This is a genomic window from Jannaschia sp. L-14R (genome assembly GCF_056857695.1).
Map to the genome: position 1 here is coordinate 1 of NZ_JBSXNP010000011.1, position 110367 is coordinate 110367.

119 protein-coding genes and 1 pseudogene (1 of these 120 only partly in view) are annotated in these 110367 nt (G+C 64.5%); 47 read left to right on the top strand and 73 right to left on the bottom strand.

Features of this window, described 5'->3' with window-relative positions; all coding sequences use genetic code 11:
• Nucleotides 1-343 precede the first annotated feature (343 nt).
• Together pnp and rpsO are read right to left on the bottom strand one after the other, a co-directional pair.
• On the bottom strand, nucleotides 344-2476 hold the full coding sequence (pnp, locus tag AC13C2_RS12600; RefSeq protein ID WP_482887606.1) for a polyribonucleotide nucleotidyltransferase: 2133 nt from the start codon (nucleotides 2474-2476) through the stop codon (nucleotides 344-346).
• A 270-nt stretch (nucleotides 2477-2746) separates the two neighbouring features.
• Nucleotides 2747-3016: a 30S ribosomal protein S15 gene (gene rpsO, locus AC13C2_RS12605; RefSeq protein ID WP_092643522.1), complete on the bottom strand. Its 270-nt coding sequence runs from the start codon at nucleotides 3014-3016 to the stop codon at nucleotides 2747-2749.
• A gap of 233 nt (nucleotides 3017-3249) precedes the next feature.
• Here rpsO and AC13C2_RS12610 point away from each other — a divergent pair, with 233 nt between their 5' ends.
• Nucleotides 3250-4323: a calcium-binding protein gene (locus AC13C2_RS12610; protein WP_482887017.1), complete on the top strand. Its 1074-nt coding sequence runs from the start codon at nucleotides 3250-3252 to the stop codon at nucleotides 4321-4323.
• Between the two features lie 218 nt (nucleotides 4324-4541).
• Nucleotides 4542-5717: a calcium-binding protein gene (locus AC13C2_RS12615; protein WP_482887018.1), complete on the top strand. Its 1176-nt coding sequence runs from the start codon at nucleotides 4542-4544 to the stop codon at nucleotides 5715-5717.
• A 65-nt stretch (nucleotides 5718-5782) separates the two neighbouring features.
• Here AC13C2_RS12615 and AC13C2_RS12620 read toward each other — a convergent pair whose 3' ends face one another.
• From AC13C2_RS12620 to rbfA, 5 genes are all read right to left on the bottom strand, one after another.
• Nucleotides 5783-6655: an alpha/beta fold hydrolase gene (locus AC13C2_RS12620; RefSeq protein WP_482887019.1), complete on the bottom strand. Its 873-nt coding sequence runs from the start codon at nucleotides 6653-6655 to the stop codon at nucleotides 5783-5785.
• Nucleotides 6652-7185: a DUF1643 domain-containing protein gene (locus AC13C2_RS12625; protein WP_482887020.1), complete on the bottom strand. Its 534-nt coding sequence runs from the start codon at nucleotides 7183-7185 to the stop codon at nucleotides 6652-6654. Before AC13C2_RS12625 ends, AC13C2_RS12620 begins: the two co-directional genes overlap by 4 nt.
• 84 nt (nucleotides 7186-7269) lie before the next feature.
• A complete protein-coding gene (gene truB / locus AC13C2_RS12630; protein ID WP_092760588.1) occupies nucleotides 7270-8169 on the bottom strand; it encodes a tRNA pseudouridine(55) synthase TruB in 900 nt (299 codons plus the stop codon).
• 1 nt (nucleotide 8170) lies between these two features.
• Nucleotides 8171-8890: a phosphodiester glycosidase family protein gene (locus tag AC13C2_RS12635; RefSeq protein WP_482887021.1), complete on the bottom strand. Its 720-nt coding sequence runs from the start codon at nucleotides 8888-8890 to the stop codon at nucleotides 8171-8173.
• Between the two features lie 8 nt (nucleotides 8891-8898).
• Entirely contained in the window at nucleotides 8899-9321 is a 423-nt protein-coding gene (gene rbfA, locus AC13C2_RS12640; protein ID WP_482887022.1) for a 30S ribosome-binding factor RbfA, read from the bottom strand.
• A 111-nt stretch (nucleotides 9322-9432) separates the two neighbouring features.
• Here rbfA and dapB point away from each other — a divergent pair, with 111 nt between their 5' ends.
• The gene (dapB, locus tag AC13C2_RS12645; RefSeq protein ID WP_482887023.1) at nucleotides 9433-10242 is read left to right on the top strand and encodes a 4-hydroxy-tetrahydrodipicolinate reductase; all 810 of its coding nucleotides are present in this window, start codon (nucleotides 9433-9435) and stop codon (nucleotides 10240-10242) included.
• 12 nt (nucleotides 10243-10254) lie between these two features.
• Complete coding sequence (locus tag AC13C2_RS12650) at nucleotides 10255-10629, top strand: dihydrodipicolinate reductase (RefSeq protein ID WP_482887024.1); 375 nt, start codon at nucleotides 10255-10257, stop codon at nucleotides 10627-10629.
• Here AC13C2_RS12650 and AC13C2_RS12655 read toward each other — a convergent pair.
• Nucleotides 10626-10904 (bottom strand): DUF1674 domain-containing protein, encoded by a 279-nt coding sequence (locus AC13C2_RS12655; protein WP_482887025.1) that lies wholly within the window; start codon nucleotides 10902-10904, stop codon nucleotides 10626-10628. The genes AC13C2_RS12650 and AC13C2_RS12655 overlap by 4 nt on opposite strands.
• Nucleotides 10905-11037: 133 nt before the next feature.
• Here AC13C2_RS12655 and AC13C2_RS12660 point away from each other — a divergent pair, with 133 nt between their 5' ends.
• From AC13C2_RS12660 to AC13C2_RS12710, 11 genes are all read left to right on the top strand, one after another.
• On the top strand, nucleotides 11038-12324 hold the full coding sequence (locus tag AC13C2_RS12660) for an RsmB/NOP family class I SAM-dependent RNA methyltransferase (RefSeq protein ID WP_482887026.1): 1287 nt from the start codon (nucleotides 11038-11040) through the stop codon (nucleotides 12322-12324).
• Between the two features lie 67 nt (nucleotides 12325-12391).
• Nucleotides 12392-14110, top strand: a complete 1719-nt coding sequence (locus AC13C2_RS12665) for a heparinase II/III family protein (protein WP_482887027.1) — start codon at nucleotides 12392-12394, stop codon at nucleotides 14108-14110.
• Between the two features lie 21 nt (nucleotides 14111-14131).
• Nucleotides 14132-15718: a bifunctional phosphoribosylaminoimidazolecarboxamide formyltransferase/IMP cyclohydrolase gene (gene purH / locus AC13C2_RS12670; protein WP_482887028.1), complete on the top strand. Its 1587-nt coding sequence runs from the start codon at nucleotides 14132-14134 to the stop codon at nucleotides 15716-15718.
• Nucleotides 15718-16185, top strand: a complete 468-nt coding sequence (lspA, locus tag AC13C2_RS12675) for a signal peptidase II (RefSeq protein WP_092760576.1) — start codon at nucleotides 15718-15720, stop codon at nucleotides 16183-16185. The genes purH and lspA overlap by 1 nt, the downstream gene beginning before the upstream one ends.
• A 34-nt stretch (nucleotides 16186-16219) precedes the next feature.
• Nucleotides 16220-16756 carry a DUF3035 domain-containing protein gene (locus AC13C2_RS12680; protein ID WP_482887029.1) on the top strand — a complete coding sequence of 179 codons (537 nt, stop codon included), beginning with the start codon at nucleotides 16220-16222 and terminating at the stop codon, nucleotides 16754-16756.
• Nucleotides 16757-16932: 176 nt separating this feature from the next.
• Nucleotides 16933-18294, top strand: coding sequence for a M16 family metallopeptidase (locus AC13C2_RS12685; protein ID WP_245737505.1), 1362 nt, complete (start codon nucleotides 16933-16935; stop codon nucleotides 18292-18294).
• Complete coding sequence (locus AC13C2_RS12690) at nucleotides 18291-19601, top strand: M16 family metallopeptidase (RefSeq protein WP_424337733.1); 1311 nt, start codon at nucleotides 18291-18293, stop codon at nucleotides 19599-19601. Before AC13C2_RS12685 ends, AC13C2_RS12690 begins: the two co-directional genes overlap by 4 nt.
• 60 nt (nucleotides 19602-19661) lie before the next feature.
• A complete protein-coding gene (gene mutL / locus AC13C2_RS12695; protein WP_482887030.1) occupies nucleotides 19662-21431 on the top strand; it encodes a DNA mismatch repair endonuclease MutL in 1770 nt (589 codons plus the stop codon).
• Nucleotides 21428-22456, top strand: a complete 1029-nt coding sequence (locus tag AC13C2_RS12700) for a DNA recombination protein RmuC (RefSeq protein ID WP_482887031.1) — start codon at nucleotides 21428-21430, stop codon at nucleotides 22454-22456. The genes mutL and AC13C2_RS12700 overlap by 4 nt, the downstream gene beginning before the upstream one ends.
• Before the next feature lie 29 nt (nucleotides 22457-22485).
• Complete coding sequence (rnr, locus tag AC13C2_RS12705) at nucleotides 22486-24714, top strand: ribonuclease R (RefSeq protein WP_482887032.1); 2229 nt, start codon at nucleotides 22486-22488, stop codon at nucleotides 24712-24714.
• Between the two features lie 54 nt (nucleotides 24715-24768).
• Nucleotides 24769-26001, top strand: a complete 1233-nt coding sequence (locus tag AC13C2_RS12710) for a lytic murein transglycosylase (protein WP_482887033.1) — start codon at nucleotides 24769-24771, stop codon at nucleotides 25999-26001.
• Nucleotides 26002-26004: 3 nt separating this feature from the next.
• On the opposite strand, the gene AC13C2_RS12715 is transcribed toward AC13C2_RS12710, so the two are convergent.
• The 8 genes from AC13C2_RS12715 to pyk form a co-directional block, all read right to left on the bottom strand.
• On the bottom strand, nucleotides 26005-26166 hold the full coding sequence (locus AC13C2_RS12715) for a hypothetical protein (protein WP_175495777.1): 162 nt from the start codon (nucleotides 26164-26166) through the stop codon (nucleotides 26005-26007).
• Nucleotides 26167-26232: 66 nt separating this feature from the next.
• Nucleotides 26233-27297, bottom strand: coding sequence for a phenylalanine--tRNA ligase subunit alpha (gene pheS, locus AC13C2_RS12720; RefSeq protein ID WP_092760562.1), 1065 nt, complete (start codon nucleotides 27295-27297; stop codon nucleotides 26233-26235).
• A gap of 79 nt (nucleotides 27298-27376) precedes the next feature.
• Nucleotides 27377-28045: an SGNH/GDSL hydrolase family protein gene (locus tag AC13C2_RS12725; RefSeq protein WP_482887034.1), complete on the bottom strand. Its 669-nt coding sequence runs from the start codon at nucleotides 28043-28045 to the stop codon at nucleotides 27377-27379.
• Between the two features lie 75 nt (nucleotides 28046-28120).
• Entirely contained in the window at nucleotides 28121-28609 is a 489-nt protein-coding gene (locus AC13C2_RS12730) for a GNAT family N-acetyltransferase (protein WP_482887035.1), read from the bottom strand.
• 68 nt (nucleotides 28610-28677) lie between these two features.
• Entirely contained in the window at nucleotides 28678-29037 is a 360-nt protein-coding gene (gene rplT, locus AC13C2_RS12735) for a 50S ribosomal protein L20 (protein ID WP_092760558.1), read from the bottom strand.
• A 12-nt stretch (nucleotides 29038-29049) separates the two neighbouring features.
• On the bottom strand, nucleotides 29050-29250 hold the full coding sequence (gene rpmI, locus AC13C2_RS12740; RefSeq protein WP_092760556.1) for a 50S ribosomal protein L35: 201 nt from the start codon (nucleotides 29248-29250) through the stop codon (nucleotides 29050-29052).
• Between the two features lie 129 nt (nucleotides 29251-29379).
• A complete protein-coding gene (locus tag AC13C2_RS12745; protein WP_482887036.1) occupies nucleotides 29380-29691 on the bottom strand; it encodes a hypothetical protein in 312 nt (103 codons plus the stop codon).
• Nucleotides 29692-31137 (bottom strand): pyruvate kinase, encoded by a 1446-nt coding sequence (gene pyk / locus AC13C2_RS12750; RefSeq protein WP_092760552.1) that lies wholly within the window; start codon nucleotides 31135-31137, stop codon nucleotides 29692-29694. It abuts the gene before it with no gap.
• A gap of 278 nt (nucleotides 31138-31415) precedes the next feature.
• Here pyk and AC13C2_RS12755 point away from each other — a divergent pair, with 278 nt between their 5' ends.
• The 3 genes from AC13C2_RS12755 (at nucleotide 31416) to AC13C2_RS12765 (ending at nucleotide 32400) form a co-directional block, all read left to right on the top strand.
• Nucleotides 31416-31727: a DUF1244 domain-containing protein gene (locus AC13C2_RS12755; protein ID WP_092760550.1), complete on the top strand. Its 312-nt coding sequence runs from the start codon at nucleotides 31416-31418 to the stop codon at nucleotides 31725-31727.
• A 78-nt stretch (nucleotides 31728-31805) separates the two neighbouring features.
• Complete coding sequence (locus AC13C2_RS12760) at nucleotides 31806-32144, top strand: hypothetical protein (protein WP_092760548.1); 339 nt, start codon at nucleotides 31806-31808, stop codon at nucleotides 32142-32144.
• 1 nt (nucleotide 32145) lies between these two features.
• Nucleotides 32146-32400 (top strand): hypothetical protein, encoded by a 255-nt coding sequence (locus AC13C2_RS12765; RefSeq protein WP_092760546.1) that lies wholly within the window; start codon nucleotides 32146-32148, stop codon nucleotides 32398-32400.
• Between the two features lie 16 nt (nucleotides 32401-32416).
• On the opposite strand, the gene AC13C2_RS12770 is transcribed toward AC13C2_RS12765, so the two are convergent.
• Nucleotides 32417-33271: a D-amino-acid transaminase gene (locus tag AC13C2_RS12770; protein WP_482887037.1), complete on the bottom strand. Its 855-nt coding sequence runs from the start codon at nucleotides 33269-33271 to the stop codon at nucleotides 32417-32419.
• A gap of 62 nt (nucleotides 33272-33333) precedes the next feature.
• On the opposite strand from AC13C2_RS12770, the gene AC13C2_RS12775 reads away from it, so the two are divergent.
• A complete protein-coding gene (locus AC13C2_RS12775; RefSeq protein WP_482887038.1) occupies nucleotides 33334-34125 on the top strand; it encodes a M15 family metallopeptidase in 792 nt (263 codons plus the stop codon).
• Nucleotides 34126-34180: 55 nt separating this feature from the next.
• On the opposite strand, the gene AC13C2_RS12780 is transcribed toward AC13C2_RS12775, so the two are convergent.
• The 14 genes and pseudogenes from AC13C2_RS12780 to AC13C2_RS12845 form a co-directional block, all read right to left on the bottom strand.
• On the bottom strand, nucleotides 34181-34546 hold the full coding sequence (locus AC13C2_RS12780) for a hypothetical protein (RefSeq protein WP_482887039.1): 366 nt from the start codon (nucleotides 34544-34546) through the stop codon (nucleotides 34181-34183).
• Nucleotides 34547-34680: 134 nt separating this feature from the next.
• Complete coding sequence (gene cobM, locus AC13C2_RS12785) at nucleotides 34681-35448, bottom strand: precorrin-4 C(11)-methyltransferase (protein ID WP_482887040.1); 768 nt, start codon at nucleotides 35446-35448, stop codon at nucleotides 34681-34683.
• On the bottom strand, nucleotides 35445-37253 hold the full coding sequence (gene cobJ, locus AC13C2_RS12790) for a precorrin-3B C(17)-methyltransferase (protein ID WP_482887041.1): 1809 nt from the start codon (nucleotides 37251-37253) through the stop codon (nucleotides 35445-35447). Before cobJ ends, cobM begins: the two co-directional genes overlap by 4 nt.
• Nucleotides 37244-37945, bottom strand: coding sequence for a precorrin-2 C(20)-methyltransferase (gene cobI / locus AC13C2_RS12795; protein ID WP_482887042.1), 702 nt, complete (start codon nucleotides 37943-37945; stop codon nucleotides 37244-37246). The genes cobJ and cobI overlap by 10 nt, the downstream gene beginning before the upstream one ends.
• Nucleotides 37942-39147 carry a precorrin-6y C5,15-methyltransferase (decarboxylating) subunit CbiE gene (gene cbiE, locus AC13C2_RS12800; protein WP_482887043.1) on the bottom strand — a complete coding sequence of 402 codons (1206 nt, stop codon included), beginning with the start codon at nucleotides 39145-39147 and terminating at the stop codon, nucleotides 37942-37944. The genes cobI and cbiE overlap by 4 nt, the downstream gene beginning before the upstream one ends.
• Nucleotides 39148-39249: 102 nt before the next feature.
• A complete protein-coding gene (locus tag AC13C2_RS12805) occupies nucleotides 39250-39882 on the bottom strand; it encodes a precorrin-8X methylmutase (RefSeq protein ID WP_092760530.1) in 633 nt (210 codons plus the stop codon).
• 204 nt (nucleotides 39883-40086) lie between these two features.
• Nucleotides 40087-41304: a sirohydrochlorin chelatase gene (locus AC13C2_RS12810; protein WP_424338370.1), complete on the bottom strand. Its 1218-nt coding sequence runs from the start codon at nucleotides 41302-41304 to the stop codon at nucleotides 40087-40089.
• A gap of 11 nt (nucleotides 41305-41315) precedes the next feature.
• Complete coding sequence (locus tag AC13C2_RS12815) at nucleotides 41316-41630, bottom strand: DUF6732 family protein (protein ID WP_482887044.1); 315 nt, start codon at nucleotides 41628-41630, stop codon at nucleotides 41316-41318.
• Between the two features lie 202 nt (nucleotides 41631-41832).
• Nucleotides 41833-41934 (bottom strand): annotated as a pseudogene (locus AC13C2_RS12820) (LysE family translocator); the annotation flags it as partial.
• A gap of 51 nt (nucleotides 41935-41985) precedes the next feature.
• Nucleotides 41986-42741: a DUF3750 domain-containing protein gene (locus AC13C2_RS12825; RefSeq protein WP_217638783.1), complete on the bottom strand. Its 756-nt coding sequence runs from the start codon at nucleotides 42739-42741 to the stop codon at nucleotides 41986-41988.
• Nucleotides 42741-43832, bottom strand: a complete 1092-nt coding sequence (locus AC13C2_RS12830; protein WP_482887045.1) for a hypothetical protein — start codon at nucleotides 43830-43832, stop codon at nucleotides 42741-42743. Before AC13C2_RS12830 ends, AC13C2_RS12825 begins: the two co-directional genes overlap by 1 nt.
• Nucleotides 43833-43839: 7 nt before the next feature.
• Nucleotides 43840-44211 carry an HIT domain-containing protein gene (locus tag AC13C2_RS12835; RefSeq protein WP_339646088.1) on the bottom strand — a complete coding sequence of 124 codons (372 nt, stop codon included), beginning with the start codon at nucleotides 44209-44211 and terminating at the stop codon, nucleotides 43840-43842.
• Nucleotides 44212-44279: 68 nt separating this feature from the next.
• The gene (locus AC13C2_RS12840) at nucleotides 44280-45200 is read right to left on the bottom strand and encodes a calcium/sodium antiporter (RefSeq protein ID WP_482887046.1); all 921 of its coding nucleotides are present in this window, start codon (nucleotides 45198-45200) and stop codon (nucleotides 44280-44282) included.
• Nucleotides 45201-45371: 171 nt separating this feature from the next.
• Nucleotides 45372-46949, bottom strand: a complete 1578-nt coding sequence (locus AC13C2_RS12845; RefSeq protein WP_482887047.1) for a DUF5928 domain-containing protein — start codon at nucleotides 46947-46949, stop codon at nucleotides 45372-45374.
• A 116-nt stretch (nucleotides 46950-47065) separates the two neighbouring features.
• Here AC13C2_RS12845 and AC13C2_RS12850 point away from each other — a divergent pair, with 116 nt between their 5' ends.
• Nucleotides 47066-47884 carry a sulfotransferase family protein gene (locus tag AC13C2_RS12850; RefSeq protein WP_092760520.1) on the top strand — a complete coding sequence of 273 codons (819 nt, stop codon included), beginning with the start codon at nucleotides 47066-47068 and terminating at the stop codon, nucleotides 47882-47884.
• 205 nt (nucleotides 47885-48089) lie between these two features.
• Here the strand turns inward: AC13C2_RS12850 and AC13C2_RS12855 are convergent, their stop codons facing one another.
• Nucleotides 48090-49076 carry a 2-hydroxyacid dehydrogenase gene (locus tag AC13C2_RS12855; protein WP_092761249.1) on the bottom strand — a complete coding sequence of 329 codons (987 nt, stop codon included), beginning with the start codon at nucleotides 49074-49076 and terminating at the stop codon, nucleotides 48090-48092.
• A 115-nt stretch (nucleotides 49077-49191) separates the two neighbouring features.
• On the opposite strand from AC13C2_RS12855, the gene AC13C2_RS12860 reads away from it, so the two are divergent.
• Nucleotides 49192-49710 carry an SH3 domain-containing protein gene (locus AC13C2_RS12860; protein WP_474522395.1) on the top strand — a complete coding sequence of 173 codons (519 nt, stop codon included), beginning with the start codon at nucleotides 49192-49194 and terminating at the stop codon, nucleotides 49708-49710.
• 8 nt (nucleotides 49711-49718) lie between these two features.
• Here AC13C2_RS12860 and AC13C2_RS12865 read toward each other — a convergent pair whose 3' ends face one another.
• From AC13C2_RS12865 to AC13C2_RS12875, 3 genes are all read right to left on the bottom strand, one after another.
• Nucleotides 49719-50555, bottom strand: a complete 837-nt coding sequence (locus tag AC13C2_RS12865; RefSeq protein WP_339640099.1) for an inositol monophosphatase family protein — start codon at nucleotides 50553-50555, stop codon at nucleotides 49719-49721.
• A gap of 42 nt (nucleotides 50556-50597) precedes the next feature.
• A complete protein-coding gene (locus tag AC13C2_RS12870) occupies nucleotides 50598-52616 on the bottom strand; it encodes a M3 family metallopeptidase (protein WP_482887048.1) in 2019 nt (672 codons plus the stop codon).
• Between the two features lie 103 nt (nucleotides 52617-52719).
• Nucleotides 52720-53193: a pyridoxamine 5'-phosphate oxidase family protein gene (locus AC13C2_RS12875; RefSeq protein WP_482887049.1), complete on the bottom strand. Its 474-nt coding sequence runs from the start codon at nucleotides 53191-53193 to the stop codon at nucleotides 52720-52722.
• A gap of 224 nt (nucleotides 53194-53417) precedes the next feature.
• Here AC13C2_RS12875 and AC13C2_RS12880 point away from each other — a divergent pair, with 224 nt between their 5' ends.
• Both AC13C2_RS12880 and AC13C2_RS12885 read left to right on the top strand, forming a co-directional pair.
• Nucleotides 53418-53558, top strand: coding sequence for a hypothetical protein (locus AC13C2_RS12880; protein WP_339640102.1), 141 nt, complete (start codon nucleotides 53418-53420; stop codon nucleotides 53556-53558).
• Nucleotides 53559-53661: 103 nt separating this feature from the next.
• Entirely contained in the window at nucleotides 53662-53778 is a 117-nt protein-coding gene (locus AC13C2_RS12885; RefSeq protein WP_139204662.1) for an entericidin, read from the top strand.
• Nucleotides 53779-53999: 221 nt separating this feature from the next.
• On the opposite strand, the gene lepA is transcribed toward AC13C2_RS12885, so the two are convergent.
• Together lepA and AC13C2_RS12895 are read right to left on the bottom strand one after the other, a co-directional pair.
• Nucleotides 54000-55802 (bottom strand): translation elongation factor 4, encoded by a 1803-nt coding sequence (gene lepA, locus AC13C2_RS12890; protein WP_482887050.1) that lies wholly within the window; start codon nucleotides 55800-55802, stop codon nucleotides 54000-54002.
• A 273-nt stretch (nucleotides 55803-56075) separates the two neighbouring features.
• On the bottom strand, nucleotides 56076-57608 hold the full coding sequence (locus AC13C2_RS12895) for a catalase (protein WP_482887051.1): 1533 nt from the start codon (nucleotides 57606-57608) through the stop codon (nucleotides 56076-56078).
• A 547-nt stretch (nucleotides 57609-58155) separates the two neighbouring features.
• Here AC13C2_RS12895 and AC13C2_RS12900 point away from each other — a divergent pair.
• From AC13C2_RS12900 to AC13C2_RS12920, 5 genes are all read left to right on the top strand, one after another.
• Nucleotides 58156-59436: a DEAD/DEAH box helicase gene (locus AC13C2_RS12900; protein WP_482887607.1), complete on the top strand. Its 1281-nt coding sequence runs from the start codon at nucleotides 58156-58158 to the stop codon at nucleotides 59434-59436.
• A gap of 76 nt (nucleotides 59437-59512) precedes the next feature.
• Nucleotides 59513-60070, top strand: coding sequence for a hypothetical protein (locus AC13C2_RS12905; protein WP_092760506.1), 558 nt, complete (start codon nucleotides 59513-59515; stop codon nucleotides 60068-60070).
• Between the two features lie 88 nt (nucleotides 60071-60158).
• On the top strand, nucleotides 60159-60512 hold the full coding sequence (locus AC13C2_RS12910; protein WP_245737503.1) for a hypothetical protein: 354 nt from the start codon (nucleotides 60159-60161) through the stop codon (nucleotides 60510-60512).
• Nucleotides 60505-61044, top strand: coding sequence for a hypothetical protein (locus AC13C2_RS12915; protein WP_092760504.1), 540 nt, complete (start codon nucleotides 60505-60507; stop codon nucleotides 61042-61044). The genes AC13C2_RS12910 and AC13C2_RS12915 overlap by 8 nt, the downstream gene beginning before the upstream one ends.
• A 54-nt stretch (nucleotides 61045-61098) precedes the next feature.
• On the top strand, nucleotides 61099-61782 hold the full coding sequence (locus AC13C2_RS12920; RefSeq protein ID WP_482887052.1) for an NAD-dependent deacylase: 684 nt from the start codon (nucleotides 61099-61101) through the stop codon (nucleotides 61780-61782).
• 15 nt (nucleotides 61783-61797) lie between these two features.
• Here the strand turns inward: AC13C2_RS12920 and AC13C2_RS12925 are convergent, their stop codons facing one another.
• Complete coding sequence (locus tag AC13C2_RS12925) at nucleotides 61798-61968, bottom strand: hypothetical protein (RefSeq protein WP_482887053.1); 171 nt, start codon at nucleotides 61966-61968, stop codon at nucleotides 61798-61800.
• 97 nt (nucleotides 61969-62065) lie between these two features.
• Here AC13C2_RS12925 and AC13C2_RS12930 point away from each other — a divergent pair, with 97 nt between their 5' ends.
• Nucleotides 62066-62944 carry a LysR family transcriptional regulator gene (locus AC13C2_RS12930; RefSeq protein ID WP_482887054.1) on the top strand — a complete coding sequence of 293 codons (879 nt, stop codon included), beginning with the start codon at nucleotides 62066-62068 and terminating at the stop codon, nucleotides 62942-62944.
• Nucleotides 62945-62992: 48 nt separating this feature from the next.
• Here the strand turns inward: AC13C2_RS12930 and rpmB are convergent, their stop codons facing one another.
• Nucleotides 62993-63295, bottom strand: coding sequence for a 50S ribosomal protein L28 (rpmB, locus tag AC13C2_RS12935; protein ID WP_092760498.1), 303 nt, complete (start codon nucleotides 63293-63295; stop codon nucleotides 62993-62995).
• Nucleotides 63296-63427: 132 nt separating this feature from the next.
• Nucleotides 63428-64405 carry a methylmalonyl Co-A mutase-associated GTPase MeaB gene (meaB, locus tag AC13C2_RS12940; protein ID WP_482887055.1) on the bottom strand — a complete coding sequence of 326 codons (978 nt, stop codon included), beginning with the start codon at nucleotides 64403-64405 and terminating at the stop codon, nucleotides 63428-63430.
• An 89-nt stretch (nucleotides 64406-64494) separates the two neighbouring features.
• Between meaB and hrpB the strand changes: the two genes are divergently transcribed.
• Complete coding sequence (hrpB, locus tag AC13C2_RS12945; protein ID WP_482887056.1) at nucleotides 64495-66855, top strand: ATP-dependent helicase HrpB; 2361 nt, start codon at nucleotides 64495-64497, stop codon at nucleotides 66853-66855.
• A 42-nt stretch (nucleotides 66856-66897) separates the two neighbouring features.
• Here the strand turns inward: hrpB and AC13C2_RS12950 are convergent, their stop codons facing one another.
• The 6 genes from AC13C2_RS12950 to AC13C2_RS12975 form a co-directional block, all read right to left on the bottom strand.
• A complete protein-coding gene (locus tag AC13C2_RS12950) occupies nucleotides 66898-67701 on the bottom strand; it encodes an alpha/beta hydrolase (RefSeq protein WP_482887057.1) in 804 nt (267 codons plus the stop codon).
• 70 nt (nucleotides 67702-67771) lie between these two features.
• Nucleotides 67772-68326: a F0F1 ATP synthase subunit B gene (locus AC13C2_RS12955; RefSeq protein WP_092760490.1), complete on the bottom strand. Its 555-nt coding sequence runs from the start codon at nucleotides 68324-68326 to the stop codon at nucleotides 67772-67774.
• Nucleotides 68327-68329: 3 nt separating this feature from the next.
• Nucleotides 68330-68884 (bottom strand): F0F1 ATP synthase subunit B', encoded by a 555-nt coding sequence (locus AC13C2_RS12960; protein WP_092760488.1) that lies wholly within the window; start codon nucleotides 68882-68884, stop codon nucleotides 68330-68332.
• 105 nt (nucleotides 68885-68989) lie between these two features.
• Nucleotides 68990-69229, bottom strand: coding sequence for a F0F1 ATP synthase subunit C (locus AC13C2_RS12965; protein ID WP_092760486.1), 240 nt, complete (start codon nucleotides 69227-69229; stop codon nucleotides 68990-68992).
• A gap of 49 nt (nucleotides 69230-69278) precedes the next feature.
• Nucleotides 69279-70037 carry a F0F1 ATP synthase subunit A gene (locus AC13C2_RS12970; RefSeq protein WP_482887608.1) on the bottom strand — a complete coding sequence of 253 codons (759 nt, stop codon included), beginning with the start codon at nucleotides 70035-70037 and terminating at the stop codon, nucleotides 69279-69281.
• A 55-nt stretch (nucleotides 70038-70092) separates the two neighbouring features.
• Entirely contained in the window at nucleotides 70093-70443 is a 351-nt protein-coding gene (locus AC13C2_RS12975) for an AtpZ/AtpI family protein (protein ID WP_092760484.1), read from the bottom strand.
• A 195-nt stretch (nucleotides 70444-70638) separates the two neighbouring features.
• On the opposite strand from AC13C2_RS12975, the gene AC13C2_RS12980 reads away from it, so the two are divergent.
• Nucleotides 70639-70968 (top strand): ArsR/SmtB family transcription factor, encoded by a 330-nt coding sequence (locus AC13C2_RS12980; protein ID WP_092760482.1) that lies wholly within the window; start codon nucleotides 70639-70641, stop codon nucleotides 70966-70968.
• On the opposite strand, the gene AC13C2_RS12985 is transcribed toward AC13C2_RS12980, so the two are convergent.
• From AC13C2_RS12985 to AC13C2_RS12995, 3 genes are all read right to left on the bottom strand, one after another.
• Entirely contained in the window at nucleotides 70965-71651 is a 687-nt protein-coding gene (locus AC13C2_RS12985) for an SDR family oxidoreductase (protein WP_482887058.1), read from the bottom strand. The two genes, AC13C2_RS12980 and AC13C2_RS12985, sit on opposite strands and share 4 nt — an antisense overlap.
• Nucleotides 71652-71717: 66 nt before the next feature.
• On the bottom strand, nucleotides 71718-72488 hold the full coding sequence (locus tag AC13C2_RS12990) for an EcsC family protein (protein ID WP_482887059.1): 771 nt from the start codon (nucleotides 72486-72488) through the stop codon (nucleotides 71718-71720).
• Nucleotides 72485-73003 carry a GNAT family N-acetyltransferase gene (locus AC13C2_RS12995; RefSeq protein ID WP_092760476.1) on the bottom strand — a complete coding sequence of 173 codons (519 nt, stop codon included), beginning with the start codon at nucleotides 73001-73003 and terminating at the stop codon, nucleotides 72485-72487. The genes AC13C2_RS12990 and AC13C2_RS12995 overlap by 4 nt, the downstream gene beginning before the upstream one ends.
• Nucleotides 73004-73070: 67 nt before the next feature.
• On the opposite strand from AC13C2_RS12995, the gene AC13C2_RS13000 reads away from it, so the two are divergent.
• Complete coding sequence (locus AC13C2_RS13000) at nucleotides 73071-73673, top strand: flavin reductase family protein (RefSeq protein WP_092760474.1); 603 nt, start codon at nucleotides 73071-73073, stop codon at nucleotides 73671-73673.
• On the top strand, nucleotides 73673-74515 hold the full coding sequence (locus AC13C2_RS13005; RefSeq protein ID WP_482887060.1) for a glycosyltransferase: 843 nt from the start codon (nucleotides 73673-73675) through the stop codon (nucleotides 74513-74515). Before AC13C2_RS13000 ends, AC13C2_RS13005 begins: the two co-directional genes overlap by 1 nt.
• Before the next feature lie 19 nt (nucleotides 74516-74534).
• On the opposite strand, the gene AC13C2_RS13010 is transcribed toward AC13C2_RS13005, so the two are convergent.
• Nucleotides 74535-76142, bottom strand: coding sequence for a SulP family inorganic anion transporter (locus AC13C2_RS13010; protein ID WP_482887061.1), 1608 nt, complete (start codon nucleotides 76140-76142; stop codon nucleotides 74535-74537).
• Nucleotides 76143-76290: 148 nt separating this feature from the next.
• Here AC13C2_RS13010 and AC13C2_RS13015 point away from each other — a divergent pair, with 148 nt between their 5' ends.
• Genes AC13C2_RS13015 through AC13C2_RS13025 form a run of 3 tightly spaced genes read left to right on the top strand, consistent with a single transcriptional unit; the run spans nucleotide 76291 to nucleotide 78426 of the window.
• Entirely contained in the window at nucleotides 76291-77148 is an 858-nt protein-coding gene (locus AC13C2_RS13015) for an S-methyl-5'-thioadenosine phosphorylase (protein WP_339640129.1), read from the top strand.
• Nucleotides 77149-77153: 5 nt separating this feature from the next.
• Entirely contained in the window at nucleotides 77154-77885 is a 732-nt protein-coding gene (locus tag AC13C2_RS13020; protein ID WP_482887062.1) for a DUF2927 domain-containing protein, read from the top strand.
• A 4-nt stretch (nucleotides 77886-77889) separates the two neighbouring features.
• Nucleotides 77890-78426, top strand: coding sequence for an adenine phosphoribosyltransferase (locus AC13C2_RS13025; RefSeq protein WP_482887063.1), 537 nt, complete (start codon nucleotides 77890-77892; stop codon nucleotides 78424-78426).
• A 355-nt stretch (nucleotides 78427-78781) separates the two neighbouring features.
• Here AC13C2_RS13025 and AC13C2_RS13030 read toward each other — a convergent pair whose 3' ends face one another.
• The 12 genes from AC13C2_RS13030 to AC13C2_RS13085 all read right to left on the bottom strand — a co-directional run bounded on the left by AC13C2_RS13030 (nucleotide 78782) and on the right by AC13C2_RS13085 (nucleotide 89416).
• Complete coding sequence (locus AC13C2_RS13030; RefSeq protein ID WP_482887064.1) at nucleotides 78782-80218, bottom strand: FAD-binding oxidoreductase; 1437 nt, start codon at nucleotides 80216-80218, stop codon at nucleotides 78782-78784.
• Nucleotides 80218-81030: an MBL fold metallo-hydrolase gene (locus tag AC13C2_RS13035; protein ID WP_482887065.1), complete on the bottom strand. Its 813-nt coding sequence runs from the start codon at nucleotides 81028-81030 to the stop codon at nucleotides 80218-80220. The genes AC13C2_RS13030 and AC13C2_RS13035 overlap by 1 nt, the downstream gene beginning before the upstream one ends.
• 272 nt (nucleotides 81031-81302) lie before the next feature.
• A complete protein-coding gene (locus AC13C2_RS13040; RefSeq protein WP_339640221.1) occupies nucleotides 81303-81878 on the bottom strand; it encodes a GNAT family N-acetyltransferase in 576 nt (191 codons plus the stop codon).
• Nucleotides 81878-83137 carry a M16 family metallopeptidase gene (locus tag AC13C2_RS13045; protein ID WP_482887066.1) on the bottom strand — a complete coding sequence of 420 codons (1260 nt, stop codon included), beginning with the start codon at nucleotides 83135-83137 and terminating at the stop codon, nucleotides 81878-81880. The genes AC13C2_RS13040 and AC13C2_RS13045 overlap by 1 nt, the downstream gene beginning before the upstream one ends.
• Nucleotides 83134-84516, bottom strand: coding sequence for a threonine synthase (thrC, locus tag AC13C2_RS13050; RefSeq protein WP_482887067.1), 1383 nt, complete (start codon nucleotides 84514-84516; stop codon nucleotides 83134-83136). Before thrC ends, AC13C2_RS13045 begins: the two co-directional genes overlap by 4 nt.
• 13 nt (nucleotides 84517-84529) lie before the next feature.
• The gene (locus AC13C2_RS13055) at nucleotides 84530-85201 is read right to left on the bottom strand and encodes an SURF1 family protein (RefSeq protein ID WP_092760452.1); all 672 of its coding nucleotides are present in this window, start codon (nucleotides 85199-85201) and stop codon (nucleotides 84530-84532) included.
• 72 nt (nucleotides 85202-85273) lie between these two features.
• Nucleotides 85274-86074, bottom strand: coding sequence for a cytochrome c oxidase subunit 3 (locus tag AC13C2_RS13060; protein ID WP_482887068.1), 801 nt, complete (start codon nucleotides 86072-86074; stop codon nucleotides 85274-85276).
• 12 nt (nucleotides 86075-86086) lie between these two features.
• Complete coding sequence (locus tag AC13C2_RS13065; protein WP_339640145.1) at nucleotides 86087-86680, bottom strand: cytochrome c oxidase assembly protein; 594 nt, start codon at nucleotides 86678-86680, stop codon at nucleotides 86087-86089.
• Nucleotides 86677-86862, bottom strand: a complete 186-nt coding sequence (locus tag AC13C2_RS13070) for a hypothetical protein (RefSeq protein WP_339640146.1) — start codon at nucleotides 86860-86862, stop codon at nucleotides 86677-86679. Before AC13C2_RS13070 ends, AC13C2_RS13065 begins: the two co-directional genes overlap by 4 nt.
• The gene (gene cyoE, locus AC13C2_RS13075; protein WP_339640148.1) at nucleotides 86862-87806 is read right to left on the bottom strand and encodes a heme o synthase; all 945 of its coding nucleotides are present in this window, start codon (nucleotides 87804-87806) and stop codon (nucleotides 86862-86864) included. The genes AC13C2_RS13070 and cyoE overlap by 1 nt, the downstream gene beginning before the upstream one ends.
• Before the next feature lie 19 nt (nucleotides 87807-87825).
• Nucleotides 87826-88695 (bottom strand): cytochrome c oxidase subunit II, encoded by an 870-nt coding sequence (gene coxB / locus AC13C2_RS13080; protein WP_474522417.1) that lies wholly within the window; start codon nucleotides 88693-88695, stop codon nucleotides 87826-87828.
• 295 nt (nucleotides 88696-88990) lie between these two features.
• Nucleotides 88991-89416 (bottom strand): ester cyclase, encoded by a 426-nt coding sequence (locus AC13C2_RS13085; protein WP_482887069.1) that lies wholly within the window; start codon nucleotides 89414-89416, stop codon nucleotides 88991-88993.
• Between the two features lie 531 nt (nucleotides 89417-89947).
• Between AC13C2_RS13085 and tldD the strand changes: the two genes are divergently transcribed.
• The 3 genes from tldD (at nucleotide 89948) to topA (ending at nucleotide 95683) form a co-directional block, all read left to right on the top strand.
• Complete coding sequence (tldD, locus tag AC13C2_RS13090) at nucleotides 89948-91369, top strand: metalloprotease TldD (protein ID WP_474522420.1); 1422 nt, start codon at nucleotides 89948-89950, stop codon at nucleotides 91367-91369.
• Between the two features lie 291 nt (nucleotides 91370-91660).
• Nucleotides 91661-92800 (top strand): DNA-processing protein DprA, encoded by a 1140-nt coding sequence (gene dprA / locus AC13C2_RS13095; RefSeq protein ID WP_339640225.1) that lies wholly within the window; start codon nucleotides 91661-91663, stop codon nucleotides 92798-92800.
• Between the two features lie 207 nt (nucleotides 92801-93007).
• On the top strand, nucleotides 93008-95683 hold the full coding sequence (gene topA / locus AC13C2_RS13100; RefSeq protein ID WP_482887070.1) for a type I DNA topoisomerase: 2676 nt from the start codon (nucleotides 93008-93010) through the stop codon (nucleotides 95681-95683).
• A gap of 22 nt (nucleotides 95684-95705) precedes the next feature.
• On the opposite strand, the gene AC13C2_RS13105 is transcribed toward topA, so the two are convergent.
• The gene (locus AC13C2_RS13105) at nucleotides 95706-96908 is read right to left on the bottom strand and encodes an SMP-30/gluconolactonase/LRE family protein (protein WP_482887071.1); all 1203 of its coding nucleotides are present in this window, start codon (nucleotides 96906-96908) and stop codon (nucleotides 95706-95708) included.
• A gap of 154 nt (nucleotides 96909-97062) precedes the next feature.
• On the opposite strand from AC13C2_RS13105, the gene AC13C2_RS13110 reads away from it, so the two are divergent.
• From AC13C2_RS13110 to AC13C2_RS13120, 3 genes are read left to right on the top strand one after another with little or no spacing between them, the layout of a single operon-like run.
• Entirely contained in the window at nucleotides 97063-97920 is an 858-nt protein-coding gene (locus AC13C2_RS13110; RefSeq protein WP_482887072.1) for a serine hydrolase domain-containing protein, read from the top strand.
• Nucleotides 97921-97969: 49 nt separating this feature from the next.
• On the top strand, nucleotides 97970-98563 hold the full coding sequence (locus AC13C2_RS13115; RefSeq protein ID WP_092760434.1) for a nitroreductase family protein: 594 nt from the start codon (nucleotides 97970-97972) through the stop codon (nucleotides 98561-98563).
• The gene (locus AC13C2_RS13120; RefSeq protein WP_482887073.1) at nucleotides 98560-99246 is read left to right on the top strand and encodes an EI24 domain-containing protein; all 687 of its coding nucleotides are present in this window, start codon (nucleotides 98560-98562) and stop codon (nucleotides 99244-99246) included. The genes AC13C2_RS13115 and AC13C2_RS13120 overlap by 4 nt, the downstream gene beginning before the upstream one ends.
• Here AC13C2_RS13120 and AC13C2_RS13125 read toward each other — a convergent pair.
• Both AC13C2_RS13125 and mce read right to left on the bottom strand, forming a co-directional pair.
• Nucleotides 99243-99521 carry a DUF1467 family protein gene (locus AC13C2_RS13125; protein ID WP_482887074.1) on the bottom strand — a complete coding sequence of 93 codons (279 nt, stop codon included), beginning with the start codon at nucleotides 99519-99521 and terminating at the stop codon, nucleotides 99243-99245. The two genes, AC13C2_RS13120 and AC13C2_RS13125, sit on opposite strands and share 4 nt — an antisense overlap.
• Nucleotides 99521-99925 (bottom strand): methylmalonyl-CoA epimerase, encoded by a 405-nt coding sequence (mce, locus tag AC13C2_RS13130; RefSeq protein WP_092760428.1) that lies wholly within the window; start codon nucleotides 99923-99925, stop codon nucleotides 99521-99523. Before mce ends, AC13C2_RS13125 begins: the two co-directional genes overlap by 1 nt.
• Before the next feature lie 142 nt (nucleotides 99926-100067).
• Here mce and AC13C2_RS13135 point away from each other — a divergent pair, with 142 nt between their 5' ends.
• Nucleotides 100068-100766 carry a response regulator gene (locus AC13C2_RS13135; RefSeq protein ID WP_339640162.1) on the top strand — a complete coding sequence of 233 codons (699 nt, stop codon included), beginning with the start codon at nucleotides 100068-100070 and terminating at the stop codon, nucleotides 100764-100766.
• A gap of 9 nt (nucleotides 100767-100775) precedes the next feature.
• On the opposite strand, the gene AC13C2_RS13140 is transcribed toward AC13C2_RS13135, so the two are convergent.
• The 3 genes from AC13C2_RS13140 to AC13C2_RS13150 are packed head-to-tail and all read right to left on the bottom strand — an operon-like array spanning nucleotide 100776 to nucleotide 102373.
• The gene (locus AC13C2_RS13140; RefSeq protein ID WP_482887075.1) at nucleotides 100776-100919 is read right to left on the bottom strand and encodes a hypothetical protein; all 144 of its coding nucleotides are present in this window, start codon (nucleotides 100917-100919) and stop codon (nucleotides 100776-100778) included.
• Nucleotides 100916-101674 (bottom strand): SDR family NAD(P)-dependent oxidoreductase, encoded by a 759-nt coding sequence (locus tag AC13C2_RS13145; protein ID WP_482887076.1) that lies wholly within the window; start codon nucleotides 101672-101674, stop codon nucleotides 100916-100918. Before AC13C2_RS13145 ends, AC13C2_RS13140 begins: the two co-directional genes overlap by 4 nt.
• Before the next feature lie 45 nt (nucleotides 101675-101719).
• Nucleotides 101720-102373: a DUF3047 domain-containing protein gene (locus AC13C2_RS13150; protein WP_482887078.1), complete on the bottom strand. Its 654-nt coding sequence runs from the start codon at nucleotides 102371-102373 to the stop codon at nucleotides 101720-101722.
• Nucleotides 102374-102595: 222 nt separating this feature from the next.
• On the opposite strand from AC13C2_RS13150, the gene AC13C2_RS13155 reads away from it, so the two are divergent.
• Genes AC13C2_RS13155 through AC13C2_RS13170 form a run of 4 tightly spaced genes read left to right on the top strand, consistent with a single transcriptional unit; the run spans nucleotide 102596 to nucleotide 105230 of the window.
• Nucleotides 102596-103102: a type III secretion system chaperone family protein gene (locus tag AC13C2_RS13155; protein ID WP_092760420.1), complete on the top strand. Its 507-nt coding sequence runs from the start codon at nucleotides 102596-102598 to the stop codon at nucleotides 103100-103102.
• A gap of 51 nt (nucleotides 103103-103153) precedes the next feature.
• Nucleotides 103154-103948 (top strand): pyrroline-5-carboxylate reductase, encoded by a 795-nt coding sequence (gene proC, locus AC13C2_RS13160; protein WP_482887079.1) that lies wholly within the window; start codon nucleotides 103154-103156, stop codon nucleotides 103946-103948.
• A complete protein-coding gene (locus AC13C2_RS13165) occupies nucleotides 103945-104280 on the top strand; it encodes a tRNA-binding protein (RefSeq protein WP_482887080.1) in 336 nt (111 codons plus the stop codon). The genes proC and AC13C2_RS13165 overlap by 4 nt, the downstream gene beginning before the upstream one ends.
• A 5-nt stretch (nucleotides 104281-104285) precedes the next feature.
• The gene (locus tag AC13C2_RS13170; RefSeq protein ID WP_482887609.1) at nucleotides 104286-105230 is read left to right on the top strand and encodes a 2-hydroxyacid dehydrogenase; all 945 of its coding nucleotides are present in this window, start codon (nucleotides 104286-104288) and stop codon (nucleotides 105228-105230) included.
• 91 nt (nucleotides 105231-105321) lie between these two features.
• On the opposite strand, the gene AC13C2_RS13175 is transcribed toward AC13C2_RS13170, so the two are convergent.
• The 5 genes from AC13C2_RS13175 to AC13C2_RS13195 all read right to left on the bottom strand — a co-directional run.
• Entirely contained in the window at nucleotides 105322-106767 is a 1446-nt protein-coding gene (locus AC13C2_RS13175; RefSeq protein ID WP_482887081.1) for an NAD-dependent succinate-semialdehyde dehydrogenase, read from the bottom strand.
• A 2-nt stretch (nucleotides 106768-106769) separates the two neighbouring features.
• Nucleotides 106770-107723, bottom strand: coding sequence for an aldose epimerase family protein (locus tag AC13C2_RS13180; protein WP_482887082.1), 954 nt, complete (start codon nucleotides 107721-107723; stop codon nucleotides 106770-106772).
• Nucleotides 107724-107732: 9 nt separating this feature from the next.
• Nucleotides 107733-108635: a hydroxyacid dehydrogenase gene (locus AC13C2_RS13185; RefSeq protein WP_482887083.1), complete on the bottom strand. Its 903-nt coding sequence runs from the start codon at nucleotides 108633-108635 to the stop codon at nucleotides 107733-107735.
• 100 nt (nucleotides 108636-108735) lie between these two features.
• Nucleotides 108736-109827, bottom strand: a complete 1092-nt coding sequence (locus AC13C2_RS13190; protein WP_482887084.1) for a Gfo/Idh/MocA family protein — start codon at nucleotides 109825-109827, stop codon at nucleotides 108736-108738.
• On the bottom strand, nucleotides 109824-110367 hold the end of the coding sequence (locus AC13C2_RS13195; protein WP_424337984.1) for an L-fucose/L-arabinose isomerase family protein. It continues 782 nt past the right edge of the window; 544 of the gene's 1326 nt are visible here — the last part of the coding sequence; its start codon lies beyond the right edge, outside the window; the stop codon is at nucleotides 109824-109826. Before AC13C2_RS13195 ends, AC13C2_RS13190 begins: the two co-directional genes overlap by 4 nt.

Below are 110367 nucleotides of genomic sequence, written 5' to 3' on the forward strand. Positions count from 1 at the left end.
GTGGACAGGTTATCGAGGATGACAACGGTGCCGGGTTCGAGTTCGGGGACCGGTTGTGTTTCGATGTCAGTGTCGAATGCCGGACCGTTCATAACCCCGGCGATGACCCAGGGCGCGATCCAGGGTGCGACCCAGAGCACGCTGCAGCGATGACAGTTTCACCTGAACCCTTTCGGTTTCGGACAGCGCTGTGGCCAACTCCTTCAGCGTGATGTCCGGCTCCGCACACACGATATCCACGACTCCACGAGACAACCGAGGTGAGAAGCCAGCTTGCCGAACCTCCAACGAGAAAGGCCCCGGCATGCCGCCGGGGCCTATCGCATTGCCGGAATGTTCCGCCTTATTCGGCGTCTTCGCTCGCCTGCTCTTCACCGGTTTCCTGATTGACCATCTTCATGGCCAAACGGACCTTGCCACGATCGTCGAAGCCCAGCAGCTTGACCCAGACGTCCTGTCCTTCTTTCAGAACATCGGACGGATGGTTCAGGCGGCGGTTGTCGATCTGGCTGACGTGGACAAGGCCGTCCCGCTTGCCGAAGAAGTTCACGAAGGCACCGAAGTCGACAATCTTCACGACCTTGCCCTTGTAGACCTTGCCCTCTTCCGGCTCGGCTACGATCGAGTGGATCATATCGTAGGCCTTCTGGATGGCCTCGCCGTTGGCGGACGCGATCTTGATCGTTCCGTCATCCTGGATATCGACCTTGGCGCCCGACATCTCGACGATCTCGCGGATGACCTTGCCCCCCGATCCGATGACTTCCCGGATCTTGTCCGTCGGGATCTGCATCGTTTCGATGCGCGGGGCATGGGCCGAAAACTCGGTCCGGCCTGCGGTCAGCGCCTTGGCCATTTCGCCAAGGATGTGGATCCGGCCTGCCTTGGCCTGCTCCAAAGCCTTTTCCATGATCGCGGGCGTAATTCCGGCAATCTTGATGTCCATCTGGAGAGAGGTGATACCCGCTTCGGTGCCCGCGACCTTGAAGTCCATGTCGCCGAGGTGATCCTCGTCGCCAAGAATGTCGGTCAGGACGGCGAACTCACCATCCTCTTCCATCACCAGACCCATGGCCACACCGGCGACAGGTGCTTTCAGCGGAACGCCCGCGTCCATCATCGACAGCGAACCGCCGCAGACTGACGCCATCGAGGAGGAGCCGTTGGATTCCGTGATCTCGGACACCAGACGAATGGTATAGGGGAAGTCCGTCGCCGACGGCAGAACCGCCTGAAGCGCACGCCAAGCCAACTTGCCGTGGCCGATTTCGCGACGCCCCGGAGGGCCGAAGCGACCGACTTCGCCAACCGAATAGGGAGGGAAGTTGTAATGCAGCAGGAAGTTGGATTTGAAATTGCCGTGCAACGCGTCGATGAACTGCTCATCATCGCCGGTGCCCAGCGTGGTCACGACCAAGCCTTGCGTCTCGCCACGGGTAAACAGGGCGGACCCATGCGTCCGGGGCAGCAGGCCAACTTCGGATTCGATGGCGCGCACGGTGTCGAGGGCGCGCCCGTCGATCCGCTTGCCGTTCTTGACGACATCGCCGCGCAGAACCGCCGATTCCAGCTTCTTCAGCGCGGTACCGAGGTTCGGATCGTCCAGTTGCTCGTCCGTCAGGGTCGCCTTGATGGCATCCTTGGCGGCGGAAACGGCAGACGTCCGCTCCTGCTTGTCGGTGATCGCATAGGCGGCACGCATCTGGTCTTCACCGGCGGCTTTGACCGCAGCGAACAGGTCCGAATAATCGGGAGCCTGGAAATTGAACGGCTCCTTCGCGGCGGATTCCGCCAGATCGATGATCAGGTCCAGAACCGGCTGCATCTGTTCGTGACCGAACTTCACGGCGCCCAGCATCTCGGCTTCCGACATCTCGTAGGCTTCGGATTCGACCATCATCACGGCATCTTTGGTGCCGGCCACCACAAGGTCGAGACGCTGCTCGGGGTTGTTCTTGAGATCCTGCATGTCGTCGACCGACGGGTTCAGGATGTAGTCGCCATCGACGAAACCGACGCGGGCACCGGCGATCGGGCCCATGAAGGGCGCGCCGGAAATCGTCAGTGCGGCGGAGGCGGCGATCATGGCGACGATGTCCGGGTCGTTTTCCAGATCGTGCGACAGCACGGTGCAGATCACGAGGACTTCGTTCTTGAAGCCCGGTACGAACAGCGGGCGCAGCGGACGGTCGATGAGGCGCGATGTCAGCGTCTCTTTCTCGGTCGGGCGCGCTTCACGCTTGAAGAAGCCACCGGGGACCTTGCCCGCGGCATAGTATTTTTCATTGTAGTGAACGGTCAGCGGGAAGAAGTCCTGTCCGGGCTTCTGCGCCTTGGCATAGGTGACGGCGGCCATCACGGACGTCTCGCCGTAGGTGGCGATGACGCTGCCGTCAGCCTGACGCGCGACCTTGCCGGTTTCGAGCGTCAGGGTGTCATGACCCCACTCGATCTCTTTTTTAACGATGTTGAACATTTCGTATCCTGTCTGACGCCCGCTGGCCCCTGCCAGTGCGTCGTTGAATGGCGGCCCCATTGCCGCCGACCCCTGTCATCGTTTCATGCGCCGGGATCGAAGCGTCACGTCTCAGATGGAGGGCGTGTAGCGGAGTTGCGCGCGGTTGGGAAGGCGGTAGAAGACTGCATCTTGTCGCGCAGAGAAACGATATATCCGGCGGCCGTTTGCAAGACGCAAAAAGGGCCGCACCCTCTCGGGGCGGCCCTTTGGAATTCGATCAGGCGCAGGTCAGCGGCGGATGCCAAGACGCTTGATCAGATCCTGATAGCGTTCTTCGCTTTTGCCGCGTGCATAATCCAGCAACTTGCGGCGCTGCGCGACCATCATCAGAAGACCACGACGCGAGTGGTTGTCCTTCTTGTGGGTCTTGAAGTGCTCGGTCAGGGTGGTGATGCGGCTTGTCAGGATCGCGATCTGCACTTCGGGCGAACCGGTGTCGCCTTCCTTGGTCGCGAATTCCTTGATCAGGCGGTTCTTCTCTTCGACGGTAATCGACATCGGGGGCTCCTTGAGGTTTGAGGAATGGCGCAGGCCGGGATGTCGTCCAGCAAGGCCCTTGGAGAAGGGCGCGCATACACGGTGTCGCCCGATATGAAAAGCCCAGGGCACAACATCGCGGGCGTTAATGTTTTGATTACGGTCGGGAGGGTAGAACCGGGGGCGCCATGACGGAACGAACCGGGAACCGGGGTGCAGTTTCCACGGCCATGCGACGTTCACGAGGTGATACGATGTTTCTTCTTGCAGGTCTGGTCGGACTGTTCGTGTCCGGCATGATGGTCGCGATGCCGTTCCCTGACGAATCGTCGGAAGCGGACGACGCCACCGATGCCGACGCGGAGGAAACCTCGGAAGAAGCCTCGGGCGGCAGCCTTCTGGATATGCTCGGGAACGGGGAAACCACTTCGCCCGCTGCCACGCTTCAAGATGTCGGAGCCGACACGGACGCCATTTCCGCCCTACCTGCCATACCTATCGGTGAACTCGATGAAATCGTGCCGGATGCCCCGCCCCGCGATCAGATCGCCGGCGATCACCTGACCGACGGGATGGCCGGGTCGTCAGCCGGGCCAATCCAACCTTACGGTGATGCAATGCTTGGCAACGGGTCGGCCGACGACATGACCGGCGGCGGCGGCAACGACCTGATCATGGGGAACGGTGGCGACGATCGTATCGATGGCGGAAGCGGTCGTGACGGGCTGCATGGCGGTGACGGCAATGATGTCCTGTCCGGCGGAAGCGGTTCGGATCAGCTGCACGGCGATGGCGGAGACGACACCCTGCACGGCGATACGGGCGACGATCTTCTGTCGGGCGGTGACGGAGACGACCTGATTGACGGTGGCGACGGCAACGACCGCCTGTTCGGCGGGGAGGGCCGCGATACGCTTGCGGGTGGTGCGGGCGATGACCTGCTGGACGGGTCGGTCCTCGACAGTGACACTGGCCTGGACCGCGACACCGGCGACAGGCTGCTGGGCGGTGAAGGGAACGATACCCTTGCCGGCAGCAACGGCGATACTCTGGTGGGCGGCCCCGGCGAGGATCTCTATCTGTTCCGCGCCGCGTCGGTGGCGCAATTCGGAACAGGCGGGGCGCTGGACGATGCCCCTATGATCGAGGATTTCGATCCGGTGGAAGATGCCATTGAAATAATGTTCGAGGGCGACGGCATCCCGGTTCTCAGGATTGTCCCGAATGGGACTGAAACGCACATCGAGGTGGACGATGTGATCGTCGCACGTTTGGCCGGAACACCTGACCTGAGTCTGGACCACATTCAGTTGGTTCAAACCGGGTGAGGCAGGTTGGCAATATACCACCCATACGTTCGTCGCCCTAAACGATTGGAACAATGGATGCTCGTCGCGTCAATTGTTGCGATATTTGAATAAGAGCCTATTTTAAAACATATTTCTTCACCTTGAGCGCCACATTTTGCCTGTGTCTCCCCTATTTCGCCACTTATGGTATCTGCCGGGGCATGCAGGGCATGCCTGGTTTTTTCTGGGGGTTTGCCATGACGGGTCTGCTAGCACTTGCCGGGCTTCTGTTGATCGGAAGCATTTTTACACTATCCGACGATGACGAGTCCGATCCGTCCTCAGGCAGCAGCGGTGACGGTAACAATAACGCCGACGATGGCGATGTTCTGATCGGAACGAACGGCAATGATATCCTTGTCGGCGCGGCGGGAAATGATTCGATCACTGGAGGCGACGGCAATGACGACCTTTCGGGATTCGGCGGCGACGACCTGATTACGGGCGACAATGGCGACGACACGATCCGCGGCGGCACTGGCGCGGATGCGGTATTCGGCCTGGACGGCAGCGATCTCATGTATGGCGGCGACGGCGACGACTCGCTTGAAGGCGGTGCGGGCTCCGACGCGCTTCGCGGGAACGATGGTCTCGACACGCTGATCGGCGGCGAAGGCGATGACTTTCTGGATGGAGGTGCCGACAACGATTCCCTCAACGGCGGCACGGGCGACGACGACCTGCACGGCAAAGGCGGCAATGACATCCTTCTGGGCGATGCAGGCAATGACAGCCTTGCAGGCGGCTTCGGAAGCGATCTGCTGGCGGGTGAGAGCGGCGCGGACCGTCTCGACGGTGAAGGCGGTAACGACATCCTTCTGGGTGGCGATGACGACGACATTCTGAACGGCGGACGCGGCAACGACCTGTTGATCGGGGGATCCGGCGAAGACACTTTGCTGGGCGGCATCGGGGACGACATCCTTGACGGGACATTCTCGGACGGTGATCGGTTCGGTCCACTGGATCAGGACGACCCCGACAGCCTTGACGGTGGGTCGGGGGACGATCTGATTGTGGTGGGCGCGGGTGACACCGCGAGTGGCGGGCCGGGTGCGGATACCTTTGGCATCGGGACGTATATCGGGGCAGGCACTCCCGCTGTCATCACCGATTTCGATGCGACCAGCGACGGCATCGAGGTTTTCTACGATGTCGACGCGGGTCCCGCGCCGGTCGTGACCGTTACCGATTTTGCCGATGGCACCGGCGCATTGATCCTGCTCGACGGTATCGAAGTAGCGCGGGTGACCGGGGCACAGGGACTGGACCCCGACGTCATCATTCTGTCCGAAGCCGATCTGAACGTAGATCCGGTCGTCTTGGCGGCACAGGCATCTGCCGCACCGATGACATCCAACGTCGCCGCCTGAGCGATGCAGGCCTCCGATCCGACGCCCCGCGCCTTCGGGCGCGCGGCCATTCCGGGCCGGATGACCTAATCGAAAAAGGCGTCCAGGGCGGCCGCGACCTGCTGCGGCGCCTCTTCCATCGCGAAATGGCCTGATGGGACGGGGCTGTCGATGACCCGATCTGCCCAGTCGCGCCAGATCGCCGCCGGGTCGCCCGTCGACGCCGGAAAGCCGTGTTGCGCCCAGAGAAACAGCATCGGTGCCGCGATCTTGCGGCCCGCCGCACGATCAGCGGCATCTATGCCACGATCGGTGTGAAACCCCGCGCGGTAGTCCGCGCACATGGCTGTCAAACGCTCAGGATCGGCAGCCTGCGCACGGTAACTTGTAATGGCTTCGGCCTCGAACGGGGCGAGCGATCGGGTCAGCGTCCAGGCGGACAGGGTCCAATCGAGCCAGAACGTCGGATCGGCGCCAATCAGGCGTTCGGGAAACGGTGCGGGCTGCGCCAGCATGTTCCAGTGATACGCCTTCTGGGCAAGATCGGCGGACCAAGCGTCCCAGAAGGCGACGGTCGGAATGACTTCGAGGATGGCAAGCCGGTTCAGGCGGTCAGGATGATCGAGGGCGAAGCGATAGGCAACGCGTGCGCCCCGGTCGTGGCCCGCCACGTCGGCACGATCAAGACCCAGGGCATCCAGCACGGCGACCAGATCGCGGGCCATCCGTCGCTTGGAATAAACGGTATGATCTGCATCGTCGGCGGGGGCGTCGCTGTCGCCGTAGCCCCGAAGATCGGGCAGAATGCACCGCCGCGTCGCAGCCAGCACTGGCACCACCGGCAACCAGCACCGATGGTTCTGCGGAAAACCATGCAGCAGGACGAGCGGCGGACCGGACCCGATTTCGCGCACGGCGATCCGGGTGCCGTCGTCGGCCAGAATATCGTGATGCGTCATCTGCAATTCATCTCTCCGGTCGGCATCCAGGGGGCGGGCTGAACGGCGTAGCCGATATAGAGGGGATGCTTCGGATGCCCTGCCTTCGACAGGCCCAGCGTTGTCAGGGGTCGAGCTGTCGCGCGCAGCAGGGTTTCGACCGCGGCGCCCCGGTCCAGATGTGCGCCGTGCGTGCCCCAGGCGCAGACCGTCACGTCGGCCCAGAGCGCGGCGTCGCGGATGGCGTCGTCGTTGGCAGGCCCCCCCACCGGGTCTGCCTGTGCGCGCATGTCGCGGGGGTCAGTGGCGCGATAGGCGAAGATGTTCGTCACCCTGAACGCGCCGTAACCCAGCGCGCGCGCCCGGCGCTCACAACGTTCTACGGTCGGATCGTTCGACAGTTCGGTCGCGGTCGAGGGGTTCAGCATGACGAATGCGATCCGCCCGCCGGATGCGTCCCAGGTGCGGATCAGATCGTAGCGATAGCGCTCGTCATCGGAATAGGTCGCGGTGGAGAGCGCATCGCCCTTGATGTGCGTTCGGGTAATCATGTCCGGTGGATGCCAGCCCCGGACCGGCCCTGGCAAGGGGGCATCATGCGGCCCGTGACGCAGGGCCATGCCCGACGCGATGATTCAGGTCTGAAATACCCTGGACGGATGGATCGTCCCGGCACGATAGGTGCCCACAGCGACCGCCTGCCCCAGATGCGATGCCCAGCAAGTCTCGCCATATTCCGCGCCCTGCAAGACATCACCCGGATTGCCATGGCGCAGTCGGGTGGCGGCAGTCTCGGACACCGGCAATTCGGTCATCCCCTGCAGGGCAAGTTCCAAGGGGCGCAGGCGCGCGTGCAACTCCGGTGTGCGGGCCAGCGTTTCGACGTCTGAAAGCGACACGGCATCCTCGGCTGTGAACGGCCCGGACCATGTGCGGCGCAACCATGCGACATGACCCAGACACCCAAGGGCGCGACCCAGATCACGGGCGATGGCGCGCACATAGCCACCCTTGCCGCATACCATTTCCAGTTCCGCACCATCCGCATCCTGCGCGATCACGTCGAGCCGGTCGACGAAAAGCTCCCGCGCGGCAAGATCCATTTCGATGCCTTCACGGGCAAGGTCATAGGCGCGTTCGCCGTCGACCTTCACGGCAGAGACCTGCGGCGGCACCTGCATGATCGGGCCGCGAAAGGCGTCCAGCGCGGCTTCAAGAGCGGCGGCATCATGGCGGCAGTCTGACGTCTGCATGACACTGCCAGACGCATCGTCCGTCGTCGTCTCGGCCCCCCATGTGACACGGAAGCGGTAGCATTTCAACGCATCGGTCACGAAGGGCACCGTCTTGGTCGCCTCCCCCAGCGCCACCGCCAGCACACCTGTGGCGTCGGGGTCGAGCGTTCCGGCATGGCCCGCCTTCTGCGCGTCCAGGGCCCAGCGGACTTTGCCCACCACCTGCGTCGACGTGACACCCGCAGGTTTGTCGACGATCAGCCAGCCGTGGACCGGGTTGCCCTTTTTGCGACGTCCCACCTCAGCGCTCCGTCACGACGACGATGGGGCCCATCTGTCGGCCCGGATCGGCCCGCTTTAGCGCTGGGGCATACAGGCGCGAGACTGACCCATCCAAAAACAGGGCATTCCGCACACCCAGCACATCCCGATACAAGGTCGCCATCTGGTAAAATGTCACCGGCTGATCCGAGATGACGAAATAGGCGATCTTGCCGTCGGGGGTCGCGCCGACGCCGTTGCGGATTTTCGATGACGGGCTGTCGGGCAGAAACCGGGGGTGCAGCGCACCATCAATCACCAGCATCGGACCGGACTGCGTGGCTTGACGGCAGGCCGGGGGATCGGCGGCGAAAGCACGGGATTCGATCACATCGGCCCGCCCGTCGCGGACACAGAGCACACCGTTGGGCAGCAGTCCGAAATTGCCGGGGCCGGCGCGCGTCACGATAGGCCTGATCGTCGTGCCCTCTTCGATATACAGGCCCACCGGGCGGCGATCGGCGTGATACATGCCCGCGTTCATTGCAAATATGACCGACGCGTCAGTGGCCTGTTCCAGCGCCACGAAGCTGCCCAATGGCATGCCGTCTGACCGGTTCAGACGCAGCGCGATGTTCTGCGTGGTCAGGTCAGCGGTGCAGACGGTAAAGCTGCGGTCCCGGTGCGTGACCTGTTCGCAGGCCTGCGCCGCCGTCGCGGCAAACAGCATCCCTGCCAGCAAACCTGCGGCACGGGCCATTCCGTATCTCATTCCTCGTCGTCCGTATCGTCACGCGGCGCGGCCACATCCCGCTGGACCTTTTCATCGGCGAACAGGGCGCGGGTGGCGTCCATCCTGTCAAACGTCTCATCGATGCGAAATCGCAGATCGGGCGAATGGCGCAGGGTCATGTCCTTGCCGACCGCATGGCGCAGCGCGCCCTTGCAGCGTTTGAGCGCGGCAATCGCCTCGTCCTTCTTTTCGCCACCCAGCGGCAGCACCCAGGCCGTCGCGATCTTCAGGTCGCCGCTGACCGTCACCTCGTTCACGCTGATCATCAGGCTGTTGAGTTCCTCGTCATGGATCTCGCCGCGCAAAAGAATTTCGGACATTTTCCGGCGGATCAGTTCGCCGACCCGCAACTGGCGCTGCGACGGTCCACGGGGTTGGTCGGTGCGGGATATTGCCATGGCGGATACCTCCTGAATTGGTGGCAGATATTTGCGGAGGGAGCCATGTGCAAGCGTTGCATGGCGCGCCCGGTTCCCGCAGACAGGTCCGCGAACAGGCAGGAGGTCGCGATGGACGCGCCGGGCATAGTGGTAATGGGCGGTTCTGGCCGCATGGGTCGGATGCTGTGCGATCTGATCCTGACGTCGGACGACATGCACCTGGCGGGCGTGACCGAGGCACCGGGCCACGCCTGGGCCGGACAGGATCTGGGGACCGCGACAGGCGGGGCACCGAACGGGGTGCCGGTCACGGATGACCCGATTTCGGTCGTAGCACGAGCGCAGGCTGTGATCGATTTCACGACACCCGCGGCCACTGTCGCCATGGCGGACCTGTGCGCGCAGGTCGGGACTGTCCATGTCATCGGCACGACCGGGCTGTCGGCGGATGACATTGCCGCGCTGGATCGCGCCGCACAGACCGCGACCATTATTCGCGCGGGGAATATGTCACTGGGCGTGAACCTGCTGACGCAACTGGTGCGGCAGGTCGCGGCCTCGCTGGACGACGACTACGACATCGAAGTGATCGAAGCGCACCATCGCCACAAGGTCGATGCGCCATCCGGCACGGCCCTGATGCTTGGCGAAGCGGCGGCAGAAGGTCGAGGTGTGTCGTTGGACGACGTGTCCGACCGGGGCCGCGATGGCATCACCGGGGCTCGCGAACGCGGGGCCATCGGCTTCCACGCGATCCGGGGCGGCGATATCGTGGGCGAACACGATGTCGTCTTCGCCGCCGACGGGGAACGGATCGTCCTGCGCCACGTCGCCTCGGATCGGTCGGTATTCGCGCGCGGGGCGCTGAAGGCAGCGCTCTGGGGTCAGGGCAAACCACCGGGGTCGTATGACATGCTGGACGTTCTGGGTATGCGTTGACGAAATCGCGCTATGTCCTTCGGCACATCCATGCCCGAGGTTTCCATGCGCGTCCTTCTGATCCTCCTCCTCGTCCTGCCGCTGCCTGCTGCCGCGTTCGAAGCGGTGACAAGCCGCGAAGATTTCGTCGCGCTGGTAGTCGGCAAACGTCTGACCGGAGATGGCGTCGGCCTGCGGGTTACCCCCGACGGCGCGATCACCGGGCGCGGATTCGGGTTCAAGGTCACGGGGACATGGCAATGGCGAGACGGACTGTTCTGCCGGACACTGACGTCCGCGATCCGCGATTTTCCCCTGAACTGTCAGACGGTCGCGGTGCAGGGCGACGTCATCCGGTTTCGGGCCGACCGGGGAACCGGAGACACGGCCGATCTGCGGTTGCGTTAAAAATCGATGGCGAGGCCTTTCAGCTCCCAGTCGCCGTAACGCACCGGCTCCGGTCCATTGCGTCCCCCCAGTTCCGGCGGCAGCTTCAGATCGCCGTCACGACGGGCCTCGGCCTCCTCCAGCGCTCTGCGGGCCACATCGGGCAGCGCGGCACGGCGCGCGGCTTCGGCCTCTGCCGACAGGGGTGTCAGGTCGATACCCCGGTCACGCGGCGTCGTCGGGCAGGCGGGTGCATTGGGCGCGGCCTGTGGCAGGTCATCGGGATCGACGGACATCCGCGGTGGTTCAGCGCGCTGTTCTGAACGCTGCGATTCGGGACTGGTGCTGTTCGCGGTCATCGGACGCTCCTTGCCGGGGGTACCAATTGGATATACGTCGCGGGTCTTCCCGTGCAAGGACCCCCGCCCCATGAAGGACATGCCCGAAAGCCTCGCCGCGCGCACCGGCGCGATCCTCCTGCTGGCACATGTCCTGCGCGAAGGCCGGATGCTGGGCGACAGGGCCTCGGGGCTGGACGGTCCAGCGGCGGCCCGCGCGCTGCGGCTGGCCGGGCTGGTGCTGCGCCACATGGGCCGGGCCGACGCGCTTCTGAAAGACAAGATGGCGCGGCAACCCGCCGCCAAGATCCGCGATATTCTGCGGCTGGCTCTGGTCGAGATTTTCGAGGACGGAGCCGCACCGCATGGCGTGGTCAATGACGCCGTTGCCATGGCGCGGATGTCGCCGCGCACCTACAAGCAGGCAGGTCTGGTCAATGCCGTGTTGCGTAGCCTGTCCGAAGACCGCAGCGCGTGGGACGCCCTGCCCGCCCCGGCTCTGCCCGCCTGGCTGCGCAAACCGCTGGCCAAGGCGTGGTCCCGCCCCCGGCTGGAGGCGATCGAGGCGGCGCATCTGACTGGCGCGCCGCTGGACCTGACGCCCAAGGGCGACATCCCGGAAGACCGTCAGATCGAAGGCGCCGTGACCCTTTCGACCGGATCGCTACGGCTGTCAGGCGGGCAGGTGTCCACTCTGCCAGGCTTTGCCGAGGGCGACTGGTGGGTGCAGGACGCCGCCGCCGCCATGCCCGCCCGCCTGTTGGGCGATGTCGCGGGACTGCGGGTGCTGGACCTGTGTGCCGCACCGGGCGGCAAGACGATGCAGCTGGCCGCGGCGGGCGCGCAGGTGACTGCGCTGGACATCTCGGGCAAGCGGCTCCGGCGGGTTCATGCCAATCTGACGCGCACCGGCCTGAGCGCCGAAGTGGTCGAGGCCGACGCCTTCGCATGGCAACCCGACGCGCCTTTCGATGCGGTCCTGCTGGACGCCCCTTGCACGGCCACCGGCACGATCCGCCGCCATCCTGACCTGCCGCATTTGCGCGAATCCCGCGATGTGGAGACCTTGACCCAGCTGCAATATCGACTGCTGGACCGGGCGCTGACCTTCGTGAAACCGGGTGGACGGCTGGTCTTCTGCACCTGTTCGCTGTTGCCGGTCGAAGGCGAACATCAGATTTCCGCAGCTTTGAAACGGCACGATGGTCTGACCGTCGACGCCCTTGACCCCGAAGCATTCGGCCTGCCGCCCGAAGCCGCCTCGGCCCACGGGCTACGCCTTCTGCCCGACCTCTGGCCGCAGATCGGCGGGATGGACGGGTTTTACATGGCGGTGCTGCGCCGCCCATCCGGGGACGCGCCGTTACCTGCCGCGTGACAGGACGGCCCAACGCGCGTATCTTGCGCGCCAAGGGGCCGGGACAGGCCCGCAACGGGCAGGACCGATGACGGGGCACACGCTGATCGACCGATGGCGCACCGGCTGGCGCGTGGCCATGGCGCGCCCGCCCAAGGGCGCGCGTTCCCTTGTGTGGCAACCCGAACCACGAGGCACCGGATCGGCGCGGCGCGGCCAGCAAATCCTGTCGGGGCTGTGGCACCTGGCTGGACAGCTGGTCGAGGCACCGGGCACCAGTCCCTGGGATCTGACCGCGCCATCCACACCGTTCGAAATGCAGCTGCATGGCCAGGGCTGGCTGGACGACGTCATGGCCGCAGGCGGGCGCACGGCACGTCTGGCGGCGCAGGCCTGGGTCGTTGGCTGGGCGCGGCGCTTCGGCGGTGGCAGGGGGCCCGGCTGGGACCCGACCCTGACGGGACGGCGGCTGCTGCGCCAGATCAGCCATGCACCCGCCTTGCTGCGCGGTATGGAAGCGCGGGACCAGACGGTATTTTTCGACATGCTCTATCGGCAGGCGGCATATCTGCGCGCGCACTGGCAGATCGCCCCCGCGGGTCTGCCGCGGATGGAAGCGTTGACCGGGCTTCTCTATGCCGGATTGACCCTGGAAGGGATGGTCGGATTGTCGGCGGCGACGGCACAGGCGCTTGCGCAGGCGGTCCGGGACGATGTGGACGAACAGGGCGGCATCGCGTCCCGCAACCCCGAAGCGCTTCTGGAAGTCGCGATGCTGCTGGGCTGGTCGATCGACGCCTTGCGGGTTCTGGGAGATGTGCCCGCCCCGCTTATGGCGGCGCAGGCCCGGATCGTTCCGACCCTGCGCGCCCTGCGCCATGCCGACGGTGGCCTTGCCCGGTTCCACGGCGGCGGACGCGGGCGGCCCGGACGACTGGACCGTGTTCTGGTCACCTCGGGCATCAGGTCACGCAACGACAGCGGTCTGGCGATGGGCTTCGTGCCGGTGGGCCATGGGCGTACGTCGCTGATTGCCGATGCCGCAGCCCCGCCCACCGGGGAAGCCAGCGGATCGGCCCATGCCTCGACCCTCGCGTTCGAACTGACCAGCGGCAATTGCCCGGTGATCGTCAACTGCGGTCCCGGCGGGTCGTTCGGGCCGGACTGGCACCGCGCCGGTCGCGCCACGGCATCGCATTCGACGCTGGAAATCACCGGCTGGTCGTCGTCGCGCGTCGGCCCGCTGATGCCGCAGGGCGGACGCCAGATCGCGCCGCTGATCCAGACGCCGACGCGCGTCCAATGGCAACGCAGCGCTTCGCGGCGGGCCTCGACCGTGATCCTGTCGCAAAACGGCTATGCCGAAAGTCACGGGCTGACGCATCTGCGCCGTCTCGTCCTGTCGACGGACGGGCGCGTTCTGGAGGGCGAAGACAGCCTGCGCGCCATGACCGGGGCCGACAAGGAGGTCTTCGAGGACAAGCTGGCCGAGGTCGACCCTCGCGGTATCCCGTTCAGCCTGCGCTTCCATCTGCACCCGGATACCGAGGCCGAGATCGACATGGGCGGGCGGGCCGTGTCGCTGACCCTGCCGTCGGGCGAAGTCTGGGTATTCCGGCCGGGGCGCGAGATCTCGATGATGCTGGAGGCATCGGTGCATCTGGATCAGGGACGTCTAAAACCGCGCCCGGCGCAACAGGTGGTTTTATCCGACCGGCTGGTGGCCTATGCCGCGACCATCGACTGGACCCTGACTCGCGCGCAAGAGGCGACGGACTTGCCGCCGTCTCCCGCCGAGGAGGTCTGATGACCCAAGGATTGAAATGCCATGACCGCAACCGCCCTGTCTGCCGTGCCACTGAAGCGCGCCCTGATCTCCGTGTCCGACAAATCCGGACTTCTCGACCTCGGGCAGGCTTTGTCCGCCCGCGGAGTGGAGCTTGTGTCGACAGGAGGGTCCGCCAAGGCGCTGCGCGATGCCGGGCTGACAGTACGGGATGTAGCTGAAATGACGGGCTTCCCCGAAATGATGGACGGGCGGGTCAAGACCCTGCATCCGGCGGTCCACGGCGGATTGCTGGCGCTGCGCGACAACCCGGAACATGTGGCTGCGATGGAGGCACATGGCATAGATGCGATCGACCTGCTGGTGGTGAACCTCTATCCGTTCGAGGCAACGGTGGCCTCGGGTGCGGATGACGCCGCCTGCATCGAGAACATCGATATCGGCGGGCCTGCCATGATCCGGGCCGGGGCCAAGAACCAGGCCTTTACCTGCGTCATCACCGACCCCGAGGATTACGCCCCCCTTCTGGCCGAACTCGATGCCAACGACGGCGCGACCACCCTGCCGTTCCGCCAGCGACAGTCGTCCATCGCCTATGGCCGGACCGCCGCTTATGATGCTGCCGTCTCGACCTGGATGGCCCGCTTCGAGCAGACGCCCCGCCGCATCGCCGCAAGTGCCCGTCTGGCCCAGACGTTGCGCTACGGCGAGAATCCGCACCAGAGCGCGTCATTCTATGTCGATGGATCCGGTCGCCCCGGTGTCGCCACCGCAACGCAGCATCAGGGCAAGGCGCTGTCGTACAACAATATCAATGACACCGATGCCGCTGTTGAACTGGTCTCCGAATTCGACGGACCCACAGTGGCAATCGTCAAACATGCCAATCCCTGCGGTGTGGCGACGGGTGCGACGCTGGCAGAGGCATACACCCGTGCCTTCGATTGTGACCGCACGTCGGCGTTCGGAGGCATTGTCGCGCTCAACGGCACGCTGGACGAAGCGACGGCGGCCGCGATTGCCGAGATTTTCACAGAAGTCGTCATCGCTCCGGCCGCGACCGACGCCGCGATCGAGGTGTTCAGGCGCAAGAAGAACCTGCGCCTGTTGACGACCGGCACCCTGCCCGACCCGCGCACCGCGAGCCGGGCGATGAAACAGGTCGCCGGGGGTTGGCTGGTGCAGGACAAGGACGCGGGCCATATCGAGCTTGCCGATCTGAAAATCGTGACCAGACTGGCCCCCACAGACGACCAGTTGGCCGATCTGTTGTTTGCCTGGAACGTTGCCAAACATGTCAAGTCGAACGCGATCATCTATGCCAGGGCGGGGGCGACAGTCGGCATCGGAGCGGGCCAGATGAGCCGCGTCGACAGCAGCCGCATCGCGGCGCGCAAGGCGCTCGACGTGGCCGAGGTGCTGGGCCAGCCGCAATCGGCGGCGGTCGGGTCGGTCGTCGCATCGGACGCCTTCTTCCCCTTTGCCGACGGTTTGCTGGCCGCAGCCGAGGCGGGCGCGACTGCCGTGATCCAACCGGGCGGCTCGATGCGAGACGACGAGGTGATCGCCGCTGCCGATGAGGCCGGGCTGGCAATGGTGTTCACCGGCATGCGGCACTTTCGTCACTGATGCGCGCGCTGTATCTCTCCGCCCTCGCCGCCCTTGGCATCGACCAGATGTCAAAGGTGATCGTCGTCCATCTGATGGACCTCAAAACAGTGTTGAGCATCCCCGTCGCCCCGCCATACCTGGTTTTCCGCATGGGCTGGAACGAGGGTATCAACTTCGGGCTGCTGTCGGGCGCCGGGGCCCGTTGGCTGCTGATTGCGGTGGCCGTGATCGTGTCGGGGCTGTTGATCCGCTGGGCACGGAACTTCCAGCGTCCGATGGCCTTCGTCTCCGCGGGGCTGGTCGTCGGCGGCGCCATGGCGAACGTACTGGATCGACTGATCTATGGAGCGGTCGCGGATTTGCTGAATATGTCATGCTGTGGGATCGAAAACCCCTATGCGTTCAACCTGGCGGATGTGTTCATTTTCGCAGGCGCGGTGGGCCTGATCTTCTGGGCGGACGATAAGACGGCAAAGACCCCGTGACGCGGGGCGGGGCTTGGGTTAGGAACGTGGCGGAATGATGAGACGGAGAACGGCTGCGATGATCGGACGGCTGGCATTGGCGGGACTTCTGGCACTGACCGTATCGGCGTGCGAGCGGGACAATCCGAAACTGTTCAACATCCGCAAGGCGGACCGGACGCCGGACGAGTTCTCGATCCTGCCCACCCGTCCGCTTGAAACCCCCCCGGATCTGGCCGTGCTGCCGACGCCTACGCCGGGCGGCGGCAATCGCAGCGACCGCCTGCCCGAGGCCGAAGCCATCGCAGCGCTTGGTGGCAATCCGAACGGTGGCACCGCGGCCGATCGTGCCCTGATCGGCACCGCGGGCCGGTACGGCGTCGACCCGGCAATCCGGGGCCAACTGGCCGTTGAAGACCTGGACTTCCGCCGTGCGAACGACGGTCGACTTCTGGAACGGGTGTTCAACGTGAATGTCTATTTCAAGGCCTACGAATCCCAGTCGCTGGACCAATATGCCGAGCTGTATCGCCTCCGCCGCGCCGGTGTACGCACCGTCGCCGCACCACCCGATCCCGCGACCGTCCAATAAAACAGGGCAATCGCCAAAGGGTCGATCTCCGCACGCGTCCCCGACCGGAGATCGTGACGCGCAGCGCGTGCGGCCTGACCCCGCAGATCACAGAACCGTCAAACCCGGCCCCTTTGCTTTCCCGCGTCTGCCTGACTATCTGCCGTTGACTGTAACGCCTTCCGGAGGTTCCGCCCTTGCGCGTTCCCAGCCTTGTCGCCGCCCTTGTCGCCGTGCCGCTTGTCCTTGCTTCGCCCGTGTCGGCGCAGGCAGTGGACGACAGCGTCACCACCTTCACGCTCGCCAATGGCATGAAGGCCATCGTAATCGAGGATAACCGCGCCGAAGTCGTGGTGCACATGGTCTGGTACAATGTCGGAGCTGCGGACGAGCCGCCGGGCAAGTCGGGCATCGCGCATTTTCTGGAACATCTGATGTTCAAGGGCACCGACGACCTTGCCCCCGGCGAATTCAGCGAGGTGGTCGCGGCACAGGGCGGGTCCGACAATGCCTTCACCTCGGACGATTACACCGGATATTTCCAGCGCGTCGCCTCGGACAGGCTGGAGTTGATGATGACGATGGAAGCGGATCGGATGCGCGATCTGGTCCTCGACTCCGAAGACATGCTGACCGAACGGAATGTCGTTCTGGAGGAGCGCGCACAGCGCACCGACAGCGACCCCGGCGCACTGTTCAGCGAAATGCGCGGTGCGGCGCAGTATCTGAACCATCCCTACCGCATTCCGATCATCGGCTGGAAACATGAGGTCGAAAAACTGACGCTGGACGATGCGCTGGATTTCTATCGCACCTATTACGCCCCCAACAATGCGACGCTGGTCGTCGCCGGTGACGTCGACCCCGTCGAAGTGCAGGCGCTGGCCGAGAAATATTATGGCCCGCTGGAACCCACCCCCGGACTGGGGCCGCGCGAACGTCCGTCCGAGCCGCCGCAACTGGCTCCCCGGCGCATCACTTTCACCGACGGACGTGTGTCGAATCCCTATGTCCTGCGCACCTATCTGGCCCCCGAACGCGATGCGGGCGACCAGACCGAGGCCGCCGCGCTGACCCTTCTGGCCGCCGTGCTGGGCGGGTCGTCGGCCACGTCGATCATGGGCCGCACTCTGGAACAGGACGAGGGCACGGCGCTTTATACCTCCGCGTTCTATTCCGGGCTGAAATACGACGACACGACCTTCGGCCTGATCGTCGTGCCGACACCCGACCGCACGCTGCCCGAGGCCGAGGCCGACATGGACCGGATGATTGCCAGAATTCTGGAAGACGGCGTCGATCCAGCGCAATTGGCGCGCATCAAGTCACAGGCCCGCGCCGCGTCAATCTACGACCTCGACAGTCTGCAAGGCCGTGCCCGCCAATTCGGAGCCGCCGTTACCAGCGGGCTGACCGTGCAGGACGTTCTGGACTGGCCCGACATCATCGACGGAGTGACCGAAGACGATATTCTGGCCGCTGCGAAACGCGTCTTCGACCTGAATTATTCGGTGACCGGATATCTGACCAAGCCCGACCCTGCGGAGGCCACGCAATGATTCGCCTGATCTGCACCCTTGTTGCCGTCCTGATGCCGCTCAAGGCGCTGGCGATCGAAATTCAGGAAGTGACGTCGCCGGGCGGCATCACCGCATGGCTGGTCGAGGAAGACTCGATTCCGTTCACCGCCCTCGATATCCGCTTCAGCGGCGGCGCGAACGAAGAACCGTTGAACCAGCGCGGCGTGACCTATCTCATGATGGGACTGCTGGAGGAAGGGTCCGCAGACCTGGACAGTCAGGGCTTTGCCGAAGCCGCCGAAACGCTGGCTGCGCGGATGTCCTTCGATGCCAACAACGATAGCGTATCCGTCGGCATCAGCTTCCTGACCGAAAACCGCGACGCCAGCATTGCCCTTTTGCGGGATGCGCTGACCGACCCGACCTTCGATCAGGCGGCTGTGGAGCGGGTGCGCGACCAAGTGCTGGCTGGCCTGGCCGCCGCCGCCCGCGACCCGCAGGAAATCGCGTCCAAGACTTTCGCGGGTCTCAGCTTTCCCGGCCACCCCTACGGCATGCCACTGGAAGGCACGCCCGAAACTGTGTCGGCGTTGACCATAGCGGATCTTCGCGCGGCGCATGCCCGTGCCCTGACCCGCGACCAGGTTCAGGTCGGCGTTACCGGCGATATCACCGCCGAGGAACTTGGCCCGCTTCTGGACACGCTGCTGGGGGGGTTGCCCGCGACCGGCGACGAACCTGCCCCGATGGTGAAAACCATGCTGGACGGGGGGGTGACGGTGATGGATTTTCCATCTCCTCAATCGGTGGTCCTGTTCGGCCAGGACGGCATTGCCTTCGAAGACCCGGATTACTTTGCGGCCTTCGTCCTGAACCATATTCTAGGGGGATCGGGGTTTGCTTCGCGGCTGATGACCGAAGTGCGTGAAAAGCGCGGACTGACCTATGGTATCGGCACGTATCTTGCCCCGCGCGATCTGACCAACCAGATCCTCGGGCAGTTTTCATCGTCAAACGACAAGGCCGCCGAAGCGATCGAAATCGTGCGCACGGTCTGGAAGGAAGTCTCTGAAGGAGGTGTCACGCAGGAGCAGCTTGATGCCGCGAAGACCTATCTTACCGGGGCATATCCGCTGCGCTTCGACGGCAATTCCCGGATCGCCAGCATCCTTGTTGGAATGCAGGCGACCGGGTTGCCCATCGATTATATCATCGATCGCAACGATAAGATCGACGCCGTGACTCTGGAAGACGTGCGCCGCGTCGCCGCCCGCATCCTCAAACCCGAAGCGCTGCATTTTGTCGTTGTCGGGCAGCCCGAGGGGCTGACGACCGGCAGCTTCTGACCTTTCAGAATCGCGTACGCCCATGCTACCCCTCGTAGTATGGGCGTCCCTGACCACCATATGATCCTTCCGCGCATCCGACAGCTGGATGAAGGCGCGGTGAACCGCATCGCCGCCGGAGAGGTTGTGGAGCGGCCCGCCTCCGCCGTTAAAGAACTTGTGGAAAATGCGCTGGACGCGCAGGCGACGCGGGTGACCATCGACATCGCCGATGGCGGGCGCACCCTGATCCGCGTCACGGACGATGGCCATGGCATCGACGCAAACGACCTGCCGCTGGCCCTGTCACGGCATGCGACCAGCAAGATCGACGGCAGCGACCTTCTGAACATTCACAGCTTCGGGTTTCGCGGCGAAGCCCTGCCCAGCCTTGGCGCAGTCGGGCGGCTCACAATCACGTCCCGCGCCACCGGAGCCAGCGAGGCCTCGACGATCCATGTCAACGGCGGTCGCATCGCCCCGGCGCGTCCGGCAGCCCTGCGTGGCGGCACGGTGGTCGAATTGCGAGATCTTTTCCACGCCACCCCCGCGCGCCTGAAATTCCTGAAATCCGAGCGGTCCGAGACGATGGCCGTTGGCGATGCGATCCGCCGGCTGGCGATGGCGGAACCGTCCGTTGCCTTCACGCTGCGCGACGTATCCGAGGGCGGAGACCGCGTGTTGTTCCGCGCCGATGCCTGTGCCTCGCTGGCCGACCGGCTGGCAACTGTTCTGGGTCGTGACTTTGCCGAAAATGCGCTGTCCATCGACGCCGAACGCGAGGGTTTCCGCCTGACCGGCCATGCCGCGCTGCCGACCTATTCGCGCGGCAACGCGGTCCACCAATACCTGTTTGTGAACGGTCGTCCGGTGCGCGACCGGATGCTGACCGGCGCGTTGCGTGGGGCCTATATGGACGTTCTGGCGCGCGACCGGCACGCTGTCGCCGCCCTGTTCGTGACCTGCGACCCTGTGCTGGTCGACTGCAATGTCCACCCCGCCAAGACCGAGGTGCGGTTCCGCGATGCCGGGATCGTGCGCGGGTTGATCGTCTCGGGCCTGCGCCATGCGCTTGCCGGGGCCGGACACCGCGCATCGACGACCGTGGCCGATGCGACGCTGGGCGCGATGCGCGCGGAACGGCCCATGGCCCCCGTTTACCAGATGGACCGCCCGTCCAGCGCGGCCCGCGCCACCAGCTACACCGCGCAGATGCCCGGTTTCGCTGAGGCGCCGTCTGCCCGCTACGAACCGGAGGAAAATCTGACCGAAGATGGCCCGCTGGGCGCGGCCCGCGCGCAGCTGCACGAGAACTGGATCGTTGCACAAACGGCGACCGGAATGGTGATCGTGGACCAGCATGCCGCGCATGAACGCCTTGTCTATGAACGCCTCAAGCGAGAAATGCGCGACCATGGCATCCGCGCGCAGGCGCTGCTGATCCCCGAAGTGGTCGACGTCGGTGCGCAGGCCGATCGCCTGCTGTCGCTGGACCTGGCGCAATTCGGTCTCGCCATCGAAGCCTTCGGCCCCGGCACCATCGCCGTGCGCGAAACACCCGCGATCCTTGGGCAATGCTCGGCCAAGGCGCTGATCACCGACATCCTGGAAGAACTCGAAGACGACGAGGACGCCGACCCCCTGTCGTTGCAATCCAGGGTCGACGCCATTCTGTCATGCATGGCCTGCCATGGCTCGATCCGGTCGGGTCGGCGGATGACCGGCCCGGAAATGAACGCGCTGCTGCGCGAAATGGAGGCAACGCCCCATTCCGGCCAATGCAACCACGGGCGGCCTACATACGTCGAGTTGCCGCTGTCGGACATCGAACGCCTGTTCGGCCGCACATGACGCTGGACCTGTCGGACCCGACCATTCTGGCTGCATTTGGCGGCGGGGTCGTCGCACTGATCCTGATCGGATTGATCCTGTCGCTGTCCTCACGTCTGCGGGATATGACGCAGGCGCAGGCGCGCCTGACGGGCGGTTTGGCTGCCCTGACGGATGCGCAGCACAGGTCCGAAGCGCAAGTCGGCACAGCCTTGGGCGACAATGCGACCAGAACGGCGGAAACCCTGGGCAACCTTCAGGCACGGCTGGCAGCCATCGACGCGGCGCAGGCCAATATCGAACGCCTGTCCGGCGACGTGCTTGGGTTGCAGGACATCCTGTCCAACAAGCAGACGCGCGGCGCATTCGGCGAAATCCAGTTGCGCGACCTGGTCGGCAAGGCGTTGGCCCCCGACGCATTCGCCTGGCAGGCACAACTGTCGAACGGGCGGCGGGCCGATTGCCTGATCCACATGCCCGACCCGCCAGGGCCGCTCGTGATCGACGCGAAATTCCCGCTGGAGGCTTATGAAGCGATGATCGCCGCTCCGGGCGATGCGCGCGCTGTGACGGCCTTCCGCGCGTCGGTCCGAACGCATATCCGGGCCATAGCGGACCGCTATATCATACCGGGTGAGACGGCGGAGGGCGCCTGTCTGTTCCTGCCATCCGAGGCGATCTATGCGGAATTGCACGCGAATCACGCCGAGGTCGTGCGCGAAGGCTTTGCCGCCCGCGTCTGGATCGTCTCGCCGACGACCTGCATGGCGACGCTCAACACGCTGCGGGCGATCCTGAAGGATCATCGGATGCGCGAACAGGCGGGCGACATCCGCCGCGCGCTGGCCGCCCTGGGCCGCGATGTCGAACTGATCGTTGAACGCGCCGCCAAGCTGGAGATCCATTTCGATCAGGCGCGCCGCGACGTCGAAGGCATTGCCACCGCGGCGGAGCGCGCAGGGAAACGCGCCGAACGTCTTGACGCTTTCGACTTTTCCGAAGACCCCGAGCGCCCGAAACTTGCCCCGGTCATCCGCCGTGGATAACCCCCCGGCCCCGTGCTAGCTGCGCCGACATGAGCCAGATCCCCACCAAGCCGCAGATCCTGCAATGGATCACCGACAACCCCGCGCTGACGTCGAAACGCGATATCGCCAAGGCCTTCGGGATCAAGGGCGCGGCGCGGATCGATCTGAAACGTATCCTGCGTGAGTTGGAGGCCGAGGGGCATCTGACAAAGCGCAAGCGCAGTCACGAAGACCCGAACCGCCTGCCACCCGTGGCCGTCTGCAAGGTGATCGGCCCGGATTCCGTCGGCGATCTGTTTTTCGCGCCGCATGACTGGCAGGGCGACGCGCCCGAGCCGCGCATTCTCCATATTCCGGCCAAGGACGATCCCGCGCTGGCCAAGGGTGACCGCGCGCTTGTCCGTGTGACCCAGGTAAAGGGCGAGGATTACAGCCACGAAGGCCGCCTGATCCGCCGCCTGTCGACCGGGCCACGGCGCATCGTCGGCGTGTTCCGCGCAGGGTCCGAAGGCGGGCGCATCCTGCCCGTCGACAAGGGCGTGATGGATGAATGGGTTGTGTCTGCCGAGACCACCGAAGGCGCGCGCGACGGAGAATTGGTCGAGGCCGAACAGACCGGCTCCAAGGGGCGCATGGGCCTGCCCAAGGCGCGCATCGTCACGCGATTGGGCGACCCCGGCGCAGCCAAGGCCGTGTCGCTTATTGCGATCCACCAGCACGGGCTGCGGGACGATTTCCCGCCCGAGACGATTGAACAGGCCGAAAATGCCACGCCTCCGACACTGGGCGACCGCACCGATCTGCGCGATCTGCCGCTGATTACCATCGACCCCAGCGATGCGCGTGACCACGACGACGCCTGTTACGCCCAGGCCGACGACGATCCGGCCAACCCCGGCGGCCATGTCATCTGGGTCGCGATTGCCGACGTCGCCGCCTATGTCACGCCCGGATCCGCGCTGGATCGCGAAGCGCGGGAACGGGGCAATTCGACGTATTTTCCCGACCGCGTGGTTCCGATGCTGCCGGATGCCCTGTCCGGTGATCTCTGTTCCCTGCACGAAGGCGTTGAGCGTGCCTGCATCGCCGTCCGGATTGCGGTCAACGCGGAAGGAACCAAGATCGGCCAGACGTTCCTGCGCGGGTTGATGAAATCGCCCGCGTCGCTGCATTACGAAGAAGTGCAGTCCGCCATCGACGGCGACATCAGCGACCGGACCGCGCCGCACCTGGAAGGCGTTTTACGGCCCCTCTACGCGGCCTACGATGCGTTGAAGATCGCGCGGGCCAAACGGCAACCGCTGGATCTGGATCTGCCCGAACGCAAGATCATCCTGTCGGACGAGGGCGAGGTCACATCCGTCGCATTCCGCGACCGGCTGGATGCCCATCGCCTGATCGAGGAGTTCATGATCCTCGCCAATGTCGCCGCCGCCGAGGAGCTGGAGCGTCTGCGGACGCCGCTGCTTTATCGCACGCACGAAGAACCCGACCCTGACAAGATCGAATCCTTGCGCGAAACCGCCAAGGCCAGCGGGTTCAGCCTGCCCAAGGGTCAGGTCCTGCGCACGGCGACCCTGAATCATCTGCTGCACGAAGCGGCCGGGACCGAACTGTCGGAGCTGATCTCCATGTCGACCCTTCGCGCCATGACGCAGGCCTATTATTCGCAGGTCAATCTGGGCCATTTCGGGCTGGCGCTGCGATCCTATGCCCACTTCACTTCGCCGATCCGACGCTATGCCGACCTGATCGTTCATCGCGCGCTGGTCACGGCGCATGGCTGGGGCGACGATGGGCTGTCACCACAGGACATTGAACATCTGGAGGCCACCGCCAAGCAGATATCCGAGGCCGAACGGCGGTCGATGGTCGCAGAACGCGACACCAATGATCGTTACCTTGCGGCCTTTTTATCGGACAGGATCGGTGCGGAATTCGCGGGGCGCATTTCAGGCGTTCAGGCGTTCGGTGTCTTTGTGCGGCTGGACGAGACCGGCGCCGACGGGTTGATCCCGGTGCGGTCGCTTGGCGCGGAATACTTTCGCTATGACCGCGATGAACAGGTGCTGACCGGCAGCGACACCGGCACCCAGATCGGTCTGGGCCAGCGGGTCACTGTCCGCCTGGCCGAGGCCGTCCCCGTCACCGGCGGGTTGATTCTGGAACTGCTGTCGCTGGAGGGCGAGCCTCGTAGGGTCAGTCGTCGTCCGGCGCCTGGCGGACGCGGCGCGCCAAAAAAACGCAAGTTTCGCAAAGCACCGCGCAAACGCTAGCCCGGCGCGGCCCCACGCCATAGGATCGCGGCAAAACATAGCTCGGGATTGCCCATGCAAATCGCCACTTTCTTCGCCTGCCTCGCCCTGGCCACGCCGCTTGCCGCGCAGGACGCTATGTTGCGCCCGACGCAGCGGCCTGCGGTGCAGCAAACCGCCGATTTCGACGTCTGGGTCCCTGCCTTTCGCGACCGCGCCCTGGCTGCAGGCATTGACGCGATGACGTTCGACACCGCCATGTCAGGGGTCGAACGCCTGCCCGATGTCATCCTCCGCGACCGCAACCAATCGGAATTCACCAAGACGATCTGGGAATATCTCGACACCGCCGTCAGCGATCTGAGGGTAGCGAACGGCCTCCGCGAGATGGCGAAATATGCTGACGTGCTCAACCGGATCGAAGCGGTTTATGGCGTAGACAAGGAAATTGTGGCAGCGATCTGGGGTCTGGAAAGCAGTTTCGGGGCGTTTCGCGGCAACGTCTCGACCCTGTCGGCGCTGACGACGCTGGCAGCCGATTCCCGGCGCAGTGCCTTCTTCGAGGAACAACTGATAGAAGCCCTCCGCATTCTGCAATCGGGAGACACGCGCGCGGCGGCACTGCGCGGCAGCTGGGCGGGCGCGATGGGGCACACGCAGTTCATGCCGGTGTCATTCCGCGACCACGCGGTCGATTTCAACAACGACGGGCGGCGCGACCTGTGGGGCGACGACCCGACCGATGCGCTGGCGTCCACCGCAGCCTATCTGAAGGCGAACGGCTGGACCACGGGGCAGCCCTGGGGGGTGCAGGTCGTTCTGCCCGAGGGGTTCGACTATCTTCTGACGGGCGAGCGGATCGAAAAATCACCCGACGACTGGACGGCACTGGGCGTGCGGACCGTTGCGGGCAACCCCCTGCCGCTGGGTGGACTGGCGTCGATCCGGGTGCCTGCGGGCTACACCGGCGCCGCCTTCGCGACCTTTGCCAATTTCCGCGCGATCGAGACCTATAACACCGCCGATGCCTATGTGATCGGCGTCGGCCATCTGGCGGATCGGCTGGCAGGCGGACCACCGATTGCCGGGGATTGGCCGCGCAGCGACCGGGCACTCACCTATGACGAGCGGGTTGAACTGCAGGAACGCCTGCGTGCGGCGGGGTTCGACCCGCTCAAGATCGACGCGAAAGTCGGACCGGATACGCTGGACGCGATCCAGCGCTGGCAGAAAGCAAACGATCTGGTGCCGGATGGATATGCCAATTTCTCACTGATCCAGCGTCTGCGGGCGCAGACCCGGCGCTGACCTTCAGAACGTGGTGTGCCGACCGGCTTTCACCACATCGCCGTCGTCTTCCGAAATGCGGTGTTCCATCCGCCCCAGAACGTCGGACGACTGCCTGGCCAGACTGCGTACTTCTTCCGAAAACCGGATGATGGTCGCAGCCCGCAAGGCCGGAGTTTGTATCATTTCATTCACGGTGCGAATCTGATCGGTTCTGCAATCGGACCTAGCACCCCGTGGCATACCAAAGGCTTAACCTGCGTGCCGCGTCGGTGCCTGCAATGCCGAAAATCCATAATGCCGCAACCAGCGCAGATCGCTGTCGAAGAACGCGCGCAGGTCCGGTATTCCGTATTTCAGCATCGCAAGGCGGTCGATGCCGATGCCGAAGGCGAAGCCCTGATACATCTGCGGATCGACCCCGCCAGCGGACAAAACCTTGGGGTGTACCATGCCGGAGCCGAGGATTTCCATCCAATCGTCGCCCTGGCCGAGCTTCAGTGTGCCGCCTTCCCAGCTGCACCGGATATCGACTTCCGCCGAAGGTTCGGTGAACGGGAAGTGCGAGGCGCGGAACCGCAGTTCAATCGTATCGACCTCGAAGAACGCGCGGCAGAACTCCTCCAGAACCCATTTCAGGTTCGCCATGGAGATGTCTGTGTCGATCGCCAGACCTTCGATCTGGTGGAACATCGGTGTGTGTGTCTGATCATAGTCGGCACGATAGACACGGCCCGGACAGATGATGCGGATCGGCGCGCCGTTGGCCTCCAGCGAGCGGATCTGCACCGGCGACGTATGTGTGCGCAGGACGTGCGGCGGGCGGTCATCGCCCTTGGCGCGCGCCATGTAGAACGTATCCATCTCGGCCCGTGCGGGGTGATGACCGGGAATGTTCAGGGCGTCGAAGTTATACCAGTCGGTCTCGATCTGCGGTCCCTCGGCGACCGAGAACCCAAGGTCGGCAAAGATGGCCGTGACCTCTTCCATGACCTGACTGACGGGGTGGATGCTGCCGGGGCGGCGGCTGCGGGACGGCATCGACACGTCCAGCCATTCCGATCGCAGTCGTTCGTCCAGCGCGACGTCTTCCAGGCCCGCCTTGCGGGCGGAAATAGCCGTGTTGATCTCGTCCTTCAGGGCGTTCAGCGCGGGGCCGACCTGCTGGCGTTCTTCGGGCGTCATACGGCCCAACTCTCGCATCTTCAGCGCGATCTCGCCCTTTTTGCCGACCGCTTCCAGGCGTACGGCTTCCAGTGTTGCCTCGTCCGTGGCGCCGGTGATGCGGCCCATATATTTGTCGCGAAGATCGTCCATGTGCCTGCGGCCCCCTGTCAGCGAGAGGCTAGGTAGCTTGACGGCGCGGACCATGCAACCGTTGGCCCACGGCCCCGACCTATTCGAATGCCGCCATCCGTTGCGCCAGGGCCTGCCCGATGATCGCAGAGCCGCGCGGACTGGGGTGGATCAGGTCGGGCGCATAAAGCCCCCGGTCGCCCGCGTCGACCACATTGCCCGCGTCGAAAAACAACAAACCCGCATCCTGCGCCGCCAGTCGTGTCATGCGGGCGTTGATGATGTCGAATGCGCCCTGACAGGGTGTGAACCCGGTCGCGGCCCCACGGGCACCGTCGTAATAGCCGATGAAAGCAACCATGGACCCATTCGCCCGGATGCGCGCGATCAGAGTGGGAATGTCACCGGTCAGGCCTGGGCCGATCAGACCGTTCAGAATGCCCGCTTCGTCAGGAGTCCGGCAGGCACCGCGCAGGTCGTTACCGCCGCCGGTCAGGATAACCCAGTCCCAATCGCCGCCCCTGTACTGGCGACTGATGTCGAAGCCCAGCGCGCCTGCCGCGCCATTCGGATTGGTCAGGTGAGCCAGGGATTGCGCCTGGTCCACGACGGGACGGCCCAGCGTTGCCTGCACCGCTTCGGGAATGCCCTGCCCGCCGTTCCAGGCCATCACGCTGTCGCCGATGGCCAGTACAGCGTTGTCCGACGGCGGGGCGGAGGTCGCGACGCAGGCCGACAGGATCAGGGGCAGAAAGGCAAAAAGGCGCATGGCAGATCCGTTGGTTGTGGCGGCATATGATAAGGAACAGACCGGAGCAGGGAGAAGTTTCCGGGCCGTGCCGTATCAGGTCAGGCCCGGCGCAAACCGGATGGCTCCCGTGGGCGGCGGCCCCGTGAAGGGCAGGCCCATGACGTTCACGCGCGGAACATCGCCCGCAGCAAGTCCCGGATCGCTGCGAAATCCGAAGCGCGCGTAATAGGCCGGGTCTCCGATCAGGACGCATCCGGCGGCCCCCATGCCGCGCAGTTCTGCCAACCCGGTCTCGATCAGCGCCGTGCCGATACCCGTCCGTTGCCGCGCGGGTGCGACCGAAATCGGTCCGAGCGCGAACCATTTTCCCGGTATCGGCAATCGCGCGGGAGAAAAGGCGACATGTCCGATCAGCACCTCCCCGTCGATGGCGATCAGCGACAGATGCAGATCGTCGTCGGCCCGGAGCCGGTCGATTATCTCGGGTTCGGTGCCGTCGGAATACGGCATCGACGCAAAGGCTGCGGCAGTCAGGTCGCGAATGGCATCAATGTCATCTGGGGTTTCGGTGCGGATCAACATGGGATGCATCAGATACGAAAAGGGGCCGCCCCGGAAGGCAGCCCCTGAAATCATCTATGGTCGGTCGCTCAGGCGGCGGCTTTGGCCTGATCCACGATGGCGGCGAATGCCTCGGGCTCGTGCACGGCCAGATCGGCCAGCACCTTGCGGTCGACCTCGATCCCGGCAAGCGACAGCGCGTTGATGAAACGCGAATACGTCATGTCCGAATCGTGGGCGCGCACGGCGGCGTTGATCCGCTGGATCCACAGGGCGCGGAAACTGCGCTTGCGGTTCTTGCGGTCGCGGGTGGCGTATTGGTTGGCCTTGTCGACGGCCTGCGTGGCAGTCTTGAAGGTCGTGGAGCGACGTCCGTAATAGCCTTTGGCGGCCTTCAGGACTTTCTTGTGGCGGGCGTGTGTGACCTTACCGGAGGTTACGCGGCTCATATCATATCCTCCTTAGCGATCGTAGGGCATGAAGCCCTTGATGATCTTGGCGTCGGGTGCCGACAGGGTGGTGGTGCCGCGGGCGTCGCGGATGAACTTGGTGGAACGCTTGATCATGCCGTGGCGCTTGCCGGCCTGACCGGCGAGGACCTTGCCCGTCGCCGTGATCTTGAAGCGCTTCTTGGCGCTCGACTTGGTCTTCATCTTGGGCATTTCGGTCTCCTTCTACAACGCGCGCCTCGGCATCCCAATCGCCGGGCGTGCGGGTATTCGAGCGGCTGCTGTAACGGGGATGGGTTAGAGTGACAAGGCCTTGTGACTTCATACCCGTCAGGGACAAAGCTATCGGATCACCCGTGCGACCATTTCGACAAACGCCTCGGGAACGGACAGAAAGCGGAAGCCTTCGCGATCCGTCTCCCACAGCCAGAAGAACAGTGCACAGCCCAGGATGAACGCAGCCAGCGAAGTCAGGGATAATCGTCGCTCGACCCAAGCCGTCACCAGACCCATAAGGGCCAGGCCGGTCACCATTGTCGCCACGACCGTCAGGACATCAGGATCACCGGGTGCGGGAAGGCCAAGATCGGGGAACGGGGGCAAGCCGGCCCACCAGTCGCGCAGGGTCTGAACCGCGTCGCCGACCTGATCCATTCAGTCGCCTTCAGTGCCGAATATCTGACGCTCGTCGCAGGGTGCGATCCGCAGGATATTGGTGGATCCCGGCACGTTGAACGGAATGCCCGCCATGACCACGACCTGATCGTCCAGATCGACGAAGCCAGATGCCTTTGCCGCACGAATGGCCGAGACGACGGCGAATTTGAACCGTTCAACCTTCTGGGTCTGCACGCAATGGGTTCCCCAGGACAGGACCATGCGGCGCGCCGTGTCCTGGATCGGGGTCAGCGCGATGATCGGCACACGCGGACGTTCGCGGCTGACCTTCAGCGCGGTCGAGCCGGAGTGCGAAAAACAGCAGATCGCCTTGATGTCCGTCGTGTCCGCAATCTCGCGCGCGGCGGCGACGATGGCATCGGCGGTCGAGGAGAGCTTGGCCGACCGGCTGGCCTCGATGATCTCGCGGTAATTGGGGTCCGATTCGACCTCGATCGCCACGTTGTTCATCGTCTGCACAGCTTCGATCGGATAGCTTCCCGCCGCCGATTCCGCCGACAGCATGATCGCATCGGTGCCTTCATAGATCGCCGTGGCCACGTCGGAAACTTCGGCACGGGTCGGCATCGGGCTGTCGATCATCGATTCAAGCATCTGGGTCGCGACGATCACCGGCTTGGCGGCGGCGCGGCATTTGCGGATCAGATGCTTCTGGATCGGCGGCACGGCATGGACCGGGCATTCGACGCCAAGATCGCCCCGCGCGACCATGATGCCGTCGGACACTTCAAGGATGCTGTCGAAGGCTTCCACGGCGGCGGGCTTTTCGATCTTGGACAGGATCGCGGCGCGGCCCCTGGCCAGTTCGCGCGCCTCGTGCACATCGGCGGCGCGTTGGACGAACGACAGAGCCAGCCAGTCGACGCCCAATTCGCAGACGAACTCCAGATCCTTGCGGTCCTTGTCCGAAAGCGCGGCCAGCGGCAGCACCACGTCGGGCACGTTTACGCCCTTGCGGTTGGAAATCGTGCCGCCGGTGATGACGGTGCAATCGGCGTAATCCTTGCCGCATTTGTCGACCCGCAGCCGTAGCTTGCCGTCATTGACCAGAAGGGTGCCACCCGGCTCCAGCGCGTCGAAAATTTCCTTGTGGGGCAATTGCACACGCGTCGCGTCGCCGGGTTTGTCGTCCAGATCGAAGCGGAACTTCTGACCTTCCTCGATCTCGGCGGAATCGTCCTTGAACACGCCGCAGCGCAGTTTCGGGCCCTGCAGGTCGGCCAGAATGCAGATCGGGCGCCCGCTATCGCGTTCGATATCGCGGATGATGTTATGGCGCGAGCGGATGTCGTCGTGGACACCGTGGCTCATGTTCAGTCGGAACACATCGGCCCCCGCTTCGAACAGAGCGCGAATGGTGTCGTAGTCGCTGGAGGCCGGGCCGAGGGTGGCGACGATCTTGACGTTGCGGTGGCGTCTCATGGGGCGCTTTCCTTCGGATGTGTCGTGTTAGCGCTCGCACCTCTGCCCTGCCCAAAAGGGTTTCGCAACAGGCGTGCGCATCTCGGCACCACGCTATCCTCTGAAACCGGGTTAACCAAGTGTCGTGCAATCTCTGCGTCACAGCATGTCAGAAGGTCAGGATGAACGCCTTGATCATAAGGCAAAACGTCCTCATCTCTTACGGATGAGGTCAGCGGCTGAAAGCCCCGCGCCTCGTTCCCTTGCCGGAGGATGCGATAATGCCAGATTTACCCGTGATGGATGATGCGACCCGCATCGAGGTCGAGGCCGCCGCTTTTCGCCGCCTGCGTCGGCATCTTCTGGAGGATCGTCCCGATGCGCAGAACATCGACCTGATGAACCTTGCCGGATTTTGCCGCAACTGCCTGTCGCGCTGGTATGGCGAAGCCGCCGCCGAGCGGGGAGTGGAAATGTCGAAGGAAGTGGCGCGGGAGGCTTTTTATGGAATGCCTCTGGCGGAATGGAAAGCACAGCACCAGACCGCAGCCTCGCCTGATCAGCAGGCCGCATTCGAGACAAGTTTCGCAGAGAATGTCGGCAAGGACTGATCATATGCCGTCTCACGCAGGGATGATTTTGGATAACCGCACCGGTGACACTATCTTCCCTGCAGAAGGAGTTTCACCATGGCCCGACCGTTTCTCATCGCCCTGACCGCTGCCCTGACGCTTGGTCCGGGACTTGGACTGCCTGCCGCCGCCCAAGGCGTCTATGTCTCGCCCCCCGGCACTGTCGTGAACCCTCAGCCGCTGACCGGCAAGCGCCTGTCGGTCGCGCGCGAATTGCGGGTCTACGGCTTCGGGGACGCCAATGTCGCCGCGCTGTCCAATCGACAGATCGTGCTTCTGGACAATACCATGCATTCCGGCCGGTCGAACGGCGACAAGGGGGCCCGTATCCGGTCGATTCTGCGGGGAGGAGGTATCCTCCAGCGCGGCATCGACCGGCTTGGCCGGGGTGGCTGAGATGCGCGCCGTTCTGATCCTTGTTGCGGCGCTGGCCGTGGCGACACCGGTGATGGCTGCACCGAACGCGCAACTGGTCGCGTCGGTGCAGCAGCGGCTTGATATTCTGGGGTTCCGCGATGTCGATGCCGGCACCCTTACAACCCGCCAGATTGCCGCGCTGCACATGCAGCTTCAGGGGCGTGCAATGGATTTTGGTGGCTTCCGGCGCATGAACACGCGCAGTCGCGTCAAGGTCATTCTGGACTGGGACTGACCTGCGAGGCCGGGGTCTATATTCCGGCCTTCCGCATCTCGCCCAGATAAATTTCACGCAGGCGCGCGACCACCTTACCCGGCCTGCCCGTCCCGATATCGGCTCCGTCGATGGATACCACGGGCGTCACGAAACTGCTGGCCGAAGTGATGAACGCCTCGTCCGCCGATAGTGCTTCCTCGACGGTGAAGGGGCGCTCCTCGACCTTCATCTGTGCCTCGCGTGCGAACTCCAACACCGCCTTGCGCGTGATGCCATGCAGGATTTCCTCGCCCAGATGCCGCGTCACGATCACACCGTCTTTGACGATATAGGCGTTGTTGGACGTGCCTTCGGTCACTGCGCCGTCCTCGACCATCCAGGCGTCGTCGGCCCCGCGCGCCCGGGCCTCCATCTTGCCCATGCTGGGATAGAGAAGCTGCGTCGTCTTGATATCCCGCCGCCCCCAACGCCGGTCAGGGATCGTCACGATCTTCATGCCCGTCTGCACCATCGGCGAATGTTCCAGCGCCGGCTTTGCCTGCGTGAACAGCACGAGCGTCGGCACCGTGTCAGGCGCGGGATACAGGAAATCGCGATCCGCAGCGCCGCGCGTGACCTGCAGATAGATCAGCCCTTCGGTCAGATCATTGCGCACGATCAATTCACGATGAATCTCCAGCAGTTCGGCGTCAGACACCGGGCTGGCCATGTCCAGCTCTGTCAGCGACCGTTGCAGGCGGGCGGCATGACCGGGGAATGAAATCAGCTTTCCGTCCAGCACACTGGTGACCTCATAGACCGCATCCGCGAACAGAAAGCCGCGATCGAAGACCGAAACCTTCGCCTGATCTTCGGGCAGGTATTCACCGTTCACATAGACTGTCCGCATCGCGTCCTCCTATCGCTGTCTCCTCTTGCGAAGCGCGGCCCGGGGGGTCAAGCCTTCCATCCATGTTAATGCTGACCCAAGGCCCCCTTTTTGCGCTGCGCGACCGCCCGCTGGCCGACCCTGTGGCACGCGCCGCCGCCCTGCGACCCGGCTATCGCGACCATGCCATTGATCTGGGCGATCCACGCGGCGCAGACCCGATCGTGGAGGTGCGCGACTACGGTATCGCCGGCGCAAACGCCTATTTCACTGGGGTCGCGCCGTATCATCAGCGGATCGCGGGTGCGGTTCCGGACCTGTTGCTACGCCGTCCGCTGGTCGACAGGCTCGTCGGGGTAAACGCACGATTGAAACCTTACGGATTGGAATTATGGGTGTTCGATGCCTGGCGACCGCTTTCGATCCAGAACCATTTCCACGACCAGTGGATGCCTGATCGTCTGCGCGCATTGCACCCCGATTGGGACGCCGCGCGCATCGCGTCCGAAACGGAACGATACTGGGCGCGGGGGGGCAACGGGGCGGTCGATCCGCTGTCGCCGCCGCCACATGCGACCGGCGCGGCGGTGGATCTGACAATCCGCTATCGCAACGGGGCCGAGTTGTTCATGGGGACGATCTTCGACGATGTGTCAGATGCATCGAACACCGGTGCCTTCGAGAGTGACCCGGACGGCCTGGCGTTTTCCATCCGCGAAGCGCGGTCCAACCGGCGCTTGCTCTATTGGCTGATGGACGATGCGGGATTTGCCAATAACCCTACGGAATGGTGGCATTTTTCATTGGGCGATCAGATGTGGGCGCGGCTGACAGGGGCCGCGGCGGCATATTACTCGACCGCGCCGGGAGTGTGAGGGCCGAGAGTGTGAGGGGCCAAGATCGTAAGGGTTCGTCATTTCCGCCGACCCGTCAGGGTGCCGCAATATAACCCGCCGGTGCATCGCCCACCCGTTCATAGTCCAATGCAGCCGAGGTGCGCGCCGCGGTCGCCCGCTTGAAGCCATAGCGCATCGCGTCGCCCGATGGCCCGCCCGCCACGATCAGAACCGAACGCAAAAGGCGTGGTCCGTCGTAGATTTCGACCAGACCGCGCAGTTTGGGCGCAACATCCAAAGGAACCTCGAACCCGGAATCGTCATAGGCGGTGATCGGATACCAGTCGTCGCCAACCTGCACCCGCAGCCGCCCCCCCGTGGTCCGCCGGTCCCGCGCACGGGCGCGCGCCAGACCTTCGCGAACGTCGGCGGGCAGGAAGAATGGATCTGTTTCGGACATGACACCCCCCCGGCAATCCGGACGTACACGCGAGTCGCGTGCCCATCCGGTTCTAAGGTAAGACTGCAACAGAAACGTGAATAGTCAATGAAAGTCTGACAACGACGCCTATGTCAGCGAAGACGCCCCGGCGTTCAGCCTTTCACTTTCGGACGCAGGACATGCGGCACGGCAGGGTCGTAAAGTGCAGAATCCCTGAAGTCCCCAACCTCGCCCAGGGCGGGTCCGACCAGGATCAGCGCCGTCCGCGTGATCTTCTCGGCGCGAACCCTGGCATGAATGTCGGCAACCGTGCCGCGCAGGAACGTCTGATCCGGCCAGCCGACGCGATAGGCGACCACCACCGGGCAATCGGCACCGTAATGCGGCGTCAGCACACGCTCGATCTCGCGCAGGTTGCGGATGCCCAGATGGATCGCAAGCGTGGCCCCGGTGCGGGCGAAATTCTCCAGCGTTTCGCGCGGCGGCATCGACGTCGATTTCATCGACACCCGCGTCAGAACAATGGACTGCGCGATTTCGGGCACCGTCAGTTCCTGCCCAAGGGCGGCGGCAGCGGCGGCATAGGCGGGCACGCCGGGCGTGATGTCATAGGGGATGCCATCGCGTTTCAGCAGGCGGATCTGCTCGGCAATCGCCCCGTAGAGCGAAGGATCTCCGGAATGGACGCGGGCGACGTCCTGCCCGGCAGCGTGGGCCGCGACGATCTCCGCATGGGTCTCGGCCAGCGTCATCGGTGCGGTGTCCAAAACGCGCGCGCTCTTGGGCGCTTCGGCCACGACGGCGGCGGGGACCAGCGAGCCTGCGTAAAGGCAGACGGGGCATTCGCGGATCTGGCGCTGTGCCTTGAGCGTCAGCAGTTCCGGGTCACCGGGACCTGCGCCGATGAAATGGACGGTCATGGCGTGGTCTCCTCGGAGGGCGTCAAATCGCCACCCGCCATCTTGCGGGCATAGCCGCGCGGCGTGAACATCCGCATCCCGTCGCCGGTTTTCACCAGTCTGGAATGCGACGATCCGACCAGAACGACGGTCAGCATGTCGACTTCGTCCACCTCCAGATCGGCAAGGCGGCGATAACGGATGTGTTCTTCCGGCCGCCCCAGCGAAGACGCCAGAAGAACCGGCGTGTCGGCGGGGCGGTGACCCAGCAGGATGTCGCGCGCCTCGGCCAGAAGGGTCCGGCGGCGCCTCGATACAGGGTTGTAGAAGGCAATCACGAAATCACCCTGCGCAGCCGCCTTCAGCCGTTTCACGATGTCCTCGCGCGGGGTCAGCAGGTCCGACAGCGAGATCGCGCAGAAGTCATGGCCCAACGGCGCACCGGCCCGCGCGGCGGCGGCCTGAAGCGCGCTGACGCCGGGGGTGCAGACGATTTCGACCCGCCGCGCCGGATCGGTCAGGGCCGAGGGGTCGGCGGGATCACGGGCCATCAGTTCGAATACCAGCGCACCCATCGCATAGATGCCCGCATCGCCGGAACAGACCAGCGCGACATTATGCCCCTGCCCGGCCCGTTCCAGCGCGTGACGGCAACGCGCCTCCTCTCCACCCAGCGGGAAATCTGCACGGGGCTTGCCGGCAGCAATCGGGCCCAGCAGATCGATATAGAGGGAATAGCCGACCAACTCGTCCGCCTCGGCGATCAGGCGGCTGGCTTCGGGGGTGCGCCATGTCGCCTGCCCCGGCCCGATGGACACGATGCTGACACGACCGCGTGCCCGGCCCTTGGGGTCGGTGACGGGGGCGTCGGCGCGGGCCAGCGCAGCGGTGGTATTGGCGGTCTTGCGTTTCGGCGCGACCACCGTGCCACCGCCGGCGGCGAGGGCGGCGGCCTCGGCCACCGAAGGCGTGCCGACTTCGGACAGCACGACGTCCGACGGGTTCGGCACCTCGATCGCGGCCAGTTCGGCGGCGGTAAAGGCGCGCAACGGGCAGCCCAGCCGCGCGGCGAGGGCGTTCATCGCAGGCTCGTCCAGCTTCAGGTCCAGCGTGTTGACAGAAGCGATGGCACCGGGGGCCACGCCCGCATCCGCCATCACCTGCAAGACGTTGTCCCACAGTTCCGTCGGATCGGCGTCGCGGGCGCATCCGACGCCCAGGGTGTGCCGTTGCGGGTGATAGACCAGCCGGGTCGGGCCGCCGGTTGCCGGGGCCTCTGTCACGACGATCTCGACGGCGTTTCCCTGTGGCAGGTCGAACAGCGGCTCGCCCGTGACGGTCGCTCCTCCCCCCGACAACAGCGCCGCCATGACGGGTTTGGCGTCTTCTGGGTTGGCTAGACGGTAGCCTGCGGGCGGCTCGTCCAGCGCGACGCCCAGGGCGATGTCGCCCGCCGTGGTGACGGCGGCGGTCGCGCCAAGCACCTCGGCTATGGTCTGCGCCAGACGGTTCGCGCCGCGGTGTCCGCCCAGCAAAGGCACGACCACCGCACCGTCGTCGGATACGGAAATCACCGGCGGCTCGCGCGTCTTGTCGGACAGCAAAGGGGCCACGGCGCGAATCAGGATGCCTGCCGCGCAGACGCCGACGACGGGGTGACCGGCGGCGAACAGGTCGCGCGCATGGTCCAGCGCGTTGGGAAATGTAATCGCGGCATCGGTGCGCCCCTCGCGGCCATGCAGGGGGCAGTCGAGTGCATCGGCGATCCGTCGGGCGACGGGTTCACCGGCGGCGTTCAGCGCCAGGACGACAGGTGTCAGAGCCACGGGTCGGCCCCTTTCGCGATCAGGATCATGGAGAAATACGGGGCATCGTCGGGGGCGTCGGCCAGCGGCAGCACACGCTCCGCCCCCAGCGTCGCCCGTTCGACATAGGTGGCGGCGGCCAGCAGACCTTCGGCGTCCAGCAGGGTGCGCAGACGAGGCAGATGGCGCCCGACTTTCATCACAACCAGTGTATCGGCGGCGCGCAGATGGGTGCGCAAGATATCGTCCGGCAAGGGGCCGGGCAGGACGGTCATGACCTCGTTGCGCGCGGTCAGCGGCATGGCGGCGACGGCAGCGCAGGCGGTCAGGGATGTGACACCGGGCACGACCTGCACATCGAAGCGACCCCTGAGCCGCGCGAAGAGATACATGAAACTACCGTAGAAGAACGGGTCACCTTCACACAGGCAGACGACATCCTGCCCGTTTTCAAGAGCTTGCGCGATGCCCGCCGCGCCCGCGTCATAGGCCGTCTGCGCCGGGGCACGGTCGCGGGTCATCGGCACGTCTATGCGGATTTCACGGGCCGTGGCCGGGATAAGGTCGGCGGCAATCGCGCGGGCCAGGCTTTCCCCACCTGCAAGCGACGGATAACAAATGATTTCTGCAGATTCGATCAACCGCGCAGCGCGGCGCGTTATCAGTTCGGGGTCGCCGGGTCCGAGACCGACGCCATAGAGCGTGCCGCTCATCTTTTGACCAACGACCATTGTGTCACGCCCATCGACGGGCGCCAGCCGCGATATCGGCCGACCGGTTCGGCGCGTTCGACGGCGATTCGCACGAGATCGCCCCCATGTTTGACGTGGAGCGTCATCAGAAGCGACTCCGATTCCAGCGTGACGGCATTCGCCACTAGCCGGCCCAGGGGTTTGAGGGCCGCAAAGGCCGCATCAAACACCTCCTCCGACAGGCCGCCGCCAATGAAGACGGCATCGGGAGAAGGCAGGTTTTCAAGGGCCTGCGGCACTTCGCCGTCGCGCAGGTCGAGGCGGGGGGCTCCCAACGCCAGCGCGTTCTCGGCGGCCATCGCGCGGCGGTCCGCACGCGGTTCGATGCCGATGGCGCGGGCGGATCTGGCGGCGCGTATCCACTCGATCGCGACCGAGCCGGAACCGGTGCCGATGTCCCACAACAGCGCGCCGCGCATCGGCATCAACTTGGCGAGGGTGGCGGCGCGGACTTCGCGTTTGGTCATCGTGCCATCGCTGCGGAACAGGTCGTCCGCCAGACCGGGAACGCGTGGCAGAAGGGCTGCATTGGGGTCGGCGATACAGTTGACGGCGAGGGTGTTGAAGGCGGGAACCTCGTGCGACCAGTCTTCCGCGGTGGCGTCGAACCGGGTTTCCGCCGGGCCGCCCATGTTCGCGAGGACCGTGAGACTGGACTTGCCGAAGCCGCGATCAGTCAGGAATTTTGCAATCTGGGCAGGGGTTTGCGCGCCGGTAGTCAGGATCAGGAGCCTTGCGTCGGGCTGGATGAAGGCAATCATCTGATGCACGGGGCGACCATGAACGGTGAGAGTCTCGACATCGGCCATCGACCAGCCCATCCGGGCGGCGGCAAGCTGGAAGGCAGAGAGCTGCGGGTGGTAAACAATCTGGCCGGGCGGTATCGCGCGCCCGATGCGGGCACCGACGCTGAACCACAGCGGGTCGCCTGTGGCGAGCACGACAACCCGTTGACCACGCAAGGAAATCAACTGATCTATCAAAGCGTCGAAAGGGCTGGGCCAGGCCAGACGACGGGCGGTCACACGGTCGGACAGGGCGTGGTGGCGATCGCCGCCGATGATGACTTCGGCAGCTTCGACAACGGCGCGCGTGGCGGGGGACAGGCCGTCGAGACCGTCCTCGCCGATGCCGACGATATGGAGCCAAGGCGTGTCAGACATGGGGTGATCTGCGGGTGATCTGTGTCGGATACACGTCCGACACGATTTGCGCACGCAATGCCGCCTGATCAGGTGCATCGGTGTATTGCTGCGCGGCAGACATCATTGCATCCCCCCGGCCGCGAGAATGGCCAATGCGTTGACCGCCGCCGAGGCCATGGCACTGCCGCCCCGCCGTCCGCGCAGGCAAAGGAACGGCACGGCGCGGGGACGTTCGGCCAGTTCGGCCTTGGATTCCGCCGCTCCGACGAACCCCACGGGGAAGGCAAGGATGGCGGCGGGTTTCGGTGCGCCTTCGTCCAGGCGTTCAAGCAGCCGGAACAGGGCCGTGGGAGCATTGCCGATGGCGATAATCGCGCCGTCGGTATCCCAGAGATCGACAGCGGCGGCGGAGCGGGTGGTCCGTGCCTCGCGCGCCATGTCGGCGGTGCGTGGGTCGTTGAGCGTGCAACGGATGTCGGTGCCTTCGGGGAGCAGGCGGCGGGTGATGCCGGAGGCAACCATTTCGCAATCGGCATAGACCGGCGCTCCGGCGCGCAGGGCGGCGATGCCGGAGGTCGCGACGTCCGGGGCGTAGGACAGGCGATCGGCGATCTCGACCATGCCGCAGGCGTGGATCACCCGCACGGCAAGCTCGGCAATATCCGCCGGAAAGCGGTCGAGCGCGGCCTCCTTGCGGACGGTGGCGAAGGAAGCGGCGTAGATCGCCTGGGGGTCCCGCTCATATGGGCGCATATAATGCGTCCATATGAGACGGCGCGATCAAGAGGGGCTTGCGAAACAAACCCCTGCAGTCGCGCACGGCGGTTGTCCGGGTGGTGAGGGTCGGTGCAAGTGCCTGCAACGCCAGATAGCTGGAATCGAATGATACCCCTCGCCACGGCAGGACGGTTCGGGTGCCGTCCGGACTGTCGGCCGGACGCAGCTTCCCCATGGCAATCACGCCCGCGTCTTTCGGGCCGATTCCGGGCCATGCGGATGGTCGGCATGCGGATAGACGGCGTGGACGTGATCGTGGGAATGATCGTGATCGTGGCTGTGATCATGCCCGTGATGATGATCGTGGTGATGGTGGTGGTCGTGGTGATGTGAATGCCCCGCCTGCGCCTCCAGCCGGCACAAACCGGTACAGAAGCTATCGCACAACTTGCAGTTGGCGACGTTGGAGCCGGGCGCGCTGGCCCCCTGTCCTTCGACATGGTGGTGGTGGCTTTCCTGCACCGCGCCGACTTCGCCCTCGAACCCCAGAACGGCCGTGCGGTATTTGCACATGACACAGGTCGGCGGCGGCGTGTCGGAAAAGGCCGGGTGGCCCGCACGGGCGGCAGCGGGGATCGTGACAGCCGTCCCCTCACCCGCAAGGATCTGGGCGCGATAGGCACATGTGCCGCAGTTGGGCGGTGGATTGAGACCGGCCTGTTCGGTGATGCGTTCGGCAAAGGTGGCCAGAACCTGCGGGTGGTCGCCCAGATAGCCCGCCTTTACGAATTGCAGGTCCGGGTGGGCCGCGGCGACACGGTCGGTAAAGCCATAGATGCGGTCGATCAGGATGCCCGAGAACAGGAAATACGGGAACACGACGATACGTTTGTAGCCCAGCCTGGCAGCGTGGGTCAGGCAGGGCTCGACCAGCGGAAAGGTGACGCCGGAAAAGCCGACCTCCAGCCAGCCGAAGCCAAGACCTTCGTGCAGCATCCGGGCGATCTTCGCGACATTGCCATTGGCGTCGGGATCGGATGCGCCGCGCCCGATGACGACGAGGCAGGTCTCGTGGCGGGCGACCGGGCCGTGCCCGGCATCGGCCTGCGCCAGCGCGTCTTCGATACGCTGCCCGGCGGCGGCGATCATCCTGGGGTCGATGCCCAGTTCGCGCCCGTAACGGATGTCGATATCGTGTCTGGCGGCATAGGTGTTGAGAACGGTGGGAATGTCGTTCTTCGCGTGCATCGCGGCGAAGAGCATTCCGGGGACGGCGAGAATGCGGTCGCAGCCTGCGTCGCGCAGGCGGTCGAGGCCGTCGCGAATGACCGGGTTGGCGAATTCAAGGTAGCCGTAGTCAACCATCCAGTCGGAGGGCAGCAGGGCAGGCAGTTTTTCGGCCAGCACGGCGAATTCGTCGACAGCGGATTGCGAGCGGGAGCCATGGCCGCAGATCATGACGCCTGTCTTCACGCGGTCTGCTCCTCTTCCTCGGGGGATTCGGAGGTCTCTTCTTCGTCGGCCTGGTCGTCCGGTGCGCCCTTGATCCAGCCCAGCACGGCGGCCCCGACGATCACACCCAGACCGATGCCCAGCGCCCAGTGATCGTGCCCGCCCAGATCAGAGATGTGGCCGACGTGAGCCTGTGCGGGTTGTGCCAGAAGAAGAGGCGTCAGGGAAAACAGGACAAGGAAGCGCATGGGCGGGCCTTTCGCAGCGGAAATGCCCCCGATATCCGGGTCCCGGAGACGATACCGCGTGTTGCCCCCGTATTGGGTCGGCATGTGGCGGCCACCTGTCCGGCCCCCTCGGGGGCGTCGTCGGCGTCAGGCCTATCGGCAGGGCGGCACAGGCGCAATGCGATTCCCGACATCACGAGGGGCATGGGCGACAGGGTGTCGCGGATCAAGGGAGCAGCATCCAGACCGCAACCCCCGCCAGAAGCGCGCCGAACACGCGGTTCAGGCGGCGCGCGCCGGTGTCGGAGCCGAAGCGCGCGCCGGTGGCGGCAAAGAACAGGTTGCCGGGACCGGGGCTGTAGGCCAGCGGCGCGAGGAATAGGACGAGGGCGATGGTCGTTTGGGTCATGGCCCGATTGTCGCGCGGGGCGCGCGGGGCCACGACCCGGAACCTGCGGTTTCAGGTGCCGATGCGACCGATGGCGGGGAGTTTGATGGCGGGGTGTGCGAGGTCGAGGCCAAAGGTCTGGCCGAGAACGTTGACTTCGATCCCTCTGCGCGGACCGATGGACAGGCCGAGATAACCCCAGGCCGACAGGTGCAGGTCGCTGCCGCCCGCATCGCGGCGGGCCTGCAGACCGGGGCCGATGTAATCCTTGCCCACCGCGTTCGGGGGCAAGGCGATGCCGATTCCGGGGTTTTCGCGCAGGATATGGGCGACGAAGGTGTTGGAGTTCGGGCCGGGCCAGATGACATAGCTCCCCAGGTGATTGAAGGGATAGGCGTCTACCGTCGCCTCGACCGCCGGGATCAGGGCGGCGGCCTTCGGACCGGTGACGGAGCCTATGATCTGCGGCTGGTTCGAATACCAGCGCGCGTCAGCGGCATAGGCATCGCGGCGGACGGGATGGCCCCAGCCGACGACTTCGGCACGGCTCCATGTCGTGGCATCGGCGGATTTCCAGACCATCCAGCTGTGGACCGAGACGGCACCCTTGAACCCGCCGGTGCGCGCCGCCATGACGTGAATCGCCGCATCGGGAAGGGCGGCGGCGGCGGGCAGAATGCCCGAAGCACCCCAATCGGCCGCCCTCCAGCCCCCCGGCCTGTCCAGTGTCGTCCACCAGAGCGCGCTGGCCGCGACGGGCAGCAGGAAACAGAGCCCGAAGGCGAGCATCAGGCGGCGCATGATGGTGTAGAGGCTGGCAAACATCATCACGGTCTCAAGACAGGGTCAGGCAGTGCAATATCGGCCACTGCGGCGGCGGCGTCGACCCCGCGCCGGGAAAAGGCCGGGCAATCATCGGGATAGCGCCAGTTCGGTTGATCGGGGAACAGGTTCGCCGCACCATCGCGCAGTGCCGCGACCGTTTCAGGCGTGAGCATCGGCAGAACGTCATCGCGGCAGGCGAACCAGATCGTCTCGGACCGCTGTGATTGCAGTGGATTGCGGGCACCGGCGCGCAGGCTTTGTTCGTCCACGCCCCAGGCGGCGAACAACCGGTCGGAAACGATGCGCTGAAAGTCATCCGGGCGCGGCGGTGGCGGGGCCAGAAAGGCGGCAAGCGGACCGGAGGGGCGGCGCGCCTCGGGCGGGGGCGTATCGCCGCCATAGGGAGTCGCGCCGGGCCAGCTGTCGAAGCGGTCGATAAGGGTATCCGACGCGACGCGGCGCAGCGTCACGGCGGTATAGGACGCGTCACCGGGCGCGGGAACGGTGCCGGGCGTCTGGTCGATGCGGTGGTCGGCAGTGGACGCGGGCACGGGCCGACCGATGACGCAGACCGCAAAGGGCGCGGAGATCATCGTGGTCAGGGATGGCGGACGCTGATCGGCACCGGCGTGGCAGGCAGGGTCGCCGATACGCAGGTCGAACCGCAGGATCGGGTCGGTGCCGGTTTCGATGAAATCGAGATCGCCGCTGCGCAGACGCTCCGCCACCGGCAGACCGCATTGACCATCGGACGTCCAGTCCATCGCGCCCAGTGCGCCGCGTGCCAGCCAGCATGGGTCGGGGATATAGAGGCTGCGCCCGTCGAACGGCGATGCGGCGGCGGCATATCCCGGATCGGCGGCAAAGAAGCGGGCGTTGGCAATGGCTGCCAGCGGGCTGCGTGCGAAATGGGCGGTCCCTCCGAGCAGGACGACGATGACGAGCCAGAGCACGGGATTTGTCCACCGGCGCACGCGGCGCAGGAGCAGCAGCACCAGGGCCACGACCATTGCCGAGGCTACCAGCACGTTCAGAACCGACGCCCCGGACGCGCCGCCATATCCCGCCACCGCCTCCAGCGCGAGTACCGGCAAGGCGGACCTAGTCCGTGGCCTTGGCCAGCATCCGACCGAGGGGGCGCCCGCCGATCAGGTGCAGGTGGAAATGCGGCACCTCCTGCACGCCATCCTTGCCCGCGTTGGTGATGGCGCGGAAGCCGGTTTCGGTCACCCCCCGGTCAGCGCAGATCTGCGCGGCGGTCCGGTGGAAATCGGCGATCTCGGCGTCCGACGCGTTGGCGTGGAAGTCGGCGTAGTCGACGTAGGCGCCTTTGGGAATCACCAGCACATGTGTCGGTGCCTGCGGCGTGATGTCGTCGAAGGCCAGCGTGTGGTCCGTATCAGCGACGGTAGCGTTGGGAATCTCGCCGCGCAGGATTTTGGCGAAGATATTTTCGGGGTCGTAGGCGGGCATGGGACGGGCTCCGGTGTGATGGGGTCGGGACGTTTAGGGCACGGTCGTGCAGAAGGGGCAATAACCCGTCAGCCCTGCGCCGCCCAGATATAGGCCGCATAGCCCGCCAACGCAGCCACACCGACCCCGCGTCCAAGGTGCGGGCGAGTCGTCAGCAAACCCGTCAGGATCAGGGAAACCGCGATCATGACCGGCAGATCGAAGGTCAGAAACCGGGCGGCGACGGGGATCGGGGCGACCATGGCCGTCATGCCGAAGATGCCCAGAACGTTGAAGATGTTCGAGCCGACGATATTGCCGATCGCGATTTCGGACTGTCGGCGGACAGCCGCGATCACCGATGTGGCCAGTTCGGGAAGCGATGTGCCGACCGCGACGATCGTCAGGCCGATGAAGGCCTCGGAGATGCCGTAGTCGCGCGCGATGGAGACGGACCCGTTGACCAGAAACCGCGCGCCGAACATCAGCGCGACCAATCCGGTGATGATCCAGATGGCGGAGGCGAGGGTCGACGAAGCGGCGGGCATGTCGACATCTTCCTCGCCAGCTTCGCCGGGGTGACGACAGGCCCAGGTCAGATAACCGGCGAGGGCCAGAACCAGCAACGCTCCCGACGATCGCCCGATTGCACCCAGCGCGAAGATCGGCAGCAGCACCAGCGCGGCGACGACCATGACGCCGGTATCCCGGCGCAGGGTGGCACCCGAAACGCGGATCGGCCAGACGAGGCTTGTGACCCCGACGATCAGCAGAATGTTGGCGATGTTCGAGCCGACGATATTGCCGACGGCGATGTCCGGCACGCCGCGCCACGCCGCATCGACCGAGACCAGAAGCTCGGGCGTGGATGTCCCGAAGCCGACGACCGTCAGACCGATCAGCAGCGGGGGGATCGCCATGCGCCTGGCGATGCCGACACTGCCGCGCACAAGAGCCTCGCCGCCCAGGAAGAGACCCAGAAGTCCGGCCACGACATATATGTAATCCAACGACGTGGCCTCCGCAGACGGCAGATCCGTCGTCAAACGAAGTTGTGGTTGCCATGGTCCGCCAACAAGATGCCGCCGGTGGAACAATGCAGATAAATCGGCTTCGGAGGATTCGGGCGCAGACTGGCGGTCAACGCCGGTAGTGCGCGTGGCACCCCGGATGTCCTGCCATCACTCGTCGAACAGATACGGCGTTTCGGCCAGCGCCAGCGCAGTTTCGTCGTCGACATCGAACACTTCGGCCAGAACGTGAGCGTTGACGATGGCATCGGTGCCTTCGGCGATGCGGTGAATGTCCGGCAGATCCGCCTCGCGGATGCGCAGCGTCTCGGTCACGAAATCCTGCGCGACGGTGGGCATCAGGCGGTCGATCGTGGTGCGCGGCGTCTGGTCGCCGATCAGGCCGATACGAGCGGCATGGCCTTCCATATAGGCCGCATCGAATTCGCAGTCGATCAGCAGGGTGCGGATGGTGGCGCGGTCGGCGTAGAAGTCCTGCAACAGCTCGTAATTCACCGGGTCGAGGCAGATCGTCAGCCGGTCGGTCCCGGCCTGACGGAACAGCATCCGCAGCAGGGCGCGGCGGTGGCGATGGCGTTTGCCCAGCGTGGATTCGATGCCGCCCAGATCGGGCATCGGGGTGTCTTCCTCGTCGAACAGGTAATCGATGGCGGGCATGATCTGATGATCGCGCAAAGACTGGGCCAGCCGCTTGGCGACGTGGTATTTCTTGCACACCAGCACGATCAACTCGCGGTCGCGGCCCAGCGTGCTTTCGCGTTCCCAGAAACGGGGGGCGAAGCGGCGGCCCATGCGACCGCGTTGCGTCAGGAAGGTGAACAACTGCCGCCCGTCGCCCGCAATCGGAAATTCGGTGCGCCCGGATGTCCAGAGCGCATCGAGACGGTGCTTCAGCTCCACCGCTTCGGGCGATATCTTGCGGGCGAACAGAAAGTCCTGCGACAGCAGCAGGTCGTGGTGATCGTCGTAGAAGGTCGCGGGCATTCCGTAGTCCGTGAACATCAGGAAGGTCAGCGTGCGCGGGTCGATCTCCACCCGTGGAACAAGGTGGCGCACGAGGGTCTGGAAGAACGTCTCGTCCGGAATCCAGGTGGTGGCGAAAAAGCGCATCACGTCGCGGCGGGCGGCGCAGAACGCGAGGATCTTTTCGACGGTCGACCGGCGCAGGCACCACCATTGCGAGCCGATCATGATGTCTACCCCCGCGGGCGTGGCGCGTTCCAGCCCCAGTTTCCGCTGCAGGGTCAGCGCGGCGTAGAACAGCCGTTTGTTCACCCGTTCGTTGAAGTAATGGCGGTAGATCAGCCGATCTTCCTTCATCCCCGTCTTGATCCAGTCGGAGGTGAAGAAATCGAAACTTTCGATATGATCCATGTCGCGCGCGTCGAGGAATTCATGCGCGTGTTCGGCGGATTTGATCGGGCGGCAATCGCCGGAAATCATGTAGAAATGGGTGGCGCGGGGGAAGGCCTCGACCGCCGCTTCGACGGCGTTCAGGGTGGCGCGGACCAGCGACCATTCCCCCCAGCCGCATTTCACCCGCCGCCGGGTCATCACCACATTCGGATTGTCGCGCAGGCCGGCCTGCACTGCGTCGAAGGCGCTGGCCGGGGCGGATGCGTCGAAATGGATCGAGACGCAATCGCCCGTCGCCGTCAGCCCCGTTGCCTGCGAGATGATGGCAACCGGGTCCTTGTGACACAGCAGGATGAAGGCGATCTTCGACATGGACCTGTTTGTTAACCCGAATTAGGCGACTTTGCCTTGCAATAGCCCCCCGGACGCGTTGAAGAAACCGGGGAATGCGGGTTTGATGCGCGCGCAACGGTTTCGAAAGGGTTGAAATGGGATTTCCGGGCACATGGATGACGGAAAGCGAAAGCACGGTCTATCGCGTGGTGCCGAAGTGCGCCTGCTCCTCCATCGGGCAGATCCTGTTCTATTCGGATCATGGCCGGTTCTTCGATGGCGATATCCATGACAGCACGTCGGGCCTGCACAAATGGGCGCAGGAGGAGAGCCAGCCGCTGATCGAGGCGAACGCCAAGGGCCACAAATCCTATGCCTTCACCTGTGTGCGAAATCCCTATACCCGCATCCTGTCGTCGTTCTTCGACAAGATCGCGGGCATTCAGCGCAACGGCAAACGCTATCGCGGCAACATGGTGCCCAAGCTGGCGCAGAAATACGGAGTCGAGGTCGGATCGCCCGAGGACGATTTCCAGTTCGACCAGATCGCATCGTTCCGCCGGTTCCTGCTGTTCGCGCGCGACACCATCCGGTTTCGGCGCCCGATGGACCCGGACATCCACTGGTCGGCCATGTCGGGCCATGTGGGCACGTTCATTGCCAACGGCGGGCGCTATGACCACGTTGTCTTTACCGAGAAGTTCAACGAGGGGATGCAGGTCGTCCTCGACCACATCGAGACGCCGGTGAAGGTCGATCTGGCCGAAGTGCCCCGGTTCAACGAATCCGAAGGGCACGGCCCCAAACGCCTGCACCCGGTCGAGGATTATTTCGACGATCTGTCGATGCATCTGGTCTGGGAAATCTACCACCGGGATTTCAAGCTGTTCCAGTATGACTTCGAGAATCCGGGCAACAAGATGCCCAAGGGCGAAGTCGATCTGGACGAGGTGCACGCGAAGCTGGGGGACTAGGACGGTATCGCCCATCGCTGCTTGGCTGGTTCAGGATACTGCTGAATCCATAGCCTTCAGCCAGCCGCCGCCCGTCGAAATTGCGAACCCATGTTTCCGGTGCGCCGCGCCGTGCCATCCTGACGTCGATGGCAACGGCATCGCCTAAGCTTGCAGGGCGTATTCCGGGACGTCAGGGGAGTTGATGCCCTTTCGCCCGCATCGCTCACAACATCGACGGCACGACCTGATCGGGCGGACGGTGGCCGTCGGCGAAGGTCTGCATGTTCACGAGGACCTTTTCACCCATTTCCTGCCGCGCCTCGCGTGTGGCGGACCCCATGTGCGGCAGCAGCACGACGTTCGGTAATTCGCGCAGTCGCGGATTCACGCCGTGGCCGCGTTCATAGACGTCGAGGCCCGCGCCCGCCAATTCGCCCGCGCGCAGCATGCGGGTCAGGGCGTTTTCGTCGATGACTTCGCCCCGTGAGGTGTTCACGATCACGGCGGTCGGCTTCATCAGCTTCAGCCGCCGGGCGTTCAAGAGGTGGAACGTCGAAGGTGTATGCGGGCAATTGACCGAGATCACGTCCGACAGGCCGACCAGTGCGTCGAGCCGTTCGTGGAAGGTCGCCTCCAACGGTTCCTCCAGCCCGGCATGCAGGCGACGGCGGTTGTGGTAGTGGATGTTCATGCCGAAGGCACGGGCGCGGCGGGCCATCGCCTGACCGATGCGGCCCATTCCCAGAATGCCCAGCGACTTGCCGCCCAGGCGCGTGCCCAGAAGGGCTTCGGGTGCCCAGCCTTCCCAGACACCGTCCTGCATCTTGGCCATGCCTTCCGTCATGCGCCGCAGCACCGCCAGCATCAGGGCAAGGCCCATGTCTGCAGTATCTTCGGTCAGCACACCGGGCGTGTTCGACACCAGGATACCCCGTTGCCGCGCGGTCGCCACGTCGATGTGATCGACCCCGGCCCCATAATTCGCGATCAGCTTGAGCCGTTCGCCCGCGCCCGCCAACAGCGGCGCATCAATGGTGTCGGTCAGAGTCGGGACCAGAATGTCCGCGTCCTGCAAAGCGGCAAGAAGTGCGGCCCTGTCCAGTGGTTTGTCGCTGCCTACGACCCGGACATCGAACAATTCGGCCATCCGCGCCTCCACATCGGCGGGAAGGCGTCGCGTGACGACAACACTCAGGCGTTTCGTTGACATATGCGGCACGTCCCCCTTTGTCGGCGGCGTCCATGATGGCATCATGGTCCGGACAAGCAAGGGGCATCAGACCCCGCAGTCGCGCGAGCGGGCAGATAAGCAGGACGGCAGGCACATGCGGAACATTCTATCTATTCTGGCCCTGGCCATGCTTCTGGCCGTTCAATCCCTGCTGTTCGCCGTTCCCGCCCATGCACAGGAGGACGGGCGTGGGCCGGTCACCGGGTTGCCCATGCCCCGTTTCGTGTCGATGAAGGTGGACGAGGGATACGCCCGGCGCGGCCCCTCCTCGACACACAGGATCGACTGGGTATTCCAGCGCCGCAACATGCCGCTGCTTCTGGTGGACGAATACGGCCAATGGCGGCGCGTACAGGACCGCGAAGGCGCGGGCGGCTGGATGCATTATTCGCTGCTATCGGGAAATCGCAGCGTCATCGTGGAGCCGGATATGGTCGATCTGTATCGCCGCCCCTCTGCTCAGGCGCCGGTCTCGGCGCGATTGCAGAGCGGTGTCGTGGCCTGGCTGGGCGAGTGCCAGGACGAGTGGTGCATGATCGAGGCGCAAGGCGTCGAGGGCTGGGCCCCGACAACCGCGCTCTGGGGCGTGGCACCGGAAGATGTGGGGCACTGACGCCAGCTTCAGGCGTCACCCAGGGCGGTGTTGAAAGTGGTCGCAAGCTGCTGCCACATGCCTTCGGACCGGGCATTCAAAAGCCGGCCTTCTGTCATGGTCGGATGGTATTCGCTGCCGTCCAGCAGACGCGACACGCCGCCCGCCTCCTGCAGGATCAGAACGCCCGCCGCGTGGTCCCAGACGTTGAGCATCCCGTTCAGGCAGAAGTCCGAGCCACCCAGGACCAGCATCCTGTATTCGTGCAGCGATGCGCCCATGGAATTGGCCCGACGGAACAGAGGTGTCGTCGCGGCCAGAGCGGGCTGGACCGCCAAGGGATAGAGGTATCCGCCGGTGTTGCCGCGCAGGCGGTCATAGGGCGTGTCGTCCTGCAACGTGCTCAGGCGGCGCGATTTGCCCCCGCGATGAAACCACGACCCCGCCCCGCGCGCGGCCACGATCCAATCATCGAAACTGGGGTCGTAGAGCATGCCCCAGACCGTCACCCCGTCTTCGATCACTGCGGTGATGACGCCGTAGTTGGCGATCCCGTGGGCGTAATTCCAGGTCCCGTCGATCGGGTCGAGGATGGTGACGCGCCCCTGTCCCACGCGGTCCAGAAGGCTGCGGTCTTCGGCCACGGCCTCCTCGCCGATAACGGTATCGCCCGGCAGAATGGTGTGGATGCGGGCAGTCAATGCATCTTCGGCGGCCTTGTCGGCGACCGTCACCAGATCGTCGAACGCGGCCTTGGCGTCTATGTCGCCGTCACCCAGATTGCGGAACCGGGGCAGAATTTCCGCCGCAGCAACGTCGCGGACGGCTTGGACGATATCGTTCGATTGGGCGGCGGTCAGGGGCATTGATGTTGTCCAGTCCAGATGGGTCAAGGCGGGGTTGCGAGGTCAGGCGGCGGCGTCCAGCCCCCGCCCCTTCAGCAGGGCCTCTGCGCCGGGCAGTCTCCCCCGGAAGGCGATGTAGAGATCGGCGGCGTCCCTGGATCCGCCGGTCGACAGGATATGTTCCTCCAGCCTGGCGGCGAGGGTCGGGTCGAACGGATCATTCGCCTCCTCGAAAGCGGCGAAGGCATCGGCGTCCATGACCTCTGACCACATATAGCTGTAGTAGCCGGCAGAATAACCGTCGCCGGAGAAGACATGCGCGAAATGCGGCGTCGCGTGGCGCATCCGGATCGGACGCGGCATCCCGATCGTTTCAAGGATTTCGGCCTGTTTCTGCATCGGATCGGCGGGGGGCGGGCCGTTGTGAAACTCCAGATCGACCAGCGCGGAAGCGACGTATTCCACCGTCGCGAACCCCATATCGTAGGTCGAGGCGGCCAGAAGTCGGTCGCGCAGGGCGTCGGGCATCGCCGCGCCGGTTTCGGCGTGGGTGGCGAATTCGGCAAGGACTTCGGGAACGTCCAACCAGTGTTCGTAAAGCTGGCTGGGCAGTTCGACGAAATCGCGTGCGACCGAGGTGCCGCTGATCGACTGATAGGTCACATCCGACAGCATCTGGTGCAGGGCGTGACCGAATTCATGAAACAAAGTGCGCGCGTCGTCATAGGACAGTAATGCCGGATCGGCATGGGTGAAATTGCAGACATTCACCACGATGGGACGAATGTCGCTGTCGAGTCTGGATTGCGAACGCATCGCACTGCACCATGCACCCGACCGCTTGCTGGGCCGTGCGAAGTAATCGCCGAGGAAGACGGCGACGTGTTCGCCGTCGCGCGTCACTTCCCAGCCCCGCACGTCAGGGTGATAGAACGGGCCGTCCAGCGGTCTGAACTCCAGCCCGAACAGCCGTGTGGCGCAGGCAAAGGCCGCGTCAATCATCCGGTCGAGCTGAAAGAAGGGCTTGAGTTCGGCCTCATCCAGGTCATGCAACTCCAGACGCCGCTTTTCGGAATAGAAGCGCCAGTCCCACGGCTCCAGCGGGCCTGTGATACCATCCATCTGCGCCATGCGCGCAAGGTGTTCCGCATCGGCCAGCGCCGCCGTCCGCGCCGGATGCCAGACCTGCATCAGCAGGTCCCGCACTGCTTCGGGCGTCTTGGCCATTTCGGTTTCCAGCTTGTAATCGGCGAAGCTGTCATAGCCCAGCAATTGCGCGCGTTCGTGACGCAAGGCCAGGATTTCGGCGGCATGGCTCCGGTTGTCGGTCTGGCCCCCGTTGGCACCGCGGGCGACCCAGGCTTCATAGGCTTTCTGTCGCAGGTCCCGGCGGGGCGAGAATTGCAGAAACGGCACGATCAGCGAGCGGTTGAGAGTGATGGCGGGACCGGGGCGGTCGCGTTCCTTACCGGCGGCGCGGGCGGCGGATTTCACGAACTCGGGCAGGCCTTCCAGGTCGCCTTCCGACAGGTCCATGAACCACTCCCGCTCATCCGCCAGAAGGTTCTGGCCGAAGGCGGTGCCCAGCGTTGCAAGGCGCGATTTGATGGCAGTCAGGCGAGCGGCCCTGTCTCCGGTCAGCGCCGCGCCGGAGCGAACGAACCCCCGCCGCGTCAACATCAGCACACGTGCCTGCTCCTCGCTCAGACCCAGCGTATCGCGTCGGCTCCACAGGTCCTCGATCCGGGCGAAAAGTTTGGCGTTGTTGGTTATTTCCGAAGAATAGGCGGATAGTTTGGGGGCCATCTCACGCTGAAGGTCTTCGCGCGCCGGGGTGCTGTCGGCCCCGGCAAGGTTGTAGAAGACGCCCGCGACCCGGTCGAGGGTGCGGTCGGCACGTTCCAGCGCTTCGATGGTGTTCGCGAAGGTCGGGGCGTCAGGGTTTTCCGCAACTGCGGCGACGGCTTCGCGACCTTCAGCCATGCCCTGATCGAGCGCAGGAGCGAAATGTTCGTCTTCGATGGCGGCGAAGGGCGGCAGGGCGAACGGGCCGGACCAGTGGGTCAACAGCGGGTTTGTCATGAGAGGATCTCCTTTTGCCACAAGCTAGGCGCGGCGTGGTGGAGTTGCCAGAGGCGGCGTCCGGCAACACGCCAATGTCGCCGGACGTGGTTGTCGCACCATGTCAGTCGTCCAGGCGAACCTGAGCGGCCTTGTCGCGGTAATCTTCCTTGGGATCGTTCCCCATCAGCATCTTGATGCCCGCCACAAGGGAGGACCCGTCTTCCCAGATATGCGCGTCTGTTGCATCGTAGCGCACGAGGGTCAGTTCGGGATCGTCCTTGCCATCATACCAAGCGGCGACGAAGGGGTTCCAGAGTCGATCGATAACGGCGCGATCGTTATCGATGACGAGGGTGCCGGTAGCGCTGGCCCAGAGGTCGTGGCCCTTGGAAGCGAAGGTCATGATCCCGACTTTCGCCTTTGCATCCAACGCCTTGCCCAGATCTGTCCCGGTGCTGGTAAAGAACCAGATCGGCCCGTGCTCCCCGTCGATGCTGGCGGTCATCGGACGGGGTTTGACCCCATCGCAGCCGAGAAAGACGGTCATGTCGGATTTCAGGGCCTTCCAGAATTTTCGTTCGAGATCGTTGCTCATCCGGGTCTCCTCGATGTTTGCAGTCTCGTCCGTCAACGTGGTCCGGGCGGCTGGCGTTCCATGGTCGGACACGATTTCCGGGACTGCAATTCGACGGGTGATGCATGGGTGATCTGCGGGTGATGCGCGTCGGACGTGATCCGCGCGAGACCTGCCGCGGGAACCGATGGACACTTCCGCGCGTTGCCCACATTATGATCAGATCATAATCCCAGGAGACCGCCATGAAATCCCGCCTGATCCGTATCCTCGCACTCACGATGCTCCTGCCCACCGTGTCCGGCTGCGCCGCCGCGGCCCTTGGCGCAGGCGGTGCCATCGTCGCCGACACGGTGGCCGAGGACCAGGGCGGCAACCTGTTCTGATATCGGGACTTGGCGGCGCGGCCTTCGTCTGAAACGATACGAACGTCAGCCGGTGATCGCTCCGCTGGGGCGGCACCGGCCACATTCAATTCAGGAGACGACAATGCTGCGTATCGTACTGGCCATGACACTGCTCACGGGGCTGGCCGCCTGCGAAACCACCAAGGGGTTCATCAAGGACTCGGAGAACGTCGGACAGGCGATCGTCAACGGCGGGTGAGGTGAGGTTGGGCGTCAGTCCGATGGCGCGTGCCAGTGGTGCGCGCCCAGGGTCAGGATAGATTGATTTTCGCCAGAAAATTTAAGATCTGCCACTCATCCACCGAACTTTCAAAAATCACCGTCCCACGCCACCTCACCGCGTGGGCACGCGCCTTTCTGCGAAAGACGCTGCCGCCCATCATCCCAAGTCCGCCTCAGACGTCCGCAAGCCGGACAGCCTTAGCTGTCCATCTTGAGGGCGTTGATGAAGGCGGATTGGGGTATCTCAACTTTCCCGAACTGGCGCATCTTCTTCTTGCCGGCCTTCTGCTTCTCCAGCAGCTTTTTCTTCCGGGTCGCGTCGCCGCCGTAGCACTTGGCCGTCACGTCCTTGCGCATCGCCGACAGGGTTTCGCGGGCGATGACCTTGCCGCCGATGGCCGCCTGGATCGGGATCTTGAACATGTGGCGGGGGATCAGTTCCTTGAGTTTCTCGACCATGGCGCGGCCCCGGGCCTCGGCGCGGTCGCGGTGGACCATCATCGAGAGGGCGTCGACCGGCTCGTCGTTGACGAGGACGGACATCTTGACCAGCGCATCCTCGCGGTAGCCGATCATCTGATAGTCGAAGCTTGCATACCCTTTGGTAACACTTTTCAGCCTATCGTAGAAATCGAACACCACTTCATTGAGGGGGAGATCATAGACGACCATGGCGCGGGGCCCGGCATAGGTCAGGTCCATCTGGATGCCGCGCCGGTCCTGGCAGAGTTTCAGCACGTCGCCGAGGTAGTCATCGGGCACGAGGATGGTGGCCTTGATGCGCGGCTCCTCCAGGTGGTCGACATGGGTCAGGTCGGGCATGTCGGCGGGGTTGTGCAGCTCGGTCATAGTGCCGTCGCGCATATGGATGTGATAGACGACCGAGGGCGCGGTGGTGATCAGGTCGATGTCGTATTCGCGTTCGATGCGGTCCCGGATGACTTCCAGATGCAGCAGGCCGAGGAATCCGCAGCGGAAGCCGAAGCCGAGGGCGGCCGACGATTCGACCTCGAAACTGAAGGACGCGTCGTTGAGGGCGAGTTTGTCGATGGCGTCGCGCAGGTCTTCAAAAAGGGCGGAGTCGACGGGGAACAGGCCGCAGAACACGACGGGCTGCGAGGGTTTGAAACCGGGCAGCGCCTTGTCGGTGCCGCGCTTTTCGTGGGTGATGGTATCGCCCACGCGTGTGTCGCGGACCTGTTTGATGGAGGCGGTGAGGAAGCCGATCTCGCCCGGACCCAGTTCGTCGATTTCGGTCATCGGCGGGCGGAACACGCCGATGCGGTCGACGTGGTGGGTGGTGTTGTTGGACATGAAGCGGACGCGGTCGCCCTTTTTCAGCCGCCCGTCGATGATGCGGACAAGCACGATAACGCCCAGATAGCTGTCGTACCAGGAATCGACGAGCATGGCCTTGAGCGGCGCGTCGATGTCGCCCTTGGGCGCGGGAAGGCGGTCGACGACGGCCTGCAGCGTTTCGCGGATGCCCTGCCCGGTTTTGGCGGAGACCAGCAGCGCGTCGGAGGCGTCGATGCCGATGACATCCTCGATCTGTTCGCGAACGCGGTCGGGTTCGGACGCGGGCAGGTCGATCTTGTTGAGGACGGGGACGATCTCGTGGTCGGCGTCGATGGCCTGATAGACGTTGGCCAGCGTCTGCGCCTCGACGCCCTGGGTCGAGTCGACGACCAGCAAGGAGCCTTCGACGGCGCGCATCGACCGCGACACTTCGTAGGCGAAGTCTACGTGACCGGGGGTGTCGATCAGGTTGAGGACGTAGGTCAACCCGTCCGCGGCGATAAAGTCGATGCGGACCGTGTTGGCCTTGATGGTGATGCCGCGTTCACGCTCGATATCCATGGAGTCGAGCATCTGTTCCTTCATGTCGCGCAGGGCGACAGTGTTCGTCTCCTGGATCAGGCGGTCGGCGAGCGTCGACTTGCCATGGTCGATATGCGCGACGATCGAGAAATTGCGGATGCGGGCGAGGTCGGTCGTCATTTGGGGCGGCCTGTCGGTAAGGGTTCCGAAGGCAGATACAACGGGGTTCGGGCGGCGGAAAGGGGGTCGGGTATCGCGACCCTGCCGTGACGGCCCGAACCGACCCGGCGCAGGGCCGGATCGGACAGGACGATTACACCTTCGGCGCGCACGCGCACGATCAGTGGAGAGATGTCACGTTGACGTCGTGTCCCGCGGTATGGCCGACCCTGCGACCGAGCCGGGTGGACGTGTCCGGGGAGGGGGCGGTCCCCCTGCCCCGGACGGGAACGGTTATTCGGCGGCCTGTTTGCCTCCGATGCTCTGGGCCGAGGCAAGGCCGGGGGCATTGGATTTGCCGCCAAGCTTCTCGCGCACCTTGGCCTCGATCTTGTCGCCCGTGGCGCCGTCGATGTTGCGCCAGTATTCGAAGGCGCGTTGCAGCACCTTTTCGCTGACGCCGTTGCTCAGGTGTCCGGCGACATTCGTCACCAGCCGGTCGCGGGCGGCGTCGTCCATCACATCGCGCACCAGGATGCCGGCCTGACTCCAGTCGTCGTCGTCCTCGCGCAGGGTGTAGGCCTGACGGACCATGTCACCGTCGGCATGCCAGAGCCCGGCTTCGGCACCGGGATCGGGCTGTGCCGAGGGGCCGCCGTAGGAATTGGGCGCATAGACCGGGTCCGAGACCTTTTCCGTGCGTCCCGCGCCGTCCTTCGAATAGCTGTGGACCGGCACCTGTGGCTTGTTCACCGGGATCTGCTTGTAGTTCACACCCAGCCGGGCGCGGTGGGCGTCGGCATAGGAAAAGCCCCGCGCCAGCAGCATCTTGTCCGGCGACAGTCCGATACCGGGCACCATGTTGTTCGGCTCGAAGGCCAGTTGCTCGATCTCGGTGTGGAAATCGGTCGGGTTGCGGTTCAGAACCAGTTTGCCGACTTCCATCAGGGGGTAGTCCGCATGGGGCCAGACCTTGGTCAGATCGAAGGGGTTGAGGTGATAGGTCCTGGCGTCCTCGTAGGGCATGACCTGCCATTTGAGGGTCCAGCTTGGCGGGTTTCCATCCTGGATCGCGGTGAAGAGATCGCGGCGGTGGTAGTCGCCGTCCATTCCGGCGAGCTTGTCGGCCTCGTCCTGGCTCAGGTAGGCGTTGCTGTCACCCTGATCGGTGTGGAAGTGGAACTTCACCCAGAACCGCTCGCCGTCGGCATTGGTCAGCGAATAGGTGTGGCTCGAGTAGCCATTCATCTCGCGCCAGGACTTCGGGATGCCGCGGTCCCCCATGAGATATGTCACCTGATGGGCGCTTTCGGGCGACAGGGTCCAGAAATCCCACTGCATGTCGTGGTCGCGCATGTTGTTGTCGGCACGGCGCTTCTGGCTGCGGATGAAGTGCTGAAACTTCAGCGGGTCGCGGATGAAGAAGATGGGCGTGTTGTTTCCGACCATGTCGAAATTGCCGTCCTCGGTATACATCTTGACAGAGAAGCCGCGCGGATCGCGCCATGTGTCGGGGCTGCCCCGTTCACCGGCGACGGTCGAGAAACGGACCGCGACATCGCAGGATGCGCCGGGCTGAAAGATCGCGGCCTTGGTATAGCGGGTGACGTCCTGCGTGATCTCGAAGGTGCCGAATGCGCCGGAGCCCTTGGCGTGGGGCTGACGCTCGGGAATACGTTCCCGGTTGAAGTTCGCCATCTGTTCCAGAAGGTAGGCATCATGCAGGAGAATCGGCCCGTCCGGGCCGACGGTCAGCGAATGTTCATCGCTTTGGACGCGGATGCCCGCATCCGTAGTGGTAGGGGGACCATTCTTGCGGTCGGTCATGGCTCTCTCCGATGTTTGGATACGTCTAGACAAACCGCCAGCGGGGGCGGAACGTTCCCATATCGGGGTAAATGTCGTGAACGGGGACCGGCGGCACGTCGGTGGCCTTCAGCGAACGGCTGCGATCCGGCGTTACGTGGCGGTGCCGCCGGATTTGACTGGAGCGGCATTTTTTGCAAGGGCGGCAGCAGATAAATCGGATCCATGCCTTCATCGGTCACCTGCTCGTGCAGGACGACGAGGTTTCGCCGCAACAGAGATCGCTCCTGTCGCCGCGCCGTGCCATTCAGCCGCAGGCCCGGGGCGGAGCGGCGCGGAACGTGCCATTGACATGCCGCCCGCCGTGCCCCAAATGCCTCTCAACCCCGCCCCTTGGGCCGCGTGAGCCGGGTGTCCGATGACGGACATCCTCAGCGACGGGCGGGTTTGCTTCCCCAAGGATCACGCCAGGGCAGCGCGACCTGACCCCATGACGGGGCGCGTCGTGACCCCTCCCCCGCGTTCCACCGGGAACGCCGTTACGCGCATCGGCGCGAAGGAAAAGTACATGGATTTCGACATGCTGGGGCTGAAGCCTCGCCTGATTACCGCCCTGAACGACATGGGCATCAAGGACCCGACCCCGATCCAGAAGCAGGCCATTCCGCCGGCGCTGGACGGGCGTGACGTCATGGGCCTTGCCCAGACCGGAACCGGCAAGACCGCCGCATTCGGCCTGCCGCTGATTCAGCATCTGATGGAGGGCGATGTGCGCCCGTACCCGCGCTGCGCCCGCGCGTTGATCCTGGCCCCCACGCGCGAGTTGGTGAACCAGATCGGCGAGAGCCTGGACGGGTTCATCAAGGGCAGCCACATGAAGGTCGCCAAGGTTGTCGGCGGCGTCGGCATCAACCCGCAGATCAAGCGGCTGGAACGTGGCGTGGACCTGCTGGTCGCGACACCCGGACGCCTGATCGACCTGATGGATCGCGGTGCGGTCAACCTGTCGGAAAGCCATTTTCTGGTTCTGGACGAGGCTGACCAGATGCTGGACATGGGCTTCATCCACGCGCTGAAGAAGATCGCCCTGAAGCTGCCGAAAGAGCGTCAGACCCTGCTGTTCTCGGCGACGATGCCGAAGGACATGGAAAGTCTGGCCGCGACATATCTGGACAAGCCGGTTCGGGTGCAGGTCGCGACTTCCGGTCAGACCGCAGACAAGATCGAGCAGTCGATCCACTATATCGCCAAGTCTGAAAAGCCCGGACTTTTGCTGGACCTGCTGCGCGACCACCCGAACGAGGCGGCGCTGGTTTTCGCGCGCACAAAGCACGGGTCGGACCGTCTGGCCAAGCAGTTGACCGGCGCGGGCGTCAATGCCGTCGCGATCCACGGCAACCGCAGCCAGGGTCAGCGGACCCGCGCGCTGGAGGCGTTCACCAATGGCGATGCGCCGGTTCTGGTGGCAACGGATGTGGCCGCGCGGGGTCTGGATATCCCGGTTGTCAAGCACGTCTATAACTACGAACTGCCGAACGTGCCCGAAACTTACGTTCACCGCATCGGGCGGACAGCGCGGGCCGGGCGCGAGGGTGCCGCGATCACATTGTGCGCGCCCGACGAAATGGGCGAGCTGAAGGACATCGAGAAGGTCATCAGGGGGTCGATCCCTGTGGCATCCGGCAGCCGCTGGACGCCGGCGCAGGAGGAGGCCAAGCCCAAGCAGAACCGGGGCGGTGGCGGCGGTCGTCGTCAGGGCGGCGGCGGTCAGCGTCAGGGCGCCCCCAAGGGCGCACGCCCCGGCGGCGGTGGCGGCAATCGCCGTCGGCGTCCCCGGCAGAGCGCCTGAGGCACGGCGTAGCATCTCCGACTTGCCCTGCGCCGACGCGCGGGGCAATCTGATGCCACTAGCCCGGAGGCCTGAAATGACGCGTTTTTCTGCTCGAATCGCCCTGATTCTGACGTTTGCGATGCTGTTTCCAGGTTCGCTTGCGGCGCAGGAAACGGGTGAGCGGTTGCAGATCGTGGCCCCCGAAGGCTTTGTCGAATACCGCAGCAGCGGCGTGAACGGGACGGCATTGATAGAGTTCGTACCTGACGGACAGACGACCGAAGACTGGACACAGAAGGTATCGCTTCAATTCCTGCCGTCGATCCAGGAGCCGGTCGCTTTCACCGACGCCGTATCGCAGTCCGTCATGCAGGCCTGCGCCAGTGCGGAAGTCGCGCAGATCTCGCAACCGACCGAAGCCGGACATGCCACCTCGCTGATCCTTGTCGGCTGCCCGCTGTCGCCCGCGACGGGCAAGCCCGAGTATTTCCTGATGAAGGCCATTGCCGGACATGATCGTCTGTATGTCGTGCAGATGGCCTGGGCCGGGCCGCGCCCCACGCCGGACGATGTGACGACATGGTCCGTCTGGCTGCGGCGTGTCGTGGCATGTGACGAAGGAAGCACGGAGGCCGCCTGCGCAGGTGGCTAGAACGGGCGCGGTCCGATAGTCGATTGCCTGTCGGCGAGAGCTCTGGCATTGTGCGGTCAAAACATATGACCGGAGGCCTGAGCAGCTTATGAATCCGATCAAGAAAGCCCCCCTGGCACTGCTTCTGGTGCTGTCTGCCTGTGGCGGAAGCGGTGCCGTAGGCGGTGGCCCGCGCGATGCGCCGATCCGCAGTTTCGCGACCGGCCCGATCTATTCCGCCTGTAATGCTTCGGACCGCAATGCGGCCTCCAGAAGCCTCTGCGGTTGTATTCAGGCCTCGGCCAATACGATTTTGAGCAAGGGTGAACAATCGCGTGCGGTGCAGTTCTTCCGCGATCCGCAAAAGGCGCAGGACGTGCGTCAGTCCGAGCGCGCGCGCGATGAACGCTTCTGGAAACGCTACAGGCAGTTCGTCGAAGTATCGGAACGCGCCTGTGCGTAACGGCGGATTGGCCGCCCTGCTGGCCATCTCCCTTGGCGCGCCTTCCCTGATTGCCATGCCCGCGATGGCGGCTGAAACGCTGCGGTTTTTCCCACCCGACGGGTTTACCGGCGTCCATGTCAGCGAAAGCGACACGGTCCGCCTGTCGGAATATGTGCGCGACGGCGAAGCGCTGGACGGCTGGACGCATGCGATAACGGTTGCGGAACTTCGCGGGACCGGTTGGACCGCGTCGGAATACGTCAGTCAGTTGCAGGCTGATCTGGCGGCGAGTTGTTCGCAGGCATTCGAGATGTCCCCCGACACGTTCGAAGCGGGGGGGCGCACATCCACCATCTCGATCCACGCCTGTCCCAACATGGACATCAGCGGTCGCCCGGAGATCGACCTTGTCCGGGTGATCGAGGGTGCGGACGACAAGTTGTTCGTGATCCAGCGCAGCTGGGTCATCAGCCCGCCGAATGAAGAGTTGCTGGAATGGTCGGACTGGATTAGGGCGTTGCAGGTCTGCGACGATGACGGCTGCGCCTGAACGGATCGCCGCAGTCACGGGACCGGCCAGTTCACTGCGCCTGACGTGCGACGCATGAAACGCATCGTGATCTTATCCGGCGCGGGGCTGAGCGCGGAATCCGGCCTGGGCACGTTCCGCGACGTGGACGGATTATGGACGCGCTACGATCTGGAGGACGTGGCCACACCGGGCGGCTTCGCCCGCGACCCCGCCCTGGTCCACGACTTCTATAATGCGCGCCGGGCCAACATGGCGGCGGCCCGGCCGAATGCGGCGCATGAGGCACTGACGCGGCTGTCGAAGCACGGGGACGTCATGCTGGTCACACAGAACATCGACGACCTGCTGGAGCGTGCCGGCGCCACCGACGTGATCCACATGCACGGAGAGCTTGCGCGGGCGCTGTGCCATGCCTGCGGTGCACGGTGGGTTGCGCCGCCGGTCATGTCGGCGGATGCCCCCTGTCCTGTCTGCAACGCGGCCGCCACCCGGCCCGACGTCGTCTGGTTCGGCGAAATGCCCTATCACATGGACCGCATCGAGGCGGCACTGGCACGGGCCGATCTGTTCGTGTCGATCGGCACCTCCGGCACGGTCTACCCAGCGTCGGGCTTCGTGGATTTGGCGCGGATGGCTGGTGCCGGGACACTTGAGTTGAACCTCGCGGCCTCGGGCGGGCGCTTTGACGCGGTGCGCGAGGGAGCCGCGACGGATGTAGTGGTGGAATGGGTGGCGGAGATTTTGGACGATGCCTGACCTCCGCCGGTTTCGTCACCAATCAACGCGACGCTCCCACGTCTGGTGGAGCGGATGATCGTCCATCTTGCGACGCATATGCTCGATATACATGCTTTCATGCGTCGGCAACGGTTTGGCGGGCGGTTTCGATATGTGATGCCTCCGCTCATTGCGCGAGAAGAGTGTCTTTAGCGAGAGTTTCATGTCGACCTCCTGATACTTGCTGATAGATCTATCATTGCGCCACTTGATGCGATCCGGCAAAGTAATACGAAACACGATATGTTAGCTGAGGTATCGTATGGAATGGTCGCGACTGCCACCGCTGGCCGCGCTGCGCGCCTTTGAAGCGGCCGCCCGCTGTCGCAGCTTTACGCGCGCCGCGCAGGAGCTGAACGTCACCCATGCGGCCATCGCCCAACATGTTCGCAAGCTGGAAACTGCCCTTGCGCACAGCCTCGTCGTGCGCGACGGGCGCGGCATCGCGGTCACACCCGCCGGGGTGCAACTGGCCGAGGCGCTTACCTTGGGGTTCGGCACAATCGGCGCGGCGGTGGACCGGCTTCAGGCCGACGCCGAGACGCGGCCCCTGTCGCTTTCGGTTACGCCCGCTTTCGCCGCAGGCTGGCTTATGCCGCGGATCGGTGACTTCTGGACGCGCCATCCGGATATTCCGCTTAACATTCAACCAAACGTCGAAGTTTCTGATCTGCGCCGTGACGGAGTAGACATGGCGATCCGGCACGGCGACGGCATATGGCCCGGATTGGATGCCGAGCTGCTGACCGATGGCGACCACTGGGTCGTCGTGCACCCGGACCTGCTGGGCGAATGCAAACCGTCCTGCCTTGGCGATCTTCTGCATCTGCCCTGGCTGCTGGAGCATTACATGCTGGAGCGGCGCGCCATGATTGAACGGGAAGGCATCGACCTGGATGATGTTCGGATGCAATTGATGGAAACGAACTGGATGGTGCTGGCGGCGGCGCAGGCGGGGCATGGCGTGACCGTCCAGCCCAAGTCGCTGGTGGACCGCGACGTCGCGGCGGGCACATTGGTCAAGGTCTGCGAGTTGAACGGCGGATCGTTGGGATATTACCTCGTCACCCTGCCCGGTCGCGTCTCGCCCCGTTTGCGGACACTGCGGCGATGGCTGCACGGACAGGTCGGCAATCGCTGAACACAAAAAGGGGGCCCAAAGGCCCCCGATTCACATAGCTGACAAAGATCAGGCTTCCAGAGCAGCCGCCGTGTCGGAAGACTTGGCGATGTCCTTCTTGATCTTCAGCGCTCGGTCGGACAGGTTGACGTCCTTTTCCTTGGCAAGGAAAGCGTCCAGACCGCCACGGTGATCGACGGTGCGCAGCGCCGCCGCCGAGATGCGCAGCTTGAAGCTGCGACCCAGCGTTTCGGACTGAAGCGACACGTCGTTCAGGTTGGGCAGGAACCGGCGACGCGTTCTGTTATTCGCGTGGCTGACATTGTTGCCCGACATCGGGCCTTTTCCGGTGAGTTCGCAAACGCGCGACATGGGCCACCTCGGGTTTAAGGGTTCATAAAAACAGGTGCAGGGCCGATCAGACGGCCCCGCAGTCGCGGCGTGATAGGCTTAAGGGACAGGGGCGTCAAGGCGGAACATCGGGTTCGGTATCCCTGCGCGGCATCAGTTTCCCAGATCGTCCAGCAGATCGCGTGCGGCGGCGCGTGCGGCACGGCGGCCTTCGGCGACGTCGCGGGCCAGGCGCGTCATATCTGCGCGCACCTCGGGCGTGTCCAGACGGGCCAACAGACCGGCGCGAACTTCTTCGCGGAACCAATGCGCGGCCTGCTCGGCGCGACAGGTCGCCCAGTGGCCGTTGTCACGCCGCCAAGTGGCCAGCGTCTGCATCTGCTCCCATGCATCCGCCAATCCCGATGATTCGAGGGCAGAGACGGCCATCGCCCTGGGAAACCCTTCGGGGTCGTTCGGGCGCTTGCGAAGCAGCCGCAAGGCACCCGCGTAATCGGCGACTGTCCGGGTGGCCGTGGCTTTCAGGTCGCCATCGGCCTTGTTGACCAGAATCAGGTCGGCGATTTCCATGATGCCGCGTTTGACCCCCTGCAACTCGTCCCCGCCCGCGGGTGCCAGCAACAGAACGAACAGGTCCGAGATTTGCGCCACCATGGTTTCGGACTGACCGACGCCGACGGTTTCGATCAACACGATGTCAAACCCCGCCGCCTCGCACAGGGCCACCGCCTCGCGGGAACGGCGGGCGACACCGCCCAGGTGGCTGGCGGCAGGGGATGGGCGGATGAAGGCGTTCGCGTCACGGCTCAGATGTTCCATCCGCGTCTTGTCGCCCAGAATGGACCCGCCGGTGCGCGCGCTGCTGGGATCGACCGCCAGGACAGCGACCCGCTTGCCCTGCCCCGTCAGCATCAGACCGAATGCTTCGACGAAGGTCGATTTGCCGACACCGGGCGTGCCGGACAGGCCGATGCGCAACGCTTCGCGTCCTGTGTCGCGCAATCCGTCCAGCAGGGCGGCGGCCCGTTCCCGATGATCGGGGCGTGTGCTTTCGACCAGCGTAATCGCGCGGGCCAGTGCCCGGCGGTCGCCGGACAGGATCGGGTCGTGCAACGGGTCATGCGTGGTCATGGGGTTCGGGATGCCCGGCGCGTCGTGGGTTTGCAAGCGCCGCGCTCAATGCCGTAGGGAAGCGTCATCCGCGCCACGGGAGGCCCGACTTGTTCAGCGATCTGCCCATCGAAGAGGTGCTGCCAGAGCTTCTGGCGGCGCTGTCGGCACGAGGCGTTGCGGTTCTTCAGGCTCCTCCGGGGGCAGGCAAGACGACCCGCGTGCCCTTGGCGATGCTGCCCCTAGTCGAAGGTCGGATCATCCTGTTGGAGCCGCGACGGCTGGCGACCCGTGCCGCCGCCGCCCGCATGGCCGAGACGCTGGGCGAGGCCGCAGGGCAGACCGTCGGCTACCGGATGCGCGGCGCGTCGCAGGTGTCGAGGGCCACCCGGATCGAGGTCGTGACCGAAGGCATCCTGACCCGGATGATCCAGTCCGATCCGGAGTTGCCTGGCGTTGGCGCGCTGATCTTTGACGAATTCCACGAACGCTCGCTGAACGGCGACCTGGGGCTGGCCCTGGCGTGGGAAGCACGGCAGGTGTTGCGGCCCGATCTGATGCTTCTGGTGATGTCGGCCACGCTGGATGCGGACCCCGTAGCCGAAATGCTGGGCGCGCCGGTCGTGACGTCCGACGGACGCAGCTTCCCGGTCGAACGGCGCTGGCGGGATCGCCCTCCTGTCGCGGGGCAGCCCTTCGAGGCGCAGGTCGCTGCGTTGATAGCAGAGGCCATGACTGCGAGCGACGGCGACGTGCTGGCCTTCCTGCCCGGCGAGGGCGAAATCCGACGCTGTGCCGCGCTGCTGTCCGGTATCGCCGCCGATGTGCGTCCCCTGTACGGCGCGCTGCCCTTCGCCGAACAGCAGGCCGCGATCCTGCCCGGTCCGCGCCGTCGTGTCGTGCTGGCCACATCCATCGCCGAAACCTCGCTGACCATCGAAGGCGTGCGCGTGGTGGTCGACGGCGGGCTTGCCCGGCGTGCCCGGTTCGACGCGGCATCGGGCATGTCCCGGCTGGTGACGGAACGTGTCACGCGCGCCGAGGCCACGCAGCGGGCGGGCCGTGCCGGGCGGGTCGCAGCGGGTCTGGCCTTTGCCAACTGGACGCGCGGCGAAGAGGGCGGGATGCACGCCTTTCCCGGCCCGGAAATCGCCAATGCCGATCTGGCCGGACTGGCGCTGGAACTGGCCGTCTGGGGCGGAGGCGGTGCGGTCGAACACGATCTTGCGTTTCTGACGCCCCCGCCCGAGGGCGCACTGGCCGAGGCGCGGGTCCTGCTGACGGACCTGGGGGCGCTGAACGAGGGGCGCATCACCGGCCATGGCCGTGCGCTGTCCCGTCTGCCGCTGCATCCGCGTCTGGGGCATATGGTGCTGAACGGCGGTGGGGGGACCGCGAATGTCGCCGGGGTGCTGTCGGTGCGGATACCCCCCGGATCGGTTGATCTGACCGATGTCTTGCGCGCACCGTCCCGCGAAGCGCGGGCGGAGGCCAGACGATTGCGCCGGTTCGAGGCGGGACCGTCGCTGTCCGATGCGCAGCGGCTGGCACTGGCCTATCCAGACCGGGTCGGCTTGCGGCGCGCCGGAGATGCGCCGCGCTGGCTTTTGTCGGGCGGCAAGGGCGCCAAGATGCAGATCGGCGACGTATTGTCCGGGGCGCGGCTGATCGTAGCCTGCGATCTGGATGGCGATCCGACAGAAGCCCGTGTGCGGCGCGCGCTGTCGATCACCGTAGCGGAGTTGCGCGCGGTTCTGGGGGATCGCATCGGCTGGATCAATCTGTGTCGCTGGTCGACCCGGCATCGGCGGGTCGAGGCCCGGCGGCAGGAGCGTCTGGGTGCCATCGCCCTGGATGATCGGCCCTGGACGGATGCGCCGCCCGACAAGGTCGCCTCAGCCGTACTGGACGGGGTGCGGGCCTTGGGACTGGCTTGCCTGAACTGGACGCGGCGCGCCCGACTTTACCGTTCACGGATCGCGGCGGCGGGGCTGCGCGACGTGTCCGACGCGGCCCTGTTGAACGAATTGGAAGACTGGCTGTTGCCAATGCTGGACGGGGTCCGCGATGCGGAAGATCTTGGGCGGCTGGATCCGTTCGACGCGTTGCAGGGCTGGCTTGGATGGGAGGATGCGCGGCGGCTGGAGGACATTGCCCCGGCACATTACCGGTCGCCGCTGGGACGCAGGGTGCCGATCGACTATGGCCCCGACATACCAACGATATCGCTGCGCCTGCAGGAAGTCTTCGGCGAAACGCGGCACCCGCACGTCGGACAGACCGCCCTGCGAATGGAACTGCTGTCGCCCGCGCAACGCACCCTAGCGGTCACGCAGGACCTGCCGGGCTTCTGGGCCGGGGCTTACGCCGATGTGCGCAAGGACATGCGTGGGCAGTATCCGCGACATCCCTGGCCGGAGGACCCGACCATCGCGGTGCCCACAACGCGGGCGAAACCGCGCGGAACCTGACGGCAGAGCCTCCGGAGGGAATATGTTCCGAGCAAGGACAGATCAGGCAAGGAGATCGGCCATCAGGGCGGAGTCCGGATTGCGCAGGTCGTCGATGACATCGAAATGGTGGCGCGCTGGCATTTGTCGCAGCGGAACTGTCCATGCGGCGGCCAGGGCCCCGGCCTGCCAGAGGAAAGCGGGACGTTCGGACACGCCAACATGGATCGCAACCTTCGGGCCCTGGATCGGCTGGCCTGACACCGGACTTTCGGCGGTCGCCTCAAGCGGATCGAGGCGGAGATCGTCGTTCAGGGTCTGCGCCACCAGGGGGCGCAGGTCGGCGACCGGGCTGATGGGCACGCAGGTGGCGATACGCCCGGCACAGGTCGGTGTGGCGTCGGCCATGACAGCGCGGGCGACAAGGTGGCCCCCGGCGCTGTGCCCCGTCAGCCGGATCGGGCCGTCGATGCGAGCGGCGGCGCAGTCGATGGCTTTCGCGACCAGACGGGTGATGTCGGCGAGGCGAACGGTTGGGGCCAGCGGATAGCCGATGACGGCGACGGCGTGATCGCGGATCAGCGCGCCTTCCGCGAAGTGCGACCAGTCTGACTTTCCGAAGGCCCGCCAATAGCCACCGTGCACGAAGACCACGAGGCCCTTGGCCGGGCGTTCAGGATGGAACAGGTCGAAGGCCGCGCCCGGCAAGTCGGCATAGGCGATGTCCAGATCGGCACGGACGCGGACGCGGAAGGCGGCGGCTTCGGCTTGCCAGCGGAGCGGATAGTCAGCAGCGCCGTCGATATAGGCGGCGTTGGCATAGGCATCGTCGAGTGCGGCGCGATCCATGTGTTGCCAGCCGTTCATGCGCGGCTTGAGAACGAAAAAGGGCGCCCGCCTTGGGACGCCCGATGTTCGGTGGACTGATGATCGGAGATCAATGCAGCTTGGCGGCGACCGTATCGATGGACTGGTCGATCAGCGTGTTGGCTTCAGCGGCAGACATCTGTTTGGCGACGACTTCACCGGCGGCTGCGATGGCAACCGTAATGGCGGTATCACGAACTTCGCGCACGGCGGCGTTCTGTGCGCTTTCAATCTGATCTTCGGCGGCGGCCATCCGGCGCGCCACCGAGGTCTGCAGGTCGATCTTGGCCTGATCGCCTGCGGCGGTCGCCTCGGCCTTGGCGGTGGCCAGGATCTGGTCGGCCTGATCACGGGCATCGCGGGTCTTGCGTTCGTAGGATGCCAGCAGCGCCTGGGCTTCGTCACGCAGGGCACGGGCTTCGTCAAGATCGTTGCGAATACCCTTGGAGCGGTCGTCCAACATGCCCGTCAACATCGAGGGGATCTTGAAATACAACAGGATCGCGATGAAAACCAGGAAGCCCAGAACAACGATGAAATCGGTGTTCTCAAGACTGAAAAATGAGCCGGGCGCAGCGAAGGCAGGCGTCGCGGACAAAAGGGCGAGAGGCAGGATAAAGCGCATTATTCAGTTCCCCTTCACACGGGCGTCGACGGCGGCATTGACGGTCGCGGCATCGGCTTTGCCACCCAGCGCGGTGACGATTTCGGAGGCAACATCACGCGCCACCTGGGCGACGCTGGCAGCGGCACCCGCGCGAATCTCGGTGATCTGCTTTTCGCTCTCGGCAGCTTTGGCGCCGATTTTCTCGTCGGCCACGGCGATTGCGGCATCCAGGTCGGCCTTGATGGCGGCCCGTGCTTCGCCCGAAATGCGCTGCGCTTCCGCACGGGCATCGGTGAGGGCCTTTTCATAGGCCGCTTCCGCCTCGGTTGCCTGACGCTTGAGGTCTTCGGCGGCGGCAAGGTCGTTGGAAATCGTACCTGATCGTTCTGCCAGAACGGCGCTGACGCGCGGCAGGGCGATACGGGTCAGGATCAGGAAGATGGCAACCAGTGCGACAATCAGCCAGAAGATCTGGTTGGCGAACCACGCATCGCACAGCTGCGGCATGCCGATGGCACTGCCGCCGTCATCAACGCAGCTGCCTGCAAGTTCGAGGTCAATCGTATCGATGGCCATGGTCCGGTCCCGTCAGGTCGGTGGAGCGAAGCCAGGGCTTCGCGGGGTCCCGGCGGGCGGCACCTGTGCCCCCCGCCGATCGTAAGGATCTTAGCATTGCCGGTCTTAGACGGCGAACATCAGAAGCAGCGAGACGAGGAAGGCGAAGATGCCCAGAGCCTCGGCAAAGGCGATGCCGATGAAAAGCGTCGCGGTCTGCGCGTTGGCAGCCGAAGGGTTGCGCAGGGCTCCGGCCAGGAAGTTCCCGGCGACATTGCCCACACCGATGGCGGCCAGGCCCGAGCCGATGGCGGCCAGACCGGCACCGGCAAATTGACCCAGGGCGGAAGCGGCTTCGAGTTCCATATGATTTCTCCTTACGATGGAATTTCTGGAAGATGAGGTGTGCGGCCCGTCAGTGCGACGGGTGCAATGCGTCCTTGAGGTAAACGCATGTGAGGATGGTAAAGACGTAGGCCTGAATGAAGGCGACCAGCACCTCGAGCCCGAAGATGGCGGTGATCGCCAGGACCGAGACCGGCGCGATGGCCGTGATCGCGGCAAAGCCCGCGAAAACCTTGATAACCGCGTGACCGGCCATGATGTTGCCTGCCAATCGAATGGAATGGCTGACCGGACGCACGAAGTACGAAATCAGCTCGATGATCGCCAATATCGGACGCAGTGCGAGCGGCGCGGAGCTGACCCAGAACAGTCCCAGAAACTTCATGCCGTTCTTGACGAAGCCTACCACGGTCACCGTCAGGAAGACGGCAAGCGCCAGAAAGGCGGTCACGGCAATCTGGCTGGTCGGCGACGCCGACGTGGGGATCAGCGCAACGAAGTTGGCGAACAGGATGAACAGAAACAGCGTGAAGATGTAGGGGAAGAACTTGACGGCCTCTTTACCGGTTACATCCTCGACCATCTTGAAGACGAAGCCATATGTCAGCTCGGCCACCGATTGCGACCGGCCCGGCACGATGGCACGGCCACGGGTGCCCAGAACGAACATCAGCACGACGCAGAGCACCGCCAGGGCCATCCAGAACGTCAGGTTGGTAACCGTGTACCAGTAAACCGGATCGCCATATTCCCCGAACAGCGGCTTGATCATGAACTGATCCATCGGGTGGAAGGCCAATTCGCTTTCACCCTCCACACTGAAAAGCACTGAAATGACAATCAATGCGACGATGACCACCGCGAAGAATACAAGAATGCTCACCTCAGTCGTCCCCATCGTTCGGCGCACCTGCGCCCGGTTGTTTAAGGGCGGCTTCGGCATCGAACCGGCCCTGTATTTCGCGCGCGGAGCTGATCATCGTCTTCACACCGGCCGCAAAGCCCAGAAGCACGAACACGATCATCAGCCAGGGCGTTGTGCCCAGAAGATAATCCAGCCCGTAACCGATCCCGAACCCGATCCCCAGGCCCGCCACCAGTTCGATCACCATCCGCCAGGCCAGTTGAGCCTGGGAATAATGCTCCTCCATGTGGTCTTTGGCCTGAACCGGGCGCTTTGCCGCCAGCTTCGCCTCAAGGGCGCGCAGACGGTCGGCGTCGGTATCGTCGGACATCGGGAAACCCCATGGAAGTCGGAGGCGGTCTACGGGGCTGCGGCCACCGAGTCAACGGAATGAATTCTGTAGTAAAACCAATAATTTAAACTGTTCATTTTTTGCCGAAATCCGCCTGTTTGCGCCTGACCAGACATTCAACCTGTCGGTTAAACGTTCTTGACGACCCATGCTGCCGGATGCACCCCTGCGCTTATGTCAGACACCCTGTCCCCGGTCTTCGCGGCGCTGGCCGACCCGACGCGACGCACGATCCTCGCCATGCTTCTGGAAGACGACATGGCGGTCACGGATGTAGCGGCACCGCTCGCGATCTCGCTGGCGGGGGTCAGCAAGCATCTGACCGTGCTTGCGCGCGCGGGACTGATCCAGCAGGAACGCCGCGGTCGCGTCGTCTGGTGCAAGCTGGATCCCGATGCGCTGCGGAGTGCAAGCGTCTGGATGCAGGGCTTCGGACAATTCGATAGTGTGGATCTGGAGGCGCTGGAGGCGTTTCTGGAAATGACGCCCCCGCCGCAGGATTAGCCTGCGTTGCGGTTTGGCATCAGGAAAATCTCGCGCACATCGGCCCGTGCGGGGGCACCCAGCGCATGCATCACGGCATCCGCCACGTCCGAGGGGTGCAGGCGACTGTCGTCCGGTTCATCGAAGAATTCCGTATCGACCATGCCGGTGGCCACAACGGTGCAACGCCCGCCCCACTCCGACATTTCCTCGGCAAGGTTACCCGCGAACCCGTGGACAAACCACTTGGTCGCGCCGTAAATCGACCCTTTGATGTGCCTCCGGCCCGCCGCAGATCCGGTCACGACAAAATGCCCCTTGCGCCTGCGCAGATACGGCAGCGCGGCGTGCGCAGTATACAAAACACCCATGACATTCGCATGGATCATATCATGCCATTCGGCAGGGTCTCCGCCTTCCGTGCCCGATGCGGTTACACCTGTGCCCGCATTCGCGAAGGCCGCGTCTATGCCGCCGAATTTGCCTGTCAGCCGGTCCAGCGCGGCGGCCTGCGCGTTTCTGTCGGCGACATCCCCTGGCAATGCCAGTGTGCGGTCGCCCAACTCCTCTGCCAGCTTGGCGATTTTGTCTTCAGAGCGCGCGAACAGCCCGACATTCCACCCGGCGGCGACGGCCTGCCGCGCGGTTTGCGCGCCGATGCCGGAGGATGCACCGGTAATGAACAATGTTTTGGACTCGGGCATTGGATATCTCCGGCAATACGCTTGTGTCCTCAACACGGCAAAGAGCCGTCTGGTTTCGTCACACCGTCAAGTCAGGCGTTTGCGCAGGTCCGCCGTCAGCACATCCATATCCTCGCCCGTCTGCGCGCCCAGCCGCATCAGGCCGAACTGCACACGGGCAACGTCCTGGTAATAGCTGGTGAAGACATAGTTCGTCGCGGCCCCTGCGGCGGCCCCGATGACCGGAACGGCCTGCGCTGCCAGTTTCTGCCCCAGCGGCACAGCCAGACGCGGGGCGACCTTGGCAATCAGCCCATGGACCGCGCTGCCGGTGACGGTCAGGCGCATCGTCAGGAAGCTGATGTCGATACCATCGTCGTTGTCCAGCGGTCCGGCAGCGGCGAAGACGCGCAGACAGGCGGCGCGCACGTCCGGCAAGGCCGGGTCCATTCCATGTTCGTCGGCGATTGTCTGGATCGCGCGCAGGATAATGGTCGTCGTTACCGGCAATTCCGCCAGCGCCGATGGCAGCCCCCCGAAGCCGCCCGCAGCGCCCGTGCCTATGGCGATGGCACGGGTCAGCCAGTCGGGCGCGTCGGCGATACGTCCCCTGCGGGTCGCGGCGGCGGCGTTGAACGACTGCTCCAAGGCGGCGGCGGTGGCCCGTTCAAGGCCAGACCGGACCTGGGCAGGCAACATCTCGATCAAATTTTCGGCCTGCGTCCCGATCAGGCCCAGGACTTGCAGACCAACTCCCGACGCCGCCCGCATTCTTGCCGCAAGTCGATCAAGCTCGGCCTCGCGGTCGAGGGGCGGAAAGATCTGGGGCTTCTTCGGCGGTGCGATACTGTCGGTCATGGCAGATGATCTGGGGTCGAAGTGTCATAAGGGCAAGTGCCTGGCCATGCGGCCTTCGTCACATCGCCAGTCACGCCGTCCCAATCCCAGATACCCAGTACGCGGTCGGGGTTGGTCGGCGGTGGCATCGTGACGCCGGTCAATCGCCGGAACCCGAACCGCCCGTAATAGGGCGCGTCGCCGACCAGCAGAATGCGCTTCACGCCCGCGCCCGACGCCCGGTCCAGTCCGGACTGGATCAGATAGGCCCCCAGCCCCTCGCCCTGCCTGGTCGGGTGGATGGCGATGGGGCCCAGCAGCATGGCGTCATGCGTGCCGACGCGCACCGGCCAGAAGCGGATCGACCCGGCGACCTCGCCCGCGCGGCCCCGCGCCACCAGACACAGATCGCGGGCGGGCGGCACGTCGTCGCGCAGACGATACGATGACAACGCCGTCCGACCCGGCGCGAAACAGGTGTCGAGCAGGGCCTCCACCTCCCAGGTGTCGGCGTCGGTTTCGCGGTGCAATTCCATTCGGGTCTTTGTGGCGTTTCGAATGCCGGGCCGCTAGTCCTTAGAAGGCACAAGCCCCGGAGACCTAATGTTCTATCGCCCTGAAGACGGCCACGGCCTGCCGCACAACCCGTTCAACGCCATCGTGTCACCCCGCCCGATCGGCTGGATCAGCACGCGGGGGGACACTGGCGATAACCTGGCCCCGTATTCGTTCTTCAATGCGGTGGCTTACGTCCCGCCGCAGGTCATGTTCGCCTCGACCAGCGCGAAACCCGACCGCGACGGCACCAAGGACAGCATGGCGCAACTGCGCGAGACGGGCGTGTTTTGCGTGAACATCGTGGAATATGCGATGCGCAACGCCATGAACGTCACTTCCGGCGCACATCCGGCGGGGACGGATGAGTTTACCCTGGCCGACATCGTGAAAGCGGAGTGTGATACGATCGACTGCCCGCGTGTGGCGACTGCCCCGGCATCGCTGGAATGCAAAGTCACGCAGATCACGACACTGCCCGGAGAGGCCAATCTCGTCGTTTTCGGCCAGGTGTCGGGCGTGCATATTCGCGACGATTGTCTGACAGACGGCCTGTTCGACGTGACACGCTACAACCCGCTGACCCGATTGGGATATCAGGATTATTCAGTTATCCGCGAAGTGTTCCCCCTCATTCGGCCGGAGGTCTGATGCGACCGGTCATCGGCCTGTGCCGCTTTTCCTTCGTCGGGCGCGGCGACTGGGTCGCCTGGCGCGGCCACGACGGCGATGACGCATTGCGGGCGGAAACGGCGTCGATGCTGTATGATGAGGCGCGGCTGACCCGGCGGTTCTGGACCTTTGAGAACCTGTTGCTGGCATCGCTGAAGGCGCAGACCTGTCCGGACTGGCATTTGATCGTGCTGACCTCGGACGTGATGCCGCAACGCTGGCTGGACCGGCTGCGCGACATCTGCGCCAGCGATCCGCGTATCACGGTCGAGATTTCGTCCCTGAACGACGTGAACACCGCAATGCTGCCAACCGTCGCAGAAGTCGAGAAAACCATCGGGAACACGAATGGCCGGACGGTTCAGTTCCGCATCGACGACGACGATTGCCTGTCCAACGTGTATGTCGAGCGGTTGCAGGCCGTGACCGCTGCGTTTTCCGAGTTCAAGGCGTTCTCCTTCACCATGCCAAAAGGGCTGGTGGCGACCTTCTATGACGATCAGCCGCCGCAGGCCTATGAGCTCGAATTACCGTTTCACTCGGTCGGAACGGCTGCCTTGCTGCCGCCCCGCCGCGCGGGCGATTCCACCATTTTCAGCTTCGGTCATTTCGGCATCGGCAAGCGATGGCACGCGGTCGCGGATTACGGCCCGCCCGGTTTCTTTGCCGTGAAGATGACCGATCACGACAGCGCGCAGATCACCGCCGATGCCGGCGGCAAACACGCAGCGATTTCGTGGGACGCGCTGGAAGCACGTCTTGCGACCAACTTTCCGTTCATCGACCTGCCCGGACTGCGAAAGGCGCTCGCGGCGGGCTGACCGCCGTTCGCGCTGGTGGCTAGTGGCCGCCCAGAATGCCCGTCCGCACGCTATAGTTGGCGGCGACAGCGTAATCCGGATCGTCGTCGCTATCGACCATCAGGTGGCCCGCGCGGGTCAGAAGTTTGTGGCAATCGCGGGTCAGGTGACGCAGTTGGATCGACTTGCCCGCAGCTTCGTACTTGGCGGCGACGGCTTCGATGGCCTGCAACGCGGACTGGTCGGCGACCCGGCTGTCCGCGAAATCGACAATCACGACCGACGGGTCATTGGCGGGGTCGAACATCTCGATGAAGCCGGTGGCCGATCCGAAGAACAGAGGTCCTTGCACCGCATAGACCTTCGCACCTTCGGGCGTGACGTGCGCCTTGGCATGAATACGGGTCGCGTTCTGCCAGGCGTAGGCCAGTGCCGAGACGATAACGCCCACGACAACCGCGATGGCGAGGTCGGTCATCACCGTCACGATCGTCACCAGGATGATGACGGCAGCGTCGATGCGCGGCACGATCGCCAGGATCTTGATCGAGTTCCACGCAAACGTCCCGATCACCACCATGAACATGACGCCGACCAGCGCCGCCAGCGGGATCACCTCGATCAGCGGGCTGGCCACCAGGATGAAGGTCAAAAGGAACAGCGCCGCCGCCACACCCGAGATGCGCGTGCGCCCGCCGGACTTCACGTTGATCATCGACTGTCCGATCATCGCGCAGCCGCCCATGCCGCCGAAGAAGCCGGTCACGGTATTGGCCGCACCCTGGGCGATACATTCCTGCGACGCGCCGCCACGCTGGCCGGTGATTTCCCCCACGAGGTTCAGGGTCAGCAGCGACTCGATCAATCCGATGGCGGCAAGAATCACTGCATAGGGCAGGATCACCGTCAGCGTATCGTAGTTCAGCGGCACATCGGGCAGACCGAATGTCGGCAGGCCGCCCGCAATCGACGCCAGATCACCCACGTTGGGCACCGGCAGACCGAAGATAATGACGACGCCAGCGGTGATACCGATACCGGCCAGTGGCGCCGGTATGGCGTGGGTTAACTTGGGCAGGCCCCAGATCACCACCATGGTCAGTGCCACCAAGGCCAGCACCATCACAAGTTGCCCGGTCGGCATCCACGTGCCATCGGCGGTCTTGAAAAAGTCGATCTGCGACTTGCCGATCACGATGGCCAGTCCGTTCACAAAGCCCAGCATGACGGGGTGCGGCACAAGGCGGATGAACTTGCCCCAGCGCATGATGCCCACGAAAATCTGGATCAGACCCATCAGGATCACGGTCAGGAACAGGTATTGCACCCCGACGCCCGGCGGGTAGGCCGCGACGAGGCTGACCATGACAACGGCCAGGGCACCCGTGGCCCCCGAAATCATGCCGGGACGCCCTCCGATCAGCGCGGTGATCAGACCAACGATGAAGGCCGCGTAAAGGCCCACCAGCGGCGCGACTCCGGCGACGAAGGCAAAGGCCACGGCTTCGGGCACCAGGGCCAGCGCCACGGTCAGGCCGGCCAGCACCTCGACCCGCAGGACGGAGGCGGACAGGACAGAGGTCGGCGCGACTCGCAGATCGGGCCCATCGAAACGGTCGGCAAATCTTGCCAGCAGGGAGCTGCTCAAGGGTAAGGTCTTTCGTGAAGGTCAGGTTTGGTCGCCGCCTAGCAGGGTTTTACCGCTGGGGACAGCCCCCGGCCTGCGCGGCAGCGATTGATCCCTTCCCCCCGGCCCCCGCGCTGCTAAGTTGCCCCGAACCAACAAGGAGTGACGCATGGCGGTCATCGGGATCATCGGAGGATCGGGCCTTTATCAGGTCGATGGCTTGCAGAATGCCGAATGGCGGGCGCTGGATACACCGTGGGGGGCGCCGTCCGATGCGCTCCTGCACGGTATGCTGGACGGCACAGCGATGGTATTTCTGCCGCGCCACGGGCGGGGGCATGTCCATACGCCCTCCTCGGTGCCCTATCGCGCCAATATCGCTGCGATGAAGGCGGCCGGGGTCACGCATCTTGTGTCTGTCTCGGCCACCGGATCGTTCCGTGACGACATGGCACCGGGTGATTTTGTCATCGTCGATCAGTTCATCGACCGGACCGTTCAGCGCGCGGCGTCGTTTTTCGGTCCTGGCCTTGTCGCGCATGTGTCCATCGCGCATCCGGTGTGCCCCCTGTTGTCCGCTGCCTGCGCCGATGCCGCGCGCGGTGCGGGGGCCACGGTCCACGAAGGCGGAACCTATCTGGCGATGGAGGGGCCGCAATTCTCGACCGTGGCGGAAAGCCGTCTGTATCGCGAATGGGGCTGCGACGTCATCGGCATGACCAACATGCCTGAAGCCCGGTTGGCCCGCGAAGCGGAACTGCATTATGCCAGCGTCGCAATGATCACCGATTTCGACAGTTGGCACCCCGATCATGGCAGCGTCCAGATCACCGACATCCTGAGAACGCTGCAAGGAAACGTCGGGCGGGCCGCCGAAATGGTTGCGGCCCTGCCCGGCATGCTGACCGACGCCACCTGTTCCGAAGGCTGCGATCATGCGCTGGACCACGCGATCATGACCGCGCCTGACATGCGCGATCCGGCCATGGTTTACCGCATGAAGACCATCGCGGGGCGGGTTCTGTGAAACTTGTGGCACTTTTCCTGGCGCTGCCCGGCGTGTTGTCGGCGCAGGAGTTCGTGGAGATCGCGGGCCCGCTGGATGACGACGACTTCTATCGGGCGGTCGCCTGTGCGGCGCGACCGGGGGGGCAATGCCGCAAGCCGTTCCTGCGCTGGCCCGATGCCAAACGGGACCACCTGACCGTAACGCTGGCGTCGGTGACCGACGCGCTGCAGGATTGGCAGCGCGCGCTTTACGAACGCGGGCTGGACGAGGCCGTGGCGCAGATCAACGCACTCGACATCGGGGTCACGATAACGCGGTCGGACGGTCCTGCGGATATCGAGGTTCATGTCGTGGCCACCCCGCCGGGCGAGGTGATGAAAGACACGGGCGTCCCCGACCTGGACGGTGCCGTTCTGCCTTTGGGCCGTGTCGCGCTGCGGGTTCGCAACGGTATGATCCGCGAGGCCTTGATCGCAGTCAGCGTCAAGGCCCGTCGACGGGAAATCGCCTCGGTCCTGCTGGAGGAGGTCGTCCAGGGCCTCGGCCTGATGACCGATATCCGCAGCCCTGCCTATCGCCGGTCGCTGTTCTCCGAGGACAGCAACTCCGTCGTCCGGCTGGAAGGTCAGGATGCCATGGCCCTGCGTCGCCACTATTCCCCCGCAACCGTTGTGCCGTCGACCAAGACGACAGGCGCAGCCCACAAGGATGCCCCGACCGGCATCGCCGCCGCCGCCGACTCCGAAGAAAGTTGAGTTCATGCAGAATAAGACCGTCCAAGATTATATCCGCACCATCCCGGATTTCCCGCACAAGGGAATCCTGTTTCGCGATGTGACGACCCTGTTCGCCGACGCACGCGGCATGCGGCTGTGTGTCGATCAGCTGGTGGCACCGTTCACCGGGGAGAAGATCGACGTCGTGGCAGGGTTGGAGGCGCGGGGATTCATTCTGGGCGGGGCAGTGGCGCATCAGCTGGGCTCCGGTTTCGTTCCGATCCGCAAGAAAGGTAAGCTGCCGGCCGCGACCTATGAACAGGAATATGCGCTGGAATACGGCACCGCGACAGTCGAAGTGCACCGCGACGCGCTGCAACCGGGTGCGCGGGTGTTGATGGTCGATGACCTGCTTGCCACCGGGGGCACCGCCAAGGCGGGGATCGCGCTGCTGGAGCGTTTGGGTGCCAAGATCATCGGCTGCGCTTTCGTCGTGGACTTGCCGGATCTGGGCGGGCGCGCCGTGCTGGAAGACATGGGAATGCCGATCCATACGTTGTGCGATTTCGACGGAAAATAGGACGCAGAGGCAGATTTCGACCGGCGTAAACACTTTGTTAACGATTTGGGCGCAATCTCGAAGTGTGGAGTTTAGCAGACACCACCCATTCCCCCAAAATGCGCCCTGTCCCCCCCGACAGGGCGCACTCTCATTCAGGCTTGCGCTTTCGTAAATCCGCCCTGCCAGCAATAGGTTAACGCGACCTTTTGGCCGGTCGACCCAGCTGGAAACTGCTCCAATGCTCTTCTTCAGATAGATCAGAACGATTCGCAGGCAGGTTCTGTTCAGGAATCGCTTTCGGTCACAGACCGCTCCAGAAGCAGCCTCTGCCTTCGATTGGACGATAGAATTTCGTGTCAGGCTGGACCGTCTATCAACCCGCCCGCCGCAAGACAGCCCCCGGATTCATGATCCCGGCCGGATCCAGCGCCGCCTTGATCGCGCGCATGGCGGCCAGCTTGGCAGGATCGACGTAGGTTTCCATGTCTCCCACCTTCAAACGTCCGACACCGTGTTCCGCACTGACCGACCCGCCATAGGAATGGGTCAGGTCATGAACCGCGGTCTTGATCGCATCGCGCTGGTCGTCGTGGTCGGACCGCGACCGACCTGACATCGGAAAGACATTGTAGTGCAAGTTGCCGTCGCCGACATGGCCGAAGCAGTTGATGCGGAAATCGCCGATCTTTGCGATCACGCCGGTGCCGTCGTGGATGAAATCGGGAATCGATGCAATCGGAACCGAAATGTCATGGCTGCTGATCGATCCGATCCGGCGGTTGGCCTCGGGGATCGATTCGCGCACCGTCCAGAAGTCGTGCCGCTGGCCTTCGGATTGCGCAATCACACCGTCGGTCACCAGACCCGCATCGAAGGCCGCCTCGAACAACCCTTCCAATGCCGCCGCCGGGTCGCCCGACGCCCCAAGCCCCAGATCAATCAAGACCGACCATTCGGGCCGACCCAGCGGCAGACGGACCTCGGGCATTGTCTCCGCCAGAAAATCGAGACCCATACATCCGATCAATTCAAAAGCAGACACACCTTCGCCGATCCGGTCACGAGCCATGTTCAGAAGATCCAGCGCCGCGGCAGGATCGCGGATCGCCATCATCGCCGCCCCGGTCCGAACCGGCCGTGGCATAAGCTTGAGCGTCGCTGCCGTGATAACGCCCAGCGTTCCCTCTGCTCCGATCAGCAGATGGCGCAGGTCATAGCCGGTGTTGTTCTTCCGCAGCGGCGAGAGCCCGTGCAGGATACTGCCGTCGGGCAGGACGGCCTCGAGACCCAGACACAGATCGCGCGCATTGCCATAGCGCAGGACGTTCACGCCGCCCGCATTGGTCGACAGGATACCACCGATCCGCGCACTGCCCTGCGATGCGATGGTCAGAGGGAACAGGCGGCACGCCTCCTCGGCGACCTCCTGCGCCTGTTGCAGGATGACGCCCGCTTCGACCGTCATCGCATTTTCCACCGGATCGACGTTGCGGACCTTGTTGAGACGCTCCAGCGACAGGATGACCGGAGCGGGAAGGTCGGAGCTGACCTGTCCGCCGACCAGCCCGGTCCCGCCACCGTAAGGGATAACGGCGACCCGCGCCTGTTGCGCCGCCTTGATAATGATCGCGACTTCCTCGGTGGTTGCAGGGGCCAGCAACAAGCCGTCCGTCCCGGCCCATCGACCGCGCGGCTCCTCCAGGTAACGTGGTTCAAGTTCGCGAAAGGCCGCGGCAGGCAGGCGGTTCCGCAATCCGTCGGCAAAGGTGCCTTTCGCCGTGGTCAGCGTTTCAGTCGGGGTATCCTTCATCACGGCTCCGTCAGGTAGGAGGGGCGCAGCACGACGACGGTCGGGCGGCCTGGCAGACTGTTCAGCGAAACTTCAAGGAAGCTTTCATCGCGACGGTCGATGTCAAAGTCGGCTTCCATCCCGGCAATGAACACTTCCAGACTTGCCGGTCCGAACCAGTGCATCGGGATCACAACAGAGGATCGCAGCCGCTGCAACACCCGGATCATGGTCGGCAGATCGACCGTCAGTCCGCCATCGACAGGGGCCATGACCACATCCAGACGACCCAGGGCAGCATATTGTTCGGCGCTTGGCTCGAAATGCAGATGCCCCAGATGACCGATGCACAGGCCCGCGACCTCGAAGACGAAAATGGAATTGCCGTTCCGCTCCACCCCCGCGGCGCTGCTGCGAATGTCGGTCGACACCGAGCGCACCAGCATCTCGCCCAGATCGAGGTAATGGCCGACCGGCGTGCCCACGGTTTCGGACCAGCCCGGCAGGACATACGGAATGGCGGCGTCCGGGGTTGGCGTCCAATGCGAAATATGCGCGCGGTTCATCGTCACGATGTCCGGCAAACGGGTCGATCCGATGAATCCGTTGTAATCCGTCACCGCGCGCAGGCCGCCCTGCGTCTCGATCAGGAACATGGAGTGATCGACGTAATTCAGACGAACAGCGTAGTCATCCAGCGGATCGGCAAATGCGGCATATTGCAAGTATTCGACGCCCGATGCCTCGGCGATGGCGATGCAATGACTGGGCCGTCGATCTTGCGCGATGGCCGCAACCGGCAGCAGCATGAAACAGAAAAGCAGGCGAATCATCGGCATTCTCCTTCGGACTGGCGGTCAGCGCAGGGACGGGCCATCCGTAGATGCAACGCATGTTTCGACGATTACCTGACCATTGTCGGACGGCTGACCTGCCCCGCCGCAAGTCAGTCAAGCAAGGACGCCCGATGAAAGCAACCGAATGCACCGCCGCCCTGACGGTGCTGACAATGAACGCATTGCGGACGATATGCGAATCCGGTCTCAGGCTGTGCGTCGCCAACCCGGTGCGACGCTTTCGCCCGTCGTCGGGACCTGACGTCGGCTCAGGCCCGGCCGCGCCGATCGGATCGCAGCATCGCGTAGAGCACATGATTGCGCCACCGTCCGGCGATCTGAAGATAGCTTTGGGCAACGCCTTCGTATTTGAACCCCGACCGCTCCAGCAGACCGCGCGACGCCATGTTTTCCTCCAGACAGGCGGCTTCCAGACGGCTGAGGTCGAGGCGCGCGAAGGCATGGTGGCTGACGGCCAGGATCGCTTCGCGCATATAGCCCTGTCGTGCGTGCTGCTGTCCGATCCAATAGCCCAGCGTGCCGGATTGCGCGGGCCCGCGCCGCACATTGTCCAGCGTGATCGCGCCCAGCACAGCATCGTCGGACAGGCGCGTCAGGAAAAGCGCCAGTGCCGACCCCTGACCATAGCTGCGGCTGGCCCAGTAAACCCGGTTGGTGAAGCTTTTGCGGGACAAGTGATCCGAGGCCCACTCCGGCTCCCAGGGTTGCAGGAACCCGGCGCTACCTTCGCGCAGGCCGACCCAGTCGCGATAGTCGGAATGTTGCGGCAAGCGCAGCACCATGCGTTCGGTCTGGATACGTGGCTTGCGCAGCGGGCCGAAAATCACGCGGCCAGCCTTTGGCGCAATACATCGGCGTCCGGGGCGGTCTCGACCGGACCATAGAGCGCCAGCGCGGGAACGGTCGCGGTCAGCGCCTCGGCATGGGCGCGGACCATGGCGACATCCACCGCATCGATTTTCTCGATGGCTTCCGACAGCGGCGGCACCCGGTCCCAGACGGCCACGACGCGGGCCAGGCGTTCGGCCCGGCTGGACGGCGACTCCAGTCCCATCAGCATACCGGATTTCATCTGCGCGCGGGCACGGGCGACCTCGACTTCGGTCATGTCTTCAGCCGAGCGCTTCAACTCGTCGATGGTCAGGCGCGCCAGATCCCCTACATCCTCGGCCCCGGTGCCGGCGTAAACCGTCAGCATTCCGGCGTCGGAATAGGCACCGATGCTGGCAAAGATCGTATAGCACAGACCGCGCTTTTCCCGCGCTTCCTGAAACAGGCGGGACGACATGCCGCCGCCCATCGCACCGGCGAAGATCTGCGCCGCATAGATGGCGTCGTCGCGATACCCCGGCTGATCGAAGCCCAATGCCAGATGCGCCTGTTCCAGATCGCGGATCTGGCGGAATTCGCCGCCCTTGAACAAGCTGGCCTGCGGCACGGCCTGCGGGCGTGCGGGCAGATGGCCGAACAGGTCTTCGGCCATGCGGCACAGCGCATCGTGATCGACCGCCCCGGCAGCGGCGAGAATCATCTGGCCGGGGCCGTAATTCTGTGCCGTGAAGGTCTGAAGATCGGTACGGTCGAAGGCCGACACTCGCTCGCTCGGTCCCAATATCGTGCGACCCATGGGCTGCGCGGGATAGGCCGCTTCCTGCAGCCAGTCGAAGATGATGTCATCGGGCGTGTCCAGCGCCTGCCCGATTTCCTGCAGGATGACGCCGCGCTCGATCTCGATCTCTCGGGGATCGAAAGTCGGGTTCAGTACGATGTCGGCGATCAGTTCCGCAGCCAGAGCGACATCATCCTTCAGAACGCGGGCATAAAAGGCCGTCACCTCGCGCGAGGTATAGGCATTGATATAGCCGCCGACATCCTCGATCTGTTCGGCGATATCCAGCGCGCTGCGCTGCGCCGTGCCCTTGAACGCCATGTGTTCAAGGAAATGCGCGATGCCATTCTGCTCGATGGCCTCGTGACGGCCACCCGCACTGACCCAGATGCCGACGCTGGCCGATTGCAGGCCCGGCATGTGCTCGGTGACGACGCGAAAGCCATTGGACAGGCGGTGAAGTTGAGTGCTCATGCGCGACGCTCTTCAATGATCGCCTCGATGGCGTGGAGGTCATTATCGACAGGGGTGATCCGCTCGGGACGGTCGAACAGGTCGGCCATCCGGGGCGGCAGCGGCGGCCGGATGCCGGTGGCGGCTTCCACCGCGTCGGGAAACTTGGCGGGGTGCGCCGTGGCCAGGGTCACCATCGGCGTATCCCCGAGATACGCTTCGGCGACATGGGTACCGACGGCGGTATGGGGGCAGAGCAATTCGCCGGTGCGGGACAGCATGTCGGTGATGGCGGCGCTGGTCTCGGTCTCGGATGCGGCACCGGAGGCATAGACCTCCTGCAAGGCCTGCAGCGCGCCTTGCGATACGGTGAAGCCACCGGATTTCAGCTCCTCCATCAGTTGTGCGATGGCCGCGCCGTCGCCGCCATAGGCCAGGTGCAGCGCGCGTTCGAAATTGCTGCTGACCTGAATATCCATGCTGGGCGAAATCGACGGTGCGACCCTGCCTTTCCGGTATTCGCCGGTCGTCAGGCAGCGATGCAGAATGTCATTCTGGTTGGTCGCCACGACCAGCTTGTTGATCGGCAGGCCCATGCGCTTGGCGATATGGCCCGCGAAAATATCGCCGAAATTGCCGGTCGGCACGGTGAAGCTGACCTCGCGGTGTGGCGCGCCAAGGGCGGTCGCGGCGGTGAAATAATAGACGACCTGCGCCAGAACGCGGGCAAAGTTGATCGAATTGACCCCCGCCAGCGCCACCCGATCCCGGAAGTCGAAATCGTTGAACATATCCTTCACGCGGGCCTGCGCGTCGTCGAAATGGCCGCTGATGGCCAGCGCATGGACGTTCGCTTCGTCAGGCGTCGTCATCTGACGGCGCTGCACCTCGCTGACCCGGCCATGCGGATACAGGATGAAGACGTCGACCGCTTCCAACCCCCGGAACGCCTCGATCGCCGCCGATCCGGTATCGCCGGACGTGGCGCCCACGATGGTCACCCGCTCGCCGCGCCGCGCCAGCGTGTGCTGGAACATCTGGCCGATAAGCTGCATGGCGAAGTCCTTGAACGCCAGCGTCGGACCGTGAAACAGTTCAAGCAGATAATGGTTCGCACCCAGTTGGACCAAAGACGCGCGGGCGTCGTGACCGAACCCGGCATAAGCCTTTTCAACCAGATCGCCGAAGGTCGTCTCGTCATAGGCTTCGGCCACGAAGGGCGCCATCACGCGGACCGCGACCTCTTCATACGGCAGGCCTGCCAGGGCCGCGATGTCGCCTTTGGACAGGGTCGGCAATGCCTCGGGGACATACAGACCGCCGTCGCGGGCAAGGCCCGTCAGCATGGTGTCCTCGAACCCCAGGACGGGGGCCTGACCACGGGTGGAAATGTAGCGCATGTCGATCGGACCTTCAGAGAGTGCGGCGTCTGATACGCCACAGCAGGAACAGTGTCATCCCCAGCCAGACCAGCGCCAATCCGAACCATTGGACCGCGTATCCCAGGTGGTTGTTGGGAATGCCCTCGACCCCCACCGGAACAGGCGTGGGTCCGGCAGGCGGTGTCACGTCGCGCGCGACCACCATGACCGGATCGGTTCCCATCACCGGGGCCAGGGTCGGCACATCGCGGGCATACCAGATATCGCCTTCGGGGGACGGCGTGCCCGCATTCAGGTCGTCAGGCCAGTTCAGATTGCCGGTCACCCGGATCGGACCTTCGGGCAGACGGGCGCGCAGGGCTTCGGTCGATGTTTCCAGCGGGACGATACCAAGATCGACCATCAAGGTCCGTTGTGCCGTTTGCAGCGGCACGATCACCTTGAAACCGCTGCCTGCGGACCGCCATGCACCCAGAACACGGATCGGCGGACCGGAAATACGACCCTCTACGATGACCGGCCGGAAGTTATCGGTCTCGGGGTCGAGAACGGCGGCAACCGGGACGGGATCTGCCCCGATCCTGGCTTCGATTTCGGCGATGGCGCCTTGTTTCCACTCCATCCGCTGCAATTGCCACAGGCCGAGCGCTGCCAGCACGACAAAACCGGCGAGACCGAACAGAAGGGGAAGGATCAGGCGCATATCAACCTTTCAAACGGCGGACGGCGCGGGAACCCCCGCGCCGTCGTTGAACCATATCGACGTGTCAGACGGTCAGCCGCCCCAAACGTAGACGGCCGCGAACAGGAACAGCCAGACCACGTCGACGAAGTGCCAGTACCAGACCGCTGCTTCGAAGCCGATATGCTTGGTGGGCGTGAAGTGACCGGCCTGAAGCCGCAGAAGACAGACCCCGAGGAAGATCGTCCCGATGAAAACGTGCAATCCATGGAAGCCCGTCGCCATGAAGAAGTTCGCGCCATAGATGTTACCGGCGAAACCGAAGGCCGCGTTGCTGTATTCATAGATCTGGAACGTCGTGAACACCGCACCCAACGCGATGGCCAGGATCAGGCCCCATTTCATGTCCTGCCGGTTGTTTTCATGAACCAGTGCATGATGCGCCCAGGTCGCCGCCGCGCCCGAGAGCAGCAGGATCAGCGTATTGATCAGCGGCAGGTGCCAGGGATCGAAGGTTTCAATCCCCACAGGCGGCCAGACACCGTCAACTGCGGGCGAGTCCGGACCCATCGGATAGATGGCATGTTTGAAGAAGCTCCAGAACCATGCTGCGAAGAACATGACTTCGGACATGATGAAGAAGATGAACCCATATCGCAGTCCGATGCGGACGACGGGTGTGTGGTCGCCGTCCAGCGATTCCTTGATGACGTCCGACCACCACGCGAACATGACGCCCAGGATGCCGACGAAGCCCGCGGCGAACAGCCATGGGCCCGAACCCTTCATCCACAGGACGGCCCCGATCAGCATGAAGAAGCCCGAAACAGCACCGATGAACGGCCAGATCGAGGGCGGAAGGATATGATAGTCGTGGTTTTTGGCGTGGGCCATGGGTCAAGCCTCTCAGTTGGTCTGCGCAGCCGTTGGATCGCTGTTAAGCGCGGCGTAGTCTTCAGGCAAGTCCGTCACATGAAAGGTGTAGGACAGGGTGATCTCGGGGATGCCATTCGCTTCCGGATCGTCGACGATGGCGGGGTCGACATAGAAGGTGACAGGCATCGTGACGGTTTCGCCGGGGTCGAGAACCTGTTCCTCGAAACAGAAACAGGCGATCTTCACGAAATGTGGCCCCGCCGTATAGGGTGCCACGTTAAAGCTGGCGGTTCCGGCAACCGGCTCGTCAGTGGGGTTCGTCGCCTCGTAGAAGGCCAGGTAGGTCTCCCCGATCTGCACCTCCATGGATCTCTGGACCGGCTTGAACTCCCACGGCATGTCACGCGCGCGGCTGGCGTCGAAGCGCACCAGAACGGTCTTGTCCAGAACCTCGCCTGACGAAGCGACCCCGCGGGCCGTCGTGCCGCCAAAACCAGTAACCCTGCAAAACAGGTCATAAAGCGGCACCGCCGCCCAGCCCATCGCGCCCATGCCGATCACGGTTGAAACCGTCAACGCGACGACACGACCGTTGGCCGTCAGATTGCGCCACCAGCGCCTCATTCGGATGCCTCGCTCGGCACCAGTTCCGGACGGACCACATGGTCGAATGCCTCGGCATAGGTGCCGGTCTGGATTTTCACGACGGTCAGCCCGAAAATCAGCACGACGAAAGCAAAAAGCACGCCAAGAATGCCGAAGTTCCGGCCCTTGCGGCGGGTGTGTAGTTCGTGGTCCTGGTGCATCACCAGCCTCCGTATGGGCCCAGCGCGGCCTCGGCCACGAAGACTGCAAAATGTGCGAAAAGATAGACCAGCGACCACTTGAACAGACCGCGTTCGACGGCGTGGCCATCGGCCTCGCAATCGGGGTCGGTGCGGTGCCGCATATCCCAGGCGCGCTTCAGGAAGACTCCGTTCAGCACAAATGCCACAACCAATGTCATCGGACCGCCGATGGACGACAGTGAAGCCAGCAGCGAGACCACAGCCAGACCCAGCGACCAGAACCAGGCCTGACGGCGCGTTTCGGCCCGCCCGTGCGTGACGGTCAGCATCGGAATGCGCGCGGCATGGTAGTCAGTCTTGACGAACAGGGCGAGGGCCCAGAAATGCGGCGGCGTCCACATGAAGATCAGACCCACCATCAGCCACGCCTCGATGGGCGTGTTGCCGGTCACGGCGGCCCAGCCGATCATCGGGGGGAACGCCCCCGCCAGACCGCCGATGACCGTGTTCCAGGAGGTCGTTCGCTTGAGCCACATGGAATAGATGACAACATAGAAGAAGATCGTGAAGGCCAGCCAGGCTGCTGCCACCCAGTTCGCAGTCAGGTCCAGCATCACCACCGAGACAATCGCCAGAAACAGCCCCAGCGCCAGAGCGCTCGACGGTGCCACGCGCCCCGACGGAATGGGGCGGTTGCGGGTCCGTTTCATCACCCGGTCTATATCCGCATCGAACCACATGTTCAGCGCGCCCGACGCCCCGGCCCCGACAGCTATCCACAGGATCGAGGTCGCGCCGATGAACGGATGCACGCCACCCGGTGCGACCAGCATGCCGACCAGCGCGGTGAACACCGACAGGGACATCAGGCGCGGCTTGAGAAGCTGCCAGAAGTCGCGCAGGCTCGCCTCGTCCGGGGCGGGCCTGTCTTCGGTCGCGGCATGAAGCGAAAGGTCGGTCACACGGGCGTCCTTTCGCGGCTTACCAGGTTTCGATTTCGCCGGCTTTCACGGCGGCAAGCCATTCGGCGTATTTCTCTTCCGACACGACCTTGACCGTTATCGGCATGTAGGCATGGGCGATACCACACAACTCCGAGCATTGCCCGAAGTAGATGCCTTCCTGGTCTGCTCGGAACCAGAGCTGGGCCAGACGTCCGGGGACACCATCCTGCTTCACGCCGAACGCGGGGATGGTCCACGAATGGATCACATCGCCACCGGTGACCTGCATCACGATCGTCTTGCCCACCGGCACGACGACTGCCGTGTCGGTTGCCAGACGAAACTGGTCGTCGGTGTACCCGGCCTGCGTCAGTTGGGCCGAGACCTCGGGTGTCATCATGTTTCCGGCGTCCGCGCCGATCATGTAGCTGGAGAACTCGACACCTTCCTCGTCGGGGTATTCATATCCCCAGTACCACTGATAGCCGGTGACCTTCACAACCACGTCGCCTTCGGGAATGCGCTGCTGGTCGAACAGGACCGGCAGCGAGAACGCTCCGATGACCACAAGGATCAGGATCGGCACGACCGTCCAGGCGATCTCCAGGGGCGAGTTATGAGTGAACTCCGCTGCTTCGGGATTGGACTTCCGGTTATAGCGGAACACCACCCAGAGGATCAGGCCGGTCACAAACAGCACGATCACGGTGATGATCACAAGAAGAAACCCATCGAGCCAGTGGACTTCCTCGGCCAGCGAGGTCGCCGCGGGCTGGAAGCCGATGCCACCGGGCTGCGGCTGGCCGATGATCGGCAGATCTCCCAGAATGGACTGGGCCGTGGCGGGCAGCGCGGTCAGGGTTGCGGCGGCGGCAAAGCCAAGGGCCTTCAGATTGCGCATCTTCATGATGTCTATCCTGTCTGTCGTGGCAGGGCAGGCAACGGCCCCGTTCGTGTTCACGATGGGTAAGACCATATCCAGACCCGACTCCGCAAGGCCCCGGAGGTCATGTGTCGCACCCTTTTGCGGGACACCTCGACGCGCTTTTGACGACAAGGTTCACGAAGGTTCACGGAAGGGGTCTGTCCGCTCTGCGGACATACCTGCCACCTACATTCTTCTCATGAAAGTCTGCTTCCGTTTCTTGATCCGTCGTGAGGTCAGATAGAAAGTTGGTTGCATCCGTGCAGCGACTAAGAGGTCATTCAACTAACCCTAGTTGGCGGGCAATCGTTGCGCTGTCGTAGTAATCTCGGCCTTCAACCACCATTCCGTCTTTCACTTTCATCACGGAACAGTAACGAACCTCAGCCTTTTTTCCGGTTGGTTGGAAATCTCCGAGACTGGAGCGCAAAATACCAGCGTGAATACCCGTATTGCGAAACTCAACGGTTGCCCATTCTCCGCATTGACTGACAATGACGTTTTCAACTTCACAAAGACCGTCGGGGAAAGCCTCCCGCCATCGATAGTAGTCGTCCTTATACGCCTCCTTGCCTGTCAGTTTTTCTTGACGCGCGATATCTTCAAAGTCGCAATCTTCAGATATGATCTCTGCGCCGCGATCGGGATCGCGCATACCCCACGACTCATGAAACAGGCGGACGATTTTTTCTGTTGGATGCATTAACTTATCTCTCGTGTTTTCAGTTGTTTGGTAAACTTGGCGTGAGGATCGACCATATTGAATTATGCTGCGATTATGTGCCGATTGAAGTCAAGCTGACATTCGTGCGGCACGCAGCATTCGTCACTCTGGACCCGAACCGGACATTCTTTGGTCCAAGGCTATCAGGGCCGCCGCACCTGCTACGGACGACCGGCCTCGGCGACCGGATCCGCAATCGACATGCCGCCGTGTCGTTCAGCGGAACACACCGACCCCATCTCTCTGAAACTGACCTGAGGATGTCACCCTTCACATCCTGTTAACCGGGCCAGAGGAAATCGACGTCCGACGCAGATCACCCGTGGATCACCCCCGGGTCCGACACGCGTCGTCGGCGCCGTAAAATGCGCCACCCCCCGAAATTCGTGTCCTCGATAACGAAGTCTTCGGCTTTCCTAATGTTTCGGGGACGCCGATTCTCCCGCCTGCCTCTGGGGTCCGGGCCCATTTGCCCCTATGTGACCTCTGTACCTGCCCGAGGAATCCACCATGACCGACGCCCCCTTCCGTCCCTTTGACACCCTGCTGGACCGCGATGCCGCGCTCGGCATCCTGCGCGACACGCTCGCCGGGGCCGACGACGGCGAGCTGTTCCTCGAACGCCGCCGGTCCGAAATGGTCGTGTTCGATGATGGCCGGGTCAAGACGGCCAGCTATGACGCGTCCGAAGGTTTCGGCCTGCGTGCCGTGCGGGGCGATACGGCGGGCTATGCCCATTCAACCGAAATTTCGGAAAGCGCCCTGAAACGTGCGTCCGAAACGGCGCGTCTCGCGGTCGGCGACGGCGGTGGGACACTGGCCGATGCACCCATGGGCACCAACCGCAGGCTTTATACTGACGACAATCCGATCACCGGGCAGGCTTTCACCGTCAAGCTGGAGACCCTGCGCGAAATCGACGCCTACGCCCGCGCCCTTGACCCCCGCGTGGTGCAGGTCAGCGCCTCGATGGCCGCGTCCCTGCAGGAGGTCGAGATTTTGCGCGCCGAGGGCACATCCGTCTCGGACGCCCGGCCCATGGTCCGCCTGAACGTGTCGATCATCGTCGAGGAAAACGGCCGCCGCGAGTCCGGCACCGCAGGCGGCGGCGGTCGCGTGGCACTGACCGGACTGATGGCGCGGGACCATTGGAAGGGACTGGCCCGCGAAGCGTTGCGCATCGCCGTCGTGAACCTGTCCGCCGTGCCCGCCCCTGCCGGTGTCATGGACGTCGCGCTGGGCGCGGGCTGGCCCGGCATCCTGCTGCATGAGGCCATCGGTCACGGGTTGGAGGGCGATTTCAACCGCAAGAACCAGTCCGCTTTCGCGGGCCTGATGGGTCAGCGCATCGCTGCCCCCGGCGTGACCGTGCTGGACGACGGCACCATCCCTGACCGGCGCGGGTCGATTACCGTCGATGACGAGGGTACGCCATCGGCGAAGAACACGCTGATCGAGGACGGCATTCTGGTCGGCTACATGCAGGACCGGCAGAACGCCCGCCTGATGGGCGTTGCGCCCACCGGCAACGGGCGCCGCGAGTCCTATGCCCACGCGCCGATGCCGCGCATGACCAACACGTATATGCTGGGCGGCGACGTGGCGCCCGGCGATATCGTGGCGGACGTGAAAGACGGCATCTACGCCGTCGGCTTCGGCGGCGGACAGGTCGACATCACCAACGGCAAGTTCGTGTTCTCCTGCACCGAAGCCTACCGCGTGAAGAACGGCATCGTCGGCGACCCGGTCAAGGGCGCGACCCTGATCGGCGACGGCGCCACGGCGCTGACCAACATCCGCGCCATCGGCAACGACATGGCGCTGGACCCCGGCATGGGCAACTGCGGCAAGGCCGGACAATGGGTGCCGGTGGGCGTCGGCCAGCCAACATTGCTGATTGGCGGTCTGACAGTGGGTGGGTCGGCCGCTTGAGTGCGTTTTCTCACGGTTGTTGTCTACGCGGGTCGCCTGACGAGGCGCGACACTATGCCTGTCTGCCTTGCGGCCCGAGCGGTCGCGATCGTCCTGCCTTGCCTGCGCCGGTCGTCGGAGACGTCGTTCTCGCTCCTGGCTGGACCTGACAGCGGCCTGACCCCCGGTGCGCCAGGCAGTCTCGCCCTGCCATCCGCCTTCGCGCCGCGTTAACCAATTCTCAACGATCCACCTGCCAACCTGCAGTCCATGAATTACGCGATTCCCGATACCTTCGACCTTCCCGATTCCATGGCCGAAGCACCGATTCCCCTATTCGACGCCCCGCCGTCGCAGGACGAACTTTTCTCGCGCCTGCGCCTGTCGCGCTCCCGGCGTGTCGGCCCAGCCACCTTCCGCCGCCTGATCGTCGAACACGGCTCCGCGCAGGCCGCATTGGGGGCGTTGCCCGATATCGCGCGCGCCGCGGGGGACGCCGACTACACGGTCGCCGACGAGGCAACGATCCGCCGCGAGATCCGTGCTGCGCGCAAACACGGCGCGCGCCTGCTGACGCTCGGTGCGCCCGGATACCCTGCCCGTCTGGCCGAAATAACTTCGGCTCCCCCGGTTCTCTGGGCGCAGGGTAATCCGTCCATCCTGACCCGCCCGACCGTCGCCATCGTCGGCACGCGCAACGCCTCCTCGCTGGCCCTGCGCATGGCTCGGGCACTGTCGCGCGACCTGTCGGAGGCGGGCGTCGTCGTAGCCTCCGGTCTGGCCCGCGGCGTTGATGCCGTCGCCCACGATGCGGCGCTGTCGGGCGGCACGGTCGCAGTCCATGCGGGCGGGCTCGATTGTGTCTATCCGGCGGAAAATATCCAACTGGCGGCAAAGATCGCCGAACAGGGCTGCGCCCTTTCGGAACGACCCTTCGGCCTGTCGCCACAGGCCCGCGACTTTCCCCGGCGCAACCGGATCGTGTCGGGCGTGGCGCAACTGGTCATCGTGATCGAGGCGGCGGCCAAATCCGGCTCCATGATCACCGCCCGCGATGCGCTGGATCAGGGCCGCGATGTGCTCGCGGTGCCGGGCCACCCGTTCGACGGACGGGCCTCGGGCTGTAACATCCTGCTGCGCGATGGCGCGACACTGGTGCGCGGGGCCGATGACGTGCTGGAGGTTCTGGCCAGCCTTGCGCCTGCTCCTGAATCTTCGCCAGAATGCATTGCGCAACCGCCAGAGCCTGTTTCCGCCATTCCCGAAGACCCGGTCCTGCGCGACCGCATCCTGTCGCTCCTGTCCCCTGTCCCCGTGCCGGAAGATCAGTTGTTGCGCGACCTGTCGCAGACCGGCACCGTCGCCGCGCGCCACCTCGCCACGCACCTCTCGGAGATGGAACTGACCGGCGTTATCGCCCGCCGCGCCGGGGGCGGGTTTGTCCGCCTCTGACCCCTGCGCCCCGATCCTTGCACCGGACATGGCCCCGGAAATCGTCCCCTGACCGATGGGGGACGCGCCCCCGGCGCTCCGAATACGGGCGAAACCGCCGCCATTGACAATCCCCCGGCGCCCCCCACATGGTCCGCGGCCCAAGGGGACAGGCCCGAATACACGCCGACAGATCCCCCCAGATCGAACAGTCCGAGGTTTCCGCCCATGCCCGTCGTCGTCGTTGAATCCCCGGCCAAAGCCAAGACAATCAACGGATATCTGGGCAAGGGTTACACTGTCCTGGCCAGCTATGGCCACGTCCGCGACCTGGTCGGCAAGGACGGCAGCGTCGATACCGAAAACGGTTTCGACATGACCTGGGAAATCCCTGCCGACAGCAAGAAACGCATCAAGGACATCGCCGACGCGCTGGCCGACGACCCGAACCTGATCCTGGCCACCGACCCCGATCGCGAGGGCGAGGCGATTTCCTGGCACCTGCAGGAGGCGCTGCTCAACCGCCGGGGCATCAAGAAGGACATGCCGGTCAGCCGCGTGGCCTTCAACGCCATCACCAAGAAAGCCGTGCAGGAGGCCATCGCCAGCCCGCGCGAAATCGACACGCCGCTGGTCCATGCCTATCTGGCACGCCGTGCGCTCGATTATCTGGTCGGCTTCAACCTGTCGCCGGTCCTGTGGCGCAAGCTGCCCGGATCGAAATCGGCTGGCCGGGTGCAGTCCGTCTGCCTGCGCCTCGTGGTCGACCGCGAAATGGAGATCGAGGCCTTCGACGCCCGCGAATACTGGTCGGTTCGCGCCATGCTGGAAACCCCGCGTGGTCAGACCTTCGAAGCGCGCTTGGTCTCGCTGGCCGGCAAGAAACTGGACCGCTTCGATCTGGCCGACGCGACGCAGGCCGAACTCGCCGTGCAGGCCGTCGAAAGCCGCACGCTGACCGTCACGGCAGTCGAGGCCAAGCCGGCCAGCCGCAACCCCAGCCCGCCCTTCATGACCTCGACCCTGCAGCAGGAAGCCAGCCGCAAATTCGGCATGGGCGCCAAGGCCTGCATGTCGACGGCGCAGCGCCTGTATGAAGCCGGACATATCACCTACATGCGGACCGACGGTATCGACATGGCGCCCGAAGCCGTGACCGGGGCGCGCGATGCCATCGCCGCCCGGTACGGCAGGGACTACATCCCGTCCGAGCCACGCATCTACAAGAACAAGGCCAAGAACGCGCAGGAAGCGCACGAATGTATCCGCCCGACCGACATGACCAAGGCAGCGGACGAACTGCGCCTGGAAAAAGACCAGAAGCAGCTCTACGACCTGATCTGGAAGCGCACACTGGCCAGCCAGATGTCGGGTGCACGGATGGAACGCACGACCGTCACGATCCGCGACAAGGACGAGCAGGTCGAACTGCGTGCCACTGGTCAGGTCGTGATTTTCGATGGCTTCATGAAGGTCTATACCGAAGGCCGCGACGACGATGCCGCGACCTCCGAGGACGACAAGCGCCTGCCCGCGATCCACGAAGGCGATGCGGCCAAGAAAGTCGCCGCCTATGCCGATGAGACGTCCGAGAACCAGTTGATCAAGGCCCCCTCGAACGCGGTTCTGGGTCAGCAGAGCTTCACCCAGCCTCCGCCGCGCTACACCGAGGCGACGCTGGTCAAGAAGATGGAAGAACTGGGCATCGGGCGCCCGTCGACCTATGCCAGCATCCTGTCGACCATCGTCGACCGCGGATATGCCCGCAAGGAAGGCAACCGCCTGTTCCCCGAAGATCAGGGACGGCTGGTGACGGTCTTCCTGTCGAATTACTTCCGGCGCTACGTCAGCTATGACTTCACTGCCGGGCTGGAGGAGGAACTGGACGAGGTTTCCGCCGGCGACAAGGACTACAAGGACGTTCTGGCCCGTTTCTGGCGCGACTTTTCGGCGGCCATCGGCGAGACATCGGAGCTTCGGATCACCGAAGTCCTCGAGAAGATAAACGAAGTGCTGGAGCCGCATATCTTCCCCGACAAGGGCGACGGCACCGATCCGCGCCTGTGTCCGAAATGCGAGGCGGGCCGCCTGTCGATGCGCACGGCGCGATCCGGGGGGGCCTTCATCGGCTGCTCGAACTATCCCGAATGCCGCTATACCCGCCCCTTCGGCCCTCCGGGCCTGGAGGGGGAGCAGCAGGGCGACGAACGCATGCTGGGCGTGGAGCCGGAATCCGGGCTGGAGGTCTGGCTGAAATCCGGGCGCTTCGGGCCGTATGTTCAGCTGGGCGAAGCGACGGACGAAAACAAGAAACCCAAACGCTCCAGTCTGCCCAAAAGCTGGGCCCCCGATACCATCGACTATGATAAGGCCCTTCAGCTTTTGTCCCTGCCCCGTCACGTCGGCACCCATCCTGAAGACGGTGAACCAATCGAGTCAAACCTCGGGCGCTATGGGCCCTACGTCAAATGGAACAAGGTCTACGCCAACCTGCCGGACGAGGAGGAGATCTTCACCATCGGCATGAACCGCGCCGTTGAAGTGCTGGCCGAAAAGCTGGCCAAACGCGGCGGGCGCGGTGCCGCGGCGGCCCCTCTGCGCGAACTGGGTGAACACCCCGAAAACGGTGGCCCCATCAACGTAATGGAAGGTCGCTATGGCCCCTACGTCAAATGGGAGAAGGTGAACGCGACCCTGCCCAAGGAGATGACGCCCGAAGACGTCACAATGGCGCAGGCGGTGGAACTGATCGCAGCGAAGGCCGCGAAGTCGCCCAATAAGAAGGCGGCGACGAAAAAAACTGCCGCCAAGAAGAAAACGGCGGCAAAGAAGACCGCAGCCAAAAAACCGGCGCCAAAAAAGGCGGCATCAAAGAAACCGGTGGACGGCGCGGCTGGGGCCTGACCCCGGCCGCGCGCCCGCTGGGTCAAGCAGGCCCAGCCCCCTGCGTCCCGGTAAAGACCGAATAGATCGACTGCGATGCGGCCATGAACAGGCGGTTCCGCTTCGGCCCGCCAAAACAGATATTGCCGCAAACTTCCGGCAGGCGGATACGGCCCAGCAAGGTGCCTTCCGGCGTCCAGATCGTCACCCCGGAATAGCCGACGTTGCGGCCTGCATTCGATGACGCCCAGACGTTGCCCGCTACGTCCGTCCGCAATCCGTCCGGCCCGCATTTTATACCGTCCACCACGCAGTCCGAAAACACGCGCCGGTTCGACAACGTGCCATCGGCGGCGACATCCATCGCTATGATCTCGCCATTGCCGCCCGGTCCGGTATCGCCCGGACCCTTGCCGGTCGAGGCGATATACAGAACCGATTGATCGGGCGAGAAACACAGACCATTCGGGTCCGCCGCATCCGCTTCGGTCGCCACGCGCGTCACGGTGCCGGAGCCATCGACGCGATAGGTCGCGGTCTCCATCTCCCGGTTCCAGTCGCCGATTTCGGGCGGCTGCCCCAGACGCGGGTTCAGCAATCCGGCCGCATTCGACGGACCACCGGCGGCATCCGGCGCGCCTTCGTACAATTGTCCGCCATAGGGCGGATCGGTAAACCAATAGCTGCCATCGGGATGCGCCACGATATCGTTGGGCGAATTGAACCGCTTACCCTCGAACATATCGGCTAGGATCGTGACCGACCCGTCCAGTTCATAGCGCACGACACGGCGCGTCAGATGTTCGGCCGACAATTGCCGTCCCTGATAATCGAAGCTGTTGCCGTTGGAATTGTTCGACGGTTTACGGAACTCCGAGACATGTCCGTCCTCGTCCAGCCAACGCATCTGCCGGTTTTCGGGAATGTCGGACCAGATCAGGTATTTTCCGACGCTGTTCCAGGCCGGTCCCTCGGCCCAGCGCGCCCCGGTCCAGAGCCGTTCAATCGACGCATTGGGCTGCATCACGCCCCAGAATCCATCCTCAGCCGCAACCAGATCGGGGTCCCAGAAATACACGTTCGGGTCAGCATCGGGGCCGAACTCGCGGCGCGGCGTGGTAATGGTCGACAGCGGCTCGACTGCCGTGGATTGCGCATTCGCGGCCACCGCGGTCAGCGCGACCGCCCCTCCGCCAAGTGCGCCAAGGGCCTGCCTGCGCGACAGATGACTGATGTGCTTCGTCATGATGATCCTCCCAGATACCGGCATGTGCCACAGGCGATGGTAAGTCACGGCGGGCCGTCGGCGCGCGCGATGCTTCCCCTGCGTCACCTTCCAGCGGAAACCCGCCCAGACGGTCCCCCTTGCAGCAGATCGGGACGTCTGAAACCCTCGGTGCATGACTACCATCACAGCCCGTCTCGACGCCGACGGAACACTTGTCGCAGACCCCGCCCCCGCCCTTCCTTGGTGGAGTTTCAGCAAGACGATTATCGCCGCCCTCTGCGTCGACGCAGCGGCACGGGGAAAGCTGTCGCTGGATGCGCCGTGTCCCGGCCGGGCGTGGACGATCCGCGATCTACTCCGGCATCGCGCCGGTTTGGGCGATTATGGTCTCCTGCGGGCCTATCAGGCCGCCGTCATGGCAGCCGACCCGGTCTGGTCCGCCGACGACTTTCTGCGCGCCGTCCCGCCGGACCGGCCCGGCACGCCACCGCGCACCCGGTTCGCCTATTCCAACATCGGCTATCTGCTGGCCCGGCAGGCGCTGGAAGATGCCACAGCTACGCCCCTTGCCACCTTGCTGCGCGATCGGTTGGCCATTCCGCTCGGCCTGTCCTCAGTGCGCCTTGCACAATCCGTCGAGGATTTCGCCGATCTGCCTTTTGCGGCAAACGGGTATCACCCCGGCTGGGTCGCGCATGGTTGCGTCATGGGCAGCCCGACAGATGCCGTGCGAATGCTGCGGGCTATCCTGTCGGACCCGTCGCTGGCACAGATGCAGGATGCCCTGCAGCTGTCATTCTCCGACCCCGGCCGACCGTGGACACGGGCCGGTTATGGTCTGGGCCTGATGATCGGCGACGTGGGATCGGCGGGCCGCGTTATCGGCCATTCCGGCGGCGGTCCATTCTCGGCCAACGCCGTCTATGCCGTCCCGGATTGCCCCGGATCACCCGTCGTCGCCTGTTTCACCTCCGGCGAAAACGAGGCTCCGGCGGAACATGCCGCCGTTGCCCTGGCGCTCCGGCCTTGAAACCGCCCCTTTGGCGGGCGACATGACCTGCCAACCGAAGGATGCCCCGATGACTGCACTGCCGCCCCTGACCCCGCGCCCCGACGTGACGGCGTTCCTGCTGACCCGCCGGTCCCGCCCGGCCAAGACGCTGGTGGCCCCCGCCCCGGATCGCGCGGCACTGGAACCGATGCTGACCGCCGCCCTGCGCGTTCCCGATCATGGAAAGCTGGAGCCCTGGCGCCTGATCGTCTTGCGGGATGCGGCGCTGATCCGGCTGGCCGATCTGACGACGCGGCTGGGCGCGGCGCAGGATCGCGATGCCGACAAGCTGGCCAAGGCCCGTGCAATGTTCACCGACGCACCCGCGATGGTCGCCGTGATCGGATCGCCGCAACCGTCCGACAAGGTTCCCGCCATCGAACAGACGTTGTCCGCCGGGGCGGTCTGCCTCGGCCTGGTGAACGCTGCGCTGGCGGCGGGATGGGGGGCAAACTGGCTGTCGGGCTGGATGGCGACGGACCGTGACTGGCTGACACGGGGGCTGGATCTTGCCGCATCCGAATACGTCGCGGGCTTCATTGTTCTGGGCACCGAGACCTCCGCGCCGCCCGACCGCCCGCGACCGGACGTCGATGCCCTGACAACATGGGTGGAGGCATGATCGACGACGCACTCCGCGCAATTTCGCAACTCGGCGACCCGCGCTTTCGCCGCGTCCTGCTTGCCGGTGTCGGGCTGTCGCTGGCACTTCTGGTCGGGTTCTCCGCCCTGCTGATCTGGGGCGCAGCGGCCCTTGTCGGCCCCTCTGTCACCCTGCCGTGGCTGGGCGAAGTCACCTGGCTCGACAATGCGGCAGGGTGGGCCGCTGTCCCCTTCACGCTGATCGCGTCGATCTTCCTGATGGTGCCGGTCGCGTCCGCCTTCACCGGGCTGTTCCTCGACCGGATCGTCGACGCGGTCGAGGATCGCCACTATCCCCACCTGCCCCCCGCCCGGCATCAGGGCTGGGGCGAGATGTTGCGCGAAAGTGCCGGGTTCCTCGGCCTCGTCATTGCCGCGAACCTTCTGGCCCTGATCGCCTATATCTTTCTCGCGCCCTTCGCGCTGTTCATCTTCTGGGCAGTGAACGGGTTTTTACTGGGGCGGGAATATGCGCAGATGGTCGCCCTCCGCCGGATGCCCGTGGCCGAGGCGCAGGCGTTCCGCCGCCGCAACCGGGGTGCCATCTGGGCGATGGGTGTGCTGATGGCGATCCCGTTGTCGGTGCCGGTGCTGAACCTGCTGGTCCCGGTCATCGGTGCGGCCAGTTTCGCGCACCAGTTTCACCGTCTGAACCGGGTCTAGCCGCCGAATTCGGGCCGTCCGGTCCAACGACGCATATCGTCGATACTCAGTGTCCCGGACATGATGAACCAGACCAGCGGCACCCAGAGAACCAGCGTGATCGCCGTGGCGAAGCCCACGCGACGCCACAGTTTGAATTCGACCGGTGACGAAACATGGGTGCCGGGCACCCGTTCACCCCGGTCGCCCTGCGTGTCCTGCCCGACCTGAAGCCCGATCAGGAAGACCATGGCCCAAACCATGGCGAAAAGGACGAAAGCGGAGAATATACCCATCAGACCTGCTCCAGTTCGACAAGCGTTCCGGTGAAATCCTTCGGATGCAGGAACAGGACCGGCTTGCCATGTGCCCCGATCTTCGGCTCGCCCGATCCCAGCACCCGTGCGCCCGAGGCGATCAAACGGTCGCGGGCCGCCAGGATGTCATCCACTTCATAACAGATGTGATGGATGCCGCCCGACGGGTTCTTGGCCAGAAACCCACTGATCGGGCTGTCGTCGCCCAACGGGTGCAGCAGTTCGATCTTGGTGTTCGGCAGGTCGATGAACACGACCGTGACGCCATGGTCCGGCTCGTCCTGCGGCGGGTTCACCCGTGCCCCCAGCGTATCGCGGTATTGCGCGGCGGCGGCGTCCAGATCGGGGACCGCGATGGCCACGTGGTTCAGCTTGCCGATCATGTCGCGCCCCTTATGCCTTTGTGCGGCGTTATGCGATGCGGCCCCGGCCCCCGCAAGCGGCCTGCGCGATTTGTCGCGCGCCGTTCATCATTCGTTAGGGATGTAATGCGCAACTGTCAGACGAAAGATGAGGAGAGGCACGATGATGGATCCCGACATGCTGGTGCGCCCTGCACCCACCCCGCAACGTCCGCTTCTGGGCCAGACCGTCCTGTTGGTCGAAGACAGCCGGTTCGCGTCCGAGGCGGTGCGCATGCTGGCCCTGCGGTCCGGTGCGCGCATCCGCCGGGCCGACTGCATCGCGTCGGCGGAACGGCACCTGCTGACCTATCGCGCCGGGATCGCCATCGTCGACCTGGGCCTGCCTGACGGTTCAGGGCTGGAGCTGATTTCACGTCTCGCCAGTGCCACGCAGCGTCCCACGGTCCTGCTCGCCACCTCCGGTCAGCCCCGTGACGAGGTGGAGGCGGAGGCCTGCGCCGCCGGGGCCGACGGCTTTCTGCCAAAACCCATCGAAAGCCTCGCCACGTTTCAACAGATCATCCTGCGCCATCTTCCAGCGGAAGACTGGCCCAAGGGCCTGAGCGTTGTCGGCACCGAAACCGTCCAGCCGGATCGCCTCGCCCTGTCGGAAGATTTTGCCTATGCGGATCGTCTGTTGGGGGACGAGAGTATCGCGCCCCGCTTCGTGGCCAATTTTCTCGCTGGATTGGCGCGCACCGGCCACGATCCCGTACTTCTGGCCGAGGCGGAAGGCCTGGCCGCACAGACGATGGACGACCTGCGCCCGCGCCTGCGCCGCCTGATTGCCGAACGGCTTGGCGAACGACGGGTGGTGTAGGCGGGTCTTTCAGGCGGCTGCGAACTCCGACAGGGACCGAAGCTGCTGGCCACCCGCGTCGAAGTTCGACGGTGCCAGCCATGCCAGACGCGCCGCCCGCACCTGGGACCAGTCCCCGTCGATAATGGCGAACCACGCCGACAGATCGGTCATTTCGGCGCCAGGCGGATCGCCCCGTCCAGCCGGATGACCTCTCCGTTCAGCATCGGGTTGGTCGCGATATGGCCGACCAGCGCGGCAAATTCCGCCGGATGTCCCAGACGCGGAGGATAGGGCACCTGTGCGCCAAGCCTGTCCTGAATGTCCTGCGGGAACGCCGTCATCATCGGCGTCAGGAACAGGCCGGGGGCCACGGCGACGACGCGAATGCCCGACCGCGCCAGATCGCGCGCCATCGGCAGGGTCATCGCCGCCACGCCGCCCTTGGACGCGGCATAGGCGATCTGACCCATCTGGCCGTCATAGGCCGCGATCGAAGCCGTGTTCACGATTACGCCGCGTTCGCCGTCCGGCCCCCGGCCATCCTGCTCCGCCATGATCGCGGCGGCGGCCGAGGCACAGTTGAACGTGCCGATCAGATTGATGCCGACGGTTCTGGCGAACAGCACCGGATCATGCGCCCCGTGGCGACCCACGGTCCTGGCGGCAGGCGCGACGCCCGCGCAATTGACCATCAGGTCCAGCCGGTGCCCCTCCGCCACGGTTGCCAGAATCCTGGCGCAGGCCGGGGCGTCCGTCACATCCAGCTTGTGAAATGTCCCGCCCAGCTCTTCGGCGAGGCCCGCCCCCTTATCGTCAAGATCAAGGATCGCGACTGACCCGCCCGCCCCGGCAATATGCCGCGCGACCGCTTCGCCCAAACCTCCGGCCCCGCCCGTGATCGCCGCTCCGCATCCGCTCAAGTCCATCGCACCCTCCCGCGCTGATCGGTGCGACGGTAAAGTCGCGGGCGGTCAGCGCAAGTCCGGTGCGGTGACGCTGGCGCGGATCTTGCTGCCGGTATCGTCGCTGTCCGCCGAAATGCCGACGCCGACCAGCAGACCCGGTGTCCCGCCGAAGGCGCGGGCATAATCCGCCGCCAGATCGACGCTTTCACTTTGCTGTCCTGTCCTCGCCGGGCGCAGGACGATGGTTTTCATGCCTGCAAGATAGGGACTGTCCTGCAGGGTGCCGCGGACGTCGTCACCGCCCCAGACATAGACCAGCACCCGCGTATCCGCATCCCGCAGCAAAGCTGTCGCACGCTTCGGGTTCAGGCCCGCGGCCTTCGCGGGCGTGGTCCAGGCAAAATAAATCGCTAGGTTGCGGTCGTCCCCGCCCTTGCGGCTCAGGTCGGTCGCAGGCACCCCCTCGGCCACGGCCCAGCCCCAGCTGGCGCGCGTCGCGCCCTGCATCGACACTGGCGTTGCCCGCCACAGCAACGATACGGTGCCGTCGGACACAACCTGCAAAGATGCCCCCTGCATGCGATAATCATCTGAAAACAGGCGAAAGAAACCCTGTTCCGTCCAATTTTTATCGAATGGAAGGGGCTGCGCCGTTGCGGAACCGGCAAGGCTGGTCGAAGCGAGGAGGACGGCGGCGATGGCCGATGCGATATGTTTCATGCCCCTGATTTAAGGCTGCGATCGGCGAAGTCCCCTGACATGCGCGTGACCTGCGAAAATCATGCGCCAGCAGGCCGGATCGTTGGAAAAGCTGTGGAGAAGCGCAAATCCTCCCTTTACAGAAACGTCGCTTGCCTGCACCATATATTGTAGAGGGGACATAGAGACGATCATATGGGTCGCGTTCTCCACCAGTCCTATGGGCGCAGAAGAAGGCGGGACATGCTTCACGAACGGCAGCAGTTTTCAGAAACAGGCGACCTCCACCCGATCGATTTGGTCGAGACCGTGGCCGAAAGCCACGACTGGGCCTTCGATCGGGTTGGAGACGACCAGATTTCCATGCAGGTCGAAGGACAGTGGCGCAACTACTCCGTCACTCTTGCATGGTCCCAGACGGACGAAACCCTGCGGCTGATCTGTTGCTTCGAGATGCAGCCGCCGGAGACCAGTCTGCCGCGTCTCTACGAGACCTTGAATCTTGCCAACGACGAATGCTGGGCCGGATCCTTCAGCTATCTGAAGGATCGGAAGATGATGATCTGGCGGTATGGCCTCGTCCTCGCGGGCGGTGTCTGCGCACAGGTCGATCAGGTCAACCATATGGTGGCCGAAGCGATCATGGCCGGCGAGCGCTACTATCCGGCCTTCCAACTGGTGTGCTGGGGCGGTCGCGCGCCGCATGTCGCAATGCAGATCGCCATGGCCGAGGCTTACGGCCACGCCTGATCTTTTCCTCGCACCGGACAGGCCCTAGGGTCAGACCCCGGAGGGTTGCGCATGGATTTCACCGATATCGACACACGCGGAGTCGTGCTTCTGGGCTGCGGCAAGATGGGTTCCGCGATGCTGGCCGGCTGGCTCGACAACGGCCTGTCGCCAGCCGCCGTTACCGTATTGGACCCCAAGCCATCGGACTGGCTGCGCGGCACGGGCGTTCGCATCAATACCGATTTGCCCGCCGCCCCCGCCATCGCCCTGATCGCCGTCAAGCCGCAGATGATGGGCGACGCCCTGCCCGCCTTGCAGTCGCTGACCGACACCCTGTTCGTCTCGATCGCCGCGGGCACACCCATCGTCGCCTTCGAAGCCGCGTTCGGGTCGGACGCCCGCATCGTGCGCGCCATGCCGAACACCCCGGCGGCGGTCGGCAAGGGCATCACCGCCCTTGTCGGGAATTCCGCCGCCACCCCCGCCGATCTTGATTTGGCCGGGCAATTCCTGTCCGCCGTCGGCGAAGTGGTCCGGTTGGACGACGAAGACCGGATGGATGCGGTCACCGGGCTCTCCGGCTCCGGCCCGGCCTATGTCTTTCACATGATCGAGGCGCTGGCCGCGGCCGGCGTGGCGCAGGGGCTGGACCCCGAGCTGGCGGCCCGCCTGGCCCGCGCGACCGTGGCCGGGGCAGGCGCGCTGGCCATGACCGGCGAAGATCCGGCACAACTGCGGATCAACGTCACCAGCCCGAACGGCACCACCCAAGCCGGGCTGGAAGTGCTGATGGCCGAGTTGCCCGACCTGATGGCCCGCACCGTCAAAGCCGCCACAGACCGATCGAAGGAGCTTCGGGAATGAACATCACATACGACGATTTCCTCAAGGTCGACATCCGCGTCGGCACGATCACCCGCGCCGAACCTTTTCCCGAGGCGCGTAAACCCGCCATCAAGATGTGGGTCGATTTCGGCGGCGATCTTGGCGAACGCAAGACCTCGGCCCAGGTGACGGCGCACTATACTCCGGATGGACTTGTCGGCAGACAGGTCATCGCCGTGGTGAACTTCCCGCCCCGCCAGATCGGCAAATTCATGTCCGAGGTTCTGGTGCTGGGTGTTCCCGATCCGGACGGCGAAGTCGTCCTGCTGGCCCCCGATCAGTCCGTGCCGGACGGGGGGCGGATGCATTGACGGATCTGCCGAAACTCCTCGTTTCCCGCGCCCTGCCCGACAGCGTGATGGATGCCCTGCGCGACCATTTCGACGTCACCTGCCGCGATACGACGCAGCCGATGGACCTGCCGGAATGTCGCGCCGCTCTGGCCGATTACGACGTGATCCTGCCGACGCTGGGCGATGCCTTCGGGGACGACGCCTTTACCGGAACGATCCGGGCGAAGGGGTTGGCGAACTTTGGCGTGGGCTATAACCACATCGACGTCGAAGCCGCGCGCAAGGCGGGCCTGGTCGTGACCAACACCCCCGGCGCGGTGACCGATGCGACCGCCGATATCGCCCTGACACTGATCCTGATGACGGCTCGCCGCGCGGGCGAGGGCGAACGCATGGTGCGCGCGGGCAACTGGCAGGGCTGGCACCCGACGCAGATGCTGGGGATGCATATATCGGGGAAGACGCTCGGCGTGATCGGCATGGGCCGCATCGGGCAAGCCATCGCGCGGCGCTGTCACCACGGCTTCGGCATGGACGTTGTATTCCACAACCGCTCTGTCAAATCCGTGCCGGGTGCGCGGCAACTGGCGTCTGTCGCGGAGGTTTGTCAAACGGCCGATATCGTCGTCACCGCCGTCCCCGCCTCGCCCGAGACGTTCCACATCATCGATGCCGCAGCCCTGTCGGCGATGCAGCCGCAGGCCATCCTCGTGAATATCGCCCGCGGCGACGTGGTGGACGAGGCGGCGCTGATTGCGACGCTTCGAAACGGCGGGCTCGCGGGCGCGGGCCTTGATGTCTACGAGCGGGAGCCTCACGTTCCCGCCGCCCTCATGGCCCTCGAAAACGTCGTTCTGTTGCCGCATCTGGGCACAGCCGCGCTGGAAGTGCGCGAAGACATGGGCCGCATGGCGATGGACAACGCCGTGGCCATCGCCGAAGGCCGCGATCCGCCGAACCCGGTCTAGGCGACGGTCCACCCGACTTTCCTGCGCTCGGGCCGGCCCGCAATGACGGGCTGGGCCGGGCGATACCGCCCGCGCCCTCACGCCAAAGTCGTCAGATGCCATCGATGCAGACGTATTTGACCTCCAGGTAGTCGTCCAATCCCTGGCTTCCGCCCTCTTTGCCCAGACCGCTTTCCTTGACGCCGCCGAACGGCGCCTCGACCGTGGTGATAAGGCCCGAGTTGATGCCGATCATCCCGTATTGCAGCCCTTCGTTCAGGCGGAACGCCCGCCCCAGATCGGAGGTATAGGCGTAACACGCCAACCCATAGACCGTGGCGTTCGCCATCTCGATGGCCTCTTCCTCGGTCTCGAACTTGAACACCGGGGCCAACGGACCGAAAATCTCCTCGGTGGCGAATTTCATCGCCTGCGTGGCCCCGGTGACAACCGTCGGCTGGAAGAACGTGCCGCCCTTGTCGTGCCGCGCACCGCCCGTGACGACCTCGCCGCCCTTGTCCCTGGCGTCGGCGACGAAGTCCTCGACCTTCTCGACCGCATCCATGTCGATCATCGGCCCCTGCTCGACGCCCTTCACCAACCCGTCCCCGACCTTGAGCGCCTCCGTCCGCTCGACCAGCCGCTTGACGAAGGCGTCGTGGATGCCCGACTGCACGATCATCCGGTTGGCACAGACGCAGGTCTGGCCCGCATTGCGGAACTTCGACACCATCGCGCCCTCGACCGCCTTTTCCAGATCGGCATCGTCGAACACCACGAAAGGCGCGTTGCCGCCCAGCTCCATCGAGACCTTCTTGACCGTATCCGCCGATCCGCGGATCAACTCCTTGCCGACTTCGGTCGATCCCGTGAAGGTGATCTTGCGAAGGTCGAAACTGTCCATCATCGCCTTGGAAATATCCTTCGCCGATCCGGTGACGACGTTCACCACGCCCTTCGGGAACCCGACCTCCTCGGCCAGCGCACCCCAGGCCAGCCCGGAATAGGGCGTCGCCGTCGCGGGTTTGGCGACCACGGTGCAGCCCACGGCCAGTGCCGGTGCGATCTTGCGGGCCAGCATCGACGACGGGAAATTCCACGGCGTGATCATGCCCACCACGCCAATGGCGTGTTTCGTCACCAGGATACGGCGTCCGTTCACGCCCGCCGGCACGATCTCGCCCTTGGCGCGACGCGCTTCCTCGGCGAACCAGCGGACGTATTGCGCACCGATGGCGATCTCGCCCATCGATTCGGCCAGCGGCTTGCCCATCTCGACGGTCAGCAGTTCGGCCAGATCTTTCTGGTTGTCCATCAGCGCATCATGCAATTTCCACAGCAGCGCGCAGCGATCCATCAGCGAGGTATCCCGATACCCCGGAAACGCGGCAACCGCCGCCTTGATCGCACGTTCGGCCTCGGCCTTTCCGCCTTTGGGCACGGTCCCGATGACGTCGCCCGTCGCGGGGTTGGTCACGTCGATCGTCTCGCCGCTGTCCGCCGCGACCCAATCGCCACCGATCAGGTTCGCCTGCTTCATCCAGTCCTGAAATGCCATGTCTAGTCCTTTTCGAAGCTGAAAGTGGTCGTCTGTTCATAGGTCTCGCCCGGACGCAGCACGGCACCGGGAAAGTCGTCGTGGTTCGGCGCATCCGGCCAGTTCTGCGCCTCCAGCGCGACGCCTGCATGGGCGCGATAGGTTCGCCCGTCCAGACCGGGTACCTGTGTATTCAGCTTGGCACCGTCATAGACCTGCAATCCCGGCTCGGTCGTGGCCACTGTCATCGACAGTCCCCGCGCGTGCAACACCGCCACATCGCGCAGGGCGACGCGCGCGTCCGACAGGCACAGATTATGGTCCAGCAACCCCGCGCCCGGCAACATCCGCCCGGCGCGGAAATCAAACTCCGTGCCTGCCACCGACGCGTCCCCGATGGGGATCATGCCGTCATCGACGGGCGTATAGCGGTCGGCCTTCACCGTCAGGTAATGTCCGGAAATATCGTTCGATCCGTCAAGGTTCCAATAGGTATGATGCGCCAGGTTGCAGATCGTCGGCGCGTCGGTCGTGGCGCGATACTGGATCCGCAGCGTGGCGTCCGGGGCGCAGGTAAAGGTTGCCGAAATCTGCATCGCACCGGGGTATCCCATTTCTCCGTCCGCCAGCGCGATGTTGAAGGTGACGCTGTCGTCGCGATGATCCGCCACTGTCCAGACCCGCTTGCCGGTGCCCCTGGAGCCGCCATGAAGACTGTGCCGGTCCTGGAAGTTCGGGTCCAGATGATACGTCGTGCCGCCCAGCGTGAACCTTGCATCGCCGATCCGGTTGGCAAACCGTCCTGCGGTCGCCCCCATGTAATTGCTTTGCCCTGCGGCGTAATCGTTCAGATCGGCCAGCCCCAGAACCAGCGGCGCGTCATGCCCGTCCAGTCGCAGATCGACCAGCGCGGCCCCCCACTCGGTAAAGGTCGCGGTCAGGCCGTGGCCCGTAATGATGTAGCGGTTCAGGTCCATGATCGAGCCTTAGTCCAATCCCAGATGCGCGGCCACCTTGCGCGCCGTCATCTCGGACACGCGGGCATTCGCCTCAACCGTGACGCCACCGATATGCGGCGTCAGGATCAGGTTCGGAACCCCGGCAAAGGGGTGGTCCTGGCCCAGCGGTTCAGTCGTGAACGTATCCAGCGCCGCGCCGCCAAGATGGCCGGATTTCAATGCCGCTGCCACCGCCGCCTCATCCACCACACCGCCCCGCGCCGCATTGATCAGCACCGCGCCGGGCTTCATCGACGCGATGACGCGGGCGTCAATCATGCCCCGTGTCTCGTCGGTCAGCGGAACATGCAGCGAGATGACATCGCTCTGCGTCAGGACTTCTTCCTCGGTCCCCTCCATCGCGCCCGGAAATTCCTCGGCGTAAGGGTCGGAGGCTAGGCAGGTCATTCCCATCGCCCCCGCCAGCCGCGCCGTCACCCGTGCGATTTCGCCGAACCCCACCAGCCCCAGCGTCTTGCCCGCGACCTCCCGGCCCTGACCTGCCACGCCACGCGGCCAGTCGCCCGCCTCCATCGACGTCCGCAGGTCGTAAGCCCCGCGCAGCAGCATGGCCGACGTCGTCACGACATATTCCGCCACGGACAGCGTATTGGCCCCGGTCGCAGGAAACACCGCGATATCGTGTGCCGCACAACCCGCCACATCGATATTGTCGAGTCCGACACCCAGCCGCCCGACACAGGAAAACCCCGAATACAGCAGGTCACCGCGCACCTGCGTCCGGTTCCTCACGATCAGGGCCTGCGCCAGTCTGGCGTGTTCCGCCAGATCCTCGGGACGATCCGGCAGGTCCGGCTCGTACAGGACCTCGGCCCGGTCCCGCAGCCAGTCGACCCAGGTCTCGTCCATGAATTCGGTAATGAGTATCATCACACGCTCTCCTGAGCATTGTTCGTTTTCCATGCGCCAATCGCGTCGGACCCATATCCGACGTGGATCACCCGTCGGTCACCCCTCTGTCGCATGCCCCTCACACCCCGCGTCCCCGCAGGTCGATCGCCTGACCGGAACGTGCGGATTCCTCCGCCGCCTCGCCGACCAGAACCGACCAGTAGCCATCTTCAAGGCTGACCTCGGGGCGTCCCTTGCCACTGCGGACAAGGTTGAGAAACCGCTCGTGCTGATAAAAGGTCGAGCCGTGATGATCGCCTGCGATCAGCAACTCCGGCGGCGTATGGATCGTCTCGCGAACCTCCTGCTTCAAGGCGCGCAAGGATGTGATCAACTGCGCCTCCCTCGGCTTGCCATCGGACGTAAATCGCGCCGGACCGGGGATCAATGCCTCGACCCGCGCGGTGGGTCCGGTGACGGCGATGATCTCCTGCCAGTGCGACCCTTCCGCGAACATGCAAAGATCCAGCATCCCGCGGGTGCCATTGGCAAAATCGACGACGACATAAGCGTTATCGACGATATCCGGCACCCCCCCGACATAGCGTTCGTCGCGGTGATTCACGTCGACTCCGGCGCTGGCATAAACCCGCACCGGATCGGCGCGCAGCATCAGGCGCATCAGGTCCCAGAAGTGGCAACACTTCTCGACCAGAGTGCCTCCGGAGCGCGCATTGAACCGGTTCCAGTCGTCGACCTTCTGCAAGAACGGAAAGCGATGTTCACGGATGGCAACCATGCGCGGCACCCCCACGATCCCCTGGTCCAACGCTTGAATCAATCGCTGGACCGGAGGCATGAAACGATATTCCATCGCCACCCAGATCGGTGCGACGCGGCCTTGCGCCATATTCAGAAGATCTCGGCAGTCGGCTGTCGTCGTGGCCAAAGGCTTTTCGACAAGTATCGGCTTGTCAGTCGCCAGCAGCTGCTGAACCAGCCCGGCATGAAGATCGTTCGGTGCGGCAATAAGGTAGACATCGCAACAGTTTGCGGCAATCAGATCCCCGGCATCGGCAAACCCCTGCGCCCCGGCGGACGCCATGGCAGCAGCGCGCATACCCGCATCGGGGTCGGCAACGGCAGTGACCGTCGCGCCCTCCAGCAGGGCAATATTACGGATATGCTCCTGCCCCATCATACCCGCGCCGATCAGGCCATATCTGATCATGAGCCCAGTTCCAGCACGTCGATCCCCAACTCCGCCGCGACCCCGCGCAGAGCCTCCGCATGGTCGCCGTAAGCCAGCGCCATGTGATGCTCCAGCCCGCTGGCCATGACATCCCGGCACACGGCATCCGCCCCCCGGTCAAAGCGCACGGTGCCGCTGGTGCCGGTAAAGGCCATCGGCGCGTCGACCACATCGCCCGTCGCGATGACGACCTGCGGCTGGCCATAGGCCTGGCTCAACCGAAACAGCGTCACGCGGCCCGCTTTCAACGGAAACTCCAGCAACAGCGCCTGTTTGCGGTTGGTGTGGACCGTCGCATCCGGAGCCCTGGCCGCCATCGACACGGGCGCCTGACCGCAGTGCCAGACGACCCCGGTGTCGCCGTCCATATCCACCAGATCGGCAAGGAACACCGGGGCATCGGCCACGTCCTGAAGGATGGCCTGGGTGACCGCGCCATAGACGTCGGCCTCGCAGGCGCAGGGGGTTCGCGCCTCGCCCAGCATGGAGACCGGGCCGCAGACCGCTCCGCCGTATTCG

Bases quoted from the DNA above. Each gene is read 5' to 3' on its own strand.
- AC13C2_RS12730 (WP_482887035.1), bottom strand. From the start codon at position 28,609: ATGTTGATCCGCACCGAAACCCCAGATGACATTGATGCCATTCGCGAC.
- AC13C2_RS12690 (WP_424337733.1), top strand. From the start codon at position 18,291: ATGATTCGCCTGATCTGCACCCTTGTTGCCGTCCTGATGCCGCTCAAG.
- AC13C2_RS12815 (WP_482887044.1), bottom strand. From the start codon at position 41,630: ATGCCGACCCAATACGGGGGCAACACGCGGTATCGTCTCCGGGACCCG.
- AC13C2_RS13175 (WP_482887081.1), bottom strand. From the start codon at position 106,767: ATGGCATTTCAGGACTGGATGAAGCAGGCGAACCTGATCGGTGGCGAT.
- meaB (WP_482887055.1), bottom strand. From the start codon at position 64,405: ATGACCACGCATGACCCGTTGCACGACCCGATCCTGTCCGGCGACCGC.
- AC13C2_RS12880 (WP_339640102.1), top strand. From the start codon at position 53,418: ATGAAATCCCGCCTGATCCGTATCCTCGCACTCACGATGCTCCTGCCC.
- proC (WP_482887079.1), top strand. From the start codon at position 103,154: ATGGATTTCACCGATATCGACACACGCGGAGTCGTGCTTCTGGGCTGC.
- AC13C2_RS12995 (WP_092760476.1), bottom strand. From the start codon at position 73,003: ATGGAATTGCACCGCGAAACCGACGCCGACACCTGGGAGGTGGAGGCC.
- AC13C2_RS12990 (WP_482887059.1), bottom strand. From the start codon at position 72,488: ATGACCGACAGTATCGCACCGCCGAAGAAGCCCCAGATCTTTCCGCCC.
- AC13C2_RS13150 (WP_482887078.1), bottom strand. From the start codon at position 102,373: ATGAAACATATCGCATCGGCCATCGCCGCCGTCCTCCTCGCTTCGACC.
- AC13C2_RS12655 (WP_482887025.1), bottom strand. From the start codon at position 10,904: ATGTCCGTCGATCCCGATGACCTGCCACAGGCCGCGCCCAATGCACCC.
- AC13C2_RS13055 (WP_092760452.1), bottom strand. From the start codon at position 85,201: ATGCGCCTGATCCTTCCCCTTCTGTTCGGTCTCGCCGGTTTTGTCGTG.
- AC13C2_RS12950 (WP_482887057.1), bottom strand. From the start codon at position 67,701: ATGAACGGCTGGCAACACATGGATCGCGCCGCACTCGACGATGCCTAT.
- pnp (WP_482887606.1), bottom strand. From the start codon at position 2,476: ATGTTCAACATCGTTAAAAAAGAGATCGAGTGGGGTCATGACACCCTG.
- AC13C2_RS12805 (WP_092760530.1), bottom strand. From the start codon at position 39,882: ATGCGCCCATATGAGCGGGACCCCCAGGCGATCTACGCCGCTTCCTTC.
- AC13C2_RS12770 (WP_482887037.1), bottom strand. From the start codon at position 33,271: ATGCGGACAGTCTATGTGAACGGTGAATACCTGCCCGAAGATCAGGCG.
- AC13C2_RS12985 (WP_482887058.1), bottom strand. From the start codon at position 71,651: ATGCCCGAGTCCAAAACATTGTTCATTACCGGTGCATCCTCCGGCATC.
- AC13C2_RS13060 (WP_482887068.1), bottom strand. From the start codon at position 86,074: ATGGCCCACGCCAAAAACCACGACTATCATATCCTTCCGCCCTCGATC.
- rplT (WP_092760558.1), bottom strand. From the start codon at position 29,037: ATGAGCCGCGTAACCTCCGGTAAGGTCACACACGCCCGCCACAAGAAA.
- AC13C2_RS12835 (WP_339646088.1), bottom strand. From the start codon at position 44,211: ATGCCCGCCTACGACCCCGAAAATATCTTCGCCAAAATCCTGCGCGGC.
- pheS (WP_092760562.1), bottom strand. From the start codon at position 27,297: ATGGACGATCTTCGCGACAAATATATGGGCCGCATCACCGGCGCCACG.
- AC13C2_RS13135 (WP_339640162.1), top strand. From the start codon at position 100,068: ATGATGGATCCCGACATGCTGGTGCGCCCTGCACCCACCCCGCAACGT.
- AC13C2_RS12760 (WP_092760548.1), top strand. From the start codon at position 31,806: ATGGCCCGACCGTTTCTCATCGCCCTGACCGCTGCCCTGACGCTTGGT.
- AC13C2_RS12825 (WP_217638783.1), bottom strand. From the start codon at position 42,741: ATGATGTTTGCCAGCCTCTACACCATCATGCGCCGCCTGATGCTCGCC.
- AC13C2_RS13005 (WP_482887060.1), top strand. From the start codon at position 73,673: ATGCGACCGGTCATCGGCCTGTGCCGCTTTTCCTTCGTCGGGCGCGGC.
- purH (WP_482887028.1), top strand. From the start codon at position 14,132: ATGACCGCAACCGCCCTGTCTGCCGTGCCACTGAAGCGCGCCCTGATC.
- AC13C2_RS12900 (WP_482887607.1), top strand. From the start codon at position 58,156: ATGGATTTCGACATGCTGGGGCTGAAGCCTCGCCTGATTACCGCCCTG.
- AC13C2_RS13125 (WP_482887074.1), bottom strand. From the start codon at position 99,521: ATGGGTATATTCTCCGCTTTCGTCCTTTTCGCCATGGTTTGGGCCATG.
- AC13C2_RS12700 (WP_482887031.1), top strand. From the start codon at position 21,428: ATGACGCTGGACCTGTCGGACCCGACCATTCTGGCTGCATTTGGCGGC.
- dprA (WP_339640225.1), top strand. From the start codon at position 91,661: ATGGCCGAAGCACCGATTCCCCTATTCGACGCCCCGCCGTCGCAGGAC.
- AC13C2_RS12850 (WP_092760520.1), top strand. From the start codon at position 47,066: ATGGGATTTCCGGGCACATGGATGACGGAAAGCGAAAGCACGGTCTAT.
- AC13C2_RS12955 (WP_092760490.1), bottom strand. From the start codon at position 68,326: ATGCGCTTTATCCTGCCTCTCGCCCTTTTGTCCGCGACGCCTGCCTTC.
- AC13C2_RS13085 (WP_482887069.1), bottom strand. From the start codon at position 89,416: ATGCATCCAACAGAAAAAATCGTCCGCCTGTTTCATGAGTCGTGGGGT.
- AC13C2_RS13155 (WP_092760420.1), top strand. From the start codon at position 102,596: ATGCTTCACGAACGGCAGCAGTTTTCAGAAACAGGCGACCTCCACCCG.
- AC13C2_RS12975 (WP_092760484.1), bottom strand. From the start codon at position 70,443: ATGTCCGACGATACCGACGCCGACCGTCTGCGCGCCCTTGAGGCGAAG.
- dapB (WP_482887023.1), top strand. From the start codon at position 9,433: ATGGACGCGCCGGGCATAGTGGTAATGGGCGGTTCTGGCCGCATGGGT.
- AC13C2_RS13115 (WP_092760434.1), top strand. From the start codon at position 97,970: ATGACTGCACTGCCGCCCCTGACCCCGCGCCCCGACGTGACGGCGTTC.
- AC13C2_RS12855 (WP_092761249.1), bottom strand. From the start codon at position 49,076: ATGTCAACGAAACGCCTGAGTGTTGTCGTCACGCGACGCCTTCCCGCC.
- AC13C2_RS13190 (WP_482887084.1), bottom strand. From the start codon at position 109,827: ATGATCAGATATGGCCTGATCGGCGCGGGTATGATGGGGCAGGAGCAT.
- AC13C2_RS13180 (WP_482887082.1), bottom strand. From the start codon at position 107,723: ATGGACCTGAACCGCTACATCATTACGGGCCACGGCCTGACCGCGACC.
- AC13C2_RS12650 (WP_482887024.1), top strand. From the start codon at position 10,255: ATGTCCTTCGGCACATCCATGCCCGAGGTTTCCATGCGCGTCCTTCTG.
- AC13C2_RS12680 (WP_482887029.1), top strand. From the start codon at position 16,220: ATGATGAGACGGAGAACGGCTGCGATGATCGGACGGCTGGCATTGGCG.
- AC13C2_RS12810 (WP_424338370.1), bottom strand. From the start codon at position 41,304: ATGATCTGCGGCCATGGCTCCCGCTCGCAATCCGCTGTCGACGAATTC.
- AC13C2_RS12910 (WP_245737503.1), top strand. From the start codon at position 60,159: ATGAATCCGATCAAGAAAGCCCCCCTGGCACTGCTTCTGGTGCTGTCT.
- AC13C2_RS12965 (WP_092760486.1), bottom strand. From the start codon at position 69,229: ATGGAACTCGAAGCCGCTTCCGCCCTGGGTCAATTTGCCGGTGCCGGT.
- coxB (WP_474522417.1), bottom strand. From the start codon at position 88,695: ATGAAGATGCGCAATCTGAAGGCCCTTGGCTTTGCCGCCGCCGCAACC.
- AC13C2_RS12745 (WP_482887036.1), bottom strand. From the start codon at position 29,691: ATGGATCAGGTCGGCGACGCGGTTCAGACCCTGCGCGACTGGTGGGCC.
- AC13C2_RS13015 (WP_339640129.1), top strand. From the start codon at position 76,291: ATGGCGGTCATCGGGATCATCGGAGGATCGGGCCTTTATCAGGTCGAT.
- AC13C2_RS12980 (WP_092760482.1), top strand. From the start codon at position 70,639: ATGTCAGACACCCTGTCCCCGGTCTTCGCGGCGCTGGCCGACCCGACG.
- AC13C2_RS13140 (WP_482887075.1), bottom strand. From the start codon at position 100,919: ATGACCGATCTGTCGGCGTGGTTCGCCATTATCGACGGGGACTGGTCC.
- AC13C2_RS12895 (WP_482887051.1), bottom strand. From the start codon at position 57,608: ATGACCGACCGCAAGAATGGTCCCCCTACCACTACGGATGCGGGCATC.
- AC13C2_RS12875 (WP_482887049.1), bottom strand. From the start codon at position 53,193: ATGAGCAACGATCTCGAACGAAAATTCTGGAAGGCCCTGAAATCCGAC.
- cobI (WP_482887042.1), bottom strand. From the start codon at position 37,945: ATGAGCGGCACGCTCTATGGCGTCGGTCTCGGACCCGGCGACCCCGAA.
- AC13C2_RS12780 (WP_482887039.1), bottom strand. From the start codon at position 34,546: ATGTCCGAAACAGATCCATTCTTCCTGCCCGCCGACGTTCGCGAAGGT.
- AC13C2_RS13120 (WP_482887073.1), top strand. From the start codon at position 98,560: ATGATCGACGACGCACTCCGCGCAATTTCGCAACTCGGCGACCCGCGC.
- AC13C2_RS12660 (WP_482887026.1), top strand. From the start codon at position 11,038: ATGAAGGACATGCCCGAAAGCCTCGCCGCGCGCACCGGCGCGATCCTC.
- AC13C2_RS12860 (WP_474522395.1), top strand. From the start codon at position 49,192: ATGCGGAACATTCTATCTATTCTGGCCCTGGCCATGCTTCTGGCCGTT.
- AC13C2_RS12715 (WP_175495777.1), bottom strand. From the start codon at position 26,166: ATGATACAAACTCCGGCCTTGCGGGCTGCGACCATCATCCGGTTTTCG.
- AC13C2_RS12905 (WP_092760506.1), top strand. From the start codon at position 59,513: ATGACGCGTTTTTCTGCTCGAATCGCCCTGATTCTGACGTTTGCGATG.
- AC13C2_RS12765 (WP_092760546.1), top strand. From the start codon at position 32,146: ATGCGCGCCGTTCTGATCCTTGTTGCGGCGCTGGCCGTGGCGACACCG.
- AC13C2_RS13045 (WP_482887066.1), bottom strand. From the start codon at position 83,137: ATGAGCACTCAACTTCACCGCCTGTCCAATGGCTTTCGCGTCGTCACC.
- lepA (WP_482887050.1), bottom strand. From the start codon at position 55,802: ATGACGACCGACCTCGCCCGCATCCGCAATTTCTCGATCGTCGCGCAT.
- cbiE (WP_482887043.1), bottom strand. From the start codon at position 39,147: ATGTCTGACACGCCTTGGCTCCATATCGTCGGCATCGGCGAGGACGGT.
- AC13C2_RS13070 (WP_339640146.1), bottom strand. From the start codon at position 86,862: ATGCACCAGGACCACGAACTACACACCCGCCGCAAGGGCCGGAACTTC.
- AC13C2_RS12710 (WP_482887033.1), top strand. From the start codon at position 24,769: ATGCAAATCGCCACTTTCTTCGCCTGCCTCGCCCTGGCCACGCCGCTT.
- AC13C2_RS12865 (WP_339640099.1), bottom strand. From the start codon at position 50,555: ATGCCCCTGACCGCCGCCCAATCGAACGATATCGTCCAAGCCGTCCGC.
- AC13C2_RS12625 (WP_482887020.1), bottom strand. From the start codon at position 7,185: ATGATTACCCGAACGCACATCAAGGGCGATGCGCTCTCCACCGCGACC.
- AC13C2_RS12620 (WP_482887019.1), bottom strand. From the start codon at position 6,655: ATGACGCATCACGATATTCTGGCCGACGACGGCACCCGGATCGCCGTG.
- tldD (WP_474522420.1), top strand. From the start codon at position 89,948: ATGACCGACGCCCCCTTCCGTCCCTTTGACACCCTGCTGGACCGCGAT.
- AC13C2_RS13165 (WP_482887080.1), top strand. From the start codon at position 103,945: ATGAACATCACATACGACGATTTCCTCAAGGTCGACATCCGCGTCGGC.
- cobM (WP_482887040.1), bottom strand. From the start codon at position 35,448: ATGACCGTCCATTTCATCGGCGCAGGTCCCGGTGACCCGGAACTGCTG.
- pyk (WP_092760552.1), bottom strand. From the start codon at position 31,137: ATGAGACGCCACCGCAACGTCAAGATCGTCGCCACCCTCGGCCCGGCC.
- AC13C2_RS12755 (WP_092760550.1), top strand. From the start codon at position 31,416: ATGGATGATGCGACCCGCATCGAGGTCGAGGCCGCCGCTTTTCGCCGC.
- AC13C2_RS12775 (WP_482887038.1), top strand. From the start codon at position 33,334: ATGTTAATGCTGACCCAAGGCCCCCTTTTTGCGCTGCGCGACCGCCCG.
- AC13C2_RS12925 (WP_482887053.1), bottom strand. From the start codon at position 61,968: ATGAAACTCTCGCTAAAGACACTCTTCTCGCGCAATGAGCGGAGGCAT.
- AC13C2_RS12885 (WP_139204662.1), top strand. From the start codon at position 53,662: ATGCTGCGTATCGTACTGGCCATGACACTGCTCACGGGGCTGGCCGCC.
- AC13C2_RS12635 (WP_482887021.1), bottom strand. From the start codon at position 8,890: ATGGCCCGTGCCGCAGGTTTGCTGGCAGGGATGCTGTTTGCCGCGACG.
- AC13C2_RS12870 (WP_482887048.1), bottom strand. From the start codon at position 52,616: ATGACAAACCCGCTGTTGACCCACTGGTCCGGCCCGTTCGCCCTGCCG.
- thrC (WP_482887067.1), bottom strand. From the start codon at position 84,516: ATGCGCTACATTTCCACCCGTGGTCAGGCCCCCGTCCTGGGGTTCGAG.
- rpsO (WP_092643522.1), bottom strand. From the start codon at position 3,016: ATGTCGATTACCGTCGAAGAGAAGAACCGCCTGATCAAGGAATTCGCG.
- AC13C2_RS12920 (WP_482887052.1), top strand. From the start codon at position 61,099: ATGAAACGCATCGTGATCTTATCCGGCGCGGGGCTGAGCGCGGAATCC.
- AC13C2_RS13000 (WP_092760474.1), top strand. From the start codon at position 73,071: ATGTTCTATCGCCCTGAAGACGGCCACGGCCTGCCGCACAACCCGTTC.
- mce (WP_092760428.1), bottom strand. From the start codon at position 99,925: ATGATCGGCAAGCTGAACCACGTGGCCATCGCGGTCCCCGATCTGGAC.
- AC13C2_RS13030 (WP_482887064.1), bottom strand. From the start codon at position 80,218: ATGAAGGATACCCCGACTGAAACGCTGACCACGGCGAAAGGCACCTTT.
- AC13C2_RS12930 (WP_482887054.1), top strand. From the start codon at position 62,066: ATGGAATGGTCGCGACTGCCACCGCTGGCCGCGCTGCGCGCCTTTGAA.
- AC13C2_RS12610 (WP_482887017.1), top strand. From the start codon at position 3,250: ATGTTTCTTCTTGCAGGTCTGGTCGGACTGTTCGTGTCCGGCATGATG.
- AC13C2_RS13065 (WP_339640145.1), bottom strand. From the start codon at position 86,680: ATGAGGCGCTGGTGGCGCAATCTGACGGCCAACGGTCGTGTCGTCGCG.
- AC13C2_RS13110 (WP_482887072.1), top strand. From the start codon at position 97,063: ATGACTACCATCACAGCCCGTCTCGACGCCGACGGAACACTTGTCGCA.
- AC13C2_RS13025 (WP_482887063.1), top strand. From the start codon at position 77,890: ATGCAGAATAAGACCGTCCAAGATTATATCCGCACCATCCCGGATTTC.
- AC13C2_RS12960 (WP_092760488.1), bottom strand. From the start codon at position 68,884: ATGGCCATCGATACGATTGACCTCGAACTTGCAGGCAGCTGCGTTGAT.
- AC13C2_RS12615 (WP_482887018.1), top strand. From the start codon at position 4,542: ATGACGGGTCTGCTAGCACTTGCCGGGCTTCTGTTGATCGGAAGCATT.
- AC13C2_RS13105 (WP_482887071.1), bottom strand. From the start codon at position 96,908: ATGACGAAGCACATCAGTCATCTGTCGCGCAGGCAGGCCCTTGGCGCA.
- rpmB (WP_092760498.1), bottom strand. From the start codon at position 63,295: ATGTCGCGCGTTTGCGAACTCACCGGAAAAGGCCCGATGTCGGGCAAC.
- topA (WP_482887070.1), top strand. From the start codon at position 93,008: ATGCCCGTCGTCGTCGTTGAATCCCCGGCCAAAGCCAAGACAATCAAC.
- AC13C2_RS13185 (WP_482887083.1), bottom strand. From the start codon at position 108,635: ATGATACTCATTACCGAATTCATGGACGAGACCTGGGTCGACTGGCTG.
- mutL (WP_482887030.1), top strand. From the start codon at position 19,662: ATGATCCTTCCGCGCATCCGACAGCTGGATGAAGGCGCGGTGAACCGC.
- AC13C2_RS13145 (WP_482887076.1), bottom strand. From the start codon at position 101,674: ATGGACTTGAGCGGATGCGGAGCGGCGATCACGGGCGGGGCCGGAGGT.
- AC13C2_RS12665 (WP_482887027.1), top strand. From the start codon at position 12,392: ATGACGGGGCACACGCTGATCGACCGATGGCGCACCGGCTGGCGCGTG.
- AC13C2_RS12725 (WP_482887034.1), bottom strand. From the start codon at position 28,045: ATGCGCCTTTTTGCCTTTCTGCCCCTGATCCTGTCGGCCTGCGTCGCG.
- AC13C2_RS13035 (WP_482887065.1), bottom strand. From the start codon at position 81,030: ATGATTCGCCTGCTTTTCTGTTTCATGCTGCTGCCGGTTGCGGCCATC.
- rnr (WP_482887032.1), top strand. From the start codon at position 22,486: ATGAGCCAGATCCCCACCAAGCCGCAGATCCTGCAATGGATCACCGAC.
- lspA (WP_092760576.1), top strand. From the start codon at position 15,718: ATGCGCGCGCTGTATCTCTCCGCCCTCGCCGCCCTTGGCATCGACCAG.
- rpmI (WP_092760556.1), bottom strand. From the start codon at position 29,250: ATGCCCAAGATGAAGACCAAGTCGAGCGCCAAGAAGCGCTTCAAGATC.
- AC13C2_RS12845 (WP_482887047.1), bottom strand. From the start codon at position 46,949: ATGTCGAAGATCGCCTTCATCCTGCTGTGTCACAAGGACCCGGTTGCC.
- rbfA (WP_482887022.1), bottom strand. From the start codon at position 9,321: ATGGCAATATCCCGCACCGACCAACCCCGTGGACCGTCGCAGCGCCAG.